The organism is Brasilonema sp. UFV-L1 (assembly GCF_012912105.1).
Taxonomy (GTDB): Bacteria; Cyanobacteriota; Cyanobacteriia; order Cyanobacteriales; family Nostocaceae; genus Brasilonema.
Window position 1 is genome coordinate 1 of record NZ_QMEA01000001.1, and the last position, 115,343, is coordinate 115,343.

Annotated in this window: 81 protein-coding genes, 1 tRNA gene, 1 other RNA gene and 3 pseudogenes (1 of these 86 running past the window's edge); 47 read left to right on the forward strand and 39 right to left on the reverse strand. The window is 42.7% G+C overall.

What is annotated here, in order from left to right; genetic code table 11:
- Window positions 1–312 precede the first annotated feature (312 nt).
- Both DP117_RS00005 and DP117_RS00010 read left to right on the forward strand, forming a co-directional pair.
- Window positions 313–915, forward strand: coding sequence for a Uma2 family endonuclease (locus DP117_RS00005; RefSeq protein ID WP_169216292.1), 603 nt, complete (start codon window positions 313–315; stop codon window positions 913–915).
- Between the two features lie 150 nt (window positions 916–1,065).
- Entirely contained in the window at window positions 1,066–3,870 is a 2,805-nt protein-coding gene (locus tag DP117_RS00010) for a pitrilysin family protein (RefSeq protein WP_169216293.1), read from the forward strand.
- 130 nt (window positions 3,871–4,000) lie between these two features.
- Here DP117_RS00010 and DP117_RS00015 read toward each other — a convergent pair.
- Window positions 4,001–4,073, reverse strand: a tRNA-Arg gene (locus DP117_RS00015).
- Between the two features lie 333 nt (window positions 4,074–4,406).
- Here DP117_RS00015 and DP117_RS00020 point away from each other — a divergent pair.
- The 10 genes from DP117_RS00020 (at window position 4,407) to DP117_RS00065 (ending at window position 17,436) form a co-directional block, all read left to right on the forward strand.
- Window positions 4,407–5,009 (forward strand): hypothetical protein, encoded by a 603-nt coding sequence (locus tag DP117_RS00020; protein ID WP_211175835.1) that lies wholly within the window; start codon window positions 4,407–4,409, stop codon window positions 5,007–5,009.
- Window positions 5,006–6,043: a transposase gene (locus tag DP117_RS00025; RefSeq protein ID WP_339381100.1), complete on the forward strand. Its 1,038-nt coding sequence runs from the start codon at window positions 5,006–5,008 to the stop codon at window positions 6,041–6,043. The genes DP117_RS00020 and DP117_RS00025 overlap by 4 nt, the downstream gene beginning before the upstream one ends.
- 243 nt (window positions 6,044–6,286) lie before the next feature.
- Complete coding sequence (locus tag DP117_RS00030; protein ID WP_169216295.1) at window positions 6,287–6,754, forward strand: MarR family transcriptional regulator; 468 nt, start codon at window positions 6,287–6,289, stop codon at window positions 6,752–6,754.
- Window positions 6,755–6,880: 126 nt separating this feature from the next.
- Entirely contained in the window at window positions 6,881–8,404 is a 1,524-nt protein-coding gene (locus DP117_RS00035; protein WP_169216296.1) for an HlyD family secretion protein, read from the forward strand.
- A 247-nt stretch (window positions 8,405–8,651) separates the two neighbouring features.
- Window positions 8,652–8,852 carry a chlorophyll a/b-binding protein gene (locus tag DP117_RS00040; protein ID WP_169216297.1) on the forward strand — a complete coding sequence of 67 codons (201 nt, stop codon included), beginning with the start codon at window positions 8,652–8,654 and terminating at the stop codon, window positions 8,850–8,852.
- A 572-nt stretch (window positions 8,853–9,424) separates the two neighbouring features.
- Entirely contained in the window at window positions 9,425–9,778 is a 354-nt protein-coding gene (locus DP117_RS00045) for a DUF1257 domain-containing protein (RefSeq protein WP_169216298.1), read from the forward strand.
- A gap of 1,107 nt (window positions 9,779–10,885) precedes the next feature.
- Window positions 10,886–13,114, forward strand: coding sequence for a photosystem I core protein PsaB (gene psaB, locus DP117_RS00050; protein WP_169216299.1), 2,229 nt, complete (start codon window positions 10,886–10,888; stop codon window positions 13,112–13,114).
- A 283-nt stretch (window positions 13,115–13,397) separates the two neighbouring features.
- Window positions 13,398–14,675, forward strand: coding sequence for an MFS transporter (locus tag DP117_RS00055; RefSeq protein ID WP_169216300.1), 1,278 nt, complete (start codon window positions 13,398–13,400; stop codon window positions 14,673–14,675).
- A 313-nt stretch (window positions 14,676–14,988) separates the two neighbouring features.
- Window positions 14,989–15,594, forward strand: a complete 606-nt coding sequence (locus DP117_RS00060) for a hypothetical protein (protein ID WP_169216301.1) — start codon at window positions 14,989–14,991, stop codon at window positions 15,592–15,594.
- A gap of 237 nt (window positions 15,595–15,831) precedes the next feature.
- Entirely contained in the window at window positions 15,832–17,436 is a 1,605-nt protein-coding gene (locus tag DP117_RS00065; protein WP_339381101.1) for an MDR family MFS transporter, read from the forward strand.
- A gap of 59 nt (window positions 17,437–17,495) precedes the next feature.
- On the opposite strand, the pseudogene DP117_RS00070 reads toward DP117_RS00065, so the two are convergent.
- Window positions 17,496–17,792 (reverse strand): annotated as a pseudogene (locus DP117_RS00070) (IS701 family transposase); the annotation flags it as partial.
- A 131-nt stretch (window positions 17,793–17,923) separates the two neighbouring features.
- Window positions 17,924–18,493: pseudogene (locus DP117_RS00075) on the reverse strand (transposase); the annotation flags it as partial.
- A gap of 530 nt (window positions 18,494–19,023) precedes the next feature.
- Between DP117_RS00075 and DP117_RS00080 the strand changes: the two are divergent.
- From DP117_RS00080 to DP117_RS00120, 9 genes are all read left to right on the forward strand, one after another.
- The gene (locus DP117_RS00080; protein ID WP_169216302.1) at window positions 19,024–19,887 is read left to right on the forward strand and encodes a GNAT family N-acetyltransferase; all 864 of its coding nucleotides are present in this window, start codon (window positions 19,024–19,026) and stop codon (window positions 19,885–19,887) included.
- A 25-nt stretch (window positions 19,888–19,912) separates the two neighbouring features.
- Window positions 19,913–20,059, forward strand: a complete 147-nt coding sequence (locus tag DP117_RS00085; RefSeq protein ID WP_169216304.1) for an NAD(P)-binding protein — start codon at window positions 19,913–19,915, stop codon at window positions 20,057–20,059.
- Between the two features lie 558 nt (window positions 20,060–20,617).
- Entirely contained in the window at window positions 20,618–22,096 is a 1,479-nt protein-coding gene (glcD, locus tag DP117_RS00090) for a glycolate oxidase subunit GlcD (protein WP_169216306.1), read from the forward strand.
- A gap of 513 nt (window positions 22,097–22,609) precedes the next feature.
- Window positions 22,610–24,526 carry a GAF domain-containing sensor histidine kinase gene (locus tag DP117_RS00095; RefSeq protein WP_169216307.1) on the forward strand — a complete coding sequence of 639 codons (1,917 nt, stop codon included), beginning with the start codon at window positions 22,610–22,612 and terminating at the stop codon, window positions 24,524–24,526.
- A gap of 260 nt (window positions 24,527–24,786) precedes the next feature.
- Window positions 24,787–24,981: a hypothetical protein gene (locus DP117_RS00100; protein WP_169216309.1), complete on the forward strand. Its 195-nt coding sequence runs from the start codon at window positions 24,787–24,789 to the stop codon at window positions 24,979–24,981.
- A 37-nt stretch (window positions 24,982–25,018) separates the two neighbouring features.
- Window positions 25,019–25,201 (forward strand): hypothetical protein, encoded by a 183-nt coding sequence (locus DP117_RS35275; protein WP_211175836.1) that lies wholly within the window; start codon window positions 25,019–25,021, stop codon window positions 25,199–25,201.
- A gap of 237 nt (window positions 25,202–25,438) precedes the next feature.
- Window positions 25,439–26,965, forward strand: coding sequence for a HAMP domain-containing sensor histidine kinase (locus DP117_RS00110; protein ID WP_169216310.1), 1,527 nt, complete (start codon window positions 25,439–25,441; stop codon window positions 26,963–26,965).
- On the forward strand, window positions 26,871–27,539 hold the full coding sequence (locus tag DP117_RS00115) for a response regulator transcription factor (RefSeq protein WP_169216311.1): 669 nt from the start codon (window positions 26,871–26,873) through the stop codon (window positions 27,537–27,539). Before DP117_RS00110 ends, DP117_RS00115 begins: the two co-directional genes overlap by 95 nt.
- 179 nt (window positions 27,540–27,718) lie before the next feature.
- Entirely contained in the window at window positions 27,719–28,549 is an 831-nt protein-coding gene (locus DP117_RS00120) for a carbohydrate ABC transporter permease (RefSeq protein WP_211175837.1), read from the forward strand.
- Between the two features lie 415 nt (window positions 28,550–28,964).
- Here DP117_RS00120 and DP117_RS00125 read toward each other — a convergent pair whose 3' ends face one another.
- A complete protein-coding gene (locus DP117_RS00125) occupies window positions 28,965–33,416 on the reverse strand; it encodes a hypothetical protein (RefSeq protein ID WP_169216312.1) in 4,452 nt (1,483 codons plus the stop codon).
- 752 nt (window positions 33,417–34,168) lie between these two features.
- Here DP117_RS00125 and DP117_RS00130 point away from each other — a divergent pair.
- The 3 genes from DP117_RS00130 to cobT all read left to right on the forward strand — a co-directional run bounded on the left by DP117_RS00130 (window position 34,169) and on the right by cobT (window position 37,232).
- A complete protein-coding gene (locus DP117_RS00130) occupies window positions 34,169–34,867 on the forward strand; it encodes a Crp/Fnr family transcriptional regulator (protein WP_169216313.1) in 699 nt (232 codons plus the stop codon).
- 143 nt (window positions 34,868–35,010) lie between these two features.
- Window positions 35,011–35,673, forward strand: a complete 663-nt coding sequence (locus tag DP117_RS00135) for a DUF2232 domain-containing protein (protein WP_169216314.1) — start codon at window positions 35,011–35,013, stop codon at window positions 35,671–35,673.
- Window positions 35,674–36,038: 365 nt separating this feature from the next.
- On the forward strand, window positions 36,039–37,232 hold the full coding sequence (gene cobT, locus DP117_RS00140) for a nicotinate mononucleotide-dependent phosphoribosyltransferase CobT (RefSeq protein ID WP_169216315.1): 1,194 nt from the start codon (window positions 36,039–36,041) through the stop codon (window positions 37,230–37,232).
- A 140-nt stretch (window positions 37,233–37,372) separates the two neighbouring features.
- On the opposite strand, the gene DP117_RS00145 is transcribed toward cobT, so the two are convergent.
- Window positions 37,373–37,753 carry a hypothetical protein gene (locus DP117_RS00145; RefSeq protein WP_169216316.1) on the reverse strand — a complete coding sequence of 127 codons (381 nt, stop codon included), beginning with the start codon at window positions 37,751–37,753 and terminating at the stop codon, window positions 37,373–37,375.
- A gap of 950 nt (window positions 37,754–38,703) precedes the next feature.
- Between DP117_RS00145 and DP117_RS00150 the strand changes: the two genes are divergently transcribed.
- On the forward strand, window positions 38,704–39,867 hold the full coding sequence (locus DP117_RS00150) for an extracellular solute-binding protein (RefSeq protein WP_169216317.1): 1,164 nt from the start codon (window positions 38,704–38,706) through the stop codon (window positions 39,865–39,867).
- A 124-nt stretch (window positions 39,868–39,991) separates the two neighbouring features.
- Here DP117_RS00150 and DP117_RS00155 read toward each other — a convergent pair whose 3' ends face one another.
- Both DP117_RS00155 and DP117_RS00160 read right to left on the reverse strand, forming a co-directional pair.
- On the reverse strand, window positions 39,992–40,222 hold the full coding sequence (locus DP117_RS00155; RefSeq protein ID WP_169216318.1) for a hypothetical protein: 231 nt from the start codon (window positions 40,220–40,222) through the stop codon (window positions 39,992–39,994).
- 169 nt (window positions 40,223–40,391) lie between these two features.
- Complete coding sequence (locus DP117_RS00160) at window positions 40,392–41,414, reverse strand: ROK family protein (protein WP_169216319.1); 1,023 nt, start codon at window positions 41,412–41,414, stop codon at window positions 40,392–40,394.
- Between the two features lie 637 nt (window positions 41,415–42,051).
- Here DP117_RS00160 and DP117_RS00165 point away from each other — a divergent pair.
- The gene (locus DP117_RS00165) at window positions 42,052–43,068 is read left to right on the forward strand and encodes a sucrase ferredoxin (RefSeq protein ID WP_169216320.1); all 1,017 of its coding nucleotides are present in this window, start codon (window positions 42,052–42,054) and stop codon (window positions 43,066–43,068) included.
- Window positions 43,069–43,170: 102 nt separating this feature from the next.
- A pseudogene (locus DP117_RS00170) lies at window positions 43,171–43,446 on the forward strand (hydantoinase/oxoprolinase family protein); the annotation flags it as partial.
- A gap of 346 nt (window positions 43,447–43,792) precedes the next feature.
- Here DP117_RS00170 and murJ read toward each other — a convergent pair.
- A complete protein-coding gene (gene murJ / locus DP117_RS00175) occupies window positions 43,793–45,415 on the reverse strand; it encodes a murein biosynthesis integral membrane protein MurJ (protein WP_169216321.1) in 1,623 nt (540 codons plus the stop codon).
- A gap of 394 nt (window positions 45,416–45,809) precedes the next feature.
- On the opposite strand from murJ, the gene DP117_RS00180 reads away from it, so the two are divergent.
- Complete coding sequence (locus DP117_RS00180) at window positions 45,810–46,328, forward strand: cupin domain-containing protein (RefSeq protein WP_169216322.1); 519 nt, start codon at window positions 45,810–45,812, stop codon at window positions 46,326–46,328.
- Between the two features lie 163 nt (window positions 46,329–46,491).
- Here the strand turns inward: DP117_RS00180 and DP117_RS00185 are convergent, their stop codons facing one another.
- Complete coding sequence (locus DP117_RS00185; RefSeq protein ID WP_169216323.1) at window positions 46,492–47,922, reverse strand: LCP family protein; 1,431 nt, start codon at window positions 47,920–47,922, stop codon at window positions 46,492–46,494.
- Between the two features lie 282 nt (window positions 47,923–48,204).
- Between DP117_RS00185 and DP117_RS00190 the strand changes: the two genes are divergently transcribed.
- Window positions 48,205–49,269: a mannose-1-phosphate guanylyltransferase gene (locus tag DP117_RS00190; protein WP_169216324.1), complete on the forward strand. Its 1,065-nt coding sequence runs from the start codon at window positions 48,205–48,207 to the stop codon at window positions 49,267–49,269.
- 445 nt (window positions 49,270–49,714) lie between these two features.
- Window positions 49,715–51,361, forward strand: coding sequence for an AarF/ABC1/UbiB kinase family protein (locus DP117_RS00195; protein ID WP_169216325.1), 1,647 nt, complete (start codon window positions 49,715–49,717; stop codon window positions 51,359–51,361).
- A 525-nt stretch (window positions 51,362–51,886) separates the two neighbouring features.
- Here DP117_RS00195 and DP117_RS00200 read toward each other — a convergent pair.
- Window positions 51,887–52,024 carry a hypothetical protein gene (locus DP117_RS00200; RefSeq protein ID WP_169216326.1) on the reverse strand — a complete coding sequence of 46 codons (138 nt, stop codon included), beginning with the start codon at window positions 52,022–52,024 and terminating at the stop codon, window positions 51,887–51,889.
- A gap of 14 nt (window positions 52,025–52,038) precedes the next feature.
- Between DP117_RS00200 and DP117_RS00205 the strand changes: the two genes are divergently transcribed.
- Window positions 52,039–57,870 (forward strand): HAMP domain-containing protein, encoded by a 5,832-nt coding sequence (locus DP117_RS00205; protein WP_169216327.1) that lies wholly within the window; start codon window positions 52,039–52,041, stop codon window positions 57,868–57,870.
- Between the two features lie 49 nt (window positions 57,871–57,919).
- On the opposite strand, the gene DP117_RS00210 is transcribed toward DP117_RS00205, so the two are convergent.
- The 20 genes from DP117_RS00210 to DP117_RS00305 all read right to left on the reverse strand — a co-directional run bounded on the left by DP117_RS00210 (window position 57,920) and on the right by DP117_RS00305 (window position 83,301).
- Entirely contained in the window at window positions 57,920–58,708 is a 789-nt protein-coding gene (locus DP117_RS00210; RefSeq protein ID WP_169216328.1) for an Rpn family recombination-promoting nuclease/putative transposase, read from the reverse strand.
- Window positions 58,705–59,652 (reverse strand): fatty acid desaturase family protein, encoded by a 948-nt coding sequence (locus DP117_RS00215; RefSeq protein ID WP_169216329.1) that lies wholly within the window; start codon window positions 59,650–59,652, stop codon window positions 58,705–58,707. The genes DP117_RS00210 and DP117_RS00215 overlap by 4 nt, the downstream gene beginning before the upstream one ends.
- 8 nt (window positions 59,653–59,660) lie before the next feature.
- Entirely contained in the window at window positions 59,661–59,975 is a 315-nt protein-coding gene (locus tag DP117_RS00220) for a hypothetical protein (RefSeq protein ID WP_169216330.1), read from the reverse strand.
- An 865-nt stretch (window positions 59,976–60,840) separates the two neighbouring features.
- Entirely contained in the window at window positions 60,841–62,019 is a 1,179-nt protein-coding gene (locus DP117_RS00225) for an ABC transporter permease (RefSeq protein ID WP_169216331.1), read from the reverse strand.
- Window positions 62,020–62,176: 157 nt separating this feature from the next.
- Window positions 62,177–63,454 (reverse strand): efflux RND transporter periplasmic adaptor subunit, encoded by a 1,278-nt coding sequence (locus DP117_RS00230; protein WP_169216332.1) that lies wholly within the window; start codon window positions 63,452–63,454, stop codon window positions 62,177–62,179.
- A gap of 341 nt (window positions 63,455–63,795) precedes the next feature.
- The gene (locus DP117_RS00235; RefSeq protein WP_169216333.1) at window positions 63,796–64,524 is read right to left on the reverse strand and encodes an SDR family NAD(P)-dependent oxidoreductase; all 729 of its coding nucleotides are present in this window, start codon (window positions 64,522–64,524) and stop codon (window positions 63,796–63,798) included.
- 59 nt (window positions 64,525–64,583) lie between these two features.
- Window positions 64,584–65,486 (reverse strand): hypothetical protein, encoded by a 903-nt coding sequence (locus DP117_RS00240; protein WP_169216334.1) that lies wholly within the window; start codon window positions 65,484–65,486, stop codon window positions 64,584–64,586.
- A gap of 114 nt (window positions 65,487–65,600) precedes the next feature.
- Window positions 65,601–66,818 carry a glycosyltransferase family A protein gene (locus DP117_RS00245; RefSeq protein ID WP_169216335.1) on the reverse strand — a complete coding sequence of 406 codons (1,218 nt, stop codon included), beginning with the start codon at window positions 66,816–66,818 and terminating at the stop codon, window positions 65,601–65,603.
- A 36-nt stretch (window positions 66,819–66,854) separates the two neighbouring features.
- Entirely contained in the window at window positions 66,855–68,006 is a 1,152-nt protein-coding gene (locus tag DP117_RS00250) for a glycosyltransferase family A protein (RefSeq protein WP_169216336.1), read from the reverse strand.
- Window positions 68,006–69,172 (reverse strand): glycosyltransferase, encoded by a 1,167-nt coding sequence (locus tag DP117_RS00255; protein ID WP_169216337.1) that lies wholly within the window; start codon window positions 69,170–69,172, stop codon window positions 68,006–68,008. Before DP117_RS00255 ends, DP117_RS00250 begins: the two co-directional genes overlap by 1 nt.
- Before the next feature lie 24 nt (window positions 69,173–69,196).
- On the reverse strand, window positions 69,197–70,342 hold the full coding sequence (locus tag DP117_RS00260; RefSeq protein ID WP_169216338.1) for a glycosyltransferase: 1,146 nt from the start codon (window positions 70,340–70,342) through the stop codon (window positions 69,197–69,199).
- Window positions 70,343–70,438: 96 nt separating this feature from the next.
- The gene (locus tag DP117_RS00265; RefSeq protein WP_169216339.1) at window positions 70,439–71,605 is read right to left on the reverse strand and encodes a hypothetical protein; all 1,167 of its coding nucleotides are present in this window, start codon (window positions 71,603–71,605) and stop codon (window positions 70,439–70,441) included.
- A 2-nt stretch (window positions 71,606–71,607) separates the two neighbouring features.
- A complete protein-coding gene (locus tag DP117_RS00270; RefSeq protein WP_169216340.1) occupies window positions 71,608–72,789 on the reverse strand; it encodes a hypothetical protein in 1,182 nt (393 codons plus the stop codon).
- Window positions 72,779–73,378, reverse strand: a complete 600-nt coding sequence (locus tag DP117_RS36855) for an acyltransferase (RefSeq protein ID WP_282440228.1) — start codon at window positions 73,376–73,378, stop codon at window positions 72,779–72,781. The genes DP117_RS00270 and DP117_RS36855 overlap by 11 nt, the downstream gene beginning before the upstream one ends.
- A 2-nt stretch (window positions 73,379–73,380) precedes the next feature.
- Window positions 73,381–73,959: an acyltransferase gene (locus tag DP117_RS37165; protein WP_169216341.1), complete on the reverse strand. Its 579-nt coding sequence runs from the start codon at window positions 73,957–73,959 to the stop codon at window positions 73,381–73,383.
- Window positions 73,960–73,970: 11 nt separating this feature from the next.
- Window positions 73,971–75,782, reverse strand: a complete 1,812-nt coding sequence (locus DP117_RS00285) for an ABC transporter ATP-binding protein (RefSeq protein WP_169216342.1) — start codon at window positions 75,780–75,782, stop codon at window positions 73,971–73,973.
- A complete protein-coding gene (locus tag DP117_RS00290) occupies window positions 75,779–77,587 on the reverse strand; it encodes an ABC transporter ATP-binding protein (protein WP_248277466.1) in 1,809 nt (602 codons plus the stop codon). The genes DP117_RS00285 and DP117_RS00290 overlap by 4 nt, the downstream gene beginning before the upstream one ends.
- A 337-nt stretch (window positions 77,588–77,924) precedes the next feature.
- Entirely contained in the window at window positions 77,925–78,512 is a 588-nt protein-coding gene (locus DP117_RS00295; protein WP_169216344.1) for a hypothetical protein, read from the reverse strand.
- A gap of 6 nt (window positions 78,513–78,518) precedes the next feature.
- Window positions 78,519–80,624 carry a glycosyltransferase gene (locus tag DP117_RS00300; RefSeq protein ID WP_339381103.1) on the reverse strand — a complete coding sequence of 702 codons (2,106 nt, stop codon included), beginning with the start codon at window positions 80,622–80,624 and terminating at the stop codon, window positions 78,519–78,521.
- A 304-nt stretch (window positions 80,625–80,928) separates the two neighbouring features.
- Entirely contained in the window at window positions 80,929–83,301 is a 2,373-nt protein-coding gene (locus DP117_RS00305) for an NACHT domain-containing NTPase (RefSeq protein ID WP_169216345.1), read from the reverse strand.
- A 1,019-nt stretch (window positions 83,302–84,320) separates the two neighbouring features.
- On the opposite strand from DP117_RS00305, the gene DP117_RS00310 reads away from it, so the two are divergent.
- The 7 genes from DP117_RS00310 to DP117_RS00340 all read left to right on the forward strand — a co-directional run bounded on the left by DP117_RS00310 (window position 84,321) and on the right by DP117_RS00340 (window position 91,737).
- Window positions 84,321–85,355, forward strand: coding sequence for an SDR family oxidoreductase (locus DP117_RS00310; RefSeq protein ID WP_169216346.1), 1,035 nt, complete (start codon window positions 84,321–84,323; stop codon window positions 85,353–85,355).
- Window positions 85,346–85,906 (forward strand): dTDP-4-dehydrorhamnose 3,5-epimerase, encoded by a 561-nt coding sequence (gene rfbC / locus DP117_RS00315; protein ID WP_169216347.1) that lies wholly within the window; start codon window positions 85,346–85,348, stop codon window positions 85,904–85,906. The genes DP117_RS00310 and rfbC overlap by 10 nt, the downstream gene beginning before the upstream one ends.
- Window positions 85,907–85,980: 74 nt before the next feature.
- Window positions 85,981–87,261 (forward strand): class I SAM-dependent methyltransferase, encoded by a 1,281-nt coding sequence (locus DP117_RS00320; RefSeq protein WP_169216348.1) that lies wholly within the window; start codon window positions 85,981–85,983, stop codon window positions 87,259–87,261.
- 64 nt (window positions 87,262–87,325) lie between these two features.
- Window positions 87,326–88,180 carry a glucose-1-phosphate cytidylyltransferase gene (locus tag DP117_RS00325; RefSeq protein ID WP_169216349.1) on the forward strand — a complete coding sequence of 285 codons (855 nt, stop codon included), beginning with the start codon at window positions 87,326–87,328 and terminating at the stop codon, window positions 88,178–88,180.
- A 110-nt stretch (window positions 88,181–88,290) separates the two neighbouring features.
- Window positions 88,291–88,944, forward strand: coding sequence for a PIG-L deacetylase family protein (locus DP117_RS00330; RefSeq protein ID WP_169216350.1), 654 nt, complete (start codon window positions 88,291–88,293; stop codon window positions 88,942–88,944).
- A gap of 181 nt (window positions 88,945–89,125) precedes the next feature.
- The gene (locus DP117_RS00335; protein WP_169216351.1) at window positions 89,126–90,442 is read left to right on the forward strand and encodes a DUF4910 domain-containing protein; all 1,317 of its coding nucleotides are present in this window, start codon (window positions 89,126–89,128) and stop codon (window positions 90,440–90,442) included.
- A gap of 62 nt (window positions 90,443–90,504) precedes the next feature.
- Window positions 90,505–91,737, forward strand: a complete 1,233-nt coding sequence (locus tag DP117_RS00340) for a 5-(carboxyamino)imidazole ribonucleotide synthase (RefSeq protein WP_169216426.1) — start codon at window positions 90,505–90,507, stop codon at window positions 91,735–91,737.
- Window positions 91,738–92,280: 543 nt separating this feature from the next.
- Here DP117_RS00340 and tnpA read toward each other — a convergent pair.
- A complete protein-coding gene (tnpA, locus tag DP117_RS00345) occupies window positions 92,281–92,682 on the reverse strand; it encodes an IS200/IS605 family transposase (protein ID WP_169216352.1) in 402 nt (133 codons plus the stop codon).
- Window positions 92,683–92,732: 50 nt separating this feature from the next.
- Between tnpA and DP117_RS00350 the strand changes: the two genes are divergently transcribed.
- The 6 genes from DP117_RS00350 (at window position 92,733) to DP117_RS00375 (ending at window position 101,435) form a co-directional block, all read left to right on the forward strand.
- Window positions 92,733–93,752, forward strand: a complete 1,020-nt coding sequence (locus DP117_RS00350; RefSeq protein WP_248277467.1) for a transposase — start codon at window positions 92,733–92,735, stop codon at window positions 93,750–93,752.
- A gap of 663 nt (window positions 93,753–94,415) precedes the next feature.
- Complete coding sequence (gene ltrA, locus DP117_RS00355; RefSeq protein WP_169216353.1) at window positions 94,416–96,206, forward strand: group II intron reverse transcriptase/maturase; 1,791 nt, start codon at window positions 94,416–94,418, stop codon at window positions 96,204–96,206.
- A gap of 493 nt (window positions 96,207–96,699) precedes the next feature.
- Window positions 96,700–96,883, forward strand: a non-coding RNA gene (ssrS, locus tag DP117_RS00360) — 6S RNA.
- Window positions 96,884–97,209: 326 nt separating this feature from the next.
- Window positions 97,210–98,454: a pitrilysin family protein gene (locus DP117_RS00365; protein ID WP_169216354.1), complete on the forward strand. Its 1,245-nt coding sequence runs from the start codon at window positions 97,210–97,212 to the stop codon at window positions 98,452–98,454.
- Between the two features lie 116 nt (window positions 98,455–98,570).
- Window positions 98,571–99,878: a pitrilysin family protein gene (locus DP117_RS00370; protein WP_169216355.1), complete on the forward strand. Its 1,308-nt coding sequence runs from the start codon at window positions 98,571–98,573 to the stop codon at window positions 99,876–99,878.
- Between the two features lie 552 nt (window positions 99,879–100,430).
- Window positions 100,431–101,435, forward strand: a complete 1,005-nt coding sequence (locus DP117_RS00375; RefSeq protein WP_169216356.1) for a peptidoglycan-binding domain-containing protein — start codon at window positions 100,431–100,433, stop codon at window positions 101,433–101,435.
- Window positions 101,436–101,542: 107 nt separating this feature from the next.
- Here the strand turns inward: DP117_RS00375 and DP117_RS00380 are convergent, their stop codons facing one another.
- The 7 genes from DP117_RS00380 to DP117_RS00410 all read right to left on the reverse strand — a co-directional run bounded on the left by DP117_RS00380 (window position 101,543) and on the right by DP117_RS00410 (window position 113,274).
- Complete coding sequence (locus DP117_RS00380) at window positions 101,543–101,887, reverse strand: DUF6464 family protein (RefSeq protein ID WP_169216357.1); 345 nt, start codon at window positions 101,885–101,887, stop codon at window positions 101,543–101,545.
- Window positions 101,888–102,175: 288 nt separating this feature from the next.
- The gene (locus tag DP117_RS00385; protein WP_169216358.1) at window positions 102,176–104,764 is read right to left on the reverse strand and encodes a DUF4347 domain-containing protein; all 2,589 of its coding nucleotides are present in this window, start codon (window positions 104,762–104,764) and stop codon (window positions 102,176–102,178) included.
- 132 nt (window positions 104,765–104,896) lie between these two features.
- Entirely contained in the window at window positions 104,897–105,730 is an 834-nt protein-coding gene (locus DP117_RS00390; protein ID WP_169216359.1) for a PD-(D/E)XK nuclease family protein, read from the reverse strand.
- Window positions 105,731–106,711: 981 nt separating this feature from the next.
- Entirely contained in the window at window positions 106,712–107,164 is a 453-nt protein-coding gene (locus DP117_RS00395; protein WP_169216360.1) for an SRPBCC family protein, read from the reverse strand.
- Between the two features lie 64 nt (window positions 107,165–107,228).
- Window positions 107,229–108,668, reverse strand: coding sequence for a 9,9'-di-cis-zeta-carotene desaturase (zds, locus tag DP117_RS00400; protein WP_169216361.1), 1,440 nt, complete (start codon window positions 108,666–108,668; stop codon window positions 107,229–107,231).
- Window positions 108,669–108,790: 122 nt separating this feature from the next.
- A complete protein-coding gene (locus DP117_RS00405; protein WP_169216362.1) occupies window positions 108,791–108,964 on the reverse strand; it encodes a CopG family transcriptional regulator in 174 nt (57 codons plus the stop codon).
- Between the two features lie 2,663 nt (window positions 108,965–111,627).
- Entirely contained in the window at window positions 111,628–113,274 is a 1,647-nt protein-coding gene (locus DP117_RS00410; RefSeq protein ID WP_169216363.1) for a hypothetical protein, read from the reverse strand.
- 351 nt (window positions 113,275–113,625) lie between these two features.
- Between DP117_RS00410 and DP117_RS00415 the strand changes: the two genes are divergently transcribed.
- From DP117_RS00415 to DP117_RS00425, 3 genes are all read left to right on the forward strand, one after another.
- Window positions 113,626–113,982, forward strand: a complete 357-nt coding sequence (locus DP117_RS00415) for an iron-sulfur cluster assembly accessory protein (RefSeq protein ID WP_169216427.1) — start codon at window positions 113,626–113,628, stop codon at window positions 113,980–113,982.
- Window positions 113,983–114,096: 114 nt separating this feature from the next.
- A complete protein-coding gene (locus tag DP117_RS00420) occupies window positions 114,097–114,522 on the forward strand; it encodes a hypothetical protein (protein WP_169216364.1) in 426 nt (141 codons plus the stop codon).
- 454 nt (window positions 114,523–114,976) lie between these two features.
- Window positions 114,977–115,228, forward strand: coding sequence for a hypothetical protein (locus tag DP117_RS00425; RefSeq protein ID WP_169216365.1), 252 nt, complete (start codon window positions 114,977–114,979; stop codon window positions 115,226–115,228).
- 72 nt (window positions 115,229–115,300) lie between these two features.
- On the opposite strand, the gene DP117_RS00430 is transcribed toward DP117_RS00425, so the two are convergent.
- On the reverse strand, window positions 115,301–115,343 hold the end of the coding sequence (locus DP117_RS00430; RefSeq protein ID WP_169216366.1) for a TIGR01777 family oxidoreductase. 878 nt of this gene lie beyond the right edge of the window; the window shows 43 of its 921 coding nt (coding positions 879–921); its start codon lies off the right edge, out of view; its stop codon occupies window positions 115,301–115,303.

Sequence of the window (115,343 nt, forward strand, 5' to 3'; positions counted from 1 at the left end):
CTCATGTTTTGTACATCCCACCCGGCTGTGGGGGTTTAAAACCCCACCGTCTATACGGTGCTCCGAATTGGTTGGGGTTTGAATCCCCATCCAATTCGTACCCTACACCCTACACCCTACACCCTACCCCCAACAAGAACTGTTCAATATAGAGCTTTAGTGGCGATCGCATTGATTGTCAGGAATGTTTAAAGCGATCTAACTGATGAAGCGTTGATTGAGTGTACGATCGCTTCAGTTGCTAAAACTAGGAGCAGATAAGCTCAGGGTATTTTGTCACTACTTCACGCCTACACCAACTGAGGAAAAACAATGACGACCCTGCTAATTCAAACCCAAAACATCCCACTGACGATCAATCTTCCTGCGATCAAATCGATGAGTGTTGAACAATTCTACGAATTCTGTTTAGCCAATAGCGATTTGAGAATTGAGCGTACTGCCAGTGGGGAAGTGATCATTATGCCACCAGCTTTTTCAGATACAGGTAATCGCAACGGTAAAATTTTTCAGCAACTTGCGAACTGGGCAGAGCAAGATGGCACAGGTGAAACGTTTGACTCCAGTGCAGGCTTTACCCTGCCGAATGGGGCAACTCGCTCCCCGGACGCCTCGTGGATTAAACTAGAGCGCTGGAATGCTTTAACTGAAGAACAAAAATCCTCATTTGCACCGATTTGTCCAGACTTCGTGATTGAATTACGGTCTTCTAGCGATACTCTTAGTGGATTGCAAAACAAGATGCAGGAATATATTAACAACGGTGCCTCACTGGGCTTGTTGATTGACCGCAAAAACCGAAAAGTCTACATCTACCGCCCCAATCAAGAACTGGAAATCTTGGATAATCCCGAAACAGTGAGCGGCGATCCAGAGTTACCAGGATTTGTCTTGCGGATGACAAAAATCTGGTGAATCATTGTCTCAATTGTAGGAGGATACGCTTAAGGAGACTTTGTAACACCTCCATCTTGAGCTTTGCCTCATCTGAGAGTTCGGTCACAATTGCATTTTTGTAACATATAGTTATTGACACCACATCGTTGATTTCTTATGTAACCTACCATGCCTTTTTTCTCTAAATTGCGTCCATTTATTCTAGTGAGTTTTTTTCTGGGCTTAATTTTCAGTGGAGTCCTGTCAGTAGACTATTTCAGCAATGCTGTCACACAAACGGCAGTAACACCTGTGTCTAATATTGCTCTGACTCAGGGAGTACGTAAAACGGTTTTGAAAAATGGTTTAACAGTGCTAACCAAGGAAGTTCACACTGCACCTGTCGTGAGTGCGCAGGTGTGGTATCGAGTTGGTTCGCGCAATGAGAAAGCAGGAGAAAATGGTATTTCTCACCAGCTAGAACATTTGATGTTCAAAGGAACCACTGATCGTCCAGTACAGTTTGGTCGATTGTTTAGTGCTTTGGGCAGTCAGTTTAATGCTTTTACGAGTTATGATGAAACAGCTTATTTTGGTACAGTGCAGCGCGACAAATTAGAAGCAATGCTGAGCCTAGAAGCTGATCGCATGGAAAGCGCGTTAATTGGAGCCCAACAACTGACAAGTGAGAAGCGCGTCGTCATCTCAGAGTTACAAGGATATGAAAATTCTCCAAACTATCGCCTGAATCGGGCTGTGATGCGAGCAGCTTTTCCAAACCGAAGTTATGGTTTACCTGTAGGTGGTACAAAAGCCGATGTGGAGAAATTCACGGTAGAGCAAGTACGGAACTACTACAAAACTTATTACAGTCCTGATAACGCGACTCTCGTGATTACGGGAGATTTTGCCACAGAACCTGTGCTGAAAACTGTTCAACAGACTTTTGGGAAGCTACCAAAACGGGCGAAAGAAGATAAGGAGATAACAGAACAAGGGGAAGTCAAGAAAGTAGACAGAGAAAATACTTCTTCTTTTTCTTCTGGTAGTTCTACTGCTAAAAAATCGCCTATTGTCTTGAAAGAGCCAGGAAGCGCTGCATTATTGCAGGTTGTTTATCCTTTACCAAATATTAATCATCCAGATGTCCCTGCAATTGATGTTATGGATGCTATTCTCACAGGCGGGCGTAGCTCACAGCTTTACCAAGCTTTGGTAGAATCAGGTTTGGCAAGCTCAGTCAGCGCAAGTCCTTCTGAACTTATCGAAGCAGGTTGGTACGAAATTAATGTGACAGCAGCGCCAGGTCAACAACTCTCGAAAATTGCCCAAGTGTTGCAACAGTCCCTGGCTCAACTGCAATACAAACAAGTCACGACAGAACAATTGAATCGAGCAAAGACACAGCTGCAATCTTCTTTTATACTCGGTAATCAGGACATCACCAGTCAGGCGACACAACTGGGGTATGATCAAACTGTCGCTGGGGATTATCGCTATGTTGAACGATATCTAAAAGCTCTTGCCAAGGTAACACCAGCAGATATACAGCAAGTTGCGAAAACTTACCTTAATCCCGCTAAGCAAACTATTGGTTTGTTTGAACCAACTCTAGCAAGTGGTAAAGCTGGAACTTCCAGTGCTGGTTCTGGTCGCACTGTAGAAAACTTCAATCCTGGTAAACCTGTCGATCCAGCAGAACTTGCCAAATATCTGCCTCCTGCAACATCAGCGACTGCTTCGACTCAACAACCGTTACCAGAGCAATTCATGCTCAAAAATGGGTTGCGCGTTTTCTTACTGGTTAATCGCAGTGTTCCCACTGTTAATCTCAGTGGACAGATTGATGCTGGTAGTGAATTTGATAGTAATCAGAAAGCAGGTCTTGCAAGTTTCGTTGCTACCAATTTGATGAATGGAACTCAGACAAAAAATGCTCTAACTTTAGCAAAAATTTTGGAGGATAAGGGAATCAGCTTGGGATTTAGTGCTGGTCGCGAAGGAGTTAGTATTGGTGGAAGTGGACTATCTGCTAATCTGCCGGTATTCATTCAAACTCTGGCAGATGTTGTACAAAACGCTACCTTCCCAGAGAACCAGTTAGAACTTAGTCGTCAGAGGGCTTTGATAAGTTTGAAATTACAGCTTGATGATCCTCGCGGATTGGGACGACGGGTATTCCAGCAAGCAATTTATCCAGAAAATCATCCGTTTTATAGCTTTCCTACAGAAGAAAGCTTAAAAAGTATTTCTCGTGCTGATGTGCTTCGTTTCTACCAAGAACACTATCGCCCGGATACGACAACGATCGCCCTTGTTGGCGACTTTGATCCAATTAAAGTCAAAGCGCTATTCAATCAAGCTTTCGGAAAATGGCAAAGTCAGGGTCAGCCACCGACTTTGAACTTACCTACAGTGTCTTTACCACAAAAAATTAAACAGTTGAGTTCAGTGATTCCTGGTAAGACGGAAGCTGTGACCTATATTGGTTATAATGGTATTTCACGCAAAGACTCTCGTTTTTATTCTGCTTTGGTACTCAACCAAATTTTAGGTGGTGATACCTTATCTAGTCGTTTGGGTACTGAGGTGCGCGATCGCCAAGGTCTAACTTACGGTATCTACAGCGGCTTTGCCACAGGTATCAATCCTGGTCCATTCTTAATTCAGATGCAGACTGCTCCAAAGGATACTCAGAAGGCTATTACTAGTACCCTCGCTTTACTTAAGCAGTTGCGAGAGCAGGGAATCACCGAAGCTGAATTAAACACCGCCAAACGCTCAATCACCAACAGCTACCCTGTAGACTTAGCGAATCCTAGTAACGTAGCGAGCATGGTTTTGGAAAATGCTGTCTACGGTCTTTCTCCAGCAGAAATCCGAGAATTTCCTCAGCGGATTTCTGCAGTCACTCCAAATCAGGTGCAGCAGACAATTCAAGAACTGATTCATCCAGATAAGCTAGTTATTGTCACGGCTGGACCTAGAGCTTAATTATAACAGTTATCAGTTATCAGTTATTAGTTAACTGATAACTGAGTTCTTGTTTTGGACATCTTCTTAGAGTTTGACGACTTCTAAGATTGGAGTGACTATGATAATTTTGACGTAACCACAAATCAAACGGGTGCGGCAGGATTCGAACCTGCGACTCGCTGCTTAGAAGGCAGCTACTCTATCCTCTGAGTTACGCACCCAAACAAAAGCACTGGCTTGTTAAACAGTCAGCTTATATATTATATCTGTGAACCTATGCAAATAGCAATCTAAAATTATTGCAGATTTCACCTTGATAAAGCTAAGATCCTAGTCATTGTAAGAGGCAAGCAAGGTTTCCAAGGATATGCTTAAAAAAAGGAACGAACACTTTTCATCTGTTGGCGAAATAAATCTCTATTGAGTCAACCGTAGTCTTAGCTCATAGCAGTTGTCTTTTTTATTGACGGGACTGATTTTTTAAAAGAAAAGCTGTTCGGTGAACTCTTATTCTGCCAAAAAACTGCTAGAGTGCATTTATACAGTAAAGTTCTATGAGTAGCGCTGACATCAAGTTACACCGTCCCAAAACTATGTTCTCTAGCCAAAGCATTGTCTTAGCTATTCTAAGTTGCAGTTTGCTGGGGATTCTGTACTTTCTTCCATTGAGTGCCAGAATCCCAGGTTCGCTTGGCATAGAAAAGCATGCTGATTGGTATGTTGTTGGTACATATTTTTTTGAAGCGATAGCTTATCTGGGTGCAGGTGTCTTATGCTTAAGAAATTGGCGCAGTTTAAAAATAGCCAGTGGTCTGAGTGTTTGGTTAGTCATTAGTATAGGTATGCTTTTATATTTCCTAGGACAGATATTCGTCTGTGATACAGAAATAATCCTGAAAGAAGAACTTATCGTTTTCCTTTGTGATGTCTTTTTAGTAGGCACTTATTTGTTTCTAGGGACAGGCGTGATGTGGTTTCAATGTGCCACAAAGATTCCTAACTCTCAAAGTGGAATATTAGAGGTATTTTGGGTGTGGAATGAAGTTTTATTTGGCATGGATGCGGTTCTGGAATGTGACGCATCATTCATCCGTTCGCGACGTGTCAGTAAAAGAACTCAGGAACAAAATCTTAGAAGTTTGTGGTGTCTACCGTGAGAAAACTAACAGAATCAGATAAACAAGAAATTCTCAAGCTATACCGCGAAACTGCCGAAACGACCTCAACTTTGGCAGAGCGTTATGACGTGAGTAACTCGACGATTAGCCGTTTACTCAAAAGTACTTTGCCAGAAGATGAGTACGAATATCTTGTGTCTTTAAAGCGTGCTGCGAGAACTCCAGAAGGAAGGGCACAGGTTAATTATGACAATGTGCCTATATTTGGCAACCAGCCACAGGAAAACCAGACACAAGAGCAAGAAGTTGCATATCCTGTTGTTAAGCAAAGTGTTGTTGAGGTTCAGCCGCAAGAAGAACCGGTTGTCGTAGCAGCACAGGATCTGTACCCTGTGGAAATTGATGAGCCAACTCCTGCTGTCAGACGAGTTAAACGCCGCTCTTCAGCTACGACAAAACCAAGTTTACCAATTCGAGTGCAGCGTCCTGAGCAACCAATCGCCGAGCAATTGGAACTTCTAGAACAAAAACCTCCAGAAACCACCAGCATTCCCAGTCCGCTTTTGGAAGATACACGTCCAGAAGCTAACGTCATCGCGGAAATGTTTGGCGAAGACTTACTAGATGAGTCAGATGATTTGGAGGATTTGGAAGATGATGATGATGATGAGGATGATGATGAGGAATATTTAGACGAAGAAGATTTTGAAAGCGCTCGACCTTTTGTCACAAGACCAAGATCTGGTGATGCCTCAGTCAGAGTCTTACCATTGTCAGCAGCTAGTTTGCCCAAAACTTGCTATTTAGTCATAGATCGCTCCTCGGAATTAATCACTCGTCCACTCAGGGAATTTGGCGATTTAGGGCAAATTCCTAACTTGGAAACTCAACAAAGAACATTACCAGTGTTCGATAACCACCGAGTGGCAAAGCGGTTTTCAACCAAGCGCGATCGCGTGATTAAAATTCCAGATAGTAGAATGCTCCATAAGGCTCGTTATCATCTACAAGCAAAAGGAATCACTCGACTGTTGATTGATGGTCAAGTCTACTCTTTGTCCAGTAGTGTTTAGTCATTAGCCAGAAACTTTTTTTGGTTATGGCTGACGCAACAGACTACAGTATGGTGTTAGTGATAGCTTTTGTTAGTCTGTTGCCGATTCACTCTATTTATTTGAGCATAAGGCAGCCATGTGAAACGTGAAGAATTTTTCTTCTCGTTACTTTTGGTGAGCTCATCAGAAAATGACAATGAATCTTTGCCAGATTGAGGAGTCATGGTATAGTAATATTACGTATGCTAAATTTTTGAATAGATGGTTTACAAATCTAATAAGTCTCAAGATTTGGAGTCCTGGCAGCAAGTCCGTGCGCCATATGGTGTAGGCTACCGGATAAAACTCCTCTCACAACTGCTTGCTCGTAAATTTACGGAACGGTTGGAACCGTTTGGACTAACGCCCTTTCACTGGGTTGTGCTTTGCTGTTTATGGGAGGAAGATGGTTTACCAACTTCTAGTATTGGAGAAAAGCTGCAACAGGTGGGAGGTACATTAACTGGCGTGTTGGATAGAATGGAAGAAAGAGGTTTGATTCGTCGAGAACGTGACTGTCGCGATCGCCGCATCTGGCGTATTTGGCTCACAGATGCAGGTAGAGAACTCGAAACAGTCCTACCACCGATTGCCGTAGAGATTCGTGAGCAAAGCATGCACGGTGTTTCCTACGCTGAACGAGAACAATTTTCCCAAATTCTGAACAAGGCAATAGCTAACTTATCGTAGAATCACCCATCGGGATGAAGCGCTTGCATAGATTTTCTCAAAAATATTACGTATACGAAATAATTGATGATTAAATATATTTCACGAAATATTTATAAATTCAAAACGACACTGAGGACTAATATCATGGAATCCACAAACAACACCAACTCCAACGGACACAACAGACACAAAACAGTAGTTCTGGAGAAAGAACTTGTTCAAGACATAAAGACTTTAGAAGCTTTAACATCAGAAAATCTTACAAATAGAATTCTACCAGCACAAACAACACCAGAAGCTGATGTTCATACTCAGTCTGAGACTGAGAACAAACAAGCCAAACTCCAACCGCCGGAAACACCAAAGCACCAAAAACAGATCGCTTTGATTTTGGCAGCATTAGGTGTGGGTGCTGTAGCTGCTGGAGGTTTTGGTTATCGTTGGTGGCAGTATGCTTCCACTCACCAAGAGACAGACAATGCCCAAGTTGCAGGACACCTACACCAAGTGAGTAGTAAAATTGCTGGAACCGTCAGTCAAGTTTTGGTGAATGATAATCAACAAGTCCAACCAGGACAATTGCTGATCAAACTCGATCCACAGGATTATCAAAGCAAAGTGCAACAAACTGAAGCAGCGCTGGAAAATTCTCGTCGTCAGGCGCAAGCAGCGCAAGCAAATATTAAATTGGCTTCAGAAACAACTAACGCTAAGACAGTCCAAGCACAGGGAGATGTTAGCGCTGCTGTTGCAGCGATTTCCACAGCACAAGCAGCCGTACAAGAGGCAAAAGCTGGGATTCCTGCAGCACAAGCGCAAGTTAAACAGGCAGAAGCCGGGATTCCCGCAGCACAAGCACAAGTTGCACAAGCAAACGCCAACTTACAAAAAGCACAAGCTGATTACAACCGTTACAACACCCTGTATCAACAGGGAGCAATTGCCCGTCAACAATTAGACACTGCTAAGTCAGCGTATGATGTGGCTGTTGCCCAAAAGGATGCTGCAATTCAAGAAGTCAACCAAGCGCAAGCGCGATTAACTTCTGCCAGAGTTGGTGTCGCCAAAGCACAGTCACAACTTGCACAAGCACAAGAAGGAGTAGCAACTGCCCAAGCAAAACTAGCAGCATCCAAAGGTGGGTTGCAACAAGCGACTGCTGGCGGAGAACAAACAACAGTGAATCGTAACCAGTACGAAGCCGCAAAAGCAGCCATAGCTCAAGCGGAAGCATCTTTGAAAGACGCGCAGTTGCAGCTATCCTACACCAACATTACCGCTCCTGCAGCTGGACGGATAGGAAAGAAAACAGTGGAAGTTGGTAACCGGGTACAAGCAGGAACACCCTTGATGTCAGTTGTGAATGATGATTCTTGGATAGTCGCCAACTTTAAAGAAACCCAGTTGGAAAACATGAAGCCAGGAGAGGAAGTGGAGATTAAGCTTGATGCTTTCCCTCATCATACTTTTAAGGGTCGTGTTGATAGTCTTTCGCCAGCCTCCGGCGCACAGTTTGCCCTCTTACCACCCGATAACGCCACAGGTAACTTTACGAAAATTGTGCAGCGTATTCCTGTCAAAATTGTTTTCGACAAACAAAGCATCAAAGGTTACGAATCGCGGATTACACCGGGAATGTCTGCAGATGTTAGCGTGCAAGTCAAGTAGGACGACGGGATAAAGAAATTCAAAATTCAACATGCAAGAAAACTAGTAGTTTGTCAAGCGAAGTTTGAAGTCTCTTGTACAAAGTGGTGGTGTTGTGTTTCTGTATACATAGTTTTTCTAATGAGAATCGTCCTTAAGGTTGCGTGTTGTTTAAACCTACAGACAGGGCATTCTCGTGTCGAGGCTAATTACTATCGAAATATCAAACAGATGTTGAGATTTTGAGATTTGTTTAGGAGTATTAACAATGCAAACCAACCCTACTACTGAAAAACCTCCTGTTGCTAAAGCCTACAATGGCGTAGACCGTAATGACTTTATTTTTGGCTGGAATCCCCAAGCTGAACTTTGGAATGGGCGCTTCGCTATGATTGGATTCCTTGCTTACCTGCTTTGGGATCTAGCTGGCTATAGCGTGGTTCGTGACGTCCTCCACCTGATTCGCTAGACTTTTTCCTCCACGCTATGGCGCAAGCGTGTAAGGGATATTTTACGAAGAAGACGCATCTGCGCGTCTGTCGATCTGTGTGTCCTCTTCGTAAATTTGATGAGACTCTTACATCAAGCGATCTGCCGAAGCGCGTAGCGTGCGCAAAGCGCTCGTAAGGCAAGCAAAGCTATCGCATCAGTCTCGTTATGTTTCAACTATTTCCTTCCCTCATTCAGGCTTTACAGCCTGTTGTAGCTCCTTTTTGTTTTGTCACTATTTGTGCATTAATTTTTCTTCTGTTGCGGTCTATATGGATGTCTACGCGCATTGGAATTGCCAATCTGAAGCGTTTGCATCAAATCAAGTGTGCAGACTGTCGATTCTTTACAAACGACTTTCGTCTCAAATGTACTGTACACCCCACTTATGCTCTCACTGAAGAAGCAATCAATTGCTCTGATTTTTGTTTGAAGAATAAACATCTCCAAAAATTGACATCCTCAGTTTCTTGAGGAGTTGGGTAGGACAAACCCGAGTTACCTCTACTTGAGAGAGCCAAAGAATCTCAAACTTTTAAGGAGTAAATAACTATGTCTCACTTTCGTAGTTTTCCCACCAAACTCACTGATGCTGAAATCCTGAAGACAACGCTACGTGACTTGGGCATTCGTGTGATTACAGACGGTACTGTTCGTGGTGTCAACGGTCAACGAGTTCATGCAGACATCATTGCTGTTCTTGAAGGCGAATGTGACATTGGCTGGTGTAGCAATGATGATGGAACTTTTGACTTCATTGCTGACGTGCCGGGTGTTGCCATAAAGCATAACCAGGCTCAACTCATTAACTCCATCAATCAGAAGTACGCGGTTAACAAGACCTTGAGCCAGCTCAAGCAATCTGGTCTGCAAAATGCCAATGTCAAGTTAGTGGTGCAAAATTAATTGCTTTATCATTCCACATGACCTCCAAAATAAGCATTCATCATTTTTGGTGGGGGACGCATTTATCTATACAAAAGCAACAAACCTTATCAAAAAGCGCGGGGTTATTGGGAATAATCTCAAGATTATTGAGAAATCCCGCGCTTTTTGATAACCAAGGGCGAGAAATCGTCGTTTTCAAACCTAGTAAATAAAAGGTTTGTTGCTTTTGTACAGGATTTTTCCACGGGGTCTTAAACCGCAAGGCTTCCCTTTGGTCACCCAGAGGGTCCAGGCATTCAGGAGAAGGGAAAATCCTTTGAGCTCCCTCTGCCTTTGTTGATAAAATTCTTTCTTAGACAAAAGGCAAAGAAAGTTTTAAAAGGATTTTTCTCAAAGAACGACATTAACATCATAAGAACACTCTAGTTCGTAAATATCATTTGTAGACGAGCTAAAGCTTTCCTGGATCGAGTATTTATGATCACAAATGAACTTAATATTAGCCTAGTTCGTTTGGCAGATGTTGTGAGGAAAAAAGGGAAATTACTATTCAGTCATAAATTAACATAGGCACCCTAATTAAAAACAACCACCACTGGACAATTTGGTGGTGGTTTTTTATTGAAAAACTAAGACTATGCAAGTGGCTTGCTTCCTGTAGACTTAGGCAAATAAGGAGAGTCAGTCAATCACAAATTTTCAGAAAACTAGAGAAAAACAAGGGTTTCAGCCCTACTCAAAAACGAGTTTAACACCGTTTACGTTCAGGCGATAAGCCTCCGGCTTGACGCTTGAACGTATCGCCTGAACACCACTTAATGTCATCGGCTGAAATGCTTATTAAAAGGTGGTTTTTTGGGAAACTAGTGTTTAAATCGAATGCTCGAATGCTTATGTAGTAAAGCTTTTAAAAAACTTTGTGATTGACTGAGAGTCAAGTGGACGAGCGATAGTTGTATTGATTAGCACAGATTTTTGTAACTTAAGTCTCTGACTTTAGGAGGGATTTTGAAAAGACGCAAGGTAGATAGTATGAAAAAGACTGTTTTTTCAATTGCATCGTGTTGTTAGCTCATTAAAACTAGCAACCTGAATTAGTGTTTAGAGAGGATGTTTGTAAAATACATGGCAAAAAAATTTCCTAAATTTAACCAAGATCTCGCACAGGATCCGACAACACGTCGGATTTGGTACGCGATGGCTATGGGAAATGATTTTGAAAGTCATGATGGCATAACTGAAGAAAATCTTTACCAAAGGATTTTCGCGACTCACTTTGGTCACGTGGCAATCATATTCCTGTGGGCATCTAGCCTGTTGTTCCACGTAGCTTGGCAAGGTAACTTTGAACAGTGGATGCAAGATCCTGTTCATATTCGCCCAATCGCCCATGCAATATGGGACCCCCACTTCGGGAAACCAGCAATAGATGCTTTTACCCAAGGCGGCGCTAACTATCCAGTAAACATTGCTTACTCTGGTGTTTACCACTGGTGGTACACCATTGGTATGCGGACGAACAATGACCTGTACATAGGTTCAGTGTTCTTGTTGCTGTTAGCAGCATTGTTCTTGTTCGCTGGTTGGCTGCACTTGCAGCCCAAATACCGTCCTAGCTTAGCTTGGTTTAAGAGTGCAGAACCCCGTCTAAACCACCACCTAGCAGGTTTGTTTGGTGTTAGCTCTCTAGCATGGGCAGGACATTTGGTTCACGTAGCAATCCCTGAATCTCGTGGTATTCACGTTGGCTGGAATAACTTCCTGACGACTCTACCACATCCACAGGGATTGGGACCATTATTCTCTGGTAATTGGGGTGCCTACGCTGCGAACCCAGATACAGCGAACCATGTGTTCGGGACATCTCAAGGTGCAGGAACCGCAATTCTGACATTCTTGGGTGGCTTCCATCCACAGACTGAATCGCTGTGGCTGACGGATATGGCACACCACCACTTGGCTATAGCAGTCATCTTTATCATCGCCGGTCACCAATACCGCACCAACTTTGGGATTGGTCACAGCATTAAAGAGATGCTTAACGCCAAGAACTTCTTTGGTATCCAAACTGAAGGTCAATTCAACCTGCCTCACCAAGGGCTGTACGACACCTACAACAACTCTCTGCACTTCCAGTTGTCTATTCACTTGGCAGCGCTAGGTACTGCTCTTTCCTTGGTAGCGCAGCATATGTACGCTTTGCCTCCTTATGCCTTCATCGCTAAGGACTACACAACCCAGGCATGTTTGTACACTCACCATCAGTACCTAGCTGGTTTCTTTATGGTTGGTGCTTTCGCCCATGCTGGAATTTTCTGGGTGCGTGACTACGATCCAGAGCAAAATAAGGGTAACGTACTTGAGCGAGTCCTAAAGCACAAAGAAGCGATTATCTCTCACCTGAGTTGGGTTTCTCTTTTCCTGGGCTTCCACACTCTGGGATTGTATGTCCACAACGACGTAGTTGTTGCTTTCGGAACTCCTGAGAAGCAAATTCTGATTGAACCAGTGTTTGCTCAGTTTATCCAAGCTGCTCACGGTAAGGCACTGTACGGCATGAATGTACTGTTATCCAATCCAGATAGCATTGCACACACTGCTTGGCCTAACTACGCAAACGTGTGGCTACCAAATTGGCTGGATGCGATTAACAACGGTACTAACTCCCTGTTTTTGACCATTGGTCCTGGCGATTTCTTAGTTCACCACGCGATCGCTCTAGGTTTGCATACCACGACACTCATTTGTGTGAAGGGTGCGTTGGATGCCCGTGCTACCAAGTTAATGCCCGACAAGAAGGATTTTGGTTTCACCTTCCCTTGTGACGGTCCTGGTCGTGGTGGTACCTGTCAAACCTCCTCTTGGGAACAATCTTTTTTCCTTGCTATATTCTGGATGCTTAACCTTCTTGGTTGGACTACCTTCTACTGGCACTGGAAGCATTTAGCAATTTGGCAAGGTAATATCGCTCAGTTCAATGAATCTTCTACCTACCTTATGGGCTGGCTGCGCGATTATCTCTGGGCTAACTCAGCTCAAGTCATGAATGGGTACAACCCCTTCGGTACAACTAATCTAGCTGTTTGGGATTGGATGTTCCTCTTCGGACACCTAGTTTGGGCGACAGGTTTCATGTTCCTCATCGCTTGGAGAGGTTACTGGCAAGAGTTGATTGAAACTCTTGTTTGGGCACACGAACGCACTCCATTGGCAAATTTAGTGCGCTGGAAGGATAAGCCTGTTGCTTTGTCCATCGTCCAAGGTTGGTTAGTCGGTCTGACTCACTTCACAGTTGGATATATCTTGACCTACGCAGCATTCCTCATTGCCGCAAACGCTGGTAAATTCGGTTAAAAATTTTGATTTTGATATCTTCTGACCTTTAGCTTTCCCCTCTAACTGGATAGTACAGAGGGGAATTTTTTTTGCTCTGTGTATCAACAGTGTCGCAGGGGAACTTCTACCCGTTTCATCGCTTGTACTGAAAAACTGCGGTGCTGAATTACCCAGATAATACTGCTATTGCAAACTAAATGTGGAACAGCTTATCCCTTTGTACCTATGGAGAGGGGTTAAGTGTCATGTTACATGATATTTATGAAAAGATATTGTTGAATTAGTATAAAGTTAAGCTTGAATGAATACACAAGCCACTAAAAAGAGTCTGTTGTTACCGGCATTAAGGTCAAGAAACTACCGTCTGTTTTTTGCCGGACAAGGAATCTCGCTTATTGGGACATGGATGACGCAAATTGCCACAATTTGGCTAGTTTATGACTTAACAAAATCACCCTTAATGCTGGGTTTTGTAGGCTTTTCTAGTCAAATTCCCAGCTTTTTTCTTGCCCCCTTTGGTGGAGTATTTGTTGATCGCTTTTCCCGTTATCGCACCATTATTAGTACACAAATTCTGTCAATGATTCAGTCGTTGACATTAGCATTTCTGGCGCTAACTGGCGTGATTCATATTTGGCACATTATTGTCTTAAGTTTGTTTCAAGGATTTATCAATGCTTTTGATGCACCTGCCAGACAAGCATTTGTACCAGAATTAGTGGAACGCAAAGACGATTTAGCAAATGCCATTGCTATCAACTCGACAATGTTTAATGGTGCGCGATTAATCGGTCCAGCCATTGGAGGTTTATTGATTGCTCGTATTGGTAGTGCATACTGTTTTTTAATTGACGGTTTCAGCTACATTGCTGTCATTTTTGCTTTACTAGCAATGAAAGTGAAGCCGTGGAAAACTATAGTGATTGACACAAATATATTGCAGAGAGTTAAAGAGGGGTTTGAGTATACTTTTGGCTTTCCACCAATTCGTGCCATCTTATTATTATCAGCTCTTGTCAGTCTGATGGGAATGCAATATACAGTACTTGTACCAATTTTTGCAGAAGAAATTTTCAAAGGTGGCGCACAAACTCTAGGTTTTTTGATGGCAGCATCAGGAGTTGGAGCACTCTCTGGTGGAATTTATTTAGCGACACGACAAACGGTCGTAGGACTTGGTAGATTAATTGTTCTTGCACCAGCTTTTATAGGAAGTGGTTTGATTGCTTTTGCCTTGTCGCGCTTTCTACCATTTTCTTTACTAGCAATGCTGTTGGTTGGTTTAGGAACAATCATTCAGGTTGCTGGAAGCAACACAGTTTTACAAACAATTATTGAAGATGATAAACGCGGACGAGTGATGAGTTTTTTCACTATGTCCTTTTTAGGAATGACACCCTTTGGGAATTTGTTAGGAGGTGCATTAGCAAATCATATCGGTGCTACAAATACATTAATTATTGATGGTATTGCTTGTCTTTTGGGTTGTATCTTTTTTTCAAGACAACTACCAGCTTTAAGACAAATGGTTCGCTCAATTTATGTAGAGAAGGGTATTTTGACGAGTACTAAACGCTAATACTAATTTAATATAAAGCTGCATAGAATATGGCTTCAAGAATAAAATTGTAAGATGACAACGAGCAGATTTGCTCTAGCGTGATTTGTTCAAGGACTTGTTAGCCATAAGCCGGAGGCTTGACGCAAAGCGTATCGCATAACTGCTGGAGTGTTGTAAAGACAACTCCAGTAAGCTGCTGTTAGTAATTTTAGTACTCGCATTACCAGTGCCGAACAGATGGGCGCTGTATCTGTGTGATGATAATTTGAATGACAACGCTAAAATTGAATAGTACTTTGTACTTTCATGTGTAGCCGCAAACACAAAAGTCATGACTCGCCGTCTTATTTTGCAAGAGGGGCAATCCTACACATTTCGCTCCTATTTTGAGATGCCTTATGAGGCAGACGAAATATTGGCGGAATTGGGCTATGCTTTGGTGAAAACACGCCTTGATTTACCACGTAGCGCTCGACATTTAGAACGTTTGCAAGAATTGCGACAGCGAATAGATGAGTCTTTACCACTAGTTAGTTTAAGCAGCGAGACTGCGCGACGCGAGACGCTTGTAGCACCGACATTGCTGGAAGTTGCTCGATATTGTCAATGTCAACTGCGAATTGAGTACCCATTGTCAGTCAATAACTGGCTAAAGGGTAATTTAGATTACTTTCTCAAACTTCATCCAGGGTTGTTAGTAGTTGAAGCGAAAAATGATGATTTAACAAGAGGATTTACACAGCTTGCAGTAGAACTCATCGCAATTTCCGAAGTTGAAGAAGGTGATGTGTTTTACGGTGCAGTGACAATTGGTGATGCTTGGCGCTTTGGACGCTTAGAAAAAACAAAGCAGCAGATTTTTCAGGATATTTCGCTGTATCGAATTCCCGATGATTTGGAAGATTTAATGAAGATTTTGGTGGGAATTTTGGAATGAAGTCATTTCCAATATTATGAGTATTTTGCAGCAGAGGTGTCTCGTCCTCAGTTAACAGATTCTCAGCATTTGGCAGGATTTCTGAGAAGATTTCTGGATAGATAGTCATGAGAATTCGTAAATGAGGAGCTTTTCTATTCTCAGTTTACATATTTCCTCAAAATTCTCGTCTATACTCTTTTACCTTTAGAGTTGAAAATAAAAATATATCTCTATTTCTACACCTGGAGTACTGCTGTGGCTAAAACAAATGCAGTTGACAATCAAGGGAGTCAGGGTTCTACACAATCTTCGACCAATCAACAAATACCGCTGAAAACCTGGATTGGCGTTATGGCGAGTATGCTGGGCGCATTCATGGCGGTGCTGGATATTCAGATAACCAACTCTTCGCTACAAGATATTCAGGCGAGTTTGGCGGCGACTCTAGAAGAAGGTTCTTGGATTTCTACTGCTTATTTGGTGGCGGAAATTGTGGTCATTCCTTTAACTGGATGGTTGTCGCGAGTGTTTTCCCTCAAACGATATTTGTTAGTTAACACCGCCTTATTTATCTTTTTTTCTGTATGCTGTGCTTGGTCGTGGAATCTCAATTCTATGATTGTTTTCCGCGCTTTACAAGGCTTGACAGGAGGAGTTTTAATCCCGACTGCTATGACAGTTGTACTCACAACTTTACCTCCATCCAAGCAAGCAATTGGGTTAGCTGCGTTTGCGATTACAGCAGTTTTTGCACCATCAATTGGTCCGACATTCGGAGGTTGGTTAACAGAAAACTTCAGTTGGCATTACAGCTTTTATATAAATGTCGTTCCAGGAATATTAATGCTTGCTGGAGTTTGGTATGGAATTAAGCAAGAAAGACCACAATTACAATTGCTAAAACAAGGCGACTGGTGGGGAATTCTTTCAATGGCAATTGGGTTAGCTTCCTTGCAAGTTGTTTTAGAAGAAGGTAGCCGCAAAGATTGGTTTAGTTCAAGTTTAATTGTGTACTTGAGTATATTAGCGGCAATTTTCATAACAATATTTTTCTGGATTGAATTAACCCGCAAACAGCCATTTATTAATTTGCGACTTTTACGATATCGGAACTTTGGTTTAGCAAGTATTATAAATGTCTCTCTAGGGATAGGATTGTATGGTTCTATTTATATCTTGCCGCTGTATCTCGCTCAAATTCAAGGATACAATGCTCTGCAAATTGGTGAAGTGTTGATTTGGGCAGGAATTCCCCAATTATTTATCATTCCTTTCATCCCAAAATTGATGCAACGTATTGATGTACGTTTGATGGTTGGTGTGGGTGTGTCGTTATTTGCTGTGAGTGCATTTATGAACTCAAGCATGACTTATCAAACGGGACTAGATCAATTGCGATGGTCACAACTTGTTCGCGCAATGGGACAACCACTCATTATGGTACCACTAACCTCCATTGCAACTGCTGGTTTGAGTCAGAAAGATGCAGGATCAGCAAGTGGTTTATTTAATATGATGCGTAATATGGGCGGTTCTATAGGAATTGCAGCATTAGCGACTCTGTTAACAAATAGAGAGCAATTTCACTCCAATAGATTAGGTGAATCAATATCTCTATATAATCCAGCAACTCAAGAGAGAATTAACCAACTCACTCAATATTTTGTCAGCCGTGGTTCTGATTTGAGTACAGCACAAGACCGGGCAATCAAAGCCATTGATAATATAGTACGTCGTGAAGCTTTCGTAAATGCTTTTAATGATTGTTTCTATTTTATTGCAATTGCTTTGTTACTGAGCGGTATTGCTGTTTTGTTTATCAAAAAAGTTAAGGTGACAGGTGGTGCTGTTGCTCATTAAGTAGCTCGGCGTGAATATTTATCGTTGAGACAAAGCATCTATTGGGACTTAGACAAAAATTAAGCCCAAATAAAGCCCAAACTGGCTTTATAAGCAGCAAATACGTCACGATTAAGAGTCAACCAATCAACAAATCGAAAAGACATAGCTGTTCTAAAGGCTGACAAAGCATCAGCAAAGGTCTTCAAAGGTTTGTTCGCCCATCTTCGTCTTAACCCCCCAGTCATCTGATGCCAAAGAATAAAAGTATAGGCACAAAAAACCAAGATAAAATGTCGCATTAGGCTAGTTTTATCTCGGACTTGGTATTCTCTTAGTCCCAACCATCCCTTGGCTTCTCGATAAAAAACTTCTACGGGGTCTTACACGTAAAAATCTTGCCTTAGCGTAGCGGCTCCCCTTGCTCGCTTCCTTACTACTACGAGTACCCGTCTTCTCCCACGAATTAACAAAACAAAGGCTGGCAAGATTTTAGGGGACAATGCGTCACCCAATTTCTTTGAGAATAGGTATTAACTATCCATTCTGCGGTGACAAGTGATGAAGAGATATTGGTGATAAAATAATCAATATCAGTGGCTTGAGAGAAAGTTGCAGCATTCATGACGATGGCAATGCTTCGCTTTCCTTGTAGACGTGATATCTCTACTTCTAGAGTTGCTACCCATACTATTCTGGGCTTATCTAAGTTTAGTTGGATTTCTCTAAAAGCCTCTTGGGGTAAAGTTTGTGCTAATTCATCTAGTCTTAGTGTTTGTTTGTTATTGGGTTGTTGATTAACAGTTACTTTGCGGTTTTTAGCTAATCCTCCTAAATACTTTAATTGACGATTCTCTAACTCTAATAGGAAGGATGTATTGTTGCCATATCCAGCATCCACAATCACTATTCCCGGTTTATATCCTCGCTTCAGAGTGAGGTCTATCAACTTTATAGCTAATTCCGTTTTTTTCTCAAATTCTGGGTCTTGTTTTCCTTCAGGCAAAGAATTGGCGTGCTGGTATAATTCTATATCTAATGGTAAACTTTTTCTCCCATCATATAGATGAGTTGTTACTGGGAGTTACTTTGACGTGAAAGCTATGCTGAAAAAGCATTATACCCTTTTTTCCTCTTTTGTTTTGTTTAAGTCCCATTAGGGGTCAACATACGTATGCTCACATCTTGCACCAAGAAAAATTGATGGTACTTCGTTACTCAGTATTAAACCAAAAGTCCTTTATCTAGCCAGAAAAATCAATAAAAATAATGTAGCTTTATCGCACATATTTTTGGTTTATACAATTTTCTACACAGAACTGCAAGATATGAGCGCCCAACTAGCCGCGTTTTTTCGCCGCTAGCAACGAATGAAACAAACACATTTTTTGTTTGGCTAAAAGCTTTGCTCTATAAGGGTTTTAAAATGTGTTAGTTAGGAGTTATGCCCAATTCCCAATTCTGCCAACTTCACCGCCGGAAATTTGTAGCATTCCAGCTATTTAGCGTATTACAAAATTCTCTACACACCACTTGGCTATTTATATAGATACAGGAGTAGTGAGTAAATGCGATCACTCCACAATAATATGGAAGTACAAAGATGTTATGACCACGATAATACCAATGACAATGGACAATTTTACCGTTCGACCAATGAGGAGGTCAGAATTAGATTTGGTAATTGATTGGGCAGCAGTTGAAGGCTGGAATCCAGGAACTTATGATGCTGAATGTTTTTACCAAGCTGATCAATGCGGTTTTTTCGTAGGGGAGTTGAACAATGAACTTGTGGCAAGTATTTCCGCTGTTGCTTACTCTAAGCACTTTGCCGTTATTGGCTTTTATATTGTCAAACCGCAGTTTCGTGGGCGGGGTTTTGGCATGAAAATGTGGAGGGCAGCAATGGCATATCTTGGTACTGAGCGTAACATTAGCATAGATGGAGAGATTGCTCAACTGGAGAACTACCAGAAATCAGGTTTTCAAATCACCTACCGTCATATTCGTTATCAGGCTGTAGGCTCAGGCGTTGCGCCGTCCGGCATTGTAGAACTCAAAACTGTGCCTTTTGAGAAGTTAGTTGCTTATAATCAAGAGCTTTTTCCGGCTGAGCGCAACCAGTTCCTACGACTTTGGATAAACCAACCAAACAGTGCTGCCTTAGGGGTTGTTAGAGATGGGCATGTTGTTGGTTATGGAGTCATCCGCCAAAGCCACATAGGTTTCCGGATTGGACCGTTGAATGCTGACGATGAACAGATTGCCGAGCAACTCTTACTCGCCTTGCTTGCTTTTGGTTCTGATGCGAGGGTGTTTCTTGATGTGCCAGATGCTAATCCAGAAGCGATTAAGCTGGCTCAACGTTACGCGATGAAGCCAGTCTCTGAAGTCGCTCGGATGTACAATAAAGAAATTCCTAACTTGCCTATAAATCGTGTATTTGCTGTGACAAGTTTAGAAGTTGGTTAGGTAAGTATCATTACAAAAAGCTCAAATGGAGAAATTATTTAAACCTATTGTCGAGAAAATTGCCATTATCGGTGCTAAACTTGGCGGTTTAGCGACTGCTGTAGCATTACAAAAACAGGGGTTTGATGTTCACGTATGGAAAGCGCAATATCAAATGCAGACTGTGAGGTAGCACCCTTTCAACGTAAAAACCAAATCAGGTGGAAGCCACGCTAATAGAAACAGAACTTAAGCATGAACAACGTAGCTGAGTCATTACAAACACTCGGATAGCATGCCGTATCTCCCTCGCAGTGCAGCACGGCTCTTGCCGAAGAGCAAGTTCTCACGTTCATGCAGCGTGTCCGAAGAACATAGGAGGCACAAAGACGCTGCGAATTGCAGCGATCGCCGTGGTATTAGCCATAGTCATAGGGAAACAATTACAACTTGCTCTCTTTCTTAGCGCGTACGTAAGTCCTAAAAAACACAGACTACTTTGCTTTGTCCAAAAGTACGGTTATTAAATATTTTTACTGTACTTTAATGTCGATATACTATATCTATGTAAGTTACTGTGTCAAGTTCTCAAGAGCAAAATGTGATTGCAAATTGCTGCCAGATTGCGAAAAATGGGAGTAGAGCCAGATAAGATATAAAGTATTAGCACCGACTGTAGCTGACTTCGTATGTGTCGCTGCATCTTTTAGGGAGTCGGCAAAGTAGTTATCTCCCTTGGACAAAACCACCTATGCTCACTCAAGATAAACAACAACGCAACTGGAAACCCATCCTCAAACAATTTGAGGCTGTCGTTGGCAAAAATGGCGTGGTACAACGCCGCGAAGAACTCATTACATACGAGTGCGATGGGCTGACTAGCTATCGCCAACGTCCGGCTGTGGTTGTCTTACCGAGGACAACAGAACAAGTTGCAGAGGTTGTGAAGATATGCGATCGCCACTCTGTCCCCTTCATTGCACGTGGTTCTGGTACGGGTTTATCTGGTGGGGCGTTACCAGTTGAAAATTGCGTCTTGATTGTCACTTCTTTAATGCGACAAATACTTAAGGTTGATTTAGAAAATCAGCAAGTCACTGTCCAGCCAGGAGTCATTAATAGTTGGGTGACACAAACTGTAAGTGGTGCCGGATTTTACTACGCTCCAGATCCTTCTAGCCAAATCATTTGCTCAATTGGTGGTAACGTAGCAGAAAATTCTGGCGGAGTACATTGTCTCAAATACGGTGTCACAACAAACCACGTTTTGGGATTGAAACTCGTCCTTCCTGATGGTTCAATTGTTGATGTCGGAGGACAAATTCCTGAAATGCCAGGGTATGACTTAACAGGTTTGTTTGTTGGTTCTGAAGGGACGCTCGGAATTGCCACAGAAATTACTCTACGAATTCTTAAAAGTGCTGAATCTATTTGCGTCCTTTTAGCAGATTTTACAAGTATTGAAGCAGCCGGTGCAAGTGTTTCCGATATCATCAGTGCGGGGATTATTCCTGGTGGTATGGAAATTATGGATAACCTCAGCATCAATGCTGTTGAAGATGTGGTAGCAACAAATTGTTATCCTCGCGATGCTGTTGCTATTTTAATCGTAGAAATTGACGGTTTGGCAGTAGAAGTTGCAGCAAATAAACAGCGGATTGCGGAAATTTGTAAAAAGAATGGTGCGCGTAATATCACAACTGCAAGTGAGCCAGAAACGCGCTTAAAACTTTGGAAAGGGAGAAAAGCTGCTTTTGCTGCAGCAGGTCATGTCAGCCCAGATTATTATGTTCAAGATGGTGTGATTCCTCGTACTCAGTTACCCTATGTACTGGGAGAAATTGAAGCATTGAGTCAAAAATATGGGTATCGAATTGCTAACGTATTTCATGCTGGAGATGGTAATCTTCACCCATTGATTTTGTTTGATAATTCCATTCCTGGCGAATTAGAAAAGGTAGAAGAAGTCGGCGGAGAAATTCTGAAGCTATGCGTGAAAGTTGGTGGTAGTATTTCTGGAGAACATGGTATTGGTGCAGATAAAAAATGCTATATGCCAGAAATGTTCACTGCTACTGATTTAGAAACGATGCAATGGGTACGGCAAGTTTTTAATCCCAGAGGTTTGGCAAATCCAGGCAAGATTTTCCCTACACCGCGCACTTGTGGTGAAGCTGCAAATGTTATGGGTGAGATTGCTAAAAAGTTTGAGGGAGTCGAAAGATTTTAGCGATAACTGTCTTTAGCTACTGATACAATATGTGACACTTCAGGGTGCGGAATGTGGAATCATACGCTCTTAAGAGCCACAACTAAGTAGCTGGACAAAAATATTTACCGTCATTGCGTCGCTTGATGTAAAGTTTACAGACAAATAAACAAAGCTTGCCTATGCCTGTTGAAAAAAACGTTAAAAATTATAAAATTTATGAGAAGGACTATTTTTTTCTTCATATCATATGTGCAAAAATAAGAAATATAAGGAAATAAAGAAATATTAAAAATTATTTTTAGTAAACTCTTATATCTCCTGTAAATGGAACTTAGCTTCCTATTGGCAGGGTTTCCTCAATATAAGGACATTGGTTATATTTTTTGTAAGTCACAAAATAGCGATAAATACGAGTATCGCTCGATTGGGGCTGAGCATACTAAAGTTTTGGTGCTAGGGAGCTTTTTCTACCAGTAGAACTACAATAAAGAGCGCCTAGTAGAGTCAGGAACACAAAACAGGGACTCTCGCATGAGTATCAATCCATTGGAATCAACGGCAGAGTTAACAAAATCACCGTCTTTTTTTGAGCGATCTATACATAGAGATAAGATTGGTATTAGTACCAATATGACTGAGCACAAGCAACCAGAACAAGGGCTGCAACATCAAACAGCGCGGGAGCAACTGCTGGGAGTCACTGCCCAACGTATTCGTCAATCTCTAGATTTAGAAACAATTCTCAATCAGACAGTGACGGAACTTCAGCAGTTCTTGGAGTGCGATCGCGTCATTATTACCCGCTTTGAGCCAGATGGCAGTGCTATTATCGTTGTAGAATCAACGGTTGTATCCGGTTGTCCGTTTTTAGGAACTATCATCAAAGACCCGTGTTTTACAGAAAAACATATCGAGCGTTACAAGCAGGGTTATATTCACGCGGTGGAGGATATTCTTGCAGCCGGGCTAGCTCCATGTTACATTGACTTGCTTGCTTCTATGCAAGTTAAAGCTAAGTTGGTCGTTCCAATTTTACTCGCACAAGATTTGTGGGGTTTGCTAATCGCCCAGCAGTGTCATCAACCACGTCAATGGCAACAAACAGAAATTGATTTAGTTAAGCAACTGGCAGATCAATTAGGAATTGCTGTTCAACAAGCTCAATTGCACAAGCAGGTAGAGTGTCTAAAAGTCCAGCAAAAATTGCAGTTGCAAAAACAAACAACTGAGTTGCAATACTTTCTCAAGTTTGAACCCGTAGTTCGACGCATGACTGAGCAAATCTGCGACAATCTGGACGAAAGTCAAGTGCTGCAAGCAGCAATGCAGGAATTAGCAGAGGTTTTACAGGCAGACTGCTGTCAAATTGAACTGTATAGTGATGACCAAACAATTGCAACCGTTGCCTATGAGTACACCAACATCCTACCTCGATGTCAAGGATTAACAAGACGAGTTGCAGATTTTCCAAAAATTTATCACTCACTGTTGCAAAAACAACTCACGCAATCAATGGAAATTGTTCCCGGATGGAACCTGAGGTTGAGTGTTGTTGCACAGATGGCTTGTCCAATTTTTGATGCTCAAGAGATTTTAGGAAATATCTGGGTGAAAAGACAAACACAAGCGACATTTCACGAATTTGAGGTGAAGTTGGTACAGCAAGTCGCAAATGAATGTGCGATCGCCCTACGTAAAGCCAGACTTTGTCAAGTCATCCAAACACAGGCGAATGAACTAGAAAAAGTTGAACAACTAAAACACGAATTCCTCAGAAGCCTTTCCCATGAACTGCGAACACCCATAACTAGCATTAACCTCGCCGCCCAGACTTTAGAAAGTGTTCTCAAGCAAGAAAAATTATTTGATATAGAACTAGTCACACAACTGCTACATATACTTCATAAAGAGTGTGGTCGCGAAAGTAAATTAATCAATGACTTGCTGGCACTGACATATCTTGAAGCTGAAGCCGAATCTTTAACTTTAATCGTGATTGACTTACAAACTTGGCTTCCTTCTATTGTAGAACCTTTTCGAGAAGTTGCTTACTGTCAGCAGCAGCAGCTAAACCTGATCATTCCCAATGAACTCCCAGTTTTGGAAACAGATATAACTGACTTAGAGCGTATCCTGACTGAACTGCTGAATAATGCTTGCAAATTTACTCCTGCGGGGGAATCAATCACAGTTTCCGTTTGCGAAGTTGCAGATACAATCGTTCTTAGCGTCACCAATTCTGGAGTTGAAATTCCTGCCCACGAACTATCACACATTTTCGAGCCATTTTACCGCATTCCTAAAAATGACTCTTGGAAATACGCCGGTACAGGATTGGGGCTTGCATTAGTGCGCAAACTAGTGAAGCGTATAGGTGCCTCAATTGAAGTTCAAAGTGTATCTGGTAAGACTACTTTTACCGTGAAATGTCCGCAATTTTTGGCGTAGCTGCCCCATAGATTTATTTTTGTACTTGACGATAGGAAGGATTGAATTATTTACACGAAGTTTAGATGTAGCACAAAAGTTACAGTCAACAGAAAACATTAATGAATTAACTTAAACAAATAGATAACATAGGTGAAAAACGTCTATTCGGACATCACGAGGCAATTATTAAACTGAATAAGCCGAAAGGATTCGGATTTGCAGCGTAATACAGCGCTGTAATGCAACTGCAAGATACAAGTAAGATCGGAGTAAGACACGTGGATATTCAAGCTGCTACCAAGTATTACATTGCCAACAAGCCAGTACAGCATAAAGCTCTAGGTTTAATGCTCATCGTCGATTTGTACCCATCCAGACTTGACACTGTGCAGGTGAAACTTCCTAACGGTGTAGTCATGAATTGCGAACTGAAGTTTCTGGATGAACCGGGTAAAACAACTAAAAACCTTTAAGCTTTCGAGGAATCTACTGTAGCTGAAGTGTAAATCTTTGGTGTCTTGGTTTCAAACATTGGTTGTGCAAGAGCGGTTTTGGATTTTGGTTGTTGAGTCTAAACGCACAAGCATTCCAGTTCCAGCAACATTGCCGCAGTTACTAGCATACATGCTGAGTGCTCCTCAAAAGCAGTCTCCAACAAAGACGCTAAGCCAACTTCCAGTATTCGTCGGCTAGCTACTAGTGGCGACGAGTTTGTCTTTGTGAAACTCATGCTTGGAGATACTTCGCAGTTCGATGTATCACGGACTTTTTCGCTGTTTCCTAGAAGACACGAATTAGAAGAGGTTTTACGGTTTATCAAGCACTTAGGACAAACAGTGCTGGTGTGACATTTGCTGTGTTTGTTGCCGACATTCCACTGAATTAGGCAAACTATAAAGAAATGTATCAACATATAGCTAGTATACAAACATGGTAAAAAATCTGCCCTTAGAGAGATGGCGTAAAACCTTCCACAGTGTTCGTGCTCGTCTTTTAGTTTGGTATTTTTTGTTAACAGCTTGTACAGCAACGTTTTCTATTCAAGCAACTCACCAAATATATTGCGATAACTTGAAAGCACGAGCTGACGCCGCTCTCATTAAGGAGGTTGCAAGATTTAAGTTACTAGCAAAGCGACAAAGTGAAAAAAAATTCTCAACAGCAAGTACTACTAAGTTATTCGATAAATTCTTAGCTAACTATGCTCCCACGCAGAATGAATATATCATCACCCTGATCAACGACAAAATCTACAAATACAGTCCTGTTTTACCTATAGCTTTATTAAAGCAGTATCCAAGTCTGTTAGAGCAATGGACTCAACTTACGGTGTCAAAAGGTGATTACATACAAACTTCTACACAAAGTATTCATTATGTAGCTCAACCAGTGAATATGGGTGGAGAACGTGGGACTGTTGTCATTATTTATGATACATCTGCTGCTTTCCAAGCGGGTACAAATGCGATTAATCTAGTCATGCAGGTAACGCTCATTGTTCTGCTCATCTTTTTCTTACTGGCGTGGATCACTGCTAGTAAAGTGTTATATCCTTTGCGACTACTTAAGAAAACGGCTCAGTCTATTACTGAGTCAGATATGAAACAACGTATTTCCGTCAAAGGCTCGGATGAAATTGCTGAGTTGACAAAAACTTTTAATGAAATGCTAGATCGACTTCAGTTTGCCTTTGATAGCCAGCAGAAGTTTCTCAATGATGTCAGTCATGAATTGCGGACTCCGATCACCATCATTCAGGGACATTTGGAGATGCTACAGTTTTACCCAGAAAAACAGCAGGTGACTATTGCCTTAGTTATGGATGAACTAAACCGTATGTGTCGTCTGGTAAATGACTTGCTGCTACTGGCAAAGACAGAACGCCCAGATTTTCTCAGACTGAAGCCGGAAGAATTAGACTTACTTACAAAAGAAATTTATTTGAAAGCTTGCTCCCTTGCAAACCGGAATTGGCGGTTAGAGTCTAAAGGGTTGAGTCCAATCATGGTAGATCGTCAACGGTTAACTCAGGCAGTGATGAATTTAGTACAGAATGCGGTTCAGCATACTCGTGATGGTGATAACATTACACTAGGCTCATGTGTTAAAGGGGACTATGCCCATATTTGGGTCAGTGATACCGGAGAAGGAATAGCTCCTGAAGACCAAAAACGTATTTTTGAGCGTTTTGTACGAGCGACTAAAGATGACCAACAGTTTGAAGGACATGGGTTGGGGCTTGCAATTGTGCAGGCGATCGCCCAAGCTCATGACGGATGGGTCGAACTTTCCAGTCGTCTGGGTTATGGATCTACGTTTACCATTGTGATTGCCCTAGCTTCTTCTGTTAATACTGCAATCCATGAATCGGATTCTCATCGCCGAAGACAATCGCCGCATTACAGCCTTTCTGGAAACAGGGTTGCAAGCGCACGGCTTTGCAACCACCATCGCTAATAACGCTGATCAGGTAGTGACCATAGCGAATAGTCAAAGATTTGACCTACTCATTTTAGACTTAGGGTTACCAGATAAAGATGGTTTAGACGTACTGCAAGACTTGCGGGGTAGAGGAGAAACGCTACCAATTATTGTCCTAACTGCCCGTGATGGTGTGGATGATACGGTAGCAGGATTAAATAGTGGTGCCGATGATTACATTACAAAACCGTTTCGTTTTGAAGTATTGCTGGCGCGTATCCGAGTTCAATTACGTAATCGCCGTGTATCAAAAGTTAAAGAAGAGACAACCCTAAGAGTTGGTGATATCGTGTTAGATTTGCTAACACGAGAGGTTTGGGTAGGCAATAGGTTAGTAGAACTTTCTACCCGTGAGTTTATTTTGACAGAAGTGTTCTTGCGTCATCCTATGCAAGTTATGAGTCGAGAGCAATTGCTTAACCACATCTGGGGTTATGACTACGATCCTGGATCCAATATTGTTGATGTTTATATTGGTTACTTGCGAAAGAAGTTGGGAAGCAGCAGGATTGAGACAATTAGAGGGATTGGTTACCGTTTGCGAACATGATTGTTGAGTACATATAGCAATCTTATTTAATTTGTCAGAAATTTGTCAGAATTGAAAGCCACAGATCCCCGACTTCGTAAAAGTTGTCGGGGATCAAGTTTGCTCACGTTTCTTGCGCGTGCCCGCAGGGCTTATGATTTAGGATTGCTATAGAACATAAAACATAAAATTTTTGGCAAATGACTAATTTGAAAATCCAAAATCGTTTATTTATGTATGTGCCATTAGTGGTTATAGCAGTGTTAACGCTATTTCCAATGTTTTGGCTTATCAGTACAGCGTTAAAATCCTCAACAGAAAACATTTTTCAATCTCCTCCGCAGTTATTACCAAGCCAACCAACCATTGAGAATTTTATTAATGTTTGGCAAACAAATCCCTTTGGGCAATATCTGTTCAACAGTACCTTGGTAGCTGTGCTGAGTGTGTGTTTAAATCTCATTTTTTGCGCTTTAGCTGCTTACCCATTGGCAAGACTGTCATTTCCAGGAAGAGATTGGATTTTTATTGCCATTATTTCAACGATTATGATTCCTTTTCAAATCGTGATGATTCCGCTGTATATTTTGACTGTCCAGTTCGGTTTGAGAAATACTTATTTGGGGATTATTTTTCCTAGCTTGGCTTCTGCTTTTGGGATTTTTCTATTGCGACAAGCCTTTATAAGTGTTCCAAAAGAAATGGAAGAAGCAGCACGCATGGATGGCTGTTCGGAGTTAGGCATATGGTGGTTTGTGATGCTTCCTGCAATTCGCCCAGCACTGGTAACTCTATCAATTTTTGTATTTATTGGTTCTTGGAGTGACTTTCTGTGGCCTTTAATTGTTATTCAAGATGAAAACTTATACACCCTTCCTTTGGGAGTCGCAAAGCTTGCGGGTACATTTTCTTTGAACTGGCGAATAGTCGCTGCAGGTTCAGTGATTTCTGTCGCTCCAGTACTACTATTATTTCTGTTTTTACAACGCTATATTGTTCCTACAGAAACTGCTAGCGGTGTGAAAGGTTAAATTATCAGTTATCAGTTTGAAGAAGTATTCAGTATTGCTGAATCCAGAATTCAGAATAGAAGAATCAATTAACTCTTTTATTCTGACCGGAGGCTCTGCGGTGAAGCAGCGCTCTTGGTAGGGTTTCCCGACAACAGGCGACTGTGAACCCGAAGGGCTGGTGGCTCCGCTCCTGACTCCTGACTCCTGACTCGGTGACTCCTTCCCTGTTCACTGTTTACTGTTTACTGATAACTGTTCATTGTTCATTGATGTTGACGGTTTTTTTCAAAGTCAAAAAATACATTTTATAAGCGCAACAGCTTAGAATTTTAGCGGGTTGTTGGAAGCCCTCACCATAATCTCTGATTTGGTGAGGGAGTATTGAATTCAAACGAGAATTGCCATAATTTTAATTAACAAACTAATCAACAAGCTAATCAAAAACTCCCAAGGCGAAATTAACTGTGTAAGGTTCCTCTAAAGATTGCTGAATGCTAGCTTTGATAACATCAAGATAACGAGCAATAGCTTGCAGTTGTTCAGCATTGGGACGATAAGTCAAACTTCCTTGTTTTTCAAAAAGTGGTGCGGCTGTTATCGCTTTATAGTCAGAATTTTCACATGAAGCTTGGGTGAGCCAAATGGCATCTTGACTCGTGGGAATCAAACCAGGAGGTAACTCACCTTCCAAAAAAGCCAGCAGGCGTTGCTGACAACTGCGGGTATTGATACCACGATTCTCAAATAACTGGATAACTTCACCAAAGGATATCGCTCTTGATGGCAGAATTCGTAGTAATTCTGTGAACAGGAAATAGTCAGTATACTGTTGTCTTGGAACGTCTAAGACTTGAGGATGCAGAGGAAGCACCGCCAAACCATATGCAACCCGACTGCAGGTGGGAGAACCATTCTCACCAAGATACGAATGTTGGATCATCTTCGCATTGGGTAATTTTTGCCGCAGCCAACGACTGACTGCGCCTAAACAAGCAACTCCACCTGTGAGGATAGCTTGATTGATTGCTTCTGTCGGTATACCTTTGGCTACGAGTAATTTATTGAGTTCTCGGTTGAGGCGTCGTACAAACGGAACAAACACTTGGCTTTCTAAGTCTCGTCGCTGCAAAAACCATTGCTGATCTGCCAGTTCTATGGTAAATGATTCTTGGTGTTGTAATATCAGCTTCAGGGCGATCGCCGCATCAATGATCGCCTTTCCTAAAAGCGAACTTTCCAACCGTTGCTTTAAGCGAATCCGTTCCACAACATCTGGTTCGCCAGCCCTAGGGAGGTTTAATTCTTCTAAGCTCAAACTGGAAAAGGACATCTGCTCTAAACCAGGAATTGCTGGTTGCCAATTTTTGGAATTTGTGGTAGTTGTTTTAGTATCTTTATTCCCAACAGTGCGTGATTGTCGCCATTTGGATGGCAGTAGCAATTGACAGATAATGTCTTGCTCTAATCCAATGCCAGCATAAGCAAAACCGTGAAGCATAAAATGACTATGGGTGAGGTCTTCCAGGTTTTCTGGCAAATCAACGATCGCCATTTCTGTTGTACCAGCACCGATATTGAGGACGAAAGTATTACCAACAAGAGGACGCTCACTGCTTCTTGCAGAATGAGTACCTTGACGACCTCTAATTTTTACAATTTCACCTTCAGCACCGTCAAGTTCACAGAGCAAACAAGCAATTCCTTCTTCCACAAAAAAGACTTGTTGCGGATGCTGCACTAGTTTGCTGATGAGTATGGCTTCTCGGATGTTAAAGCGATATTGTTCTGACCAGTTGGATGGGCAAGTACAGATGACACCAGTAAGATCACGAATAATATCACTAAAGGTTTCTGGCTCTAGACCAACAGCAGCCGTTGTTAAACTCAAGGTTGTGCTGTTGCGATCCTCCATTAACGTTAACAGCAATTTCGAGAGCGATCGCACAACCCAAACCAATGGAACAGTTGAAAAGTCGTTTAATTGCAAAACTGGTTCCCATTTTTGCTGTTCGTTTTTGTAGGGTAAAGCAACTTGCATATAAGGCTTTAACTGGGCTGAGAATAAGTTATTGCCTGAAGCACCCGACTGAGAGGATATAGAATCTGTAGCCATATTTTCAGGTACTTTTTCTTTAGCCACAGCTGCTGGTGCTGTCTGTTCTTCTTGTACATCTGAGCTTTCTGTTTCCCCAGCACTCACTGAAGCAGTTGGTAGATAGACTTCTGCTGGTAAACGAAACGACTGTTTTAAAGAACTTTCTTCGCTTTGAGTTTGTGCCTCCCAATAAAGAGGATACACCTCAGTTGTAGAGCGATTTAACAAAGCAGCAGAAATTCCGGTTGTACCTAAATCAATTCCCAAATACCAAATAGATTTACGGGCATTTTGTGAAACGTCTGGATTATCTATTGAACCAGAAATTGAAACAGAAGAACCTTCCAGTTTTTCTTCTGGCGTATTTTTTTCAAGTTCTGCCTGTGTCTCTATAGTATTTGAGTTTGGCGAAATCTCTAATTGCTGTGCTTGTTCTTGATTTTCTGATTTCGTCAAAGGTTGTAACAGAGCATTGATTTCTCCATCAAAACTTGCTAAATCTTCTTCCAATTGCTGCAACAGTGCTTCTTCCAAGGAAATATCAACTATTTGTGCAGATTGATTTTCTTCTTGAGATAGCAAATTTTCCTGTGGTGAAGCAGGAATATTGCGATCTAAAGACTCTTCGACATCAATATTTTGAATTTCGCCGGCTGAATCTTCCGCAACAGTTGTCTTTTGAGGAGTTTCTACGGTTTCGGAAGTAGCAGGTGCTGTGATTGCTGCTAGCGACTGTTCAGGGTTTGTATCAGTCAATAACTCAGTCAACGCTGTGATTGTATTTTCACTTGCAGGATACAATGAATTGGTCGTATCTGAAGAAACAGCCTGATTGTACTCTTCCACAGGCGGTAACTCTGTCAATGTATTTTCCTGAGGAATAGATGATTGTTCTTTTGTTTCTAACAGAACACTTTGTGTTTCTTCAGCGTCCTGACGACTGGATTCTACAACATCTGCTTGTGTTTCTTCCAACCAGGGATCTGGAATTTCAGCAAGAAAATCGACTTGCTGTGCTTGATTTGTTGCAGCGTTTGGAGAAGTTTCAGAAAGATTCGACACTGACGAAGAAGTTGTGACATCTGTAACTTTCTCTGTTGACACTTGCGGAGCTTCAAAAGTGACCTCATACAAGAACTCTGATTGCGGTTGCTCAGTTGTAGTTGCTGGTGAAGTGTTAATAGATGAGCTGAGTGTTGGCTCTTCAAATGAATCATCTATAACATTTGTTACCTTATATGTGGTCACAGCTGTCACATCTGTGTCATTGTCCGTTTTTACCTCAGATGTGGTTGTCGTTTGCTCACCATCAAAGAACTTATCTATAGCAGTTGTGACTTCAGTGATATCAAGTTCAGATAATTTTGTAACATCTGTAACCTCACTCTGGGCAGGTGTGATTGCTGTTGACTCTTCAAATAAATCATCTGTGATTTCAATGGAGGTGAGTGTAGATAATTTATCTTCTGTGAGTTCACTCTGGGCAGGTGTGATTGCTGTTGACTCTTCAAATAAATCATCTGTGATTTCAATGGAGGTGGGCGTAGATAATTTATCTTCTGTGAGTTCACTCTCAACAGATGTGGTTACTGTCGGCTCTTCAAAAAACTCATCCGTGAAATCAGTGACTTTATCCTTTGTTACATCTGTCACCTCAACACCAAACAAACTGGCGTAAAGTTGGTCTACTTCATCATGAACCAACGGAGAACTATACTGTTGTGTACTACTTTCAGGAGTCTCTACAGAACTTTGTGCATCTTGCCTATCCTCAGAAAGGACAGCATCCAAATCTGATGCATTAGCATTCTCCTGTTGTGTTTCCAAGCTGACAGCTTGGTTATTTTGTTTGAGTTGGGGTAACTCAGACGCAAATTGCTCAGATTCTTCTAACTGTAATCTTTCATCTTTTGCATTCTGAATAGATGCTTCGTTGATGGAAGTTTGTTGTTGCAACTGCTGCATCAAATTATTGATGAAACTAGCCAGCAACTGTTCTCCTTGTACTCCTTTGCTGTGCATTCTCGCCAGCGCCTGAGACAAAGACTCGTCATAAGTGTGAATATTGCGCTGTAATGCCTCAAAAACAACATTCACAGTTCCATCAAGGGCGAGTAATTTTTGATCCAAGTCTTTAGCAAGCCTTGATAAACGCTCGACTTGCTCTGGTGATTCCACTACAGGTAAAGTTCCAGAGATTGCAGGTTCTGTATGATTGTGATCACTACTCGGCCAATACAGCATTTGAGAACTTGCTGCAGCTTCTTCTGTCGCTTGTGGAGTTAAATCAGGTACAATACGGCTTCTGAGGACTTGCAAAAATTCTGAAATCATTTGCTCCTGATTTGCTAATTGCTGTGCTAAGGAGTAGTTATGCAGTCGCTTTTGTTCTAATTGCCTGATTTCCTCTACAAGATTTGATCGCTCTTGCAATAGGGTTTTTATTTCTTCTTGCAACGGTAATAGCACTGCCGCGAATGGATGATTTTCTTGTTGTACCACAACATCAGTATTTTCTTGTTGCTGTAACTGATTCTGTTGTGCTGAGGACTGGTGATGCTCCTCCTCCTGCTCGATAACTTGTGTGGATAGAGAAGATTGTTGGGATTGTTGCTCCTGCTGGGTTTGAGCTTGAGTTTCTGATAAATTGACTAAAAAGTCGCGAATTCGTTGTAGAATCTGTCGTAGTTCTGAGCCTTGATTGGAGAAAAGCCTAGGCAAACGCTTGTTGGTGAGTAAGCGGTCAATCTCTGCAATTAGTTGTTGAGTTTCTGCTGGGCGGGAAGTCACGTTAATTTACCTTATCTAGAATTTTAAGTCAGGTGGTTGTAGAAATTGTTTTTTTACTGTTGGAACTATGTTAGGCATCAAACGAGCGTCCAGCAATACTATTATCAATCAACATTGATTTACATAACAAAGTAGCGGGAGCTAGTGCGGTGAGTCCAGCACTCTCCATAAGTGACTGGTGTCAGCGCAAATCTTTATTTTAAATTTATTTAAAATGCGTTAATAAATGCATGAATGTTTGAGTAAGCTGTTCCAGATTTAATTTGCATATTTTGGATTGTCTGTTAAAAAGCTCAATTCCTCTGTACATCTCCCCAATACTCGCGCTTCCCCTGAAGGGGCGCGGAGCTAACGCTCTCTACCCCATCAGCCAAAACACATGCAAACTAGATGTATTACAGCTTACTCGTGGGTCAGTCATCGCTTGCTGAAAACAACCAAATATTATAATTTAGCAAAAAGTAATTACGATGAGTATTCTTGATTTAGCTTGTCTATAATTCTAAGTATTGAGTATTACAGTATTGCGAACCTTCAACTACGGAAGCGTTAAGCCTTACAATGTTTATTGCAAGACTTTTGCGAGATTTTCAGTTATCATGACGCAAATTTTTAGTAAAAAACGCTTGGCTCGTTTTATTGTGTAGCATAGTCTATTTTTAGAATTTAATGGCTGTCCTTTGATAGCTTAGGCTGATAAGGGTAACGTTATTTTTTGTGTATATTGCAAATTTTATTTAGAAGATGTCGTAATGGAAGACAGGTATAGCGTGCAAGCACTTACCAATCCTGTAAAGTACTTGGCACCCTTTTTTCAAGGGTTGCCAGAAACTGTTGTAGAGCAAGCGCTGACTCATCTAGTCACCCGTACTCACCCAGCAAATCAAGTCATTTTGTTGGAGAATGATTGGGGAGGTTCCGTATATTTCCTTGTACAAGGATGGGTAAAAATACGGACTTATAATCTAGAAGGTAAAGAGGTAACACTAAATATTCTGGGCAAAGGAGAATTGTTTGGTGAAATGGCAGCTCTTGATGAAGTGCCTCGCTCGACTGATGTCATTACCTTGACTTCTACGGTGATTGGTAGTATGCCAGCACAAGATTTTGTTCAGTTACTGCAAACAGAACCAATGGCAGGAGTCCGACTGGCGCAACTGATGGCACGTCGGTTACGACAAGTCAATCGGCGATTGCGCTTAAGAGAATCTGACAGTCAATCGCGAGTTGCAGACACGTTATTATTTTTAGCAGAGGGACAGGGAAAAAAGGGAGAAGAGGGAACCAAAATTCCTAATTTGCCTCACAGGGAATTGAGTAGTTTAAGCGGACTGGCACGGGAGACAGTCACACGAGTCTTGACAAGACTAGAAAAAAAAGGATTGATTAAACGGGAGCACGAGATGATTTGTATTCCCGATTTGTCAGCCTTAGAAAAAATGATCGTTTAACAATTCTTCGACAAACAACTCACAATACTGGAAGCAAGAAGCCCACTAATGGCAGGTTGACTTAGAAAATCTGCCATGTTCTTCAGGGATGATAACTGAATAACTGAGTTCTGCATTCTTGTGATCTCAACCCCTGGAAATAAATGGTCAGGCAAACAAAAGACTCTAACAAAACCTCAATGAAGCTAGAAGTGCCGTTAAGATTGGTAGAAACGGCATTTTTAGCTAGCACCGCCAGCTTAATTTGGTTTATTAATTTTTACTTCCCTTTAGGACCTTTGTTACGGATATTTTTCCCCGTCCCCATCGCCCTAGTATACCTTCGTTGGGGCAGACGAGCAGCATGGATGGCGGCACTCACATCCGGTTTACTGCTTTCGGTGTTGATGGGACCAGTCCGCAGTCTACAATTTGTCATGCCTTTTGCCTTTATGGGCGTACTTTTAGGATCAACATGGAATCGTCGTGTTCCTTGGATAGTTTCCATCACCTTGGGTACGCTATTAGGCACCATAGGATTCTTTTTTCGGGTGTTGTTGATGTCTGTGCTGACAAATGAAGACCTTTGGATTTATGTGATTAACCAGGTGACGGATTTTGTAGAGTGGTTAATCCTCAAATTGGGAATTTTGATGAATCCCAGTGTTTTTTGGATTCAAGTATTGGCGATCGCCCTCATTATCCTCAGCAACTTTATCTACCTGTTTACCGTACACATAGCAGCCTGGCTGCTGTTGGATCGCCTAGGTAACCCCATCCCCCGTCCCCCACGCTGGGTGCAAGTCATCATGGATTATGAAGAATAACCAACCCTGGGAAAATTCAAAATTCACGCATTCGCTGCCTACGGCACGCTACTAACACATTCAAAAAATAATTTTGGATTTGGACGTGACCGGAGGTCATTTGTCATAATTGAAAGAATTCTTAATTAATGACTAGTGACCAAAGAAGAGTTCAGGAAACAGAATTGGTGAATTCAAAAGGAAAAGAAGCTAAGAAGCATTAACTTTTGTTCCTCTGACTCCTGACTCCTGACTCCTGAACGCCAGGTGCTTTATGCCGGGGGACCCCTTCGGGTTCGCCAGTTGCCTGTTGTCGGGAAACCCTCCCGCAGCACTGGTCTCACCGTCCACCGCACTGGCTCCTCCTGACTCCTAACTCCTGACTAATGACTCATGACTTTATTCGCATTTATACTCAGATTGAACAGGCTCAAGAATGGATAACGAAATATCGTGGTTGTTTACCTGTATTTGCCTGTGTTTTAGGATTTACTGAAACTGGTTTGATTCCTGGAATTTCCGCAGCAGGTCGCACTTGCGAAGATAGAAAATATACCGCTTGTGCTGATGCTGAGTTTTTATATTATGGTTCACAACATCAACCTCAGTATCCTTTACCACCATTAGCTGCTGGGGCTTCCCCTGTGATTCTTTCCCGTGCTGTGGTTGAGGCGCTAAATCTTCCGGTTTATTTATTCAACGCTGGTTTACCTCAGCCTCCTGCTGTCCCAGCCATTGATTTAGGTGGTTATCCAGCTAGGTGTTTGAGTCAAGGCGCTGCTATGGAACTCGCAACAGTACACCACTTATTTCAGCAGGGGCTGGTTTGGGGAGAACGACTTAGTAAAGAAATCCAAAGTAGATATTGTATTTTGAGCGAATGTGTGGTAGGAGGAACAACAACTGCTCTAGCAATTTTAACTGGCTTAGGTGTACCAGCATTAGGAAAGGTTAACAGCAGTCACCCAGTTTGCAATCACACGCAAAAATGGGCAGTTGTAGAGACTGGGCTTTTGATGATGAGGAAGAGATTGGGAGGTGGGGAGATTGGGAGGTGGGGAGAGGATATCACCCCATCTCAACGAGTAGATCCCTTGGAGTTAATTGCAGCGGTGGGCGATCCCATGCAAGTGGTTGTAGCTGTTATGGCGATCGCTCTGAGTCGCAGTTGTGGCGTTTTGCTTGCTGGTGGAACACAGATGCTGGCAGTTTATGCTCTGATGAGTGCCATTGCTCAAGCTTACGCCTTATCCTGGCGACCAGAAGAAGTTGTTGTAGGAACAACGCGTTGGGTAGCCGAAGACTCAACAGGAGGTACAATTGAACTAGCCCAGCTTATTGGTAAAAGCAAAATCACTCCACTAGGAGTGACTCCACCGCTAATAGCGACTGAACTGAGTTTTGCCGATTCCCGTTATCCCCAACTTAGAGCTTACGAGCAGGGTTTTGTCAAAGAAGGTGTGGGTGCTGGAGGGGCTTGTATTGCTGCTCATCTTGTTCAGGGTTGGGAGCAAGATCAACTTTTACAAGCGATAGAAGCCCAATTAGAGCAATTTGAGAAGAATTCTTCTACAGTTTGAGCAATAGCGAGTGGTTAAAATTCCGTGGTCAAAATTCCAAATATAGCCAAGTGCAAAATATACTTATATCGTTTGACATTGAATAAGCAAATTATTAGCCTGCGGAAGCAGGCTTTGCTCGTAATGTAAAAGAAACAGTATTAAGAGTGAATTCTTTTAAGCAGTAACTGTTCTTCCAAAGCCGCAATGCGATTGTATGCTGCAGTTAATTGTGCTGTCAGCCGTTGGATTTGAATTTCTGGTGTTAAAATTTTCTCTCCGCTTTGCAGATTCATATCTGGATAAATGCCATCTGCGATGACGTCCTTATGTTCAAGCTCTGAATTGAAACTGATTTGCCCTTTTAACTGATAGCGCCTTGTTTCGCCATTCTCCAATAAATTATTGTTTGTCTGCTGTGCTTTCACTAAGCAGCCTTCTGATAAAGCTTGAGAAACTTTACTGTCAAGCTGCTCAATCATTTGATAGAGGGCATCCAGCTTGTTACCCAAAGTTAGGACCTGCTTTTGTAATGGCTCCATTTAATACCCTTATCCGCTTATTTTTCTCTATAGTATTCAATCTCTTGACGATGTTAACTATACTTATGATTTTTTTAACTTTTAATATATTCTGTTGAAATGCAATACTTAAGTCATTAATTAGAAATATATCTACATGTTTGCCACAAGCCCTACTAAATATTTTTGTTGAGAAAAATTAATGAGACAGACTGATTTATGAGAAAAATAGCACTTCACGCTTGATGAGTACCGAGTGTTTAGGGGCGTAAAGTCTTGTTTTTTGGGGGATTTTCAGGAAATCCTCCCTGACAAATCCAACAGATTAAGCGACTACAGCCGATACTTTTTCGATAAAGAAATTCACTATGTAGAACCTTTACCTAAGTGCCTTTGACTCTAGCGAGTGTAAAACCAAAAATGACACACTCAATACTCAATACTTTCCGACTATTTCTGTGAATAATTACTTAGATACAACATCACTCATAGCTTACACTGGTATCAACTTGAAAGAATAAATTTCAAATCGATTTGTTAACGAACTTTAACAATTACCTATATTCACTAGTATTGGCTCAAAATAAATATTTTTTCAAATAAAAATAAAAACTATAAATAAAGCCAAAAATGAACCAATATCTAACCATAGCAAAAATACCTTAAAAACCTTTTGTTGAATTCTTGCTACACTTAGATTTTGTGAAACTGTTACCAAGAAAGAACTCAGGAGCCAGGAGCCAAAATGGCGAATGTGTGACTGGGGAGCTAGTACTTGATGAAGGTTTCCCGACAAGGGCGTGGGGAACCCTCGCTGTAAAACTTCTCTGCGGATTCATCCGTGGAGAGATTCTGAATACTGTTAGCTGCGCGGGACGCAGCGGAGCCACCAGCCGCGCAGCCTCCGGTCCATTCTGTCTTCTGACTCTTTCTTACAACTAAAGCTTTTTCAAGTCTAAAAACCAAAATCAATGGAGCGACGGTCTTTTTTGCTAGGTACAACTTCCCTAGCACTTGCACAACTGCTTGCTGGTTGTACTAACAACAAACAGATGACACTCAATGTACAACTGTTGAAAGGTTCCATTCCTGCTCAGGTGGTTAATCAATTCAGCCAAAGTTTGAACTCAAAAGTGCAGTTAAAGTTTACTCCTGTAGAACAGTTACAAGATATCTTGCAAAAATTGCAAACTTGGCAAAAGAAAACGAATACCTCAGATGAGGAAGGATGGCGTCCGGTCTTACCACTGGTTCAATCTCAAAAAGTTACCAAAGCTGACTTAGTCACTTTAGGAGACTACTGGATAAGTGATGCAATTGAGCAGAAACTCATAGAACCACTGGATGTGACAAAGATAAAACAATGGTCTGCTTTGTCCCAAAAATGGCAGGACCTGGTAAGACGTGACGACAAAGGTTTAGTCTCTTCTAAAGGAAAGGTTTGGGCTGTTCCTTACCGCTGGGGTGCTACGGTGATGATTTATCGCCGAGACAAGTTCCAACAATTGGGTTGGACACCGAAAGATTGGGATGATTTATGGCCAAAACAAGGGCGCATTAATAAAGTCCAAGAGCGTATTTCTCTTTTAAATCAACCACGGGAAGTTATTGGTCTAGTTTTAAAAAAGCTAAAAAAATCTTACAACACAGAAAACTTAAATACAATTCCAGATTTACAAAAGGAACTACAGCTATTAAATCAACAGGTGAAATTTTACGATTCTACGAGGTACTTGGAACCTCTGATTATTGGAGATACCTGGTTAGCAGTTGGCTGGTCAAGCGATATCGTACCAATCATTGGACGTTATCCACAACTTGCTATTGCGATTCCTCAATCAGGAACAGCACTTTGGGCAGATGTGTGGGTAAATCCTGCTGGTCAAGAAAGACAACCTTGGCTATATCAATGGATAGATTTTTGTTTAGATCCTGACGTTGCGAGAAAAATATCTTTACTGACCAAAACGAGTGTACCTAATTCTAAAAAAATTGCTGCTTCTGATTTCCAAGAATCATTACGTAATCTTTTAGTGATGAATCCTGAAGTTTTTGAAAAAAGCGATTTTTTACGCCCCTTACCTCAACCAGTCATGGCTCAGTATGAATCTTTATTTAGCAAAATGAAGGAGTGATTGGTGACAATCATTCGTAATTCGTAATGATTGCGATTTTGAATTACGAATTACGAACAAATATCTACACACCCGTCATTTTCATGCTTCTGCAAGGAACTTACCTCGATATGAGAACACTAGTTTATCCAGCGCTTCGATTGACGATATTGAGCTGACGATCTACAGGATGAATGTCGGTTTCTGCATCAGAAAGCCTTGGAGTCGGAACGTCAACGTTTTCTTGATCATGAACAGAGTCATTTAAGTCATTGACATCAGAAGTTACTTCTGTATTCGGTGACGGGTTAATGACTTGTGGATCAGCAGTTTCATGAACTGATAAATTGATGGGTTTGCGTGGCTCTTGAGTCATTTTCTACCTCGTTGTTGAACTTGCAGAGACTAACTATATATACAAGTTAAAACTCAGTTCAGAATTGTTTCCTCTGGCAAACGACGTACCCTTAATAACTCACATTCCATACCTTGGAGTGCTGACGGGGCAACAAAATTAGTTTTCACAGAGACTGCACAGTGAGGTGTTACCTCAAAACATCCTCAGCCAACGCCACCGCCCCCCACAACGGTGCATCATCCCCCAGCGCCGCCGGAACAATCTCAAAATTCACTTCAGGTAAAGCCGTCTCCCGCGCCACCCTTCGCAACACTTCCCAAAAATCCTCACCCGCCTTCGTGACACCACCACCCAACACAAACCGCTGTGGGTTCATCAAATTCGCCACATTACCAATACCAACACCCAACGCCCAACTAGCCCTGTACAAAATTTCTTTAGCCAAACTATCCCCAGCAGCTGCAGCCTCACTCACCACTCGCCCCGTAATTAACTCCAAATTATCTTCCACCAATTTCCTTAACACCTCTCCTCTGTTGTGTTGGTGTCCTTGGTAATCCTTCCGTTCGTTCAAGAGTAGACTTGGCGGTATGTCCTCTGGACACGCTGCGCTAACGTTTCTCAAAACCTCTTTCACATCCTGCGCCATATAAGGTCCTGATGCCAACCTTTCCACACATCCCCGCTTCCCACATAAACACACTGGTCCAGAAGGATCTACTACCATGTGTCCAATTTCACCAGCCATTCCCTCAGCACCTCGCCACGGCTTCCCGTTAAGTATCCAACCACCACCCACACCAGTGCTGACAGTCACATAAAACAGGCTATCGTAACCTTGCCCTGCACCAAAGCGATACTCACCCAAAGCAGCAACATTAGCATCGTTATCCACAGAAGCAGGAACGCCAAACTCTTCCTCTAGCAACTCCCGTAAAGGAACATTCTCCCATCCAAGAATATGATGGGACAATCTTACTTTCCCGGTTGTTGCGTCTACTGGTCCCCCAAAGCTAACACCAATAGCTTCTGGTTGCGCTCCCTTGAGTAAAGAGTTGATAAGAGAACGCATAATTTCCAAATCAGTGTCAGCATTTGCATTTGTCGGTGAAAGCCGACGCTCATATCCCAGCCATTGCTGAGAACCTGTATTAACTGTTGCTGCTGCTAGCTTGGTTCCACCAAAATCAAGCGCTAAGATGAGTGTCACAGTTTTTACACCTGCCTACTTAACTGGTACTTTCTAGTTTAGGACAATAACTATGATTATAAAAATTAGCAAATACTTGCTTTTGTTATTGACTTCAGCTAGAGTCATAGCAGACGCCTCACTCTAATTTTGGCAGATTTTCAGGGACTCAGATCAGGTAAATGAATGCTTAAGAGGGTCTGAGCCAGAATATATGATAAGAATGACCAAAATCTGCCTAAAAGCAGTTTTTTCACAGTAGTCTTCACGTTATTCTTAAGGGGATCACTGCGTCAACGCTAAGTACAAATACTTTTTATAAGTTCAACTTTAACCTTGAAAAAGGTGACATTAACAAGATATAGTTGCTAATATTTAGTATTAAGTAGACCAGCAAATCAACAGGGTATTAAATCAAGTACCCTTGTTTGCACTTGCTTAATTTGTTTTGCCATCATTTATTTCCACTTTATTTTTTTTGAGGCTTAAATGAGAAACTTTAGCATTATATATCCAAGGATAGATTTAGGAAAACTATTGAGATTCCAAGAACTCAAAAAAATTGTCCAAAAAAAAGCAGTTTTTAGATCTTAACGAGATTATCTGGAGTTTGTAATTCTTTGTTTGTCAAACATATCAATAAACACAGCAAGGTTATATGGATACTTTTTTTTGTGCAGACCATTCACGAGAAGCAGGAGAAGATATTATTGGTAGTGCCTGCACTCACCAAACTTATATATTAGTGGAGTGTCCTCCACCTTGGACATCGGAAGCTTTTCAATCCAGATGGGTTCCGGAGAATTTGCGGATTTTAATTAAGGAGATTAAACGAAATAAGCTACCCATAAGATTTTTATTGGTTGCTAATAATTTATCTCATAAAGTAGAGCAGACAACTCTATTGATTTATCAAAGAAAACAGGGTTTAAGTCATGGATATCGTAAGCAAGAATTTCAGTTGAAAAATATTGAGCAAGTCGCTGCTGTTGTCAGAAAATGGTTACGAGGTGATTTTTCTGATTATAATATTGATGCTCAAACAAGCACAACCAGAGATATTCTTATTTGTACTCATGGTAGTCATGATAAATGTTGTGCTAGGTATGGCAATCCTTTTCACTTCTATGCGACATCTATAATTTCTAATTTGGAACTAGATAATGTTCGTGTTTGGAAATCTAGTCATTTTGGTGGACATCGATTTGCACCAACTGCGATAGATTTTCCAGATGGAAGATATTATGGGGGTTTGGAGCAAGAATCGTTTCAGTCAATTTTAACTCGTAGTGGTGACATAACATTCTTGAAGAAAGTTTATAGAGGTTGGGGAATTTTGCCAAATTCAATTCAGGTTTTAGAGAGAGAGCTTATTTTTCGTTATGGATGGGATTGGTTTAACTACAAAGTATCAGGCGAAATCATTAATCAGAATCTAGACAAAAATATAATTCTTGCTGAACTGAATTTTGAAAAACCAGATGGTTCTCAATACTGCTATCAAGCAAAGCTAGTCAAAGATGAAACAAAAACTCTAAAACTGAAAGGTTCTTGCAATGCTACGCAAGAATCTGTGTGTACGAAATATGCTGTTGATAGTTTCTGGCTTGCATCTAACCAACCAGCAACTTCTAGTCAAGAAAGTGAAGCTTTGTTGAGCGTTAAGTACATTTGACACAGAAGAATTCAGGAGTCACCTTCTTTTGGGAAACTGATATCTTGCAGCATTCTCAACAAGACCCAAAAAACCGGGTTTATGAACCAGAAATTAAGGTTTACACAAGCAGGTATTCTCAATAAACCCGGTTTTTCACTTCATACAAGATTTGAGGAAATTCAAAATTCTGAACGCGAGTGCGTACACGCAGGATATATGCTGTTTACAGCTAATCAGTGGCATAATATCCCTGTTTATCGACGGGAAAATTTACAACCGGAAGATAGTATTCATGGACCTGCGATTATTGTAGAGAAAATTAGCACAGTTGTTGTTGAACCTGAGTGGGAACCAAGATTAAATGAATGTAATCATCTGATTTTGCAACGTATTTAAAACAGTACACAGTACAGAGTACACAAGAAACAGGGAAGGAGTCACCGAGTCAGGAGTCAGGAGCGGAGCCACCAGCCTCCGGAGCTCCGGTCAGAATAAAAGAGTTAATTGATTCTTCTATTCTGAATTCTGGATTCAGCAATACTGAATACTTCTTCAAACTGATAACTGATACTGCGCTTCCTTGGTAATTGATAACTGGTAACTGTTAAAAAATGTCTAACAACTGATACCGTTTCTTTATGAAGAAACGGTATGACGTTCATCTACTTAATGGTGTAAGTACCCTTTAGAAATTCTGAATTCTGAATTCTGGATTGGTGAGTTCTTTCTTCAGTCATAACATTTATCTTTTCAAAAAGCGCTGACGCAGACGAGAGACAAAAACATTGATTTCTGGTAACTTCATCCATGCGGCAATAACAGTAAAAACGCTGATGCCAACTAAACCAGCAATAGATAATTGCAACAGTTGAATTGGTAAACCATTTTCACCTAAAAACTTTTGTAAAACCTCAAGAGTTCCATAGCTTGCTGCACCAGCTACCACGCTACCAGCAGTCAAACCTAAAATTGGCAAACTCCACTCTAGCCAAGGTAATCCATGAATTTTGCGATCTAGCAACCATAACAACATTAATGTAGAGCTAAGATTGACTCCTACAGTAGTTAACACTAAACCGGGAGCACCTAAATTCAAAACATTGATAAAGCAGAAAGCTAAAACGACGTTTAGAAAGATATTAACACTGCTGATGCGAAAGGGTGTATCGCCATCGCCTAAAGCGTAAAATACCCGAACCAAAACATCACGCGCTAAATAGACAAACATCCCAGTACCATAAGCAATAAGCAGGGAAGATACTAGCTGTGACTCATCTTTTTGGAAAGCACCGCGTTCATAAATCACACGCACAATGGGCACTGCCAAAGTTATCATCAAAGCACCCAAAGGCAGCATGGTAAAAGCAGAAAGAATGAGTCCTTGACGAATGCGTAGTTTCAAATCTCCCCAGTCTTTGGGATCGGTGAGTCGCGAAAATATTGGTAAGAGGGGAACCAAAATCATATTAGAAATAATTCCCAACGGAGTTTGCACCAAAAGACCAGCATTTGCTAGTGCTGAAGCAGCAGATGGAATACCAGACGCAAAAAACAAAATCACCCAGAGATTAATTTGCAGCATCCCAGAAGAAATAGTAGCAGGTCCCATGATTTTCATGACCTCGCTGACTCCAGGAGTGTTGATATTAAATCGCAGACGAAAGCTACCCATACCAGCTTTTGCTTGAGCAATGAGTTGCACTATCCACTGCAGTAAAGCTCCAGTTAAGGTTCCTACAGCTAAAATGACTCCGCCGATGATAGCATTTTCAGGAGCAGTAATTTTGTTACCCAACTGCAACCATAAAATACCCAAGCCAATAATAACGGTGATGCTAGAGAATAACGGACTGATTGAGGGAAGCCAAAATAGATTAGCAGCGTTGAGGGTACCAAAGCCAATACCAATGAGTCCAGCCAAAATTGCCATTGGTGCCATGATCTGGAGTTGTTGAGTTGCGATCGCCTTTATTGCCCCACCTGTTTCCAGATTGTTTAAGCCTGGTGCTACCAAGTCAATCAGATTGCCAGAAAAAAGAACCAAAATAACGGTGAGAATCAGTAGTATAGCACCCACAAGGGTCGTAATTGTCTCCACCAAAGGAGCTGCTTCTTCTTTCGGGCGCTTGGCTAGAACACTGACAATCGCACTATGGAATGGTCCATTAATCCCGCCAAGTAAAATCAACAGAAAACCAGGAATCACGTAGGCATATTGATAGGCATCAGCAACGACACCAAGACCAAAAGCAGCTGCGATCGCCTGCTGGCGAACCAAACCGACGACTTTACTAATGAGAGTACCAACAGCAACAATTCCTGCAATTGAGGCAACAGAACGAGAGACTTTTTGTTCTTGTGTCACAAATTGTACCTGACAACTTTATTGAAGGCGCGTATCTGGGAACATTTAACCTGAAATTTCGTAGTTTGTCAGGATAGTTTAGACAAAATCAGAAATATGGCGGTGTCAGTGAGCAATGTCCTAGTAGACTATTTTATTGACAAAACCAGACATTTACTGACAAACCGCTTCACAAAACCGTCTACCAATTTTTGCGAAAATTTACATCAACCGACTAGACCTACCTGCATAAGTGATGTGATGATTTGAAACATACCTAGTACAGTATCTATTTTTAGAACGGTACACAGTAAACAGTACACAATGAACAGTGATAACTAATAACTAATAACTAGTAACTGATAACTGGTAACTGATAACTGATAACTGTTAAATGATAAAATGGAGAACTACAATGACAGTCAATTCTAAAAGCACTATAGTTCAACCAGGTCAGGGTTCCACATATTTGTTTTGGGGTGACTTGTACACTTTTTTGGCTGTGGGAGAAGATACAGGTGGAGCATATTCCTTAACCGAGGTCATACTGCAACCGCAAAGCATAACACCACTCCACATGCATGACCAAGCAGACGAAGCGCACTACATTCTTGACGGGGAGGTTGAGTACCAACTTGATGAGAAAACTATCGTTGCAACTCCAGGAACCTTTCTTCAATTGCCCAAAGGTCAAAGCCACGGTTTTAAGAACAATGGGTCAAAGCCTGCTAAAATGCTAATACACGCCACACCAGCAGGACCTGAGCAGTTTTTTGCAGAACTTGGACAGCCAGTACACTTACCAATAAACGAAGAAGAAATACGCAGTCTCAGTCAACCACCAAGTCCTGACGAAATTGAAAAAGCTATTGAACTCGCTACGACAAAGTATGGGACAAAAGTTGTGACTCTTACTTCTAGTTCTGGCAGTTAGAGTTGAGTTTTTGCTTAAGCATACGCTGGACTAGCGTAAATCAGCACCCATAACCAGGCAAGAACCAAAATCGCGAGCAATCCCAATATACGGAGTAGGATTTTTTTCATAAGCTTGCCATTTGTGAGCAGTTAGTTGCTTAGCACTAACTACTCACAACTCACTACTTCCAATCCTTACCAATCCGGATTGTGATATCTGATTCTAGATCACCAGTGGCTGACACTTCAACATGACCTAAACCTAACATTTGCTGTAATTGTTCTCCTGCTTGTCGGTTTCCTTTTTGGACAATAATCTTAGTTTCACTTCGGTCATCAGACCAATCTGGGACAGCGTAAGCTTTCGCAAATCCTTGCTGTTTGAGACGATTGAGAACCTGTTGAGTCAGTTGGGGTTTTTTGGAAGCATTCTGAATAGCAATTTTGAGGCTAGTGGGTGGTTTGGCAGTTGAGGACATACCTCCTATTGTGACTCCAGCATAATCCTCAAGTAAGTCAACTCGCCCAGTGAGATCTAACCAGTAGCTATCGGGATCTTGACTCAGACGGCTGAAAATTCCAGGTAATATGGTCATCTGGTAATTATCTCGCTCTAAGTTCAAGCCAAAGTTGACCAGTGCCATCATTTCTTCTAGTTTCAGGTTCGTGTCGAAGTGTCTTCGCATGACGCGAATCAGTTGAGGCAATCTGGATAAAACAGTAGGACTATTTAGGCGATCGCGCAATCCGTTAAGAAGTGTTTGCTGTCGCTGGACTCTTTCCAAATCGCCCATTGCTGGTTCGCGAAACCGCACAAATTGTTCTGCTTGTTCGCCATTCAATGTTTGCCAGCCGTTGACTAAGTTAATCGAAAATTGTGTCGTCGGATCTTTGGAAACCATTGTTTTAGGAACAAAAACTTCTACTCCACCCAACTGATCCACTAGGCGTCGTAATCCACTGGTGGAAATGCGAATATAGCGGTCAATCGGTGCATTACTGAGAGTACGGCTGACAACCCGCGCCGCCAAGACTCGACCTCCTTCGGCGTTGGCACCAGATACCTTTGTTAATCCTTTTTCTGGAATAACTGTCATGGTATCTTTGGGAATAGAAAGTACCCGGATTGTTTTGTTGCTTGGGTTAAGTCGTATCAGCAGTATTGTATCGCTATGACCTGCAAAACTTTCTGGAGAACCATCTACACTCTTGGGTACTGGCTCAATACCCATGACCAAGATATTCATTGGTCGAGTCAGACGATATTGTGAAATGTTACTCCATAACTCCCCTGGTAGAGGTGTTTTTTGCTCTTTTGAGCTTAATGCTAATTCTTCATCTGTTCGATCTATGTCACTCCATAGGGGAGTCCAAAGTGCCAGACTCGATACCAACAAACCCGACAAAGTGGTTCCTGTAACAACTGTCAGTATCCAAAAGAGCCATCGAGGCATGGCTAATCCCAGCCGATGGTATAGTTGGCTGGGAATAGAACCCGTAGATACGAAGTTACGGGAAGTCTTTTGTTGCTTTGTGACGACTACCCCATTTGGGGATTTTTGTAATTGACTTGATGTACTCTTATGTTCTTGACTTGCTACTTGTTTAACCACAATACTCTCCCCACTCATCCACTCCCTAAACGTAATCTTAATGCAAGCTATGAATCTTGCCCGTGAATAACGTCACCTAAAGTCTGAAGTCTTAAGTGTAAATTTTTCATCTTAGCTTTCTTTGACAACAAGCTCCTAGAGTCACTCTATATCTTTATTTTCACGCTTTTTTGCCGTACATCTGTGTCATCTCCTCTGACTTGGTTCAAGCATCTTTATACTTCATTACTTTGATTTGTCACAGTACACTTGTAATGTTGTTTAGTAAGTTTTACTGACCTCATGACTAGAGCATTGTTCCCTGTTATCCTTGCTGGTGGTAAAGGAGAGCGTTTTTGGCCCCTGAGTCGTCAAAATCGACCTAAGCAATTTTTGAATCTTGATGGGACGAATAGAAGTCTCCTACAAGCAACTGCTGACCGACTGTTGACACTTGCAGGCGGTTGGGACAATTTATGGGTAATCACTTCTGGTCAGATCGCGCAAGGAGTTAAAGAACAACTACCACAACTGCTATCAGACAACTTACTTGTTGAATCGCAAGGAAGGGACACTGCAGCAGCAGTTGCTTGGACCAGTTTGGAAATTCAAAAGCGTTACGGAGATGATGCTGTTATTGGTTTTTTCCCTGCTGACCACTGGATTGCTGACCAAGAAGCATTTGTATGCACTATCAACGCAGCTACAGAGCTTGCAACAACTCAAGCGGCTATTGTTACACTGGGCATTAAGCCTACGTTTCCATCAACTGGTTACGGCTACATTGAACAAGGTGAAAAGATTGGTAGATTTAATGACTTGCCAGCTTATCACGTCAACCGTTTTACTGAAAAGCCTGACCGTCAAACGGCAGAAAGTTTTCTCTCTACAGGACGTTTTAGCTGGAATAGCGGTATGTTTGTTTTTCGAGCGGGTGTTGTTCTGGCAGAACTGCACAAATACGCTCCAGAAATTATTGAACCGATAGAAAAGTATGGTCCTGATATCTACCAAAAGCTACCTAAGAAAAGTATAGACTATGCTTTGATGGAAAAGACAGATATTGCTTATGTTTTGCCAGCAGAATTTGGTTGGGATGATTTGGGAGATTGGAATGCGATCGAGCGTTTACTGAAAAAAGAAGGCACTCCCAACGTTGAATTGGCGACTCATGTCGGATTGGATACACAGGGATCTGTTGTCTATTCCACAAATGATGAGGATGTGATTGTGACCATTGGGTTAGAAGATATCGTCATTGTGCGCGATCGCAACGTTACCCTGATTGTCAAAAAAGACCGTACCCAAGAAATTAAGCAAGTCCTCAAAACCTTACAAGGCGATCCCCGATTTGCTGACTTACTTTAAAACTTAAAACCCTTGGCAGAGGCGCATTAGGTGTATCAACCAGTATAACTTTTGTGTCTGTTATTTCATTTGAACAATTATGCAAATCAGTCGTTATGAGCCTCTAGCCAAGAGCATGGCAATAAACTGCATTATTGCTCGAGAAAGGTGGATTTCTGTGTACAAAAGATTTTTATTTCCCCATCGTCTAATAGACGATGGGGATTTCTGCTTAAATCACTTGACATTCCCATACCCAAAAGGAATGGGATTCTTGGACTCAAAGTGCCTCTTTCAGTTGCCCTACTTAAGGTCTTACACTCTGATGTACCTAGTCTTGCAACTAGCTTCTCAAGCGTTAGTTTCCGTGTGCCCCACGGTACTGAACACAATCATACCACAGCACTGATAATTGCTCTTTTCCTGTTCTGACTACATCCTTTTGCTCTTACGGTTCAATAAAACTATGTTTCTCACCCAAACTGTTCCTCGTCAAAGAGAAATTCTTGAAGTCCTGCTTCGTAATGGTTGGGACTATATGCGACGACTCCTGACTGGAGGAAAAGCCGATGAACCTCAGCTACCCACACCTGCTGTTTTAAAAAATATTTTGGTGGATTTAGGACCAGTTTACATCAAGCTAGGTCAGTTAATGTCTACCCGTCCAGACCTACTGAGTTCAGCATACATAGACGAATTATCAACACTACAAGATGAAGTACCGCCAGTTTCTTGGGCGGAAGTAGAAGTCGTTATTCGTAAACAGCTAAAACGTCCTTTAGAAGAAACCTTCGCCACAATAAATGCTATCCCAGTTGCAGCAGGCTCGATTGCTCAGACACACAAAGCTACACTTGCAAATGGTCAAGAAGTTGCTCTTAAGGTGCAACGTCCAGGAATAGATATCACTGTTCCCCAGGATATTGCCTTAATTCAAGGTATTGCCGATTTAGTCGCTCGTACCGAATTTGGTCAGACTTATGAAATCAAATCTATAGCTGAAGAATTTACCAAAGCCCTAGAAGCAGAGTTAGATTTTACAACAGAAGCAGGCTTCACCGACCAGTTACGACGCAATTTATCCCAGAGTCGCTGGTTTGATCCCACACAACTCGTCGTTGCTGAAATTTTCTGGGATTTAACCACAGCAAAATTACTCGTGATGGAGTGGCTAGACGGAGTTCCCTTGTTGTCAGCAGATTTTAGCCTCGACAAAAATGGCAAAGATCCAGCCGAAGAACGCAAAGCAATTACGACATTACTGTTTAGAGCTTTCTTTCAGCAACTGTATATTGATGGCTTCTTTCACGCTGATCCCCATCCTGGAAACTTATTTTATCTCAAAGATGGTCGCGTTGCTCTTTTAGATTGTGGCATGGTGGGAAGGCTTGACCCCCGTACACAAGGCATATTAATAGAAATGTTGTTGGCAATTGTAGATCTGGATGCGAGGCGGTGTGCTCAGTTAACTTTACAACTGGCGGAGTCTACACAGCCAGTGATTATGGTTCAACTAGAAAATGATTATGACCGGATGCTGCGAAAGTATTACAACTTAAGCGTAGCGCAACTTAATTTCAGTCAAATTATCTACGAACTTCTGCAAATCGCCCGTAACAATAAAATCCGCTTGCCCAGTAACATGGGTTTGTATGCCAAAACTCTGGCGAACTTAGAGGGAGTCGCACGGGGATTTAATCCAGAGTTGAACTTTATTGATGAAATTCAGCCATTGCTGACAGATTTGTTTCGCCGACAGTTGCTTGGGGATACTCCTGTGCGATCGCTCCTCAGAACAGCTTTAGATCTCAAAAGCCTCTCTTTACAATCTCCTCGACTCCTAGAGGTACTGCTAGAACGAATTACCTCAGAATCTTTACAATGGAATTTATCAGTGCGAGGTTTAGATAGCTTACGCCGAACCACAGATGATGCTGCAAATCGTCTTTCTTTTAGTATCTTAGTCGGTTCACTGATTATGGGTGCAGCAATTATTTCTAGCAATGCACGGACTTCAGAGTTATCTTTTTTAAGCAATGTGTTGTTTGCTACTGCTAGTTTGTTGGGGCTTTGGTTAATTATCAGTATTTTGCGCTCAGGACGACTACGTTAAAACAGTGACCAGTGACCAGTGAAGGAGTCAGGAGGAGCCAGCGCCGGGGTGAGGCAGCGCGGTCTTGGGGGTTCCCCCCATGAGCGACTGCCGAAAGGGTTTCCCGACAGCCAGGCGTCTGGCATTCAGGAGTCAGGAGTCAGGAGCGGAGCCACCAGCCTCCGGAGCTCCGGTCAGAATAAAAGAGTTAATTGATTCTTCTATTCTGAATTCTGGATTCAGCAATACTGAATACTTCTTCAAACTGATAACTGATAACTGTTAACAAGACTTACGCAACATCGCTATCAAACCCGGTTTCTTCTTTGTATTTGGTTGTAAAACAGAGGATTTTTGCTAGAAACCGGGTTTATTTGCATATTGAAGCTGGAAATTACGGTTATTGGATTTGATGCATATAAGAAAATTAATGTCAATCTGTAAAAGATAATTAATATTAATAGCAAGTATTCATACCTCAGACAGATTTTTATAACATATGTTTAGTGAGGTGTTGGAAATTCGTTATAGTTTATACGACATATCTTATGCACCTACCTGTCGCACTGCAAAGTTTCTTTCTGGCGTCACTATATTGGTATGCTTTTTGTGTAGAAACGCCATTGGAACTGATAGCAAGTCGTAGTAAAGATAGTAGTAAAGATAATTGATATAGATTTTCATGCCCCTGCGCCGCCATGTCCACCGAACAGTTAACCAGAGAAAGCGATCATTTAGATTTAAAACAGTTACTCAAAACGCTGGTAGCTGTTAAAAAAGGTGACTTTTCTGCACGTATGCCAATAGACCAAACTGGTATGGCAGGAAAAATCTCTGATACGCTCAACGATATTATTGAACAAAATGAGCGGCTAACAGCAGAGCTACAAAGAATTAGCCATGTTGTTGGTAAAGATGGCAGAATTAGTGAACGCGCTTCTTTAGGAAATGCTCGTGGTTCTTGGTCAGATTGTGTGAATTCTGTCAATACACTAGTGACAGATTTGGTTCAGCCGACAGCGGAAACAGCGCGTGTGATTCGGGCTGTGGCAAATGGGGACTTATCCCAGGCGATCGCCCCAGAAATAGAAGGTAGACCTCTCAAAGGAGAATTTCTGCAAACAGCCCAAATGGTCAATACAATGGTAGGGCAGTTAAACTCGTTTGCCAGCGAGGTGACACGAGTCGCGAGGGAAGTAGGAACTGAAGGAAAGCTGGGAGTGAAAGCAGATGTTCCCGGTGTCGCTGGAACTTGGAAGGACTTGACAGACAGCGTGAATTTAATGGCGGGAAACTTAACCGCACAAGTTCGTAATATTGCTGAAGTCACGACGGCTGTGGCAAATGGCGATCTCTCGAAGAAAATTACTGTTGATGTCAACGGTGAAATTCTGGAGTTGAAAAACACGATCAACACAATGGTGGATCAACTCAATTCCTTCGCGTCGGAAGTGACGCGAGTCGCCAGGGAAGTGGGAACCGAAGGAAAGCTGGGCGTACAAGCAGAAGTGCAGGGTGTGGCGGGAACTTGGAAAGACTTAACTGATAACGTGAACTTGATGGCGGGTTCTTTAACCGCGCAGGTACGGAATATTGCTGAAGTGACGACGGCGATCGCCAACGGTGATCTCTCCAAAAAAATTACTGTTGATGTTAGAGGTGAAATTCTAGAACTTAAGAACACCATCAATATCATGGTGGATCAGTTGAGTTCCTTCGCGTCGGAAGTAACACGAGTTGCAAGAGAAGTCGGATCTGAAGGAAAGCTAGGCGTACAAGCAGATGTCAAAGGTGGTGCTGGTACGTGGAAAGATTTAACCGACAGCGTGAACTTCATGGCGGGTTCCCTAACAGCGCAGGTACGGAACATCGCTGAAGTGACGACAGCTGTCGCCAATGGTGACCTCTCCAAAAAAATCACCGTTGATGTCAAAGGCGAAATTCGAGAACTCAAGAATACCATCAACACAATGGTAGATCAACTCAACTCCTTCGCAGGTGAAGTGACGCGGGTGGCGAGGGAAGTCGGTGCAGAAGGAAAGCTGGGCGTACAAGCTGAAGTACGAGGCGTTGCTGGGACTTGGAAAGATTTGACTGATAGTGTAAACTTCATGGCAGGTTCCTTAACAGCACAAGTGCGGAATATTGCCGAAGTGACCACGGCTGTAGCAACAGGTGACCTCTCGAAAAAAATTACTGTCGATGTTAAAGGCGAAATTTTAGAGCTGAAAAATACCATCAACACAATGGTGGATCAACTCAGTTCCTTTGCATCGGAAGTGACGCGAGTTGCTAGGGAAGTGGGAACCGAAGGAAAGCTGGGTGTACAAGCAGATGTTAAAGGTGTTGCTGGTACATGGAAGGATTTGACCGACAGTGTGAACTTTATGGCGGGTTCTTTAACCGCGCAGGTACGAAACATTGCTGAAGTGACCACAGCTATAGCAAACGGTGACCTTTCTAAGAAAATCACCGTGCAGGTGAAAGGCGAAATTTTGGAGTTGAAAAACACCATCAATATTATGGTGGATCAGCTCAACTCCTTTGCATCGGAAGTGACGCGGGTGGCGAGGGAAGTCGGTGCAGAAGGAAAGCTGGGCGTACAAGCTGAAGTCAAAGGCGTTGGGGGTACTTGGAAAGATTTAACTGACAGTGTAAACTTTATGGCGGGTTCCTTGACAGCGCAGGTGCGAAATATTGCCGCAGTCACCACCGCTGTCGCAACAGGTGACCTCTCGAAGAAAATTACTGTTGATGTCAAAGGTGAAATTTTAGAGTTGAAAAACACCGTTAACACAATGGTAGATCAACTTAATTCCTTTGCATCGGAAGTCACGCGGGTGGCGAGGGAAGTGGGAACAGAAGGAAAGCTGGGCGTGCAAGCCGAAGTACGAGGTGTTGCAGGTACTTGGAAAGATTTAACCGACAGCGTGAACTCGATGGCAGGTTCTTTAACCGCGCAGGTACGGAATATTGCCGAGGTGACGACGGCTGTGGCAAATGGTGACCTTTCTAAGAAAATTACTGTTGATGTTAAAGGTGAGATTTTGGAATTGAAGAATACCATCAATACAATGGTGGATCAACTCAATTCTTTCGCATCAGAGGTGACGCGAGTCGCCAGAGAAGTGGGAACAGAAGGTAAACTAGGTGGTCAAGCACAAGTTGTCGGTGTAGCGGGTACCTGGAAAGATTTGACTGACAATGTGAACTCGATGGCGGGGAACTTGACGGCACAAGTGCGAGGTATTGCCAAAGTTGTGACGGCGGTTGCGAATGGAGACTTAAAGCGGAAACTCACACTCGACGCCAAAGGTGAAATTGAAACTTTGGCAGAAACAATTAATGAGATGATTGGTACTCTGGCGACGTTTGCTAACCAAGTGACAACCGTGGCGCGTGAAGTGGGGATTGAAGGTAAATTAGGTGGACAAGCGAAAGTGCCTGGGGCTGCAGGAACTTGGAAAGATTTAACCGACAATGTGAACGAACTGGCTGCGACTCTCACGACTCAATTGCGGGCGATCGCCGAAGTTGCAACTGCTGTCACCAAAGGCGACTTAACACGCTCAATTTCTGTTGAGGCGCAAGGTGAAGTCGCCATGCTTAAAGATTACATCAACCAGATGATTGCTAACCTGCGAGAGACAACGCAGAAAAATACTGAACAAGACTGGTTAAAAACTAACCTAGCCAAGTTTACCCGCATGCTTCAAGGTCAACGCGACCTAGAAACAGTTTCTAAACTTATTCTCTCTGAATTAGCACCGTTGGTAGGAGGTGCTCATGGTGTCTTCTATATCATGGATACTATTGATGAGTCACAAAATTTGAAGTTACTAAGCAGCTATGCTTATCGTGAGCGTAAGCATCTTGCTAACCGCTTCCACTTAGGTGAAGGTTTGGTAGGACAATGCGCTTTGGAAAAAGAACGCATTCTGCTGACAGAGGTACCACATGATTATATCAAGATTAGCTCTGGTTTAGGCGAAGCAACTCCTCTCAATGTCGTTGTCTTACCTGTCTTGTTTGAAGGACAAGTCACAGCAGTTGTTGAACTCGCTTCATTCCGACGCTTTAGCGAAATTCATCTGTCATTCTTTGACCAATTGACAGAAAGTATAGCGATTGTCTTGAATACCATCGCAGCCAGTATGCGTACTGAAGAGTTACTCAAACAGTCGCAGTCTTTGGCACAAGAATTACAAAGTCAGCAAAACGAACTTAGGGAAACAAACAAGCGCCTCGAACAACAAGCTCAATCGCTCAAAGCCTCAGAAGATTTACTGAAGAAACAGCAAGAAGAATTACAACAAACGAACGCCGAACTAGAAGAAAGGTCGGAATTATTAGCTTTACAAAACAAAGAAGTAGAGCGCAAAAATAATGAAATTGAACAGACAAGCCGAGAATTAGAAGAGAAAGCAGAACAATTAGCACTCTCGTCAAAATACAAGTCTGAGTTTTTGGCGAATATGTCTCATGAATTACGGACACCACTAAACAGCTTGTTGATTTTGGCGAAATTGCTAGCAGATAACGTTGAGCAAAATCTCACAGCGAAACAAGTTGAATATAGCTATACAATTTACTCATCAGGAAACGACCTTTTAACGCTGATCAATGACATTTTGGATTTGGCAAAAATCGAATCTGGAACGATGTCAATTGACATAGACCAGATGCTGTTGACAGAATTACAAGAACATCTAGAGCGAACTTTTCGACAAGTCGCGATTAACAAAGGACTCGATTTTCCCATTGACTTTGCCCCTCAACTACCGAGAAGCATCCACACCGATGCCAAACGCTTACAACAAGTTTTGAAAAATTTGCTCGCTAATGCTTTTAAGTTTACAGAACATGGAGAAGTCCGCTTACGCGTCTTTGTCGCAACTCAAGGGTGGAGTCGCGATCACGAAACTTTGAATCGCGCTCAAACTGTGATAGCATTTGCAGTTAGCGATACAGGCATTGGTATTGCTCCAGATAAGCAAAAAATCATTTTTGAGGCGTTTCAACAAGCTGATGGCACCACAAGTCGCAGATATGGCGGTACGGGGTTAGGCTTATCAGTCAGTCGCGAAATTACTCGTCTTCTTGGTGGAGAAATTAAACTTCAAAGTCGTCTTGGAGAAGGTAGCACTTTTACACTATACTTACCCCAGTCGCATCCCTCTCATCGAGAGATGAGTAAGATGAGTCAGATGGAGACGATCAGCCAGACGAGGACGATCAGCCAGATGAGGGAGCAACATTCCTCTGATTCTCTTCATCTTCCTGCTTCCGTCACCACATCACCCAACCACCAAATTACAACTCCTCTGTTAGACGACAGAGGAAATATTGAACAAGGCGAACGTGTACTTCTGATCATCGAAGATGACATTAATTTTGCCCGAATCCTTTTAGACATGGCACGACAACAAGAATTTAAAGCCATTGTCGCTCATGGTGGCAGTGCAGGCTTAACACTGGCACAACAATTTCAACCTTCAGCTATCATCTTAGATATCCGCTTACCAGGAATGGATGGTTGGACAGTCCTAGATCGCCTCAAGCATGATCCCAGCACTCGTCATATTCCAGTACATATTATGACCGTTGAGGAGGGACGCCAGCGTGGATTGCAACTAGGTGCAATTGCTTATATACAAAAACCAGTTAATAGTGAGGCGTTGTCTCAAGCATTAAGCAAAATCAAAGGTTTTGTTGAACGCCGAGTGAAAAATCTCTTGGTTGTGGAAGACGACGATCATCAACGCCATAGCATTGTAGAATTGATTGGCAACACCGATGTTGCAACCACTGCTGTGAAAACAGGTGCAGAAGCGCTAAAAGCTGTACAGAACGAATATTTTGATTGTGTCGTTCTTGATTTGGGTTTACCTGATATGAGCGGATTTGAACTCATCGAAAGAATCAAACAACATCCCAGTGGTGAAACACTACCAATTATTGTTTATACAGCAAGAGAGTTAAGTCGAGCAGAAGATACTCAACTAAGGCGCATGGCAGAGACAATAATTATTAAAGATGTGCGATCGCCCGAACGTCTCCTTGATGAAACAGCTTTATTTCTCCATAGAGTTCAAGCAAATTTACCTGCGCCCAAACGACAAATTTTAGAACAGTTGCATTCCAATGATCCTGTCCTTGTGGGCAAAAAAGTTCTCATCGTAGATGATGATGTGCGTAATATATTTGCTCTGACGAGCATGCTAGAGCGTTATCAAATGCAAGTCTCATATGCTGAAAATGGTAGAGATGCCATTCAAGTTTTGCAAAACACACCAGACATTGATGTCGTTTTGATGGATGTCATGATGCCAGAAATGGATGGTTACGAAACAACCCGCCTGATTCGGCAGAATAACCAATTTAAATCTCTACCAATTATTGCACTGACCGCAAAGGCAATGCAAGGCGATAGAGAAAAGTGTATTGAAGCAGGCGCATCAGACTACATCACCAAACCTGTAGACATCGAACAGTTGCTTTCGCTGTTGCGCGTTTGGTTATATGCTTGAGCTTCAATAAGTCGCTCAACCTAATTAAACGTAAAATATCATTACGTATTCAAAGCAAAGCATTTCTAATAGTATCAGTGTCCAACTCTAAAATTGTTGCTATCTCTTGAATGCTCATCCCTCGTTGCACAAGCTTGGGCAAAATTTTCAACTTAGCTTTTATTTCACCTTCTTCTTCACCTTCTGCTTTTGCTTCTTGATAAACTCTAGTCCCTTTCAGCAAGTTTAAATTCAACATAGTTTCTATTTCCTCCCGGCTTAAGTTAGGAAATTTGTAGACTACGATTGTCTCTATAAATTCTAGAACTTTTCTTTGGTAAGAAGTGTCTGTCAATTCTTCCTTAGCTTTATTAATTAGCGTTTTGGCAAATTCTCCGGCTTTGTTCTCGGTTTCTACAATTAAGCGTACAATTCCGACTGCCAGAGAATCATCTGGTACATCTTTAAGTTCGTCTAAATAAAAGCGACGTAGATGAGGTTCCAACAAGGAACGATAACGTAGGGGACAACTGCGTTCATTGCTGCGTTTGTCATAAATAACTATTGCGAACCAGTTATGATTCAGTGGCTGATATTGGGTGAAGTAAAGGAAAATACTTGTAAACAGTCGGTCATAAAATTCTTCATCTTTGTAAAACTGAATCTCTACAAAGTACAGTGGTTCATTCGGAAATTCTTCAATAGGAGAAAATACTCCATCTAATCGGAAGCTTTTTTGTTTAATTTCTGGTGCGGTAAACTCATAGGTATTGATGTTAATACCAGGTTTGCCAATGATTTCAAAAAAGATGTTGGGAAATTCTTTAAATATCTCGTAGAAAATTGCATCTGTCTTCATACCGCCGACTGTGCGGATTTAGCCACAATATCCCAGTTGACTTTCATGTAGCCTGAATCAACATGAGTAAAATGTGAACTCAATTGCTGATGGGCTTTTGGCAAAGCGTGGAACCCAATTGATGGGTACAAGTGGTGTTCTGCATGAAATGGCATATTCCACATGAAAAATCGCACAGGTAACAGCGTCAGCGTTGTGCGTGTATTCGTCAGCAGATTAGCGTCAAGAGTGCAACCTGTATGTTCCGCCAGCAGAATAAAACGTAGAATCGGTTGTCCAATCAAAAGCGGTAGCAGCCAATAAAGCACGAACCAAGGCTGCTTGACTGCAATTGAGAGGGCGATCGCCCCTGCATATACAGCCAATTGTAATCGAGTCGAGCGAATTACTGCGGCTCGTGCAGTTTCTGGCACAAATGGGCAATCCTCAAGTAAACCGAGTGCAGCGCGAAAATGCCCGCGTATCTTTCCTTTCCACCAAGGTAAACCGCTAATTATCAACAAATATTTACCTAAGTTGCTCGGCTTAGGATCAGTTAATTCCGGATCTTTGTCAGGAACGCGAGTGTAGAGGTGGTGCCACTTGTGGTAGTATCGAAAAAATGTACTGTTGTAAAATGACAACAAACCTGCGCACCAAGCAACAGCATCATTTAAAGAATTGCTAACGAAAACTGTTCTGTGACCACATTCGTGCATAGGTGCAAACATCGAAGCGATACTAAAGCCGTAGATCACAAGTGCTGGTATTGCCAGCCACCAATTGCCAAAATTCGTTGCCCACAAATAGCCACTGCATCCGGTGACAGTTAGATGCATAGCCAGTTGAATCAGCCCTTTCCAGTTAGAGCGATCGCTCAAAACCCTTAATTCTTGCACACTAAGAATCTGGCGACAATTATGCTGCTTGTCCGTTTTGCAAGCCAAAGATTCACCTTGAGTCATTCTTTAACTCACTCAACCTCAAGTTGTGCTGCTGTCACTGCATCAAAAGCAAAAGCCAAAACCAGAGGTATTGGACATTTAAATAAGTAAGTGGAAACGACAGCTACAATTGTGCCAAACACTGCTGAGATTGACCAAAATTTCTCTTCGTATGTCAGTCCCTTTTGAGCTTTAATCACTCTCAAAGTATGGGTTGGAATTGGCTCAGGCATCACTGCCCCTGGAGGAAATGCCCAGTAGTTATTACACCGCTCCTCAAATACATCTGTCCAGCCATTTTCTTGGCACCATTCCTCAATCCATTCATTGCGATAATGTTTCATATTGGAACTGGGAAGTCGATTTAGCATAATCTTTAGAAACTAAATATAAATTTCAAAGTTCTTTCTGGCAAGTCTACCAATCGGTAGAAAACTCAAGATTTTTGAATCCAAATCAAGCTTTGTCAATCACCAAAAAGACTTGTCATACAGTTAAATTGAAGCTTTTCTCAATTCACAGGCTAACAGTCTTTAAAATCTTTTTGCATGAAAAGAAAATAAACTTTACTTGGAAGTTTGAAATGTAATAATTCTAAACACAATCGCGACTCATGATTTGAAAAACACATAGTCTTTATCAAGTCATCTGTCAAGTTTTGTAACAGGTATGAAATGTATATCTACCTTAAGAATTAGTTTGAAAAATAAACTTTTATGAATCAACGAATTTGAGAATTCAATATTCAGTACGTGTCTTGCGTGTACGCTACAAAGAACAGAAGTTATACCAGTTTGAAAAAAGAATGCGACACATGGGGTTGAAAACTTTTAAACCCCTCCCTAACCCTCCCCTTTCTGAGGGGAGGGTGCGCTCTCTTCGCGGGTGGGGTCATCTGTCGCAAACATTTTTTGAATCGGTATTAGAATTTGATTTTGTCATAATGATGAGTACAAAAATGACATGACAGAGTGTAGGGGGCTTGCGCATCGGTAACCTAAGCAATGATGTTTTCGATCACGGTTTTTGGTATTATTGTCATTCACTAGATATATTGACAAATGCGTCAAAAAGAATTGCAGTGTAAAGCCAACGAATATTTTAAAAATAGGTCATTCCACGGTTTTTACAAAACTAAACATACTTGGTTTTATTATTATGCCGACTGACTTAAGCCAAATCCTGAATATCCCGTAAACTTAAGTAAGATTATTCTGAGCGTAGAGCTTTAACTGGGTCGATCTGACTAGCTCGCACAGCAGGGGGCAAACTAGCCCCCACCCCCACCAGTAAAGCTGAACCCAATGCCAGTGTAGCGATAGAGCTGTCAAACTGGTAGGGCAAGTTAAAGGTATCAGTAACAACCACTGTCAATCCATGCACCACTCCAAGACCGACAGTTCCTCCAATGAGACTCAAAAGCGTAGCCTCCAGAATAAACTGGAGCATGATTTCTTGCTTGGTTGCTCCGACTGCCCGTCTCAAACCAATTTCAGCGGTTCGTTCTGTCACCGAGGCAATCATAATATTGGCAATTCCGACACCACCAACCAAGAGGGCGATCGCCCCCACCACCGTCAGTCCTTGGGACGCCATCTCCAGGGTTTGCTGCTGTTGTAGGAGATCTGAGACATTGTTCCAAAACCTAAATTTTTGACCTGGGAATCGCTGCTGTAGCAGTTCCTCAGCTTGGTGGCTTAAATTTTCCACGTCTTCGAGTTTATAAGGACGCATTTGAATGCTACCAATGTCACGGCTACCAGTCAGGGCATTGTAAGCAGACATCGTTATATACAGTTGCCCCTCCGGAGGAGCATTTTCATCTAGAGTCGTCGTCACTACCCCGACAACGATATAAGGTCTATTCCCAGCATAAATCATCTTACCTACAGCGTTTTGCCCACTGAAAAGTTGTTCTGCCAGCAGTTGATCCATGACGGCTACTGGTCGGTAGCTGGCAAAATCTTCAGCTGTAAAGAATCGTCCTGACACTAATGCTTTTCCTGAAGTCAGCAAAAAATCTTGGGAAACAGGTGACATGGGTGGAGTGAACTCCTTGTCCTGAAATACAGTTGGCGTAGCACCAGCCCAATTAAAAGAACTGATTGCCCGCAACCCCACCAGCCGTTCTCGTAAAAATTCCATATCTTCCAACTTGAGTCGGGTGGTTCGACCACCATCCCGCTTTGGATATACTGAGGCTTGAGGTGCGCCTCGCTTTGCCAGTTCCTGAGCAATCATAGCCCGACTGATGTTACCGACAGCAAGTGTAGCGCTGACAGCAGCCACACCCATAAACACTCCTAAAGTCGTCAGTCCAGAACGTAAAGGGTTCTTAGTCAAGGAGCGAAAGGTGATATCCAGTAAATCTAAAGGTGAAAGACCCATAGCGCAAATTCAAAATTCAAAATTCAAAATTCAAAAAAATTAATTTGTTTGGAATTTAAGTCCCTCACTGTTGGTTATGCAGCTATATTTGCTTGTGACTATGGCAGAAAACCGACCCATCACTGGAATTAAAAATTCAAAATTAATTTTGAATTTATCATTTTGATCGCTGTGCGGGACGCAGTCCATTTTGAATTCCCCCTTCGGGGGTGACTGGCATTCCGCTCTTGAGTTGCGACTGAGGGGGCGGTACTATAATCTGTTCACCAGCATGCAAACCAGAAGTCACTTCTGTGGTCACTAATCCCTCCAATCCTAGGTTGATGGTTCGTTTCTGTGCCTTATTTTGACTATCCCGAACCCAGACAAAGGGATGCGGTCCAGAACGTTGAATCGCTTCTGTGCTCAAAACGACTACGTTTTGCCGTTGTTCTAAAACAATCTCAACATTCACCCGGCTATTAGGGATCAACTTGCTAGTAGGGGTATTAAGTAGCACTGTTGCAGGTACCGTTGCTTGAGTCGATTGGTTTTGGTTGCCGCCCTCTTTCTGAGTTTCTTCAGGTGTCAGTGCTTGAGGATACAAACTTTGCACATATCCAGTGAACGTCTGTACTGATGGTCCGATCGCACTGACACGAGCAATTTGGTTGACCCGGACTCGGGCTGCATTGAGGGTAGAAAGCTGGAGCTTCACGAGTACTTGGTTAGGGTCGCCTAAGGTAAGCAGGTTGGTGCGGAACTGAACTCCATCACCGTCCTTAACGTAAATGCCCAAAACGACGCTATTAAACGGTGCACTCACGATTGTGTTTTGGAGTTGCTGCTCAATGCCTTGGCGCTCTAGTTGCAGGCTTTGAAGTTTGACGCCGGTTATACGCGCCTGTGCCTGACTATCTCGCAGTCTAGCCCGAACTGTACGCACTGTGTCTTCCTGCCTTTTGACTTGTTGTTGGGCGACAGCTCCTACTGTAGCTAGGGACGAATACTTCTGGAGTTCGCCTTCCTCGGCTGTGAGCTGCTGCTGGGCTTCGACAATTTTCTCGCGATCGCGTGCTAGGGTGAATTCCTGTTCTCGAATCTGCAACTCATGCTTGGCAAGGGCAATTTTTCGCTCAGGGTAACGCAGGGTGAGTAGCACTTGACCAGACGTGACTTTCTCCCCTGGCTTTACCAGTACCCGATCCACTGCACCCTCTGTTGGGGACTTGACAATCCTCTGTTCGCGCAGTTCAACAGTACCGCCCTCTGTAATGGTGATTTCAACATTGCCTCGCTCTACAGTAAGCAAGCGTACTGCCACTGGTTCGGGAGGTCGATTCAAAACTAGGAAGTAAGTCAGCCAGCCGCCGAGACCGACAGCAGCCAGAGCAGCTGGCATGGCTAGCCATTGCACTCCGGTTTTGAATTTCTTTTTGTCCTTATGCCAGATCATGAACACTTCACCCCGTCAGTTTGCAGTTCACTACAAGCGAGTGCAGCCTTGGGCTGCTCACCTCATATTAATGTTGCAGAACCTCATGGTCCGAGATCGAACACGATAAGGCAGCTGTTGTGCAAAACGCAACGAAAATTTGCACTGAGATAATTTCTGATCTTAGAGTAGTAATCAAGGCTACAATTTTTTGGATGGCAATTTCTAACCATAGTTTAGAGATGAGTTGGTAAAGCTCCTGTCCAATTTGATTGGATTGTTGTGCTTCAATACTGGAAATCATGTCTTTCTTCCCTAAATTTTTTAAACTTTGAGCAAGCAGTCTTAGCTTAGTTATTTAACTAAATCGGTTTTACAAAGGGTCGGAGACTGATATCAGTGACTTCAGCACTTCGAGGCAAGCTAAGCGCGTTGATGACTACAGCAGCTACATCCTCCGGCTGCATGAGACGTTCAGGATCATAGGGTTTCCCCTCCATCTCGTGAATGATGGCTTGTCGAGGAGTAGCGGTGCGACCAGGAAATACGCTGAGGACGCGCACCTGGAGAGGATTTACTTCTTCTCGTAGGCTGTCAGCGATCGCCTTAAGTGCGTGTTGAGTGGCAGCGAATTGACCCACATTCGCCCGTGCATACATAATTACACTAGAGTTAATAAACACAATTTGTCCCTGACTCGATAGAAGCATCGGGAGCAATGCTTGCGTTAGGACATAGGGAGCACGAACGTTAGCTCGATAGAGCCAGTCGAGTTCTTCAACGGAAGTTTTTTGCAAAAGACCCATTGAAAAGGCACCGGCACTGTGGACTAGCAGGTCAACTCGTCCGAAATCTCGCTCAAGATTTGTTTTCAGCTTGCTTACATCTTCATCCACCGTTAGATCGATACAATAGCTAACAACGGTAGGGGCAGTTTTTCGAGCGATCGCGGTAACTGCTTCCAGAGCTTCGCGCTTGCGTCCTACCAAACAAAGCTTTGCCCCTTGTGTCGCCAAACCTAGGGCGATCGCTTTACCAATACCGCTACTGGCTCCTGTGATAACTGCAACCTGCTCTGTTAAGGCTTGCATGATTAGAGTTCCATTGATTCAATTTAAGTTTTAGCCCAAGAGGAAGTTCTCTCAGGCGGTTAGGAAGTCAAGGTTTCTACCGGCGCTGGGCTGTCATAAAGAGCCACTAGGGATTCGGGAATAGGACAGAAGTCCGTACCTCGCAAGAAGTCCCCCAGGGACGTTCCCGTGCAGGCTGAATCAATATTGGAAGCACCCCGTCTGGCGATCGCGTCATCGAGATGTACAGTTCTAAAATCGATACTGAAACGGGTATAGCCAGACGTGTTGGGAACAGTGGAGTGCATCTGCGCTGCCGAGAAGAGAATCATCCCCCCAACATTCGGGATCAGCCTAAATTGAGGCTCCAATTCTATGGGTTCTTCAGGATGAGGTTGTTTACGGTTATCTGCTTTAATGTGCTTCGCGGCGTTTTTGCGGTTTTCTTTGTTCCACTGAGCGTAGTTGTAATCCTTTGACCCGTTCTTGACAGGTTGGCTCCAGTAGCGAGGATGAAACGCCATCGCATTGGTCGGCATAACGTCGTAAACTGGAAGCCACCAGTTGAGCTGGCAGGGAGGCGCGGAGTACCAGGTATCGCGATGCGGATGAAACGCATAGGCAATACCAGAGGTAAGATAGTCATCACTGGTCGCAGTTCTCAGTCGCGGCACGTCAAAGTAAGTTTTGTTCAAGTCACACCCAGCTTCCTTCAAAATGCTCTGAATAAGCTGTTTAGATTTAGGGTGATGGATAAAGGCAGGCTTGAGTCTGGCTAAAATCGCAACGTACTCCTCCACAGGCAGCGTGTATTGCGCTTCTCTGGGATCTAAGGGAGTAAAAGCTTCCTCCACCATTTCGCGAGCAAATTCACAGAGGGCGATTCCGCTAGGGCAGGGGGAAAAGACGAATATTTGTCCGTTGTAAAGATGTTCGCGTCTGATGTCATCGCTGCTGGGAGAATCGAAGAAGATCGTGTTCACTTTAGCCTTTTCTCTCCTGAGTATCACTATAATTTTATTTAATTCTTTTCTAAAAAATGCGATACAGCTTGTTTATTCCTAATCAATATCAGTTAAGATTTAACAAGTTAAGATTCATCGGCTACATACTTCTAAAGGCTGCCGTAGGTCGAATATGATTACCCGACTATTGTGCAAGATGCAATGGAATGTGCAGCTAAGGTAATTCCGTAGCTCAGAGTAATAATCGAACCACCAAAAGGCTGGCCATCCGAAGACTATATAATCTGCTCCGCAGTAGCGCATCCGTTCCAGTTCGCTGATCGCAGTTTTATCATCGGATGGTGCTCCCCAGTATTGTCCGTTGCGTTCAACAAAAGGTAGAGTCCGAAATTCTGAAAGGATCTGGAAACCCCATTGATCTTCGTCAACCAAAATCACGGTTTTATCGGCTGGAATTGAAGTCGCAATATCTTGGAGCGCAATCTGCAACCGTTCCTCCCAAGACAAATTCAGATTTGGGATATGCTGGGACGTGATCTCACTACGACGCATGCTGATATGCAACAGGCGTTCTGTGAGCCATCGACGGTACATGGCATCTGCCGCACGAGGAGACTGTAGCAAGTGAGCAATAGCATCCGTTCTCTCTGCCATTGTGGCAAGAGGTCCGGTTCCGCCCGGGGTGTGAAATCGAATATAGCCATCTTGTTCTGCATGGATGCGGACTTGAGAAAGCGGCTTTGGAATAAATACAATGTCATATTGGGCTGCCATCCGTAAGTAGAGGTTTATATCGTTTGAGTGCTTGGAGTGAGGGACATCTAATCCTCCAACGGCTTTCAGGGCAGAAGAGCGTATCATCACGCTTGAGGCATGAATCACCCAATTGCGTCCAGCTACAATTTGGTGCAAGTACTCCACTCCGGAAATCAGCCCTACCGGAGGGGAATCCTCCGGCAGCAGTACTGGGTTATCATACTCGTCAATTCCTTGAACGCCAGTTACGGAAAAAGCAGCATTTGGATAAGTGTCCAGAGCTAAAACAGATTCGTGAATCAATCCGGGAAGCATTGGGTCATCATCCGGCAAGAGAACCAGATAGTCACTAGAATTCAGTTTGATCGCTTGACAAAAATTGCGGTAAGCTCCAATGTTGGTTTTGTTACGCACGTACGTGACTCGTGGGTCAGCAAATGACCGGATAACCGATTCCGTATCATCCGTTGACGCATTATCTAATACAAGCACTTGGAAATCTGGATAATCCTGCGCTAGCAAGCTCTTGAGGTTAATCTTCAAAAGGTTGGAGCGGTTGTAGGTAGGGATTGCGATCGTAACCTTGGTTTTCATATCATTATCGTCTTACCTTTTGGTAACAGTTGTTAACTAACCTGAGCAAACATCTGATTGCAAATCAAAAACAATCAAATGCTCATTGTTTAAAACACAGTGAAACATCGTATGCAAATAGCGACAGAACTCTATGTAGTAGTCAAACCACCAAAAAGCTGGATAGCCAAACACAATAAACCTTGCACCCTGCTTGTGCAATCGATCAAATTCTTGAATAGCTGTGGCATCATCAGCAGGTGCACCCCAGTAAAGACCGTCCTTTTCGAGGAAGGGGATGGCTTGGCGATCATCCAGAAGTTGTCCCGGTCCCCATTCGGCCATGTCCACCAAAATGTAAGTTTGTGTTGGTGAAATGAAGTATTCTAGTTCTTGCCCCAACTCGACCATGTGCTGAAGGTGTTGATATTTTTTACCTTTCCAAGCTGCAAAAACAGGTTCCATTTCAATCCCTTGTTCCTGTAAGTATTTACCTAATACAGTCATGTGATCATGGTGTTGCTCCAATTGGTGATTGTAAGTCCACTTATTGGTGCCATTGTTGCCATGAATACGATACAAAGACTGGTATTCACTGATGCACTTGACGCAACCAAAGAAAGGAGCCAAAAAGGTTAAGCAGGAATCGGCATAGAAACGGTAGTCGGACTCAGGTAGAGGTAAAATCTGCTCTAGAAAACGGCGTGACCAGGCGTTGCCACTCGTAGGAGCAGAAATATAGCCCTCCAGCCCTTTTTCAAGCACCACATCGCGTAAATCTCCCTCTAGTAGAGGTGCGTTGGGAATCAGTTTTCCTAGTGGTTCACCATTGGCATTGATCGCCCAGAGCGGCCAATGTACCTGAACTACGTTAGGTTGGTGCAGCAGTTCGACTGCTCTTTCGATAGCACTAGGGCACAAAATATCATCTGCATCTAAGAAGCAAACGGTATCACCCTGGCTGGCGGCAAAACCGGCATTGAATGCAGAACCTTGTCCCCCGTTCTCCTTTACTACAGGAATTATTTGTTCTCCATAGTATTTTCTATAATCAGCAATGATTTGCAGTGAGTGATCCGTTGAACCATCATCAACCACGATCACTTCTGTCGGCTGATAGCTCTGATTAAAAGCACTTTCGATCGCCTCTGGCAGAAAATGCTCATAGTTGTAGTTAGTAATGATGATACTGGCTAGAGGCTTATTCATCAGCGTAGATTAAAAGCAATCAAATGGTCATTTTGTAATAGACAGGGAAACGTTTGATACAAATAATCCCGAAATCCAGGATAATAGTCTAGCCACCAGAACGTGTGCCAGAGGAAAACGATCGCGCCCGCTCCCATTTGACGCAGGCGATCAAACTCTCGAATCGCCATCTGGTCATCGGTTGGCGCTCCCCAATACTGTCCACAGTGTTCCGTGAAGGGAATCGTCCGAAAGCCGGCGATGATTTCATTGCCGTTCAGGCGATCCTCATCCACTAAGATGAAAGGTTCCTGGGGTGAGATCAACGATTGCAGTTTCTCCCGGATCTCATAGAGATGACCAATGTGATTCCGCTCGATTGCAAAACTCAGATCGCCATACAGTGAAACCAAATTCCACTTTTTTTGAATCCGCTCAAGGCTCTTGCCCGATTGCTCAAGTTCCCATCTGAAGAAGAAATAGTCGAGGTCATCCGGACAGGGCGGGTAGGGGTGCCAGAAATGAACAACGGACTTTGGTTCAAAAACAACCGGAATCTTGGCATCATATAACGCCAAACTAGAATCGAGGTGATCGAGATAAATGACCTCTTCATCAAACGCAAATCGGTCAAAAACGCTGCGACGATAGAGCCGACAGTGAGCTTCTCCAGCTAACGCTAGCGTTCGGCGGTGATCGCCTGTGTCAATTTGCTGGTCTCCCATAGCTGGCAGCAGCTCCCATTGAATATCATTGGCGGTTTGCACGACTCTGACTTGCCCCTGGTGTTTATCCCAGTGAATGCTGGTTGCTCCCAAAGGACCTTCAATAATCCGGGGCACCGCTACATCCGCAGGTTGTTCTTCGCAGGCAGCAATCAGGTGAGACAACCAACCCTCCTCGACCAGAACATCATTCTCGACGAAACAAACGAAGTCATCTGTCGCTTTCTGAATCACCAAATTTCTTAATTGATTGGCTTGCAAATACTGATCCGTGTGAATGACGGTGACATTACTCCGACCTTCTAATACCTGTTCTATCTGTTGCCAATACACCTTAGGAGTGTTGCAATCGATTACGATTAGGTTGAACGGAATATGGGTGTACTCAAAGATCCGCTCTAACGATTTAGCCGCTAGAGAGAACTGTTCACGAGGAAAGAATCCGATAGTTACTGTTGACATAGTGATATTTCTTTAAATTGATGATTAATTCATTGCCGCTTCTAAAATAGATGTCAGAACTTTATTTGAGTCAAAATATTCCTCTGCTAATCTCCGTGCTGCCTGTCGATGTCGCTCATAGTCCGCGTTAATCGCTGCTATGCCATCAACGGCTTCGGACAGGTTACGGAAAGTCAAAATCCCTTCTCCAATTGGCAAATAATCGCTCAAGCCTGTGTCTTGCAGCAAGACCGGTCTGCCGGAGGCCAGATAACATAGACTGCGATCGCTAAACCAACCGGTTTGCATTGCTACATAACCCTGTTTAGCGATGCCAAACTCAGCACGAGAATTCTGAATGAACTGCTGGTAGGATTCCGGTGTAAATGAAACGGCCCATCCTGGAACCACATCCCAATGGTGCTCGATTAATTGTTCAGGAATTGTATGTGGACTTGTCAATGCAACCCGAAATGGCTGTTGAGTCAGTTTTGGTATATCTATAAACGTGGGAAATTCTTTGTCTTTATTACCGTAGCTGTTTCCTTCATAGGTAACTTCCCGATAACTGCGCCATTGCATCACGACCGTAAAATGAGTCGCATTCTTGTCCTCCGCTACCGGCCAGTACGGCAGAAACACCGGCGGGAACATCTTCAGCCAATGCTTACCTAACGTAGGAACAGAGCAACCCTGCGCTCCCACCTGTTGTCCAACCGTAAATAAGCGATCGCAGCGTTCAACGGTGTTGTTGAGATCGGCATCCCCATGACTTAAATGAATTTGAGTAAACCCTGGATCAGAGTCAATAAACAAGCGGCGCTTCGGCAAATCATATTCTGGTCGCCAAAGGGGAATGGGAGAACCCCGGACAATCAACAAATCCGCTTGAGCGCAAACATCCAAAAAATCAGCCACGTTCATCCCAACAGACTGCTCGCCTGCTCGATAAATCCAGCAGCTATCAAACCCAATTTCGGTTAAGCACTGTTGAAGATAGGTGGTTGGGTAGTCCAATTCAGTCGTCATTTGTTCCATTTCCCAGTGGTACACCCAGGATTCTGGTCCACATTCCTCCAGATAAAACACCTTATGACCAAGCGATCGCAACCCAAGTAGATATTGCATATCAACCCAAGCATGTCCTCCAACTGGAAAGCGACCGATACTACCCGCAAAAATGATGTTCATATAGGGTGACTAGTAAATGATTATACGTGCTCAAAAGGTGTCACAGCTTTGTTAACTAAATATTTGTTAACTAGATATTTGTTAACTGAATATTTGTTAACTGGATAATGCCATCTCAACTAGTCGAGGTAGCACAATTTTGTAACTGAACGTTTGTTCAGAAATTGCCTGTGCTGCACGGCAATGTTCTGGATAAGCCACGTTGATGCGCTCAATGCAGTTGATCGCTTCCTCCAACGATGAAAACGCCAGCACTCCCTTACCCGTGGTCAGCCAATCTGTAAACCCTGTATCTTGTAAGACGACAGGCAAACCAGCCGCGAGATAGCAAACACTGCGATCGCTGAACCAGCCACTATGGGTTTTGACATAAGCTTGTTTGGCAACGCTAAATTCTCCGCGTGAGTTAATTAAATAAGTTTGATAGGTTGATAAATCTACGCTCACCTCTCCACCATCTCGTATCAGCCATCCCGCTTTCAGGAATTGCGTTTGAATCTCCGAATTTGCTCCAGACAGCGCCAGTTCCAAACGTTGTGAGGTATGGTTTGGCAGGTTCAGCAACTGCAAGAATTCTTCGCTCTTTTGCCCGTAATACTCCCCTGCATACGTGATTCCTCCATAAGCACTCCAATTAGCGATCGTCGTGAAGGGAGTATCTGTACCACTTTCTACAGGGGGTTGTTCATTCACAGCCACCCGCCTCTGCCAAATTTCAGGCACCACAGGCGGAACCGTAGGATGCCAATCAATTCCACGCGTCGGAATCGTACAATTTGACTTGCCAATATTGACACCATAGCTGAAATACATCTGATACTCGTCTAAATCCTCAACCGCGAAGCGCCCAATTTGGGTGAAGAAGGGGTCTAGATCAATCAGAGTACGCCGATGACACAGACGAAACTCAGGTAACCAGCAAACCCCCCCAATATTCAGGAGTAGATCAGCTTCTCCTAGCATCTGCTTCAAGTCATCCCAGGTTGTCCCCCAAGTCTGGCCAGACTCGCGATTGATATAACAGATTGGGATCTGGACACCGAATTTAGCCATCACGGCGTGAATAATCTCAAACCCTTGTTGTGGATCATCGCTGTACTCCCGGCGTACGGGATCGTAGCAGGATTGCGACCAGCCACTTTCTTCCAAATACAGCACGTTATGCCCCAGCCGCAGCAACCCCAGCACATAGTGAAAGAAAACGAGGAGCATTCCTGCTACGGGATATCGAATCATATAGCCACAAACGACAATGCGTGCCATGTTTATAACCCCGCTCGTTCCATAAGACTGCCAATTACTTTCTCTGCGGCAAAATACTCGGCGGCAATCTCCCGTGCCGCCCGACAATTTCCGGCATAATCGCTTTCAATTGCATCCAGTGCCGCCAAAATATCTTCCATAGTCTTGAATGCAAAAAGTCCTTTACCCGTTGGCAAAAATTTGCTGAATCCTGTTTCCTGAGTGATTACAGGACGACCTGCTGCTAGATAGCAGGCAGAGCGATCGCTAAACCAGCCACTCAACAGCCGCGTGTATTGATCCTTCGCCACGGTGAATTCCCCACGCGATCGCTGGATATAACTGCGGTAGCGATTCATATCTTGGGAGAGTTCCATTGAGTCTACCTGGCTCCAACCATGTTTGTGCAGCACAGAGCGCGCATTCTGACTTACGCCACTAGCCGCAATCTCAAATGACACTGGACGCTGGTGCGGGAGATCGATAAATTTTTCAAACTCACGTGCCTTTCGCCAGTAGTAGATTTCACCCTCATAGGTAATGTCTTTACCCCCCTTGTTGTCCCAGGTGGTAATTGTGTTATAAGCGATACCTGGTGTATGATTTGAAGTGTCCCACAACTCAGTCACAATCGGTTGACGAGTTGGTAACCAACCGAAGCGATCGCTCGGCACTCCACAGTCAGATGCACCCAAATTTTCCCCAAAGCTAAAGTGTGTATCATGGGCAACCAGGTCATCAATCATGGTTTTGTCCCCCTGAGCCACTCGAATCTGAGACGCAACTGGATCGGACTCAACATAGATACGGCGACGACAAGCCAAATGCTCTTCGCGGATTTCCTGAGCGCCAGTGATATTCAAGAATGCATCTGCTTCGCGATATAACTTCAGGATTTGGGCTTCGGTCATGCCATAACACTCACCCCCAGGATAATGACCGCGAAACGCCCAACGCTCTGTGAAGCCAAACGCCTCTAAAATTGGCGCGACTCGCTTAATGTTCTCGCTAGCGTCCCCAGAAAGGTCGTTGATTTGAGGGTTGTAAACCCAGCGTCCTGAATCCTCGATGTAGTAGGGGTCATAGCCGAGACGACGCAGCCCTAGCAGGTAGTGCAGGAACTGATAAGTCACCCCTGCGAGGGGATACCAGAACAAAATCCCGAAGACAATAATTTTGCCCTTACTGAGGCGTTCACTTCTCATGATCAATCCCTCCTGCATCTAAGTGCCGCACGACACGGGCAGGATTGCCAGCCACAACGGTGTACGGCGGGACATCCTGAGTGACGACAGACCGAGCACCGACGATTGCCCCTTCACCGATTGTCACCCCTGGTAAAATACAGGCATCAAAGCCAATCCAGACGTTATCCTGAATCCAAATTGGTTGCGCTGGGACATCGGCGCTAGGGGAGCGACTAGCTGTGTCTGCTGCTCGTTCTAAAGCTTGTCGTCGCTCGATTAAGTTGAATGGTAAACGGTAGGTATCCATTAGAACGACTTGCCAGGAGATCAAGGCATAATTGCCAATCTTCAGTTCGGCATCGCAGACGATGCGGGCACCGTGAATCAACGCATATTCCCCCACCTCTACCCTACCGTGTACACCAAGGTCGAACATAGTGTCTTTATATACGGCACTGCCTCGACCTAATCGTAGTCCTACGGGCGCTTGACTGCGGCAAAGCTCAAAGCTGAGACTCGTTTCGATATAAGTGTCATCTCCCAAAACAACGTTGTCGGGAATCGTGCCCGGATACCAGTCCCACGGTAGTGTGCGTGTAGAACCCATGTTTATCCCACCTCCCCGATCACTTGGGCTGGATTTCCCAGCACCCTGGTATGTGGCGGGACATTTCGCGTCACTAATGCCCCTGGCTCAATCCAAGCACCGGTACCAATGCGAACTCCTTTGAGGATTGTGACATTGGGACCAACCCAAACATTATCCTCAATTGTCACCGGCTGTCGCATAACAGGAGGACGCGGTCGTCCTTTGCCCAGAGGAGAGCAGGCAATGGCATCTGCAATCCGTTCCGCAGGTGCGATCGGATGAAAGTCAGTGTCAGCGATTGTGGTATTCCATCCCAAAACCACATAATTGCCGATGCAAATTTCTTGCTCGCAAAGCAGAATGACACTGGTCAAATAACAATAGTCTCCAATCTCAACCCTGGCAGCTTCTCCCAGAGCAAAGTGGACATAATCCATCGTGCAGTTTGCGCCAACGACCAGCGCGGGGTTGATGCGGCTGCAAAAGCGAGCAAAACAGCGCTGATCATAGTTGATGACACTATTAAGCCCAACCTGGACATTGAAAGGAAGAGCTAGACTTATTTGGCGAGTTGATGGTACGCTTTCTAAATCTTTCACAGTTACTCTCCTCATCTATGATGTCTCAGTAAAGCTTTGTCTAGATTCGACTGGATTTGGTAGAAGTGATAATAGGAACCACGAGCGTTTAGCAATGCTTGATGGGTCCCGCTTTCCACAATTCGTCCTCCTTCCAACACCACGATCCGGTCTGCTCGTTGTACTGTCGAGAGGCGATGGGCAATAATAAACGTAGTTCGTCCTGCCATCAGTCGCTCTAATGCCTCCAGCAGCAGAAACTCGGTTTGAGCATCCAAAGCAGAGGTGGGTTCATCCAGAATCAGGACTGGGGCATCTTTGAGTAGGGCACGGGCGATCGCCAACCGTTGCTTCTCTCCCCCTGAAAGCGTAGCACCACGCTCACCAATAACCGTGTCATAACCTTGAGGTAACCGTTGAATAAAGGTGTCAGCATTGGCAGCTTGGGCGGCGGCGATGATCGCTTCGCGGCTAGCACCAACACAACCATAAGCAATGTTCTCGGCAATGGTTAGCGGTAGTAGAAACGGCTCCTGCAGCACCAAGGCAATCTGCTCGCGCAAGCTTTGCAGTTGCACCTCTCGGATATCCACCCCATCAAAGAGGACTCGTCCCTGCCAAGGATCGAAAAAACGGGGAATCAGGGAAACCAGCGTACTCTTACCAACTCCTGTCGCTCCAACCAGCGCGATCATTTCCCCTGGCTGTGCTTCCAAGGAAATATCCTGGAGTACGGGTTTGCCATCCTGGTACCCGAAGGTGACTCCTTCTAAGCATACGTATCCACTCGCTTTCCCAGGTTGTAAAAGCAGAGGTTTTATATCAGCAATTTCCCGTAGTTGCTCCTTGGCATCTAACACCTCTAGCACTCTCAGAGCACTAGCTGCCGCTGCTGCAAAACCAGACGACATGTAAGCCAAAGTCTCCATCGGCACATACAAGGAGGCGAGATAAGAAAGGAAGACCAGTAAAGACCCAATTGAAAGTGACCCATTCAGAACCTGAAAGCCGCCAAATAGCATAATTGCTGCTGTTCCGACTGCGGTTACCCCGCTCACCCCAATTTTGAATTGCATCTGGGCAAGGATAGCGCGCAAACAAGCCTGGAGCGCTTTTTGGGACAGGTAGCGAAAGCGCTCATCTTCGTGTGCTTCGCGACCGAATGCTTGAACAATTGGTAGCGCTGTTAACGTCTGCTCGCCAAGCGCCATAATCTCGCCTTCAAATTGTTGATGCTGATAGGTTCGCTCAATCATGGGCTTGTTAAATACCCAAATAAGTAACACAATCAGAGGAGCAACGACCAGCGAGAGTAGTGAAAGGAAGTGATCAAGTTGCCACATGACAACGAACATGACAACCAGATTCACCACGGAAGTAAGCACGGGCAGAAAAACCCCCATCGCCAAATTCCGAATACAGATGCTGTCAGTCATGACTCGCCGGACGAGATCGCCAGCGTGCTGTCGGTTGTGAAACTCCAGGGAAAGATGCTGTAGACGATGAAACAGTGCTGCTCCCAAGTCATAACCCATTTGACTGCCAACGCCAGCACCAACATAATCTTGGAGCAGACGAACTCCTTCACTAGCTAGAAATAGAACGATTGTGGCACCTGCTAAGGAACCAAGTAGCGCAGTATCGGCATCACCAGCTAAGGTTTTGAGCCAAACAAGAGTATTTGGCAGGGGTTGGTTACCGAGGACGCAATCAACAATCAACTTCAAAGGCCAAGGCTTGAGCACATTCAGCCCGACATTAATTAGCATCAGCAGCAGCACAAACGCGAGTCCGCGCCAACGGACTAGGGCGTAACGTGCCAATCGTAGCCACCACAGTTTCATAAGACGATCTCCTGCGGCGGTTCGGGAAACTGCAAGGAGTGCAAACGCTTGTAAAGACCAGAAGCTGCCAGTAACTCCTGGTGCGTTCCCATCTCCACAATCCTACCCTGATCCAGCACTACTATCCGATCCGCCCGGAGAATAGTAGAGAGGCGATGGGCAATAATAAATACTGTCCGCCCCTGCATCAGGCGCTCTAAAGCGGACAACAGCAGCATTTCAGTCTGGGCATCGAGAGCAGAAGTGGGTTCGTCGAGAATCAGTACTGGCGCATCCTTAAGCAGGGCGCGTGCGATCGCCAGCCGCTGTTTCTGTCCCCCAGAGAGAATAGCTCCTCTTTCACTCAGAACAGTGTCATACCCTTGGGGCAGCTGCCGGATGAATTCGTCTGCCCTAGCTGCTTTGGCGGCTGCGACAATCTCCTCAAAGCTGGCTCCCGGACGACCGTAAGCAATGTTCTGTGCCACCGAAAGTGGCAGGAGAAACGGCTCCTGTAGGACTAGGGCAATCTGCTCGCGCAGGCTTTTGAGTTGCACGTCTCGTACGTCCACCCCATCGAATAGGACTCGTCCCTGCCAGGGATCAAAGAAACGAGGAATGAGAGAGACCAACGTACTCTTACCAGCACCCGTCGCACCGACCAAAGCAATAGTTTCTCCTGGTCGCGCTTCTAGGGTAATATCTTGCAGGATAGGATAGTCAACTTCGTAACCGAAAGTAACTTCCTCTAGACATATATGTCCCCGCTCAGAAGCTGCACGAACAGGCAATGGTTTGGCTCCTGGGGCATCTTGGACTCCATCTTTAGCATCCAAAATCTCTAGCACTCTATCCATATTGGCTTCCACTGACTTCAAACTCCCGTAGATGCCAAACAAGCCCCGAAATGCTCCTTGTATGGATTGTAGATATGCCAAAAAAACCAGCAGGCTACCGACACTCATGGCTCCCGATAACACCTGCAGCCCGCCCACATAAAGGACAACCGCATTACCAACCGTTGTCACAGAACCATTGGCAAGACCGTAGGTACTTTTGAGCAGGGTTTCGCGTTGCGAAATCGTAACTGCGTCTCGAGCCAAGTGCTTAAACTGCTGAGTATTGTAACTCTCCCTGCTAAATGCCTGAATCATTGGGATTGCTGTGAGCGTTTGGTGGACAAAACTGGTGAGGCGAGACTGCGCCTCGCGATTCAGCTTTGTCCGGCGCTTGAGTCGGGAACCAAAGACGAGGGCAAAACCAGCCATCATTGGTGCAACTAACAGCGTTATCAGCGTCAGTAAAGAATTCAGGTTCCAGGCGACAATGCTAATAGTCAAGAGCATAAGCAGATGCTGCACAGGTGAAATGAGCACAGCACCGACCAAGGTGTATACACAATAGGAATCTCCTGTCAAGCGGCTCAAAGAATCGCCGACAGTACGCTGGCTATGGAACTGCAGTGAAAGGCGTTGAAGACGAGAGAACTGGTTTTGAGCCAGTTCGTAGACCATACCTTGCCCAGCAGCACTCCAAGCCCAGTTCAAGGTCGTGTCAAGGGTCGCGTTCAAAGCATAAAGTCCGAGGCTACCTAAAGCAGCGACAATGACCAGCAGTGGCGGCGTCAGGGATACGTTAAAGTTCCCAAACGAAGAAACTAGGGGCGGGAGGGCTGCCCCAGACAGGGCATAATCCACTAGGATTTTCATTGGCCAAGGTTGAAGTGTTGCGGTGGCTGAAGTGCCAGCCGTGAGACCGAGGATTGCTATTATGGTGCGCCATTGGCGCAGCGGATATCGGAGCAAGCGCCCGTATCGGTGCATCATCAGTTTAATCCCTTGCCTCATTTACAAATTCACCTCTTGTCTGACCATTTGCTCATTACTTCCTTCGGTGGCCTAAGTACAAATTTACATAAATTTGTATTTTTTAACGCAGAGGAACGCCAAGGTAGCGCAAAGGTACGCAGAGTGTTAGGCTACAAATTAATGAAATGCTGTACTGAGATTATCTATAGTAATTTACTCCTCTCTCTGTTTTCTCTGCGCCCACCGCGAACTTTGCGGGAGGAACATCCACACCGCAAATTCGCTCTGGTGCGGTTCAAAAATAGGTATTCTTCTGGCAGTTCGGGAGTAGTATAGAGGAGCACCAAAACAAACATTATGACTGTATGACTGCATTTAGCACGACAGGCTTGGTGCTATTACCGTGTATCGGCAGCAGGTGGAGTTGTTTGGCGACAATCTCCAGTACGTGGTAGAGAATACGCCCTAGGCGAAAGTTCTGATAAAAAATGACGATGGCGTTGAGTACGCCGAATAAAAATGTTATTAAAGCTACTCCTGACATTCCCAGAAGTATTGCCACAACTGTGTAGACAAAATACGCAAGCATAGCCATAGTGGCAAACTGTGACATTCTCAGTCCACAACGCAGCCTCAGTAATCTCTTATTGCCACCATGATTTTCAGTACACGCCTTCACCTGAATCTTTGACCAGATCCCTTGGTGAATCTCCAAATCCCAGTCACTCCAGCCATCATCGACAGCGATGAAATAGTTGTAGGAGAGGAGGAAATCCATGACCTCTTGAAGCAGGTTCTCCTTTTCCAGTCCTGCTTCTGTCCAATAGGACAACTCATAGGCGCGATCGCCCCAGCAAATGTGTACTCTCTGAGCTGATCGAGCAAACTTTATCAACCCCGGTTGAGTCAGTGTTTGAATCTTGTTATTAGAAACTGCTTCCATTTTTCTTTACGGCTGATTAAACTTTATCGGCTCTACTTTCGTGAGTTGTTTTATGCGCCAGCGGTAGCGTTCTACAGAACGTACTAGAGGACCGAGGTAGATTAACAGGGCAACAAGCAGACGTGCCCTTGCTCCCTGAAAACGGGAGTCAATCCGCGCCTGTAGGGCAAGCGCTACACACCAGACACAAGAAATCAAGAACATTGTTGTGCCCACCCAGGGGCGATCGCCGGACCCAAGCGCAGACACAAAAAGGATAAATGCTGCTACATTCCACTCCAGTGTTAAGGGGAGATAAGAGATGAGCGACGAAGGAGGCTCATATAATGTTTGAAACAAACCGCGACCAAACACCCCAGAATAAATCACTGGTTGACCGAAACGAAGAAACGAAGATAAGTCTCCGTAGATTCTCCCAGCCCAGCTGGGCTGTCCCAAAAGGTTAAAACGGTAGGGATGCTTAAAATAAACAAGCGCCTCTGCCTTACCATAGCCTCGCTGCTGCTTAAGATATGCATCTACCGTGTTACGGCGAAAGTGCCATACTATTGCCGCTGGACTAAAGCCAATCGCGTACCCTTTGTCTTGCAGCCGCCAGCATATATCAACATCGTCACCAGCAGCACGATACTGCCGGTCGAAGCCGTCAATTTCCTGTAGAACCTCCCGACGAAAAGCCATGTTGCAGCCAGCAATATGTTCAGCTACCTCATCGCTCAAAAGTACATGAGTGGGTACACCCGGAGACACAGCAACACAGGCTGGGACAAGAGAGTCCTCAGGAGGAGATAAGTTTGGACCACCAACTGCTGCCAAACCTGAGGAGAGAAACTTTGCCACCAGATAGGTGAGCCAGTCTGGATCTGCCATACAATCAGAATCGGTAAAGGCAACAATCTCGCCCGTCGCGGCGGCGATGCCGACGTTGCGTGCTGCGCTCAGTCCCTTGTTTTCCTGGCTAATCAGGCGTACGTAGTCGTAGCGCTGTGTAATCTCTAGAGTGCGATCGCTAGATCCATCATTAACTACAATGACTTCATAATTGGGGTAGTTGAGTTCTTTAAGAGAAGCTAGGCAACTATCCATAGTGCGCTCAGCGTTGTAAGCGCAGACAACCACTGAGACTTTGGGATACTCCGGTAGCACTGGTGGCAGAGACGCTGTGTAATACTGCTGCACCGTGTGGAACGCAGGTTTCTTGAGTCGTTCGGTGTCAACCAAACCAAAAGCCCAGTCCTGTATGGCATACCCGCCAGTAAACCACTCGTCTGTCCAGGAAAAAACTATCGTCCCTGCTGCTCCCATCTCAAAACTTGATGACAACTTCTGAGAGAGAATCTCGGCTTGAGCTTGGTTTCCCTCACGCATTGAGTCAACACCAAACTCACTCAGCACCAGAGGTTTATCCTCGGCTAAGTTATGGAGTCGGGAGAGGTAAGAGCGAAAATCTTTTTCCCGATGCAGGTAGACGTTAAAGCATAAAAAGTCAGTAAAGTCAATATTTAAATATTCAGTACAGGGATAATTGGCATAGCTGACGAGAGTTTCACAATCGCTGTCTTTTGCTACCGCCATTAACTCTTTGACAAAAGCACGAACTTGTTTTTGACCATGCCACCGCACAACATCTGCAGGAATTTCATTGCCCACCAAATAGGCAAAGGTGGCGGGATGATTCCGGCAGGCTTTAACTCCTGTGGCAATGCAGTTACGGATTTCTGCTTGAGTTGCAGAGGAGTTAAGGAAGGCGATATGCTGAGCCCAAGGAATGCCAATGAGCAGTCTTAGACCGTAGGCTACAGCAAAATCCAAAAGCCATTCGGGTGGAACAGTATAGATACGTAGACAGTTAGCCCCTAACTCTGCCATCATGGCAAAGTCTTTCTCCACAACTGGTTTTTCTGGAAACGGCTGACCGTGTGTACCGGTGGAGAAAGGACCGTAGCTCACTCCTTTGAGAAAAAACTTCTGATCACCGAGAAAGAAAAATTTGCCCTTGACTGTAACTTTCCCGGTATTTGTTGGCGTTGTAGGGCTGCGCTCATAAGATGAAATCAGATTTTGCAAAATACCCCTCACCATTGACTGCAAATTGGTTAGCTCGTGACCCACGAGCAGGCTCAAATTCAAAATTCAAAGGAGGCATAGACCGCTGCGCTAACAAAGTTCAAAAAAAAGAAAAAGGATACAAGCCCCGCTCCTTATGGTATGGGGTTCTTAATTTTGAATGAGCGAATGCGTGAATTTTGAATTGTTAATATCCCCCTGGGGTGGAATTAACTGTTTATGAAATAACAGTGTGGAACCGTTGTGTTTGCGATCGCGTCCCAGAAAATGTATAACTTAACGTTTGAGTTTGCTAAGTTTGGTCTATTTCTGTCCCAAGGTAGAGGAAAATTACGTTGTGCCTCGAAAGTCAACCGTAGTGATAAACACCAGCACGTCCATAATTGCCTAGTACATAACCAGATGTTCTAGTGACGGGTAATAACAACGTTTCCAAAATCTGCTCTCGTACCAAGGGAGTGACTTCACAACCGCTCTTGAGGCAATCCACTAGTAACTGGTTGAGGGCGTAATACTGCTTGAGCACTTTCTTCTGCTGTTCGCTGAATTGCCATTGATGACCAATGTTGCAACAGCTAAGCATCACAAACCTCAATTTCTTAGCCCAACTCAGACAACCATTAGTGTTGCACCATTCCTTCAACCTTTCTCTGTCTTGATCTCGGTATGGTAGTTGTTCTTTAAGTTGTTGCAGCGATCGCTTTAACTCAGGGTTACTGACAAGAGTTTGCTCATCAGGAAGAGCAAAGTTGAGGGCAAAAACTCGCTCTAGAGGAGAATCGCAAGGCAGGGTAAGACTTAGGGATAGTGCGCGGCTAAGAACCAGATCTATAGCCAAATCAGAAGCAAGATTGTCAGCAACCCTCGGATCAATCGCAAGGGAGAGAGCCAAGTCATAAGTCAATGTCAGATCTTCAGTTCGTACTAGTGACAGGTAAAAGGCACGAATAGCTGCTTTTTTGTAAGGAGCTTTAACTGAAAGTGACTTTTGGTTGAGCCAGATGAGGAACTCCTGCAATTGCTTATCAAAAGCTACAAGTGCATCAATGTGTTGCTTCATTAACTGCAGCAGATCAGTGGCATCATTTAACATACCAGCCGTAAGTAAAAAGACTTTGTGCCAACGGGGTTCGTTCAGATGGTTGACCAGTGAGAGGAGTTTTTCTTGTAATATCTCTGGTTCCGGACTAGTGACAATATTTCTCGCTGTTAAATACTCAGCAAACGTGAGATGCGAAAATGAGTAAATTCCCCGCGCCCGTTCTACCAGTAGTCCATGTGCTTCAAGCGATTTCAGCACTGCTTGACTACTGAGTTGCAGTCCTTCCAGCTCAGCAAGGCTTGTGGGTAAATTACGGAGATAGTCCGCGATATATTGCCGGACATTGCTTTTTGTAAAAAAGTAACGTTCTTGCTTAAAGGTGATAGCAGCAATTTGACTGAGCAGTTTGAGCTTATGGGGTAAAGACAAATAACTACCAGTTCTATCGCGTTTAATGTTTCTTGCTTCATCCCAACGGTTGAGCAAAATGTTCAATGCTTGTTTGTAAAGTTCGACTCGTCTAGCAGGAAAGTCTGAACGAGCTTGAAACACACAACAAGCCAGATTCAGCAAAAGCGGCGTCACGGCTAGTTCTCGAATCTGCTGATTTTCCGATAACTGCAACTTTTGCATGAACTGACAAGCCTTGGCTTTTCCATTTTCCCTGTCATTCCTGCTGACGTTGACAAACCACTTTTGGACAAAAGCTTCGATTTGGGGCAGGTCAAAATCGGCAATTTCAACATCAGTAAATCCCTCAAATTGGTACTCATAGGTCGCAATCCGACAAGTGATAATAAACTGATTCTTGTAATACTCCTCAGACAACTTGCAAATTTTTTTTATGATTTCGGCTCTATCATCTTCTGGAACTTCATCTAAGCCATCCAGTAGAATTAACATTCTGCCGTGAGCGAGTAATGTTTGGATTTGCTGGTCGCAAGTTCCGAAGTCGGCAAGTTCTTGACTGATATAATTCAAGAAACTAAAATCCCCTGTTTCTGTTGCATCCTCAGCAAAGTTTTTCAGTCGGATAAAAATCGGAACTCGATCTGATAGGAAGTTGCCTTGATTACATTGCTGGGCGATATGTTGTAAAAATGTGGTTTTTCCAGAGCCTGGTTTGCCTAACACCATCAGTTTCGGATAGGTAGCAACTACCTGCATCGCGCTAACTCGTTCTTGACAAACTTCACCTAAACCAAAGCGATCAAATTCTTGAACAAAGTCTTGCAATTCAAAGATATCTAACCATCTTTGACAAGTCATATTATTCAGAATATTGACATCGACATAAATGTCTTCTAACTCAATCGGTTGAGCGACATCTAACAACCGCATAGTAGCACACTGGGCTTGAATCTTATCGCTTCGGCGCGAGCGTAATACTTGCACTAAGGTATTAATATCCCAGCAGTTATTCCAATCCTGCTTATTTTGTGTCGGTAGGTTTTGAGTTGGTAGCTCAGCAATTTCTTGCCAATCCAAACCGAGTTGAAAGCAGATTTCCATAAAGTTCTGACGCTCAATCGGCTTGCCTGTAAAAAACTTCCAAATTGGCTGGCGAGTTTCCAACCCTACCTCGCTCGCTAGATACTCTTGCGTCCATTCCCTGACTTGAAAAGCCCTTTTGGCTTTTTGAATTCCTAAGATAGATGCTTTTAGTGAACGCCTTGCCATAAACTATAATTAAACCCTAGGTATTCTAAATTTCAAAAAATTTTTATAACTTACGAATTGACAAAATTTTGATAATATGAATGAAGTATCACCTAATTGCAGAGCTTAAGTTTTATGTAAAATTATCTCAATCAAGTTATACATGAAAAGCATAAAAATCGAAATAATCAGCCAATGTCTCTGAAAATGAGTCTAAAACTGAGTAAATAACGTTAAATCGTTTCAAGCTATACAATAAATAATTTATATCAAATCTCTCTCAAAAATCTTTTTGAACTCTTAAGATATATTAATTTTTTTGATGGTAATTAGAAAATGAAAACAATTTTATTTTTTATAAAAAAATAAAAGCAAATTGAGAATCTATTCATCAAGTTCATGAAGAATGAGAAAGAAAAGTTTGTGAATCTTAAGAGCAGATATTTTTTTCAATAAATAAAGACACAGAGCTGGAGAAGTCAATCTTCTATTTATCCGCAAAACAAAAAGTCAGGAAAGTAGAGTCATTTGAATTCTATTGAAAGGGAATTATAATTATTCTCATAGAAATGAAAGACACACAATCCTGTTAGAGTCAGTCGCTGCGTGCTGGTAGGGCATATTTTGAATTCCCCAAATGGACTGACTGTTTCAAACAAGAGCATAGTGTTGGCAATTGAGAACTGTAATAAATTTCTAATGTTTTAATTTTTCCCTGACTTCTACCCTTAGAGAGATTTAATGTTAAGTTACCTAGTATTTTGAATACAAATAAGCTTTTGGGAAAGTTAGGTAAAAACTGTGTCGTTTGTCGAACTTATACGTTAAGTCATACATTTTCCAGGACGCGATCGCAAACAGACAAGTTGCACACTGTTATTTCATAAACAATTGCGCTGATACCACAGCATAGGTATAAATATTGGCAGCGTTGCAAGCACCTCTTCGTGCGAGAGTGGCTCGTTACGAGGAAATAGTTTTGTAGTCAGTCAACACAGGTATTTTACAGAACCTGGGTTTACATATAGGGTTTGGAACCTATGAAAATACTCGTAACTGGAACTGAAGGTTATATCGGCTCGTTGTTAGCCCCAATCTTGATGCAACACGGACATGAGGTCATCGGGGTTGACACAGGATACTATAAAGTTGGTTGGCTGTACAACGGTACTGAGCTAACTGCCAAAACTCTTAACAAAGACATCCGCCACATCACAACAGAAGATTTACAAGGTGTTGAAGCAGTCGTTCATCTGGCTGAACTTTCCAACGATCCCGCCGGACAACTATATCCTAATGTGACTTACGACATTAACCATAAAGGTTCGGTTCGCCTTGCTGAACTCGCAAAAGCAGCTGGTGTGCGTCGCTTTGTGTACACTTCTTCATGCAGTGTTTATGGCGTTGCAGCCGAGGACTATGTTACGGAAGAGTCCAAAGTCAATCCACAAACAGCTTATGCAGAATGTAAAACGCTGGTAGAGCGAGATGTCAAGTTACTAGCTGATGATAGTTTTTCTCCCACCTTTTTGCGAAATGCTACAGCCTTCGGTGTATCTCCCAGAATGCGCTTTGATATTGTTTTAAACAACTTGGCTGGTTTAGCATGGACTACCAAAGAAATCAAGATGACAAGCGACGGTACTCCCTGGCGTCCTTTGGTTCATCTGCTTGATATTTGCAAGGCAATTGTCTGTACGCTGGAAGCAGAACGCCACATTGTTCACAACCAAATCTTCAATGTGGGTGACACTGCTAGCAATTATCAAGTCAAAGAAATTGCTCAGATAGTCGCTGAAGTTTTCCCTGGTTGCAAGCTTTCCTTTGGAGACAGTGGTGCAGACAACCGCAGCTACCGGGTTTGTTTCGAGAAGATTAACACAACACTACCAGGATTTAAGTGTGAGTGGAATGCAGCTAAGGGTGCGAAGCAGCTGTTTGATGTGTTTAGTTCTATCGATATGTCAGAATCCACTTTTTTATTTAGAGGATTCACTCGTTTGAAGCAGCTGGAGTATCTGATTCGCACTGGGCAAATTGATCAAAATTTCTTCTGGAACAAGTCATGCTATTGACACAAACTTCACTCCAAGGCGCATTCCTTATTGACTTAGAACAACGACAAGATACTCGCGGCTTCTTTGCTCGTACTTTCTGCCAAGAGGAATTTTCCGCTCATGGCTTAAAGTCAACAATTGTACAATGCAATCTCGCTTTCAACTACAAAAAGGGTACTCTACGGGGCATGCACTATCAAGTTGCTCCTGCAACTGAGGTAAAATTAGTTCGCTGCACTCATGGTGCTATCTACGATGTCATCATTGACTTGCGCCCTGAATCCCCTACGTATAAATTACACATTGGCGTTGAGCTAACTGCCCAGAACCGTAGAGCGCTGTACGTACCTGAAATGTTCGCTCATGGCTACCAAACGCTAACTGATGCAGCCGAGATTGTGTATCAGATGAGTGAATTCTACGCGCCAGAGTACCAGAGTGGTTTGCGCTATGACGATCCAGCCTTTGGCATTGAATGGCCTTTACCTATAAGTGAAATTTCACAAAAGGATACTTGCTGGTCACTTTTTGAAACTGTTCTAAACTCTACCCACGTTCAACCAGTATAAGGCTTTGACCTCCCAAACAGACATTGTGAGGTACAAGTCGTATCAAGTTGCTCCCAAATACTCAAAGCTAAGAAATGACTAAGACTACTTTGGAACTCAACGTACACAAGACTACAACCGTGAATCGTTGTAGCTGTCGATTCTGTGGTTCAACATTAAAGCACACTTTTGTTGATTTGGGAATGTCACCGCTTTGTGAAAGCTACGTGACATCTGAACAGCTCAACCAAATGGAGGCTTTCTATCCGTTGCATGTGTACGTGTGCGATCGCTGTTTTTTAGTTCAACTTCAGGAATTTGTCAGTCCACAAGACATCTTCAGCGAGTATGCCTACTTTTCATCTTACTCCGACTCTTGGCTACAACACGCTAAGAATTATACCGACAAAGTCATAGCTCGCTTTGGGTTAAACACCTCAAGTCAAGTCGTAGAAATAGCTAGTAACGATGGTTACTTATTACAATATTTTCTATCAAAAAGAATACCTGTTCTAGGCATAGAACCAGCAGCTAATATTGCTGAGGTAGCTAAAACAAAAGGTATTTCCACAGTTGTCAAGTTTTTTGGAATCAACACAGCTCAAGAATTAGCTGCTCTTTTGAAACAAGCCGATTTATTAGTAGCTAACAATGTACTTGCTCACGTACCTGACATCAACGATTTTGTAGCAGGCTGCAAAATTTTACTCAAACCTAAAGGTGTCATCACTATGGAATTTCCTCATCTCATGCGACTGATGGAGGAAAACCAGTTTGATACTATATATCACGAACACTTCTCTTACTTGTCGTTGCTCACAGCTGAAAAGATTTTTGCACAGCACGGTTTAACCATCTTTGATGTAGAAGAACTATCAACTCATGGTGGTTCTCTGAGAATTTATGCTTGTCATACAGAAGATAATTCTAAATCTATTAGTGAGCAGGTGAGAGAACTAAGAGCTAGAGAAGAAACTGCTGGGTTTAGCAACATAGAACACTATTCTTCCTTCGCAACCAAAGTTAAGGAAACCAAATTCAAACTTTTGGAATTTTTAATTTCAGCGAAACGACAAGGAAAATCAATTGCAGGTTATGGTGCTCCTGGTAAAGGTAATACCCTTTTGAATTATTGTGGAATCAGAGAAGACTTTATTGATTACACCGTAGATCGGAACCCATACAAACAAGGCAAATTCTTACCAGGAACTCATATACCAATCTTTCATCCAGACAAGATTCAAGAGACAAAGCCAGACTATCTGCTGATTCTACCTTGGAATTTGAAAAACGAGATAATCGCGCAGATGTCCTATGTACGTGATTGGGGTTGTCAATTTGTCGTCCCAATTCCTGAAGTCAATGTCTATTCTTGAACCAGCCATAAATCAAATCAAGCTTAATTAAAAACTTGAACAATAAACAAAAGAGGAAATTACGATGAAAGTAGTTTTATTCTGCGGCGGTTTAGGAACAAGATTAAGAGAATATTCCACCAATATTCCTAAGCCGATGGTTCATATTGGCTATAGACCAATATTGTGGCATGTCATGAAATACTATGCCCACTACGGACACAAAGATTTTATTTTGTGTCTTGGTTATAAAGCAGACGTTGTCAAAAATTATTTTCTCAATTATGATGAGTGTGTTTCCAATGATTTTACATTACAGGAGGGAGGTAAAAAAATAAAACTTGCTAATAGTGATATCGAAGATTGGAAAATTACTTTTGTCGATACAGGATTGACTTCAAATATTGGTCAAAGGTTCAAAGCAATTGAGGAATATTTAGAAGGAGAAGAGGTCTTTTTAGCGAATTATAGTGATGGCTTAACAGATTTACATCTACCTGATATCATCGAAGATTTTCATAAACATAATAAAATAGCTAGTTTTCTGTGCGTCAAACCCTCACACAGTTTCCATTTAGTTTCAATGCAAGAAAATGGTTTGGTAACTGATATCGAAGATGTCAAAACCTCTGGTATTCGGATAAATGGCGGCTTTTTTGTTTTTCATAGAGATATCTTTAAATATATCGAGCCTGGAGAAGAGTTGGTTCTCGAACCATTTCAAAGATTAATGAAATTACAACAGCTAGTTGCTTATAAATACAACGGCTTTTGGGCTTGTATGGATACTTTTAAAGAGCAACAGCAGTTAGATGATATGTATTGTCAAGGTAATGCTCCTTGGGCAGTTTGGAAGTTACTTGAAAGAAAGGCAAAATTTTTAGAATATAGTCCGATTCACCATGTTGCTACTCATTCTATACCCGTGAATTTAGCTTAAGAGCAAATACTAATGTATTTTACAGTAGATGTCTGTTGAGGATATCTACTGTAATTACTGTTTTTAGTAAGTTTATCCAAAGTATTCCCTTGTCTTAAAAAATTAGCAATATGCTTAAATTCAGTTTTGAAGAAACAAGTGATTTAACTTATAAAGTTTTGTGTTTAGGAGCGCATTGTGATGATATCGAAATCGGTTGTGGAGGCACGATATTAAAACTGGTAGAAAGTTACCCAAATATTAATTTTTACTGGGTTGTTTTTAGTTCAAATACACAAAGAGAAAAAGAAGCTTATAATAGCGCAAATAAGTTTTTAGAAAAAGTTCAAGACAAGAAAATCTTAATACAACAATTTCAAGATGGGTTTTTCCCTTTCATGGGAAGTGAAATTAAACAATCGTTTGAGCAATTAAAGCGTAATTATAATCCTGATATCATTTTTACTCATTCTCGCCATGATTTGCATCAAGACCATCGCTTAATTTCTGATTTGACTTGGAACACATTTAGGAATCATTTAATTTTAGAGTATGAAATCCCTAAATATGATGGCGATTTAGGAAATCCTAATTTATTTGTTCATTTAAATGAAGAAATTTACCAAGAAAAAGTGAAATATATCCTTGACAGCTTTCCATCACAAAATAGCAAACAATGGTTTACAGAAGAAACCTTTCTATCAATTCTAAGACTGCGAGGAATGGAATCTAATGCACCCAATAAATATGCTGAGGCTTTTTATTGTCGCAAAGTCGTTTTTTAGCTCGGCTACTCTATTGCTGTTATATTACTGAGAACTTGCACTATTCCCCACAAGAGGCTGAACCTCTGTATTCTCGTTACTGGGCTGCAGCCTGGTAACGAGTGTTGGGAGGTTCTATCTCCCCAGTACCAAAAGCTGAATTCAATTTAGCAACTAACAATTTTTATCAAAGGTGAAAAACATGAACATAACTGATATTAGGCAGAAGCTTAACCCAGATGAAGTTAGCCACCAAATGTACCAGTTTATCACCAAATTATATCCTATTTGCCGCTCTATTACTGGCAATGGTTTTCGAGAAACTCTGCATTGGATTGAAAAATATATTCAATTAACTAAGCATGAAGTTCCTACTGGTACTCAAGTCTTTGATTGGACAGTACCCAGAGAGTGGAATATTAAAGATGCATATATTAAGAATTTGAAAGGAGAAAGAATTATAGACTTTAATAAATCAAACTTGCATGTTGTCAATTACAGCGTACCGGTTCGGCAAAAGATACTTTTAGAGGAATTAAAGAAACATCTATTTACCCTACCCGAACATCCTGATTGGATTCCTTATCGAACTTCATATTATAAGGAAAGCTGGGGCTTTTGTCTCAGTCACAATCAATTCTTGGAACTACAGGATGAAGAGTATGAGGTGTGCATTGATTCTTCTCTTGAGAATGGTCATCTCACATATGGCGAGTATTACCTCAAAGGAGAGAAACCAGACGAAGTGCTGATATCATGTCATGCTTGTCATCCATCACTTTGTAATGATAATCTCTCTGGTATTTCTCTAGCAACATTTCTGGCAAAATATCTGAGTCAAATAAACCTTTCATATTCTTATCGATTTCTCTTTATTCCTGGAACTATCGGTTCTATCACTTGGCTTTGCTTAAATGAAAATCACCTTCACAAGATTAAACACGGTTTAGTTTTAACTTGTTTAGGTGATTCGGGTAAGTCTACTTATAAAAAAAGTCGTCGAGGTGATGCTGAAATTGATAAAGCCGTGACTCATGTCCTCAAGCATTCTCATCAAGATTGTGACATCATAGATTTCTTTCCTTATGGCTATGACGAACGGCAGTTTTGTTCACCAGCATTTAATTTGCCTGTTGGTTGTTTCATGAGAACGCCGCACAGTTGTTATCCGCAATATCATACATCAGCAGACAATTTGGATCTTGTGCAACCTCAGTACCTTGCCGATTCATTCTCTAAGTGTTTGTCAGTTTTACATATTCTAGAAAACAACAAAAAATACTTAAACCAAAATCCAAAATGTGAACCGCAGTTAGGCAAAAGGGGTTTATATGGTGCAATTGGTGGACAGACGGATACAAAAATGACTGAACTAGCAATGTTGTGGGTTCTAAATTTATCTGACGGCGAGCATACCTTACTAGATATTGCAGATAGAGCCGGTATGAGTTTTGATTTTATCAATAAGGCAGCAGATGCGCTCCTAAAACATGATTTATTAAAAGACAAACCCGAGTAGTCTTTGAGTGCCAGTGTTGTGTACACTAAAGCGTGGAAGCTCATGATTCTTGATAGATGTCGATGAAGCGTGTTGGTGTCATTGGTGGTGGACAATTAGCATGGATGATGGCAAGTGCTGCCAAAAAGTTAGGAGTTGAATTAGTCGTGCAAACTCCTAGCCTCAACGATCCAGCTGTACCTGTATCAGCGAAGGATAACGTTTTCGCCCCAATTGATGACGCTGACGCCACAGCGCAATTAGCGAAAAGAACCGATGTCATCACCTTTGAGAATGAGTTTGTTGATATTGCAGCTTTATCAAAATTGGCAGAACTTGGCGTTTGCTTTCGTCCTAGACTGGAAGCCTTGACTCCCCTTTTAGATAAATATCATCAACGCTGCTATTTACGTGATTTGGGTTTACCTGTTCCTCGGTTTGTCGCCATAGAGCAAAATTGGCATACAACGACTGAAGTTATCTTCGCCTCCCAAATTGGTTTTCCAGCAGTTTTAAAAGCTCGTCGTCACGGTTATGACGGTCAAGGAACTTTTATAATCAGGGAAATAGACAGTTTAAAGCAAAAGTTAGAATTAGAAAACACAAAAAGTCTTGAAAGTCAATCTAGTTTTTTATTAGAAGAATTGATTCCGTTTGAACGAGAATTAGCCGTGATTGCAGCGCGTTCTGTAAGTGGCGAAGTCATCACTTACCCAGTTGTAGAAACTCAGCAGGAAGAACAGGTGTGTCGGCGAGTCATTGCACCTGCTGATATTTCAAAAGACTTGGTTGTTGAAATCGAGAATATTGCCAGCACTTTGCTAAATAGTTTAGGAACTGTGGGAGTTTTTGGTATAGAGTTATTCCTGACGGCTGATGGTAAAGTGCTGGTGAATGAAGTTGCACCTCGCACTCACAATTCGGGGCATTTCTCGATTGATGCTTGCGAAACTTCTCAATTTGAGCAGCACTTACGAGCAGTTTGTGGTATGCAATTAGGCAACACAAGCATGATTTGCCCTAGTGCTGTGATGGTTAATCTTTTGGGATATGAAATTTCTCAGAGTGACTACATAACCAAGCGCCAGCAAATACAGCAGATTCCCCAAGCACGCGTCCACTGGTACGGGAAAACCGAATCGCGCCCTGGGCGCAAACTGGGACATGTCACCGTTTTGCTGGATACTGAAAATCAGGCTCAAGCGATTGCGATCGCCCCAAACGCCCAAGGTGTCGCTTTGTCTGCTGATGCGGACAACGTCAACCTCGCTTTGGCGATCGCCCGAAATATAGAATCTATCTGGTATCCTCAGTGACGTTCTCCCACCACTGATTCGGAGTACCGAATACAGTGGGGGCTTCCCCAAATCGCTTTGAAGAAATTTCCTGCTTCTTTGGTCGCACCTAGATAATTAGATTTGCATCCTGTTATCCCCGGTAACGATACCCTTCGGGGAAGGGCTTCGGTCTCGCTGCGCTAACGCAGTCCCCTCTGTCGGGAAACCCTCCTGCAGGGCTGTCTCACCTCCACAGGCAGTTTTGAGACTCCTGACGCCCCACGGAGTCTTTGTATGTAGCGAATTTGTAATCAAATTCTATGTTTGTTTTACGTTTCCCAACGTTTGCACTGTTCACGGGGTCTAACACGTACCAAAATCAGCCAGAGAAAGTTTCTAGTTGATCTGTGTTGCCAACGAGTTATTAATGTTTGAGGGCTGGCTGATTTTGGAGGGGACAAATGCGTCACCTACAACGTAGTCCGTTTGTGTCAAGTGGTTGGTCGTCACCAATGTTTTTTTGAGGAGCATTACGCTCTATTGCTATGATTATCGAAAATTTGGGTCTAAAACCCCGTCCTTCTAGGACGGCTTTTCCTGCTCTCGAATATACTGCTTAAGAATTTCGATTGGCGCACCACCCACCGAAGAAACGAAATAACTAGGACTCCAAAGAGCATCCTTACCATAGGGTTTAGGGTATCCCGCTTGTCCATAACGACGGCTAGATACCCCCTTTAGTGCGTTTACAATTTGAGAGATAGAAAGCTTAGGTGGAAATTCAATTAAAGCATGAATATGGTCGGATTCTCCATTGAATTCTTGAACTTGAAAATCCATTTTTTTAGCCACTTCATTAAATGATTTTTCAATGACCATTAGACTTTCAGCAGTGAAAACAGACCTACGATACTTGGTTACACAGACCAAGTGAATCTTGAGGTCTGAAACAGAATGTCTTTCTTTACGGAACTGGGTTGTCATTCGGTACAGACCGATATAGAATCAAGAGTAGACCAATTCTATCACAAACAATGAAAGCGCGATATCAATACAGATTCTACCCAACAGACCAACAACGACAGAGTTTAGCTCAGTTGTTTGGGTGTGTCCGTGTGGTCTGGAATGACGCGCTGGCATTTTGTAAGCAGTCTGAAAAGTTGCCAGGGTATAACAAACTTTCAGCTATGTTGACCCAAGCTAAAAAGACAGAGGATAGAAAATGGTTGTCTGAAGTTTCTTCTGTACCTTTGCAGCAGTCTCTGAGAAACTTAGACGTTGCCTATCGAAACTTTTTCAATTCTCGTAACGGGAAAAGAAAGGGTGGCAAGATGGGTAATCCTAGATTTAAAAAGAAGACTAATCAACAGTCGGCTGAATTCACCAAGGCAGCATTTTCAGTTAAGGCGGGATTTGTCTATTTAGCTAAAATTGGTAACTTAAAACCTATTTGGTCGAGAGAATTACCATCTGAACCAAGCTCCTGTACTGTCATAAAAGATTGCGCAAATCGTTACTTTATAAGCTTCGTTGTAGAAGTTGAACCCATTGAGATAAATGCTAAAAACCAAAGCATCGGTATTGATTTGGGAATCAAAACTTTCGCGGTGATGAGTAATGGTGAGAAAGCCCAAAGCCCAAACTATGCTCGTATTGACCGTAAAATCCGTAAATTGCAACGCAAGCTAGCACGTCAACAAAAAGGATCAAACCGGAGGAATAAAACTCGCATCCGTGTTGCTAAGAAACATCATCAAATTAACGACATTCGTAAGGATTTTCTGCACAATCTATCGACCAAAGTAGTAAGTGAAAACCAAACTATAGCTTTGGAAGACTTGAATGTGTCGGGTATGCTTAAAAACCGCAAGCTTGCTAGAGTAATTAGTTTGCAAGGTTGGCGAGAATTTCGGGTGCTATGTGAAGCTAAATCAGACAAACTTGGTAGAACGTTTCATGCGATTAATAGGTGGGAACCCACAAGCCAAATTTGTTCTGACTGCGGGTTTAGATGGGGTAAAATCGACCTATCTGTTCGTTCAATACTTTGTTGAAATTGTGGTATTGAACAAGATAGAGACGAGAACGCAGCTAAAAATATACAAAAAGTCGGGATAGGGCATTGCCACGAGTGCGGTTCGTTCTTAGCTAGGGAAAGGGGACACCCCTTGAAACAGCTAACCTAGAGATCTTCTCTAGAGAACTTTCTAAATCATGAGGGTTAAATTCCCTCCAGTGAAATGACCACTGACAGCATCTTGGATAGGCGGGAGAATGGTTATCAAACGTCTAAAGCTCCAAGAAATGGGGACAAACTAACAGCTTAAGTTGGTGTCAACCCCTAGCAAAGTCATCCATGAACAGGTTACACGAACCTTGTCAAACCCTCACCAATGCCAAAGCACCAAATTAAGCTGACAGGTGCTAACAATCCAAAAGTTTACTGTGATTCGTGAGTCAGTAAAGTCATTCAAACCACACCCAGTGGGTAAGGATTTGGGGGAGTCAAGGGTTCTAAAGATGACGGGAAATGATTAGAAGGAACGAAGTAACTTCTGTAAGACTCTCAGGAAGGTCGAAGCCTGAGCAGTAACCAGCGCAAGTCTTACACGCAAAAGGATTGTTTCAGAAGCAAACGCCCAACTGTAATGGAAGGGATAAGCTAACGGAAACACTTTTACTTGAATGAAATAGTCTTAAGTAGTAGACGAAAAACGATGAGCAAGGATAAAACCAAGTATACGAACTGGAGTGAAATCAACTGGCGCAAGCTAGAGAAGAAACTCTGGAAGCTACAAAAGAGAATATTTCGAGCCAAGAGAGAGCGAAACGTCAAGCAGGTCAAACAGCTTCAGAAACTTTTGGTCAAGAGCTTTGCCGCCAAAACAATAGCAGTAAGAAAAGTAACCCAAGATAACAGGGGCAAAAGAACGGCGGGTATTGATGGAATAAAATCTATCCCGCCCACTCAAAGGCTAGAACTAGCCAATGAGCTACAAATCTCACATAAAGCCAAGCCGCTTAGAAGAATTTACATTCCTAAAGCGAACTCGGATGAGAAACGCCCCCTTAGCATTCCTACTATCAACGACAGAGCAGTCCAAATGCTCGTCAAAATGGCTCTAGAGCCAGAATGGGAAGCAATCTTTGAGCCAAATTCGTATGGTTTCCGACTAGGTAGACAAAGCCACGATGCAATTGAACAAATCTTCGGAAGCATTAAAGGAAAACCCAAATGGGTCTTAGATGCCGACATCTCAAAATGTTTTGATAGCATCAATCACAGCTATCTATTGAACAAGTTAGGGAAATGTCCTAAGAACATTAGAGTACAGATAAAAGCATGGCTCAAGGCAGGATATCTAGAAGGAAAAGAACTATTTCCAACCAAAGAAGGAACACCGCAGGGAGGCACTGTGTCGCCACTTCTGGCTAATATTGCCCTTCACGGAATGGAAAATGTCTTGACAGAATGGGTTAAAACATGGAAAGGAAGAAAAGATAGAAATCTTGAATCCTTCTCATTCATAAGATACGCAGACGATTTCGTGTGTCTACATGAATCCAAGGAAGTAATAGAAAAAGCCAAGGATATTCTAAGCGACTTTCTCAAACCAATTGGACTTCAAATAAAACCCGAAAAGACTCAAATAGTTCACACACTGCAAACAAATAAGGGATTCGATTTCCTAGGATTCAACATACGACAGTATCAAATCCAAAATGGGAAAACGAACAAACATACAGGAGTTAAAAGGGCATATAAAACCCTGATAAAACCTTCTAAGAAAGCTATCAAGAGACATTATGAGAAAATGGCTAACACTGTTAGAAATAACAGAACTGTTAAACAAGAAAACCTCATAAAAATACTCAACCCAATCATTAAAGGGTGGTGTAACTACCACTCATCGGCAGTTAGCAGCGAAGTATTCAGCAAACTAGACCACCTAGTATACGGGGTGCTTCGCAGATGGTGTAACAGGAGACATCCGAAAAAATCCAAACATTGGATTAAGGACAGATACTATCACCAAGTGGTCACAAAAGATAGCGTGAGAAATTGGGTTTTCAAAGAAGGCAACCAAACACTCTTAGTTCACGCGGACACCAAAATCGAAAGGCACATCAAAGTCAAAGGGGAGAAATCTCCATATGACGGTGACACAGTTTACTGGGCTTCCAGATTAGGCAGAAGCAAAGAACTAGACACATCAACAAGCAAACTCCTAAAACATCAAAAAGGCAAATGTTCACACTGTGGAGCTACTTTCATTGAAGGTGACATCATGGAAATCGACCATATACTGCCCAAATCATTAGGCGGGAAAAACTCCTATAACAACCTTCAGTTAATCCACGCTCACTGTCACGACCAAAAGACCTCTGATGACGGCTCACTCAAACGAGGTATTCATGACAAGAATCAGGTAAGAGAGGAGCGGTATGAAGCGAAAGCCTCAGGTACCGTTTTGCAGACGAGTAGCCATCGCGAGATAGCTACTTAGTTCAACCTCTAAATGGACGCAGAGAGATAATAAGACTGATAAAGCAGCAAATCTCGATGAAGCGTCAAGAATCTCCGCCCTTTTAGGGCGGTGAGTATGTCAAAAACTTCTTTTGTCCGCCCTTGAGTTTTTGGAGAGAGGCAACTCCGCGCTAACGCGCCGCTCCGCTAACATACATCTTTTCCCTCTCTTGCCGTCGGCAAGAATTGATCAAAGATATAATCGTCGCTGCGACGCAAAGTCAGCGAAAAAATCGGGCAGGCTTAATAAAAACGAGTACCCGACTACGACGACAGATCAACAAACGTTTGCGTAGCGCCCCCTTCGGGGCTAGCCTGCCCGATTTTTTTACGTGTTAGACCCCCGTACCGTCTTATATCCCGACACTAAACGGAGTACCGTTATAGTGCGGGACTTACGACGAAGAAGTTAAACCTGCCAGAAATTTTTACTTGGAAATACACAAAATCTTTTTGAAGGCTATAATGGGTTTGTTGCACTGCTACGTTGGTGACTGCCATAAAGTTTTTTGATCTATGTCGAAAGCAACAAGGGAACCTCACAATTCTCGTGGCAGTAGACCGGGCTAAGTATCCGGAAACTTTAAACGAGGCAATAGGTGCCCACCTGGTTTATCCAGGTCATAAACTTAGGTAAAACGGCGTAGCGGTGCGTTAAAACATTAAGCTCCCTTGATCAGTTAAGACACGGGAGCTTTAATTTATAGAAAGGAGTTAGCTGGTCATTCATAAAAAATGAAAAAATTTAAAGATGTGACAGACACAAACTTCATATCTTCATATATATTTGTCTAAGTCTACACATTAATTAAGTCTATTTTAGATACTTTATATTAAATATATTAAAATAAATTCCTATTTTCAGATAAAAAATCTGTGTAAAGTGATCTTATATTAGGGTACCAACAAGAGTTAAAATCACAAGAATTAAGCTAAATTGTGGTTAAAGCTGTAAAGAATTGTTAAAAAACCTGAAAAATAGCGTGTTTCCAGCCTCGGTTTTCAAACTAGACAACGGTTTAACTTTAATTCATCAAGAAATGATCACAACCCCCGTCGTTGTGGCAGATGTTTGGGTACGTGCAGGTGCCAACCAAGAGCCAGAACCGTGGTATGGTATGGCTCACTTCTTGGAACACATGATTTTTAAAGGAACTGCAACACTACCGCCAGGGATGTTTGATCAGAAAATTGAAAATTGGGGTGGAGTCACCAATGCGGCGACAAGTCACGATTATGCTCATTATTCTGTGATCACAGCTTCGCTGCATGTAAAAGAAACTTTGCCTCACTTGGGGGAGTTGCTGCTGAAGGCGACAATCCCAGAAGATGAATTTATTCGTGAACGACATGTTGTGCTAGAAGAAATTCGTCAATCACATGATGATCCAGATTGGATAGGATTTCACGCTCTGATTTCCAGTGTTTACCAACATCATCCTTATGGACGTTCCGTACTGGGTGGCGAGCAAGAATTGATGCAGCAATCTCCAGAAATTATGCGCTGTTTTCACCGTGCTTACTACCAACCAGAAAACATGACAGTGGTGATTGTGGGCGGGATAGGTGCAGATTCTGCTTTAGAATTAGCAACTCAGACATTTGCTGATTTTGCTGAACCCTGTTGCGACTGTCCTCAAAGAAAGGAAGTCACAAAGCCAATTCTATCAGGAATTCGCCGTCAAGAACTTTTTTTGCCTCGCTTGGAGATGGGGCGATTATTAATGGCTTGGACAGGACCTGGAGTGGAACAGCTACACACTTGTTGTGGGTTGGATTTGCTTTCTGTGTTACTAGCGGAAGGACGCACCTCTCGTCTCGTGCGTGATTTGCGAGAAGAGCAGCAATTGGTGCAAGGTATTTGTAGTCATTTTTCCTTACAACAAGACTGCAGTTTATTTACAATCACAGCCTGGTTAGAACCAGAAAATTTGGAACGTGTCGAATCCTTAATTCGTCTGCATTTGCAGGATTTAATTGACAATGGCATCAGCGAGCAGGAAATCATCCGCGCTCAAAGGTTACTGTGTAACGACTTTGCGTTTTCTACCGAGACACCAAATCAGCTAGCAGGACTTTATGGATACTACAACACTATTGCCCAAGCTGAATTAGCAATGACTTATTCGTGGCAAATTCAGTCATATAATGAGAAACAACTGCAAAAATTAGCACAAGAATGTCTCTCACCTAATCATTATGCAGTAACAGTACTTAAACCTTATTAGTGACTATTCATTTTCAGTACACAGTACACAGTACACAGTTAACAGCTTCTTCAGCTAACTGATAACTGATAACTGGTAACTGATAACTGATAACTGATCAAAAGGACTAATGATAAATGACAACATCGGTGCAAAAATCTCATATCTATCGCACAGTATTGAACAATGGCATTGTAGTGCTGGTGGTAGAAAATCCGGCTGCAGATATTATTGCAGGACGGATTTTTATCCGCGCAGGTAGCTGTTATGAAAATCAGGAGCAAGCTGGGTTAGCATATTTGCTATCAACAGTACTTACAAAAGGTTGCGATGGACTTTCAAGTTTGGATATCGCTGAACAAGTAGAGTCAGTGGGAGCAAGTTTGAGCGCAGACACTGCATCCGATTACTTTTTGCTTTCGTTGAAGACAGTCACCTCAGATTTTCCACAAATGTTTACTTTGGCGGGACGAATTTTGCGATCGCCGACATTTCCACAAGCAGAAGTAGAACTAGAAAAACGTATTGCTCTACAAGATATTCGCTCACAACAAGAACAACCGTTTACCATTGCTTTTGACCAACTCCGGGATGTTATGTATCAAAACCATCCTTATGCAAGGTCAGCATTAGGCAATGAAGCGACTATGAGCAGCTTAACCCAAAAAGACTTAGTGCAGTATCATCAAACTCATTTTCGTCCTGATAATATTGTTATTAGTATTGCTGGACGCATCACACCAGAAAGTGCGATCGCTCTTGTGGAAGAAGTTTTTGGTGATTGGCAATCGCCTCCCACTCAGCCATTGGTAAAACTCAATTTACCAAAACTATCAATTGAACCCCAAATTAAGATTAAGCCTCAACAGACACAGCAATCTATCGTCATGCTAGGTTATTTGGGAGCATCCGTGCTGTCTGATGACTACGCTGCATTGAAATTACTGTCTACTTACTTGGGAAATGGTCTTTCGAGTCGCTTGTTTGTGGAATTACGTGAAAAGCGCGGCTTGGCTTACGAAGTCTCAGCATTTTACCCAACACGACTCTCAACAGCATCATTTGTCGTTTATATGGGTACAGCACCAGAAAATACCCAAGTCGCTCTTTCTGGTTTGCGCAAAGAAGTTGATTTATTATTTACCACGCAACTAGAAGAAGATGCCCTCCAAGCAGCTAAAAACAAGATACTAGGACAGTACGCCTTGGGCAAACAAACCAACGCGCAAATCGCTCAAATCTATGGCTGGTATGAAATTTTAGGATTGGGAATTGATTTTGATACAAAGTTTCAGCAGGCGATCGCCTCTGTAAATTCCACACATGCAATGACAGCAGCTGATCAATATTTACGGGAACCTTATGTGTCACTAGTCGGTCAAGAACAAGCGGTTAATAGTGCAATTGCATACTTCAATTCCTATTCAACAACCCCAGTTGTTTAAACTCGCTCAAGAATCAATGAACAATGAACAGTTATCAATTATCAATTAACAATTAAGTAGGTCAACCTAATTAAACGTAAAATGTCATTACGAGCGTAACGCAGTGCAGCGTAGACCCCGGAGGGGGCTTCCCTCCGGGTAGTAATCGCAAAATTCTATCTTACGTTTTTCAATGTTGACCTACTTATCAGTTATCAATTATCAAATCGATAACTGATAACTGATAATTGATAACTGACAGGCGAGCCAAGACATCTGAAGTTTAAGTAGGCGAGGGGCTATCTCGCGGAAATACGATCAAAAGCAGTATGAAAAAAAATATCTTTAGTAACCAACAAAGAATTCAGAATAACGTGAAGCTAGCCGGACAAAATCTTCTGCTTGGCAGACTTCACCAGGAGTGTGTAAGTGGATGGAATATTAAGTTTAACACCCCTGAATTTATTGGGGTGAGGAACGGTTATACTGAATTATGTCTTCTGTCTTTTGACTCCTTCTGGCTTAGAGTTTTTCAACCCCCCTGTCAATTGCTACAAAATAAAAACACAGCAGATGTATAAATCATTATTAGTGATCAAAATACTGCTGTACTGCAGTGTATTTCTGCTTCTTGGCTTCTGTGCTAAAGAATCGGTTGCATCGCAACCACAACAAATAGCGCAAGCAACTTCCTCTGAAGGTATCAACCGTCCTACTCTCCAAATTGGTAGCAAAGGAGAGCGCGTCACAGAACTTCAAGCAGCTTTAAAACTTTTGGGCTTCTATACAGGTACAGTAGATGGGGTGTATAGCGAAAGTACTGTCCTCGCTGTTTCCCGCTTCCAGGAAGCTGCTGGCTTAAAAGCAGATGGCATTGTAGATGCAACAACTTGGCAACAACTCTTCCCCAGTGAAGCGACAGTCGCATCATCTAGACCATTACCTAGCTCTACAAGCAGGTTTCCTGCTCCATCTGCAACTTCTAACACCAATCAAGTTGTGATTCCTACTTCTAATAATTCAAGACCTCCGACAACATCAGCGACAACTGTAAAACCAGAACCACGACCGACGACAACATCAACTGCAACCAGCAACACCACAGCGACAACTGCAAAACCAGAGCCACGACCGACGACAACATCAACTGCAACAACTCGTACCAGAAAAGATAGTTCCAATCCAGGGCCGCAATCTGCAACACGCAATACAACTGCTAGTTCACAGAGGACGTCCGTACGACAATCAACATCGACTCGCTCTGGCTCGACTCGTTCTGAGCAAACTGTTCGTACTCAGCAATCCTCTAGTCCGAGTTCAACGACTCGTACTCAACAAATTTCTTCAATTCAGTATACCTCAGAAGGATTACCAATTCTACGTCTAGGAATGCGTGGTTCAGAGGTTGTTAGATTGCAAAGGCGACTGCAAAGACTCGGTTTGTTGAAGGTAGATCAAATTGATGGCGATTTTGGTGCATCAACCGAAGCTGCAGTTATAGCCTTACAAAAGCGGTATGGTCTAGAAGCAGATGGTGTGGCTGGTGGAGCAACTTGGGAGATTCTCATGAGACGGTGAGGAAGCTGTAATATTAGCTCTAACATTTACAATACCGTTTCAGTTTTTTAAAGTGAAACGGTACACCATGCTTGTGTATTCAAGGTCATTCACTTGATACTCAGATTTCACCGCTCGCTTATCAAGTCAGACGAGCTATTTTCTATACAAACAGTTTCCTTTTGTTCATACAAGCGACAACCTTCGCAAGGTCCACTCGGGTTAACAGCACAGCGCAGAAAACCAGAACGAGCATTAAATCGACAGCTGATATCGCCAACAAGGTAACCGACTCCTTCTAAATAATAGCGATCGCTATTACCTGGTATCGTATTTTGCTGCACTCGCCCCACAAAAGAAGTTGTAGCGACTCGCCTAAATCGCGATCGCATTCTAGCCCGTGTTTTACGCATCAACCACAGGGAGAACAGGGACGGTAAGAAACCAATGATTATAACCAAAAGTGTTTTCACTTCAACACCTTCTTTTAACTTCTTTTATGTACTTATCGTCCCTGGTGTTGTATCCTAGCATCGCAAGAGAGTACAATCTGTAGGGAGTTTGATATAAGAGAAAGCTAACGCTAAAACAAGTGTCAGCCATCATTTTAACTAGCATAACTGTTGCAACCCAAACCGTGGGTTTTGATGAATGTTAGTACTTTAAAGATTTGTTTCTGAGTCACTCTTCACCGAAAGGTATTAGGGGTACAGGCGTATTACTCACGACCTACCCCTCATACCCTCTATATCATTAGTGCTTCAGTTTCCTGAAAACAGCGTCATCATGTACGGAACTTGATAAGTTGAAAGCCAACGAGTTTCTCCATTGCGTGTCTCGGAAACTAGAGTGTCATAGTATTGTGCTGGATCGTAATGATTTGATCGATAGACTAACGAGGTGCTTGAGTTATCGCTAATGAACGCTGGTGTCTGCTTTTCTTGGCTGGAAAATGAGCGTGCAGGGTAGATAAGTCCTCCTAGCAGTTCAGTCTTCGCTCCGTTTTTTGAGTCGATAATGGTGCCAGTGCCTTCAGTTTTTAGCCCTAGAATCCAAAGATTACCACCATTATTCACTATTTTGGTATTATTAGATTCAATATTGAGCTGGCGTGCCCAAACATTTTGATTGGGTTGCACTTGCAAGGAGCCAAGATTCACATCCTCAAGGAACAATTCGCCTGCACCAGAACTGGAAGTATATTGGTAGAATCCATCTTTAAGTGCAACTGATCGTGATGAACTGTTATGGTCTACCTTTGCTCCATAACCAAACCCCTCAACAATCAGCGGAGAATCTGTACTACTTCCTTCGACTACAAACTTAATACCACCCCCATTTTGACCATGAGATTCCCCATCGACGACCGATGAAAACCCTACGATACGTTTAACCGTTGCAGGAACCGTGAGCACAGTTTCGTTAAAGGAGAAGTATTTACCGAAGTCGAAGTAGATGGTAGACTTGCCAGAATCAAGCACCGACTGCAACTCGCTTGTATCAGTGAACCCTACAGGGTTTAGTGTAATGCGTCCCCAGTTCGCCGGATCGTTCTCCTGAAACTCTGGAGTCTCCTTAACGGGCAAGTTGAGAGACTGGTTGGCACCGTTAAACAACTGGTAACTCTCTGAGGCATATTCAGTCAGAGTAGTGCCAGGGACGACTACGCCTTTGTGCTTAATTGCTGATTGATAGCCACTGGTGTTGAGATTACGTACATAAAAACTTCCTTCTGTTTCAATGGCACTAACATTAGATGCACCTCCTTCGAGGTTTGCATCTATTAGGGTGACCATACCACCCCAACTCGTTCCCTGAATCACTGGTACGCTGTTGGTACTATTTAATCCACGAATTGTTAACGTGCCATTCTCGTTCCTAATACCAGCTATGTTTTGATTTTTGAGGGTGATGTTCTCAAAAGTTGGTCCGTACTCAGTCGGGGTGAGTCTGATACCATAATCAAAGCCCTCAATTTGGACATTCTTAATGAGACACGGACCTGGCCATTGACGATCCATTGCCAGACCTGCAAAACCCTTGCCATCTCTAGATTTAATCGTCACATCTTTCATTGAACCAACATTACTAGAAATGTAGTCGATGCCGATGGAACCAGCATTACCAATTCCTGTGTCAACGCTAAGGTTATGGATGTTCTGACGGAAAGATGTGTTACCATCCGGAGTTTGAATGACTGCTTTGGGAGCAGCAGAGTTGTCAAAGCCAGACGCGTAGTCTCTCAGCTTGATCACAGTAGCACCACTGCCTTCACCTTGGAGGGTAACGCCGCTACCAATCCAATTGAGTGTATCACTCACGTCATAGGTCCCATCTTTGAAGTGAAGTGCTTTGGGGCGACCGAAGTAATCATCGTGTATGGAGTTACCATTAGCATCGACCCGTCCATCATCAAGTGCTCTCTGAATCGCGGCAGTATCATCGATGCCATCGTTAGGTCTTGCCCCATAATCCTCAACGCTCTTCATGAAGCCTTGTGGAAGATATGGATCTCCCAGAGTTGCATGGTACGTTCGTTGCGCTTGAGGTTGCAACGATGACACTGATTCTATTTGACCAACTTTGTACTCTAACTCCCAATTGCCTCCTTTAGTTGCATCTCCTGTCAAGTCAGTGGAAGCAGCTATATCAGCTCCTGTGATTTCACTTAGCTGTGCTACAAAACGGCTACCTTGCTCGCCTTGAGCTACATGACAGCCATCGATGAGGATGTCAGCATTATCAGTCAGAGCATCCGCCCAACTTTGTAATTGCTGGCTGTATCGCTCAACAGCAGCAGAGTCTAGAGAGGTTTGTCCAATTTGCAGACTCCCTGAAGTGCCGTGAGAAATAATTTCTACTTTGGAAATTGTGTGATCATATTTGGACAATTCCCTCGTCATTTGCTCAACAGCATCTTTTGAGGAATCGAGTACAATCGCCTTCGCTTCTGGTGAAACCCCAGCAACTAAACTTTGATAATCTTCTACACTAGAGTCAATAAAAACCAAACTCTGTTGAGTTGCCTTTTGCAGTCCATTTTCTTGAATGTTATGACCTAGTAATTCATCATTGCTTTTGCTCAAGTCGCTCGCAACTCTAAGCTCATCATCATTCCTGCTAACCAAAATATCCCCAAAATCTTCAACAGATAACTTGGCAGACAGCAAATTAAGGTTGCTTGTGTTGCTTGCCTCTATAAGGCTATTAGCAATGTTGGTATATGATGCTCCCTGCTGAGTATTGTGTGCCTGTAATTCATGGTTTGCCGCCCAACTCGATACAACATCATGGGTTGTATAGTTTGAGTTTTGGGAAGGAATTTGCAGCGACACGTCAGCAGAAGTCATAGAATCCCTTTCCTTGTTTGTGATGTGATATTCTCGGTATCAGATACTACACCGAATCATGCACCTACGTCAAGATTTTATAAAATTCTTGTTTTGATTTAAATTTTTTATGTCTTGTTAGAACTTGATTCTTTAATTTTGATGTGGTGGTAAAGCTTTTAAAGTAGAAAAATCGCAGATTGAGTGAAATGGACAAAAACGGCAGTGATATCCAGGATTTGGAGGAAAAATCTGGCTGAACTCACTGCTTTTTTGTTGATATTTTTGTAAATCCTGCTGATGCTTTCTGGCAATCTCAGCTAATTCGTATTCTATTGTGTCTAATTCACTCTTTGTAACACTAATGATCTCAGATTTTTTGCAAAGTTCTAAATTATAAAATGAAGCGACTGCCTGATGTCTGGGGTAAAGATAACGAGCAGCAAGCAAATAAACTAATGCCTGTCGTCGGTCAAAAGCGGATTTGCCAGTTTTAAAATCTATAATATGCAAAATCCTATCAGATTCAATAAATACACAGTCCATCGCTGCATACAAACGAAAGCGATAATGTTGTTGTGAAATCAAAATCGGTTTGGGAAAACCCTCATCGCCGCGAGTTAGTAGGATGATATGTTTGCCTAAAAGTAAAGGAGCATCGTAATATTTTTTCAAAATTTGTAATACGCGCTCTTTAACTTCAACAGTTGAGTGACTTAATTTCAAAAGCTGTGCAACTTTTTCTACACCATCAGATTGGTTTAACAAATGAATGTGGTGATGAAATTCATAAACGCCTTTTTGTGCTAGTAAACCAATACGCTGCGATGCTGTAGCTTTTGTCAAAAGAGCTTTGACTTGTGGTTCCTGTTGTCGGGCTTTAATGAAACCCCTTCTCATTTGACAATGCCAACGTTGTTGCCATGCGGCTGGGGTCACTAAAGACCAAAGATGATAACTGGCAAAGGGCTGATCAAGAGATAACATTGCTCAGAATTGGTTAAAGAAAATACTTGGGAAACAGTTGTGATTACATTCGGTTAGCGGTAGATATTTTGCTTGTTGTCTGACTTGTTGTCTGAAAAATTTGTGAGATAAATTAGCAATAATGGGTGTTAATAGTCATTCTGGTAAAACAAAATCCGATATCTATCGTTAGTGATATGCGTGCTGATGACTTAACTTTCCCTATGGTGCAAAACCTAACACGGGCGGTTGTAGGTTACTTGGAAACAGTGTATGACAATAGACCAATAAGTTGTGGTTGCCTACGATACTGACTTTTTAGCTCTTGCATTTGCAAGTCACATAACTCAAGTCCTAACTGACTTGAGTTCAAGCTAAAAATGACTGATTCAAAATTGCCCCACACCAGTAGTCATTTACAATACCCCTAAGCTGAATTCAGTTGGGGCAATAATCTTTACCGCCATCTCATCATCCAACACTATATTGTGGAATGAAATAGATTCGGCATTGTGCTGGTTCAATGACTCCAGAAATAACTTATACTATTGTGGCAAATATTGAAGGTGTATCGAATGCACCTTTTACATTTAGAAGTTTTGGTCGCTCGATTTCTGCCTTTCGTTGACCCTAAACAGATTTATCTATACCTTGCCAGATATAGAAAGAATTCACTGTACTCTCTCTTTGGAGACACCAGATTAAGTTTTGCAACACTGATGCTTGAGATTCAGAACTTTGCGTCCTAGTATCAAGCAAATGTAAACAAAGAAGAATTTTTATTAACAAAATTATGATTATTTAATCGCCCCTTGACAGACAGTGAAGTACTCCCTTGCTTGGGGCGGGCACTCCGTGCAAATGCCCAAAAATCACGCTAAGCGTTCGGCGTCCCTTGTGCCTTACGGTTGTTCGTTTGCCGCAGGCATACCTGCTTAGTACCAAATAATATACTTTTTGTCAAGGAGCAAATGATGCACAGACTTATTTTTTTTTTAGAAGCTACTGAGATGCATTCGATTTCGCCTCAAGAGCGTATTCTCGAAACTTTTCCATATCAGCCTTAAGAGTTGATTCAACTGCCCGTCCCAAAAACAAATTATCCATAATTTTCCCTAGAATACCAGGGATTGCATAGGCAATAGTCAATTTAACAATACTACTACTGTGGCGGTCATAAAAACGCACTGCCCCCCGATTTGGCAAACCATCGACTGACTCCCACTGGATGATTTGGTTGGGGACAACTTTAAGAATGCGGGATTTCCACGTAAACTCTAAACCCCTAGTATCAAGTTTCCATATCGATATTTCTGGAGTATCCTCCGGAATTTTTACCGAATCAATCCATTTCATCCACCGGGGCATCTGCTCTAAATCAGACCATAAACTCCAGACTAATTCTATAGGAGCTTCTACCTCAACCTGCACACTATGCTCTAACCAATCTGCCATATTTGTTATTCCTTGGCGTCCTAGCCTACGGCATACCGCTGCGCTTTGAAAGCACTTTTGCGGTTCATTTCTTCACATTTTCTAAAATCGCTTTCGCTGCACGCTTTCCTGAAATTGTTGCACCCTCCATACTATCGATATAGTCCTGCTGCGTATAACTACCTGCTAAGAAGAAATTAGGAATTGGCGTTTTTTGCTGAGGACGATAAACATCCACTCCTGGGGCTTCTCTGTACAAAGACTGAGCAAGTTTGACAACACTGTACCAAGTCATGTTGAGTTCTCGCGAGGAGGGGAACAACTGATGTACTTGGTTAAGAACATGCTGGGCGATCGCCTCATTACTTTGCTTTATAAACGGATCACCTGGTGTCAACACAAGCTGCAATAGTGAACCTTCTCCTTGCCTGTAATAATCACTAGGGCTAGTCAATGCCAAATCAGCAAAACAAGAAAAGTCAGCATCGGCAGTATAAAGCAAATTATCAATTCCTGCTGCATGATTTCGCTGTTTGCGCTCTTGAGTATCATGCAGCTCCGTCACCCAGCCATCAAACCGCAACTGAACTGTTGCTACTGGCACACATTCCAATTTGTATATATTGTCAAACTCCGACCACTTGCGCCATTGTTGAGGTAACAAACGCTGAATTCCTGGGACATCACAAGCAGCGACATAGGCATCAGCAGTGATCACATCTTCTGTATCACCATTTGCTATTACCATACCAGTGACACGGGTTTGGTCTTCCTCCTCAACAAACTGTATTTCTCGAACTCTCCTACGAGTGTAAACTTTTGTTCCTTTTGCTTCCAGATATTCCAAGATAGGTTTGTGCAAGTACTCATGGGGGGAGCCTTCCAGCATTCGCAGCTTCGAGGCTTCGGTTCTGACTGCAAATAGTTGAAAGACTGTCAACATACAACGGGCAGAAATATGTTCGCAATCGATAAAGCCGAGGGCGTAAGCGATGGGGTTCCACATCCGCTTAAGACTACCGTCATTACCGCCGTGACTACGAAACCACTCAGCAAAGCTAACTTTATCCAAGTCACGGATGTTTTTCATTGCGCCGTGAAAGTCCACCAAACCGCGTACTATCGGGCTAGTTCCCAATGCGATCGCATTTTGGAACTTATCCAGTAATGAAAGTTGGGAAGTCGTGAAAAACGCTTTTAATCCATTAAAAGGTGCACCCATGAAGAAGCGAAAATCTAAAGCACCAATTTTTCCTCCTTGATTGATGAACGTATGAGCATGCTCTTTTGGACGCAGGTTTTCCAACATCCCCACTTTCTTCATCAATTCCAAAAGCTGGTAGTAGTTGCCAAAAAAGACGTGCAACCCCATTTCAATATGATTGCCATCCTCATCAACCCAACTGCCCACTTTTCCACCAACAAACGGGCGGGACTCAAAAATGTGAACTTCACATCCAGCATCTGATAAATCGACAGCGGTTGCTAGCCCAGCCAGTCCCGCTCCCACGATCGCAATGCGCATTCCGTCTTTCCTTTTCAGTTTCATTACAAATTGTAACTGGGTTGGTGTCGGAATTTGTCACTCAATTCAAGTGCACCGATTGTGAGTTGTAAGTCGTTTTACGAACTACTCACCACTCGCACTCACCTGCTGCTTTGTGTAGCCTCCTCAGAGGAGAGCGGCAATCCACGGATCAGCTCCCGGATCACATCCGTCGCAGGTCTACCTGTTTGTTGACAATATCTCTCAAGTTTTTCTGCTTCCTGTGCTGCTAAATTCACAGTGATACGTTTTACAGCCCATTTCTTATTTGTCATTTTATTCTGCTATCTGCTGGTTGTTAACATCATCAAGAAAAAACTAACTAGAGCATAGAAACGATAAGATTATCAGAGTTTTTGTCAGGAAACAAGAATTTCGTTAGGACTAAAAAACTGTTTTTTTTGTAAAACTGTGCTTCATTTGTCAATCCATTATCAAAAAATAACTGTTTTCTTTACTCCTCTGACAGAAAAAAGAGTGTACATTCATTACTATGACAATAAGTTCAGCTACAAGATAGACGAAGCTTCACTGTTAATTTTATAACGTTAATTCAGAACTTTTCTGTTAAGAAAATCACGAATTTCAGTATTTATAATGACAAAAAGATTTCACTTCGTCTTGAAATAGAGAATCATCATCATGTCTTAGAACTATTATGTATGTACATCCCAATACTGCTCAGGTTTTTCACTCTGAATTTTCAGCTTGGCTTGAGAAAAGGTTACTGGGTTTGGGTTCAAGATTTTTTCTTCTTCCTCCTACGTCTTATCCCCGTCAGGGGGACGACCTTCTCCTTTTCCTCTTAAGGGACAATTATTGATAGACATTTGTTCCAGAATTTGGTATTTACATTCTGTCATTGTTATATAAAATCTCTGTTTTCTCGTATTCTGCTTGCAGTACTCTCAACTATGGAAGCGTGCAGCTTGTTTCTATTCATCTGTATGTATCTCGGATTCTTTCAGGACTTTGAAACCATAACAGCCTTGAAAATTTTATTTTCTTAGGCTCTCACCTGATCGACAAAAACAATTTCATTTTTTTCTTCTTACTTTCATCCTATTCCATAAACCAAGAAAAGCGTCTCTTGATTAAAGTGTATATCTTGAGAAGATGAAAAACATCAAAATTTATTATGATTTTGTTGTTTTTTGGAAAAACAATACTTGGTTACCTTTTTATTTATATATACTTTTTGTTTAAAATTTTTCACAAAATAAATATCAAGCCTTTACTTTCTACCTAAATATTTTTCATGAAAATTTTATCACCATTTTTAAAAAAATGATTTTTTTCTGATATTTATACATGAGAGATATGGTGATCTATAGTCATCTAATAAAGTTATTTATAACTTCTTAAAGAGCGATAGACAAAACTTATTGCTAAGTGGATACAAGAATTATATAACAGTCGATTAAGACCGCTCAAGGAAGATATTTTTTTTGAAAACAAAGTTTTCCCTACGGAAATGACTTTTCAAGTCTATTACATTTTTTCTATCAAGAGAAATTTAAAGCTTTACTTAGATGACTTTCAAGACGGTTTTTTGACAGAAGTTATTTACGCTAGACTAGTAGTTATTGAGAAGAGTGAATGGACATTAATTTGTAAAAAATCACGTCTTTCAGTATTCAGTAATCAAAATACTGAAAGAATCAGGAGAATATTTAATGAATGAATATACCAATCATGCTAAACTCCTTACAAATTATGTCCAAAGCTCTGGAGTCGGTAGGAGTAACGCTCAAGAAGTGCAGCAAATTTTCCATAAATTCTTTTTCTTCAAGAGCTTCTTTGAAGCGTATTGCCTTCTGCCCTAGAGTATTTTTAAAATCAGATAATTGCAGGAATCTCTCACAACTAAACATGAAAAATGTTTTTAATTTTCTGTCAGGAATTACTATGTTTTTTAAGCGCAGGTTTAGTCACACATAGGGAAAAAAACCGGTTTCTATGATAAAAAAGACTGATTTTTCGTTGAGCCACCTTAAAGAAACCGGGGTTTTGGGATTACTGTACCGGCGCTCTAGAACACCGATTCAGTATTCATAATTCATCATTGTGACTAAAAAACCTGGTTTCTTCTAGTTGAACCAATGAAATTTCGTTTTTCCTGTAATAAAAACCGGGTTTTTGGGATTAGTGAATCAGTGTTCTAGCTGTCTATTTTCTAAACTAGTCACTCATGGGTTAAGTACTATCGCACCGCAACGCTTTCGCCCATGAAACTTGCCATGAAAAAAATTTCTTCACGGATGAGTTGGTATTAGCGTAGCGGGACTTAGCCCGTTCTATTTTTAAGTCAGCTCAATAAACATGAAACGTAAAATGTCAGCAGCAAAGCACGTAGCGTACACGGAGGACATACGAAACGTAGTGTAGACAAAGAACGTAAGTGTGTATTGCTCTATCATGAGTGGGGCGAACCGTAGATCCTGTAGAGTACAGTAGCTAAGTTATCGCAAAGCGTTTATTTTATTTTTTTCAATGTTGCCCACTTATCAGTAATTATATGCAAACCTGATAGCTATGTTTTTTCAATATATGCAAGTTTTACCCTCAAAGCTTTACAAAAAGACGGCGATCAAGCTACACAATTCAACTTGTGGTATTTACTCCCGAACCGCCACAAAATGACTTTTGTTTTTCCTATGCGCCGCGCACGCTGCTTTGTTGGCGTAAATCTCCGCAGAACTTACGTGTCTATGTCAATAGCCCTGAGTCTTCACGAACACACTGCCGGACACACAGCTTTGTACCCCCGCTTCGGGGGCGCTTTCCGCTTGCGGACACGCTAAGCGTAATTTCTAGCTCTCGAATATTTATCTGTTGAGGCGTGCAGGAGAAGTCGTACGTTGCCTTGATTAGCTACGTACACTGGTACGCAGAAAAATAAGAATGGATACTTTTGTTTCTAGTTATGCTTTGACGTTTATTCAAATTGAAGTTGAGGCATGAGCTGAAGGGTGCCAATGCCCAAATCTTTGGGCGAAAAGAACTGTGCTTCAAACAATGCCATCATGTCTCGTAACTGAGGATTACCACGGGAAGCCCCTGTCAATCCTTTAGCAATAATCAAGCCACAGTATCCTTTGGTATTTTTACATCGCTGATTCCACTTCTTCCGAGCTTCTACGTGTATTGGATCGTCATCTTCAAACTCACCAAACAGGAACAATTCGTCGTTTTCGGTTTGTAACAGACCTAAATCGTAGCGCGCCCCATCAAAGGGATCAGCACCTGGATTGAAACAAATTGCCTTTAGTCCTCCTGCTTGTTCAATACTCTCAATCACAGTCTTTGCCTTAGGACGAGAAGTTTGAATCAAAATCACTGGCAAACCATCCCCTGCTTGTGTGATTTCTCCTGTTGTTTGATACTTTGCTCCCTTACGTAAGTAATCCAACATTTCCCATGACACAACTCCTAAACTGAGAAATGAGTCTTCTGGTATCAAATCATCACGTAATGACCGAAAGATTGGTGGCGGTAACTCACTTTCATCTTCCAAAGTGTCAAAACCTGCTATCTCTTCTAATTCAGCTGCTAACTGTGGCATAGAAGAAACAGCAACAGACGCTGATTTTGTGGGTTCATCTGACGACTCAGGTAACGAGATACGATAGCGATGGCTCAAGCTAGGGAAAGTCTCATCATCGAGCTGATGACGGTAATCGTGGATAAACCGGCAAAGGCTTTCTATTGCTACAAAGACGACAAGTGCTTCTTCCTCATATAAAACAGAGCGCAGTCCTTCTAAAGGATGGATATTACCAAAAGTGGGGTCAATTTCCGATAAAGGGAAATCCGCTAAGTCACTGAACTCATCGTCTTCTTCCTCGGTATCGTCAGCATGCTCAAAAGTCAGAAATAGACAATCTTGTCTTAAAAAAGCTTCTTCTAAACGTCCTTGTGATTGGTCTTCTCTTAAAACAGTTGCGCGAAACTGCTTTAAAGATTCTTCTGAACGATACAACAAAATCCCATATTCCATCCCCAGCATTCCCATAACACTGGCGTAGAGTGTACCAACATCCCATTTATTAATTTCTATGGACAAAATTTGCTGTTCTTCCAAGAATTCCCAAGGCGCTGTTTGCCAAATTTCAAAAGCTTTTTCCCGCAGTAGTTGTGCGTATTGTGGAGGTAAATCGGGAACTTGGCTGTCTAAGATTTCAGTAAACCCACGAAAGAGTTCATCAATTAAAGGCAGTTCTGGTGTGTAATCAATTGCAATGTCCAAATCCTGTAGGACTCCTCGCAGATAAAATTGGATTTCGCGATCCTTTACCACAATTCTTTGAGGACGAGCTGGTTTGGCGGGACTATGAGGATGCTCCATCGCTCGCATGAGGGTACGGACAATTGCTTCTGGACCAGTTTCTGGTGCGACTACGTCCATACCTCGGACAACACCTTGGGAACCATCGACCCAAAGAATACATTCGCCCTTGTTAAACTCTGGATCTGAGTTCTGAGTTTGTGATGACGACAATGGACGGCGATCGCCCTCCCACACAGAAGGAATTTGGGATAATTTCTTCAACCGACGACTGGTAGAGCGATTAAAACTTGTCATAGAGGTAAGTTAATCAAAACAAGCAATATGGAATTAAATTTTCGGCTGGCGGGCTAGCCTCGGCTCAAAACTCTGGAGGCTGCTTAGGAAGAGTGGTTGCTGCTGGTAGCTACCACAATCCTTGAACCAATAAAATATCGAATTTCAAAATACATTGAATCTCTCAATTCTAGAATAAAAATCTTTGCGTGCTTTTGACGGAGTGTTTACAATTTGCATTCCTACGACATGAATGTCGCTAGAATGGATACAAAAACTTTTAAAGCCACCACGCGGTAAGCTTGGAGTTTGAATCAAAGAGCTTGCCGCTACAAAGTCAAGCTCACACCAGAATTGGAGTATAAACGGCAGATGACACAAGTAACTCAGTCTTCACAACGAGGAATTCAGTTGAGCGAAGCAGCATTACAGCAGGTGAAGCTCTTGCAAAATAAGCAAGATAAGGATCTATGCTTACGGGTTGGAGTGCGTCAAGGTGGCTGCTCCGGAATGTCTTACATGATGGATTTTGAAGATCCCAGCAAGATTACCCCTCAAGATGAGGTTTTTGATTATGATGGCTTCAAAATTGTCTGCGATCGCAAAAGCTTATTATATCTCTACGGTTTGATGCTAGATTATAGCGACTCTATGATTGGCGGCGGTTTTCAATTTACCAACCCCAACGCCGCTCAAACCTGTGGTTGTGGTAAATCATTTGGAGTTTGACTAGTGGGATGGAAACGCTCACGCCGCATCATCCCGCACAATCTTGTAAGATGATTATCTGTCCTTTGTCATTTGTTTTTCGACAAAAGACCAATGATTATTGACTCATGAATAATGACTAACACAGTTGAATCTCTGTTTGACACAGGTTTAGAACGTTATAAAGCAGGAGAAGCAGCAGCTGATTTAATCCCTGTGTTTAAAGAAGTTTGCGATCGCGCTCCCAAAAGTACGGCTGCTTGGACTTGTTTAGCGTGGTTGTATCTGTTAGACGATAAACCCAACTTTGCTTACAAGGCTGCACAAAAAGCTGTCAAGCTCAATCCACAAGACCCCCAAGCACGAATAAATCTAGCTGTTGCGATGCTGGAAACAGGTGAAAAAGGTTTGCGACAACACGTAGACTTTGCACAACAGTTGATTTTTGTCAATCCAGAGTGGCGAGAGGAAGTCAAAAAAAGTATTGAAGATGGTTTGGACAGAAAACCAGACTGGCAAAGTTTGGCAAAAGTCAAAAACTGGCTGTTTCCAGAGGAATAATTGCTAAATAGTCCCAACTCACCAGTCAATAGTTTTAGACTATTGACTGGTGAGTCATAAGTAGTGACTGTCAACAACCCACGACTTCTAGTCGTGGGCTTCTAGCCCACGAATCGGTTGATAGTTGACCCGACGCGCGTACCGTAACGGTACTACGTTATTGGGAAGCGTTAAAGTTCCTACTCCGGGATGCTTCACCAGTTCCGGACACTAGAACCGAACGATTAAACAAATTTATTGGGTTAAGTTAGTGTCGTTTGGAAAGTACCGACCAATAACTTTGTCCAGGCTAACTTTACTGGAGTAGCAAGGCGGTTCCCGGCATACAGGGAAGTGAGTAAGCACTACTCCTGTGCTTACTCAACCCCGCAAGGGGGACGGAACTTAAAAGTTCCGTGTCGTGTTTCCTCCCACGCCTAGAAGGCATGGGTTTCCACACTACCCGCGAGTTTTTATGAAAGATAAATTTTTAAGCTGGCTGAACTTAGTTTTAGTGGCAGACGTGTTTCTAGTTTTGTTTGGTTTTGGGTGGTTGGCAGTTGCAGCTATTGGTGAAACTGCTGGAATCTCACTGGGCTTAGATTTGTGGTACAAGCTTTGGCAACCTGTATTTAACCCTGCTATAGGCATTTTGTTTGCTGGTGCCATTATGAGTGGCATTATCAACTGGGTTTCTCAGAAATTTCTCAAAACTGGAAATAAGTAATTTTTTTTGATAGTAGGGTGAGTAAACGTTCTTTATGACGCACCCCACTTCATTTCTCTTTACATCAAATTTCTATTTCACAATCTGTGCTAGTGCTGGTTCCAAATTTGGATAC

Coding starts and splice junctions, on each gene's coding strand:
- DP117_RS00005 (WP_169216292.1), top strand. CDS start 313: ATGACGACCCTGCTAATTCAAACCCAAAACATCCCACTGACGATCAAT.
- DP117_RS00010 (WP_169216293.1), top strand. CDS start 1,066: ATGCCTTTTTTCTCTAAATTGCGTCCATTTATTCTAGTGAGTTTTTTT.
- DP117_RS00020 (WP_211175835.1), top strand. CDS start 4,407: ATGAGTAGCGCTGACATCAAGTTACACCGTCCCAAAACTATGTTCTCT.
- DP117_RS00030 (WP_169216295.1), top strand. CDS start 6,287: ATGGTTTACAAATCTAATAAGTCTCAAGATTTGGAGTCCTGGCAGCAA.
- DP117_RS00035 (WP_169216296.1), top strand. CDS start 6,881: ATGGAATCCACAAACAACACCAACTCCAACGGACACAACAGACACAAA.
- DP117_RS00040 (WP_169216297.1), top strand. CDS start 8,652: ATGCAAACCAACCCTACTACTGAAAAACCTCCTGTTGCTAAAGCCTAC.
- DP117_RS00045 (WP_169216298.1), top strand. CDS start 9,425: ATGTCTCACTTTCGTAGTTTTCCCACCAAACTCACTGATGCTGAAATC.
- psaB (WP_169216299.1), top strand. CDS start 10,886: ATGGCAAAAAAATTTCCTAAATTTAACCAAGATCTCGCACAGGATCCG.
- DP117_RS00055 (WP_169216300.1), top strand. CDS start 13,398: ATGAATACACAAGCCACTAAAAAGAGTCTGTTGTTACCGGCATTAAGG.
- DP117_RS00060 (WP_169216301.1), top strand. CDS start 14,989: ATGACTCGCCGTCTTATTTTGCAAGAGGGGCAATCCTACACATTTCGC.
- DP117_RS00080 (WP_169216302.1), top strand. CDS start 19,024: ATGACCACGATAATACCAATGACAATGGACAATTTTACCGTTCGACCA.
- DP117_RS00085 (WP_169216304.1), top strand. CDS start 19,913: ATGGAGAAATTATTTAAACCTATTGTCGAGAAAATTGCCATTATCGGT.
- glcD (WP_169216306.1), top strand. CDS start 20,618: ATGCTCACTCAAGATAAACAACAACGCAACTGGAAACCCATCCTCAAA.
- DP117_RS00095 (WP_169216307.1), top strand. CDS start 22,610: ATGAGTATCAATCCATTGGAATCAACGGCAGAGTTAACAAAATCACCG.
- DP117_RS00110 (WP_169216310.1), top strand. CDS start 25,439: ATGGTAAAAAATCTGCCCTTAGAGAGATGGCGTAAAACCTTCCACAGT.
- DP117_RS00115 (WP_169216311.1), top strand. CDS start 26,871: ATGAATCGGATTCTCATCGCCGAAGACAATCGCCGCATTACAGCCTTT.
- DP117_RS00120 (WP_211175837.1), top strand. CDS start 27,719: ATGACTAATTTGAAAATCCAAAATCGTTTATTTATGTATGTGCCATTA.
- DP117_RS00130 (WP_169216313.1), top strand. CDS start 34,169: ATGGAAGACAGGTATAGCGTGCAAGCACTTACCAATCCTGTAAAGTAC.
- DP117_RS00135 (WP_169216314.1), top strand. CDS start 35,011: ATGGTCAGGCAAACAAAAGACTCTAACAAAACCTCAATGAAGCTAGAA.
- cobT (WP_169216315.1), top strand. CDS start 36,039: ATGACTCATGACTTTATTCGCATTTATACTCAGATTGAACAGGCTCAA.
- DP117_RS00145 (WP_169216316.1), bottom strand. CDS start 37,753: ATGGAGCCATTACAAAAGCAGGTCCTAACTTTGGGTAACAAGCTGGAT.
- DP117_RS00150 (WP_169216317.1), top strand. CDS start 38,704: ATGGAGCGACGGTCTTTTTTGCTAGGTACAACTTCCCTAGCACTTGCA.
- DP117_RS00155 (WP_169216318.1), bottom strand. CDS start 40,222: ATGACTCAAGAGCCACGCAAACCCATCAATTTATCAGTTCATGAAACT.
- DP117_RS00165 (WP_169216320.1), top strand. CDS start 42,052: ATGGATACTTTTTTTTGTGCAGACCATTCACGAGAAGCAGGAGAAGAT.
- DP117_RS00180 (WP_169216322.1), top strand. CDS start 45,810: ATGACAGTCAATTCTAAAAGCACTATAGTTCAACCAGGTCAGGGTTCC.
- DP117_RS00190 (WP_169216324.1), top strand. CDS start 48,205: ATGACTAGAGCATTGTTCCCTGTTATCCTTGCTGGTGGTAAAGGAGAG.
- DP117_RS00195 (WP_169216325.1), top strand. CDS start 49,715: ATGTTTCTCACCCAAACTGTTCCTCGTCAAAGAGAAATTCTTGAAGTC.
- DP117_RS00200 (WP_169216326.1), bottom strand. CDS start 52,024: ATGAAAATCTATATCAATTATCTTTACTACTATCTTTACTACGACTTG.
- DP117_RS00205 (WP_169216327.1), top strand. CDS start 52,039: ATGTCCACCGAACAGTTAACCAGAGAAAGCGATCATTTAGATTTAAAA.
- DP117_RS00210 (WP_169216328.1), bottom strand. CDS start 58,708: ATGAAGACAGATGCAATTTTCTACGAGATATTTAAAGAATTTCCCAAC.
- DP117_RS00215 (WP_169216329.1), bottom strand. CDS start 59,652: ATGACTCAAGGTGAATCTTTGGCTTGCAAAACGGACAAGCAGCATAAT.
- DP117_RS00220 (WP_169216330.1), bottom strand. CDS start 59,975: ATGAAACATTATCGCAATGAATGGATTGAGGAATGGTGCCAAGAAAAT.
- DP117_RS00225 (WP_169216331.1), bottom strand. CDS start 62,019: ATGGGTCTTTCACCTTTAGATTTACTGGATATCACCTTTCGCTCCTTG.
- DP117_RS00230 (WP_169216332.1), bottom strand. CDS start 63,454: ATGATCTGGCATAAGGACAAAAAGAAATTCAAAACCGGAGTGCAATGG.
- DP117_RS00235 (WP_169216333.1), bottom strand. CDS start 64,524: ATGCAAGCCTTAACAGAGCAGGTTGCAGTTATCACAGGAGCCAGTAGC.
- DP117_RS00245 (WP_169216335.1), bottom strand. CDS start 66,818: ATGAAAACCAAGGTTACGATCGCAATCCCTACCTACAACCGCTCCAAC.
- DP117_RS00250 (WP_169216336.1), bottom strand. CDS start 68,006: ATGAATAAGCCTCTAGCCAGTATCATCATTACTAACTACAACTATGAG.
- DP117_RS00255 (WP_169216337.1), bottom strand. CDS start 69,172: ATGTCAACAGTAACTATCGGATTCTTTCCTCGTGAACAGTTCTCTCTA.
- DP117_RS00260 (WP_169216338.1), bottom strand. CDS start 70,342: ATGAACATCATTTTTGCGGGTAGTATCGGTCGCTTTCCAGTTGGAGGA.
- DP117_RS00265 (WP_169216339.1), bottom strand. CDS start 71,605: ATGGCACGCATTGTCGTTTGTGGCTATATGATTCGATATCCCGTAGCA.
- DP117_RS00270 (WP_169216340.1), bottom strand. CDS start 72,789: ATGAGAAGTGAACGCCTCAGTAAGGGCAAAATTATTGTCTTCGGGATT.
- DP117_RS36855 (WP_282440228.1), bottom strand. CDS start 73,378: ATGGGTTCTACACGCACACTACCGTGGGACTGGTATCCGGGCACGATT.
- DP117_RS00285 (WP_169216342.1), bottom strand. CDS start 75,782: ATGAAACTGTGGTGGCTACGATTGGCACGTTACGCCCTAGTCCGTTGG.
- DP117_RS00290 (WP_248277466.1), bottom strand. CDS start 77,587: ATGATGCACCGATACGGGCGCTTGCTCCGATATCCGCTGCGCCAATGG.
- DP117_RS00295 (WP_169216344.1), bottom strand. CDS start 78,512: ATGGAAGCAGTTTCTAATAACAAGATTCAAACACTGACTCAACCGGGG.
- DP117_RS00305 (WP_169216345.1), bottom strand. CDS start 83,301: ATGGCAAGGCGTTCACTAAAAGCATCTATCTTAGGAATTCAAAAAGCC.
- DP117_RS00310 (WP_169216346.1), top strand. CDS start 84,321: ATGAAAATACTCGTAACTGGAACTGAAGGTTATATCGGCTCGTTGTTA.
- rfbC (WP_169216347.1), top strand. CDS start 85,346: ATGCTATTGACACAAACTTCACTCCAAGGCGCATTCCTTATTGACTTA.
- DP117_RS00320 (WP_169216348.1), top strand. CDS start 85,981: ATGACTAAGACTACTTTGGAACTCAACGTACACAAGACTACAACCGTG.
- DP117_RS00325 (WP_169216349.1), top strand. CDS start 87,326: ATGAAAGTAGTTTTATTCTGCGGCGGTTTAGGAACAAGATTAAGAGAA.
- DP117_RS00330 (WP_169216350.1), top strand. CDS start 88,291: ATGCTTAAATTCAGTTTTGAAGAAACAAGTGATTTAACTTATAAAGTT.
- DP117_RS00335 (WP_169216351.1), top strand. CDS start 89,126: ATGAACATAACTGATATTAGGCAGAAGCTTAACCCAGATGAAGTTAGC.
- DP117_RS00340 (WP_169216426.1), top strand. CDS start 90,505: ATGAAGCGTGTTGGTGTCATTGGTGGTGGACAATTAGCATGGATGATG.
- tnpA (WP_169216352.1), bottom strand. CDS start 92,682: ATGACAACCCAGTTCCGTAAAGAAAGACATTCTGTTTCAGACCTCAAG.
- DP117_RS00350 (WP_248277467.1), top strand. CDS start 92,733: ATGAAAGCGCGATATCAATACAGATTCTACCCAACAGACCAACAACGA.
- ltrA (WP_169216353.1), top strand. CDS start 94,416: ATGAGCAAGGATAAAACCAAGTATACGAACTGGAGTGAAATCAACTGG.
- DP117_RS00370 (WP_169216355.1), top strand. CDS start 98,571: ATGACAACATCGGTGCAAAAATCTCATATCTATCGCACAGTATTGAAC.
- DP117_RS00375 (WP_169216356.1), top strand. CDS start 100,431: ATGTATAAATCATTATTAGTGATCAAAATACTGCTGTACTGCAGTGTA.
- DP117_RS00385 (WP_169216358.1), bottom strand. CDS start 104,764: ATGACTTCTGCTGACGTGTCGCTGCAAATTCCTTCCCAAAACTCAAAC.
- DP117_RS00390 (WP_169216359.1), bottom strand. CDS start 105,730: ATGTTATCTCTTGATCAGCCCTTTGCCAGTTATCATCTTTGGTCTTTA.
- DP117_RS00395 (WP_169216360.1), bottom strand. CDS start 107,164: ATGGCAGATTGGTTAGAGCATAGTGTGCAGGTTGAGGTAGAAGCTCCT.
- zds (WP_169216361.1), bottom strand. CDS start 108,668: ATGCGCATTGCGATCGTGGGAGCGGGACTGGCTGGGCTAGCAACCGCT.
- DP117_RS00405 (WP_169216362.1), bottom strand. CDS start 108,964: ATGACAAATAAGAAATGGGCTGTAAAACGTATCACTGTGAATTTAGCA.
- DP117_RS00410 (WP_169216363.1), bottom strand. CDS start 113,274: ATGACAAGTTTTAATCGCTCTACCAGTCGTCGGTTGAAGAAATTATCC.
- DP117_RS00415 (WP_169216427.1), top strand. CDS start 113,626: ATGACACAAGTAACTCAGTCTTCACAACGAGGAATTCAGTTGAGCGAA.
- DP117_RS00420 (WP_169216364.1), top strand. CDS start 114,097: ATGACTAACACAGTTGAATCTCTGTTTGACACAGGTTTAGAACGTTAT.
- DP117_RS00425 (WP_169216365.1), top strand. CDS start 114,977: ATGAAAGATAAATTTTTAAGCTGGCTGAACTTAGTTTTAGTGGCAGAC.